This is a genomic window from Pseudomonas sp. PDM28 (genome assembly GCF_019219115.1).
GTDB lineage: Bacteria > Pseudomonadota > Gammaproteobacteria > Pseudomonadales > Pseudomonadaceae > Aquipseudomonas > Aquipseudomonas laurylsulfatiphila.
Window position 1 is genome coordinate 568391 of record NZ_JAHUWG010000003.1, and the last position, 81278, is coordinate 649668.

At 60.5% G+C, this 81278-nt stretch carries 83 protein-coding genes (1 of these 83 cut by a window edge); 22 read left to right on the plus strand and 61 right to left on the minus strand.

Translation table 11 applies throughout. The annotated features are described in order from the left end of the window. From KW841_RS09080 to KW841_RS09310, 47 genes are all read right to left on the minus strand, one after another. Window positions 1-245: the 5' end (the start) of a chemotaxis protein CheA gene (locus tag KW841_RS09080; RefSeq protein WP_218475344.1), read on the minus strand. It extends 2014 nt beyond the left edge of the window; only the first 245 of its 2259 coding nucleotides appear in the window; the start codon lies at window positions 243-245; its stop codon lies beyond the left edge, outside the window. A 47-nt stretch (window positions 246-292) separates the two neighbouring features. Beyond that, window positions 293-1081, minus strand: coding sequence for a protein phosphatase CheZ (locus KW841_RS09085; protein WP_104449902.1), 789 nt, complete (start codon window positions 1079-1081; stop codon window positions 293-295). Between the two features lie 21 nt (window positions 1082-1102). Next, on the minus strand, window positions 1103-1474 hold the full coding sequence (locus KW841_RS09090) for a chemotaxis response regulator CheY (protein WP_003183998.1): 372 nt from the start codon (window positions 1472-1474) through the stop codon (window positions 1103-1105). Between the two features lie 167 nt (window positions 1475-1641). Beyond that, the gene (gene fliA, locus KW841_RS09095; protein ID WP_007975362.1) at window positions 1642-2382 is read right to left on the minus strand and encodes an RNA polymerase sigma factor FliA; all 741 of its coding nucleotides are present in this window, start codon (window positions 2380-2382) and stop codon (window positions 1642-1644) included. Beyond that, window positions 2379-3209 carry a flagellar synthesis regulator FleN gene (gene fleN / locus KW841_RS09100; protein ID WP_007975361.1) on the minus strand — a complete coding sequence of 277 codons (831 nt, stop codon included), beginning with the start codon at window positions 3207-3209 and terminating at the stop codon, window positions 2379-2381. The genes fliA and fleN overlap by 4 nt, the downstream gene beginning before the upstream one ends. 116 nt (window positions 3210-3325) lie before the next feature. Then, entirely contained in the window at window positions 3326-4654 is a 1329-nt protein-coding gene (gene flhF, locus KW841_RS09105) for a flagellar biosynthesis protein FlhF (protein ID WP_218475345.1), read from the minus strand. An 11-nt stretch (window positions 4655-4665) separates the two neighbouring features. Then, window positions 4666-6795 carry a flagellar biosynthesis protein FlhA gene (gene flhA / locus KW841_RS09110; protein ID WP_218475346.1) on the minus strand — a complete coding sequence of 710 codons (2130 nt, stop codon included), beginning with the start codon at window positions 6793-6795 and terminating at the stop codon, window positions 4666-4668. Between the two features lie 196 nt (window positions 6796-6991). After that, complete coding sequence (flhB, locus tag KW841_RS09115) at window positions 6992-8131, minus strand: flagellar biosynthesis protein FlhB (protein ID WP_218475347.1); 1140 nt, start codon at window positions 8129-8131, stop codon at window positions 6992-6994. A gap of 3 nt (window positions 8132-8134) precedes the next feature. Beyond that, complete coding sequence (fliR, locus tag KW841_RS09120) at window positions 8135-8920, minus strand: flagellar biosynthetic protein FliR (RefSeq protein WP_218475350.1); 786 nt, start codon at window positions 8918-8920, stop codon at window positions 8135-8137. Window positions 8921-8923: 3 nt separating this feature from the next. Next, a complete protein-coding gene (gene fliQ, locus KW841_RS09125) occupies window positions 8924-9193 on the minus strand; it encodes a flagellar biosynthesis protein FliQ (RefSeq protein ID WP_007975354.1) in 270 nt (89 codons plus the stop codon). Then, a complete protein-coding gene (gene fliP / locus KW841_RS09130; RefSeq protein ID WP_090324267.1) occupies window positions 9190-9948 on the minus strand; it encodes a flagellar type III secretion system pore protein FliP in 759 nt (252 codons plus the stop codon). Before fliP ends, fliQ begins: the two co-directional genes overlap by 4 nt. Next, complete coding sequence (gene fliO / locus KW841_RS09135) at window positions 9948-10403, minus strand: flagellar biosynthetic protein FliO (RefSeq protein ID WP_218475353.1); 456 nt, start codon at window positions 10401-10403, stop codon at window positions 9948-9950. The genes fliP and fliO overlap by 1 nt, the downstream gene beginning before the upstream one ends. Beyond that, window positions 10404-10850 carry a flagellar motor switch protein FliN gene (gene fliN, locus KW841_RS09140; protein ID WP_015096241.1) on the minus strand — a complete coding sequence of 149 codons (447 nt, stop codon included), beginning with the start codon at window positions 10848-10850 and terminating at the stop codon, window positions 10404-10406. A gap of 66 nt (window positions 10851-10916) precedes the next feature. Next, on the minus strand, window positions 10917-11885 hold the full coding sequence (fliM, locus tag KW841_RS09145; protein WP_015096242.1) for a flagellar motor switch protein FliM: 969 nt from the start codon (window positions 11883-11885) through the stop codon (window positions 10917-10919). Window positions 11886-11894: 9 nt separating this feature from the next. Then, window positions 11895-12395 carry a flagellar basal body-associated protein FliL gene (fliL, locus tag KW841_RS09150; RefSeq protein WP_218475355.1) on the minus strand — a complete coding sequence of 167 codons (501 nt, stop codon included), beginning with the start codon at window positions 12393-12395 and terminating at the stop codon, window positions 11895-11897. A 235-nt stretch (window positions 12396-12630) separates the two neighbouring features. Next, window positions 12631-14004 (minus strand): flagellar hook-length control protein FliK, encoded by a 1374-nt coding sequence (locus KW841_RS09155; protein ID WP_218475357.1) that lies wholly within the window; start codon window positions 14002-14004, stop codon window positions 12631-12633. A 100-nt stretch (window positions 14005-14104) separates the two neighbouring features. Next, on the minus strand, window positions 14105-14404 hold the full coding sequence (locus tag KW841_RS09160) for an Hpt domain-containing protein (RefSeq protein ID WP_218475478.1): 300 nt from the start codon (window positions 14402-14404) through the stop codon (window positions 14105-14107). An 84-nt stretch (window positions 14405-14488) separates the two neighbouring features. Then, entirely contained in the window at window positions 14489-16195 is a 1707-nt protein-coding gene (locus KW841_RS09165) for a fused response regulator/phosphatase (RefSeq protein ID WP_218475359.1), read from the minus strand. A gap of 5 nt (window positions 16196-16200) precedes the next feature. Then, on the minus strand, window positions 16201-16500 hold the full coding sequence (locus tag KW841_RS09170; RefSeq protein WP_218475362.1) for an STAS domain-containing protein: 300 nt from the start codon (window positions 16498-16500) through the stop codon (window positions 16201-16203). Between the two features lie 138 nt (window positions 16501-16638). Next, window positions 16639-17088: a flagellar export protein FliJ gene (gene fliJ, locus KW841_RS09175; protein WP_102699429.1), complete on the minus strand. Its 450-nt coding sequence runs from the start codon at window positions 17086-17088 to the stop codon at window positions 16639-16641. Between the two features lie 6 nt (window positions 17089-17094). Beyond that, window positions 17095-18453 (minus strand): flagellar protein export ATPase FliI, encoded by a 1359-nt coding sequence (gene fliI, locus KW841_RS09180; RefSeq protein WP_007975340.1) that lies wholly within the window; start codon window positions 18451-18453, stop codon window positions 17095-17097. After that, entirely contained in the window at window positions 18443-19240 is a 798-nt protein-coding gene (gene fliH, locus KW841_RS09185; protein ID WP_218475365.1) for a flagellar assembly protein FliH, read from the minus strand. The genes fliI and fliH overlap by 11 nt, the downstream gene beginning before the upstream one ends. Before the next feature lie 4 nt (window positions 19241-19244). Continuing rightward, the gene (gene fliG, locus KW841_RS09190; protein WP_007983391.1) at window positions 19245-20264 is read right to left on the minus strand and encodes a flagellar motor switch protein FliG; all 1020 of its coding nucleotides are present in this window, start codon (window positions 20262-20264) and stop codon (window positions 19245-19247) included. Further along, the gene (gene fliF / locus KW841_RS09195; protein WP_218475367.1) at window positions 20257-22044 is read right to left on the minus strand and encodes a flagellar basal-body MS-ring/collar protein FliF; all 1788 of its coding nucleotides are present in this window, start codon (window positions 22042-22044) and stop codon (window positions 20257-20259) included. The genes fliG and fliF overlap by 8 nt, the downstream gene beginning before the upstream one ends. A 16-nt stretch (window positions 22045-22060) precedes the next feature. Beyond that, entirely contained in the window at window positions 22061-22387 is a 327-nt protein-coding gene (gene fliE, locus KW841_RS09200; protein ID WP_218475370.1) for a flagellar hook-basal body complex protein FliE, read from the minus strand. 246 nt (window positions 22388-22633) lie between these two features. Beyond that, window positions 22634-24019 (minus strand): sigma-54 dependent transcriptional regulator, encoded by a 1386-nt coding sequence (locus KW841_RS09205; RefSeq protein ID WP_218475372.1) that lies wholly within the window; start codon window positions 24017-24019, stop codon window positions 22634-22636. A 5-nt stretch (window positions 24020-24024) separates the two neighbouring features. Beyond that, window positions 24025-25248 carry a PAS domain-containing sensor histidine kinase gene (locus KW841_RS09210; protein ID WP_218475374.1) on the minus strand — a complete coding sequence of 408 codons (1224 nt, stop codon included), beginning with the start codon at window positions 25246-25248 and terminating at the stop codon, window positions 24025-24027. Window positions 25249-25358: 110 nt separating this feature from the next. Further along, window positions 25359-26834 carry a sigma-54 dependent transcriptional regulator gene (locus KW841_RS09215; protein WP_218475376.1) on the minus strand — a complete coding sequence of 492 codons (1476 nt, stop codon included), beginning with the start codon at window positions 26832-26834 and terminating at the stop codon, window positions 25359-25361. Between the two features lie 172 nt (window positions 26835-27006). Next, a complete protein-coding gene (gene fliT / locus KW841_RS09220) occupies window positions 27007-27303 on the minus strand; it encodes a flagellar protein FliT (protein ID WP_077045766.1) in 297 nt (98 codons plus the stop codon). Window positions 27304-27327: 24 nt separating this feature from the next. Continuing rightward, window positions 27328-27717 (minus strand): flagellar export chaperone FliS, encoded by a 390-nt coding sequence (gene fliS / locus KW841_RS09225; RefSeq protein WP_218475378.1) that lies wholly within the window; start codon window positions 27715-27717, stop codon window positions 27328-27330. A gap of 156 nt (window positions 27718-27873) precedes the next feature. Beyond that, on the minus strand, window positions 27874-29259 hold the full coding sequence (fliD, locus tag KW841_RS09230) for a flagellar filament capping protein FliD (RefSeq protein ID WP_218475380.1): 1386 nt from the start codon (window positions 29257-29259) through the stop codon (window positions 27874-27876). 81 nt (window positions 29260-29340) lie between these two features. After that, a complete protein-coding gene (locus KW841_RS09235) occupies window positions 29341-29691 on the minus strand; it encodes a flagellar protein FlaG (protein ID WP_116580342.1) in 351 nt (116 codons plus the stop codon). A gap of 75 nt (window positions 29692-29766) precedes the next feature. Further along, entirely contained in the window at window positions 29767-31200 is a 1434-nt protein-coding gene (locus KW841_RS09240; protein ID WP_116580341.1) for a flagellin, read from the minus strand. Window positions 31201-31451: 251 nt separating this feature from the next. Continuing rightward, window positions 31452-32381, minus strand: a complete 930-nt coding sequence (locus KW841_RS09245) for a ketoacyl-ACP synthase III (protein ID WP_116580340.1) — start codon at window positions 32379-32381, stop codon at window positions 31452-31454. 314 nt (window positions 32382-32695) lie between these two features. Beyond that, window positions 32696-34285 (minus strand): flagellar hook-associated protein 3, encoded by a 1590-nt coding sequence (locus KW841_RS09250; RefSeq protein ID WP_218475382.1) that lies wholly within the window; start codon window positions 34283-34285, stop codon window positions 32696-32698. 13 nt (window positions 34286-34298) lie between these two features. Further along, the gene (gene flgK, locus KW841_RS09255) at window positions 34299-36311 is read right to left on the minus strand and encodes a flagellar hook-associated protein FlgK (protein WP_218475384.1); all 2013 of its coding nucleotides are present in this window, start codon (window positions 36309-36311) and stop codon (window positions 34299-34301) included. A gap of 23 nt (window positions 36312-36334) precedes the next feature. Next, window positions 36335-37621, minus strand: coding sequence for a flagellar assembly peptidoglycan hydrolase FlgJ (flgJ, locus tag KW841_RS09260; RefSeq protein WP_218475387.1), 1287 nt, complete (start codon window positions 37619-37621; stop codon window positions 36335-36337). 11 nt (window positions 37622-37632) lie between these two features. Beyond that, on the minus strand, window positions 37633-38742 hold the full coding sequence (locus tag KW841_RS09265) for a flagellar basal body P-ring protein FlgI (protein WP_218475480.1): 1110 nt from the start codon (window positions 38740-38742) through the stop codon (window positions 37633-37635). Window positions 38743-38760: 18 nt separating this feature from the next. After that, window positions 38761-39456, minus strand: coding sequence for a flagellar basal body L-ring protein FlgH (gene flgH / locus KW841_RS09270; protein ID WP_102699460.1), 696 nt, complete (start codon window positions 39454-39456; stop codon window positions 38761-38763). Window positions 39457-39508: 52 nt separating this feature from the next. After that, window positions 39509-40294, minus strand: coding sequence for a flagellar basal-body rod protein FlgG (gene flgG, locus KW841_RS09275; RefSeq protein WP_007975316.1), 786 nt, complete (start codon window positions 40292-40294; stop codon window positions 39509-39511). Between the two features lie 45 nt (window positions 40295-40339). Next, window positions 40340-41080, minus strand: coding sequence for a flagellar basal body rod protein FlgF (locus KW841_RS09280; protein WP_218475389.1), 741 nt, complete (start codon window positions 41078-41080; stop codon window positions 40340-40342). Between the two features lie 202 nt (window positions 41081-41282). Beyond that, on the minus strand, window positions 41283-41879 hold the full coding sequence (locus KW841_RS09285) for a cytochrome c3 family protein (RefSeq protein WP_218475391.1): 597 nt from the start codon (window positions 41877-41879) through the stop codon (window positions 41283-41285). Window positions 41880-41888: 9 nt separating this feature from the next. Continuing rightward, window positions 41889-42380 (minus strand): nitrate reductase cytochrome c-type subunit, encoded by a 492-nt coding sequence (locus tag KW841_RS09290; RefSeq protein ID WP_218475394.1) that lies wholly within the window; start codon window positions 42378-42380, stop codon window positions 41889-41891. Between the two features lie 11 nt (window positions 42381-42391). Next, window positions 42392-44896, minus strand: coding sequence for a nitrate reductase catalytic subunit NapA (gene napA, locus KW841_RS09295; protein WP_218475396.1), 2505 nt, complete (start codon window positions 44894-44896; stop codon window positions 42392-42394). Next, the gene (locus tag KW841_RS09300) at window positions 44887-45153 is read right to left on the minus strand and encodes a chaperone NapD (RefSeq protein ID WP_095058996.1); all 267 of its coding nucleotides are present in this window, start codon (window positions 45151-45153) and stop codon (window positions 44887-44889) included. Before KW841_RS09300 ends, napA begins: the two co-directional genes overlap by 10 nt. Before the next feature lie 37 nt (window positions 45154-45190). Beyond that, window positions 45191-45358, minus strand: coding sequence for a periplasmic nitrate reductase, NapE protein (locus KW841_RS09305; protein WP_218475398.1), 168 nt, complete (start codon window positions 45356-45358; stop codon window positions 45191-45193). A 147-nt stretch (window positions 45359-45505) separates the two neighbouring features. Next, window positions 45506-47065, minus strand: a complete 1560-nt coding sequence (locus KW841_RS09310) for a sigma-54-dependent transcriptional regulator (RefSeq protein WP_095945466.1) — start codon at window positions 47063-47065, stop codon at window positions 45506-45508. Between the two features lie 409 nt (window positions 47066-47474). Between KW841_RS09310 and phhA the strand changes: the two genes are divergently transcribed. The 6 genes from phhA (at window position 47475) to KW841_RS09335 (ending at window position 51889) form a co-directional block, all read left to right on the plus strand. After that, window positions 47475-48266 carry a phenylalanine 4-monooxygenase gene (gene phhA, locus KW841_RS09315; RefSeq protein ID WP_007975312.1) on the plus strand — a complete coding sequence of 264 codons (792 nt, stop codon included), beginning with the start codon at window positions 47475-47477 and terminating at the stop codon, window positions 48264-48266. 105 nt (window positions 48267-48371) lie between these two features. Further along, complete coding sequence (locus KW841_RS09320; RefSeq protein WP_007975310.1) at window positions 48372-48728, plus strand: 4a-hydroxytetrahydrobiopterin dehydratase; 357 nt, start codon at window positions 48372-48374, stop codon at window positions 48726-48728. After that, window positions 48728-49921 carry an amino acid aminotransferase gene (locus KW841_RS09325; protein ID WP_218475401.1) on the plus strand — a complete coding sequence of 398 codons (1194 nt, stop codon included), beginning with the start codon at window positions 48728-48730 and terminating at the stop codon, window positions 49919-49921. Before KW841_RS09320 ends, KW841_RS09325 begins: the two co-directional genes overlap by 1 nt. 264 nt (window positions 49922-50185) lie before the next feature. Next, window positions 50186-50317 carry a hypothetical protein gene (locus KW841_RS29640; RefSeq protein ID WP_007975308.1) on the plus strand — a complete coding sequence of 44 codons (132 nt, stop codon included), beginning with the start codon at window positions 50186-50188 and terminating at the stop codon, window positions 50315-50317. A 74-nt stretch (window positions 50318-50391) separates the two neighbouring features. Next, window positions 50392-50589, plus strand: a complete 198-nt coding sequence (locus KW841_RS09330) for a hypothetical protein (RefSeq protein ID WP_007975307.1) — start codon at window positions 50392-50394, stop codon at window positions 50587-50589. Window positions 50590-50689: 100 nt separating this feature from the next. Next, entirely contained in the window at window positions 50690-51889 is a 1200-nt protein-coding gene (locus tag KW841_RS09335) for an MFS transporter (RefSeq protein WP_007975306.1), read from the plus strand. Here the strand turns inward: KW841_RS09335 and arfB are convergent. From arfB to KW841_RS09370, 7 genes are all read right to left on the minus strand, one after another. Further along, window positions 51886-52299 (minus strand): alternative ribosome rescue aminoacyl-tRNA hydrolase ArfB, encoded by a 414-nt coding sequence (gene arfB, locus KW841_RS09340; protein ID WP_003222786.1) that lies wholly within the window; start codon window positions 52297-52299, stop codon window positions 51886-51888. The genes KW841_RS09335 and arfB overlap by 4 nt on opposite strands. A gap of 229 nt (window positions 52300-52528) precedes the next feature. Beyond that, a complete protein-coding gene (locus tag KW841_RS09345) occupies window positions 52529-53941 on the minus strand; it encodes an amino acid permease (RefSeq protein WP_218475404.1) in 1413 nt (470 codons plus the stop codon). Window positions 53942-54793: 852 nt separating this feature from the next. Beyond that, window positions 54794-56014, minus strand: coding sequence for a 23S rRNA pseudouridine(2605) synthase RluB (gene rluB, locus KW841_RS09350; protein ID WP_218475406.1), 1221 nt, complete (start codon window positions 56012-56014; stop codon window positions 54794-54796). A gap of 294 nt (window positions 56015-56308) precedes the next feature. Continuing rightward, window positions 56309-57292: an SMC-Scp complex subunit ScpB gene (scpB, locus tag KW841_RS09355; protein WP_218475408.1), complete on the minus strand. Its 984-nt coding sequence runs from the start codon at window positions 57290-57292 to the stop codon at window positions 56309-56311. 11 nt (window positions 57293-57303) lie between these two features. After that, on the minus strand, window positions 57304-58062 hold the full coding sequence (locus KW841_RS09360; protein WP_173862173.1) for a ScpA family protein: 759 nt from the start codon (window positions 58060-58062) through the stop codon (window positions 57304-57306). Between the two features lie 60 nt (window positions 58063-58122). Continuing rightward, a complete protein-coding gene (locus KW841_RS09365; RefSeq protein WP_033047950.1) occupies window positions 58123-58752 on the minus strand; it encodes an L-threonylcarbamoyladenylate synthase in 630 nt (209 codons plus the stop codon). A gap of 13 nt (window positions 58753-58765) precedes the next feature. Continuing rightward, window positions 58766-59629, minus strand: a complete 864-nt coding sequence (locus KW841_RS09370; RefSeq protein ID WP_102699471.1) for a PHP domain-containing protein — start codon at window positions 59627-59629, stop codon at window positions 58766-58768. Between the two features lie 87 nt (window positions 59630-59716). Between KW841_RS09370 and KW841_RS09375 the strand changes: the two genes are divergently transcribed. From KW841_RS09375 to KW841_RS09400, 6 genes are all read left to right on the plus strand, one after another. After that, window positions 59717-60313, plus strand: a complete 597-nt coding sequence (locus KW841_RS09375) for a septation protein A (protein ID WP_102699472.1) — start codon at window positions 59717-59719, stop codon at window positions 60311-60313. Between the two features lies 1 nt (window position 60314). After that, window positions 60315-60614: a YciI family protein gene (locus tag KW841_RS09380; RefSeq protein WP_102699473.1), complete on the plus strand. Its 300-nt coding sequence runs from the start codon at window positions 60315-60317 to the stop codon at window positions 60612-60614. 111 nt (window positions 60615-60725) lie between these two features. Next, on the plus strand, window positions 60726-61139 hold the full coding sequence (locus KW841_RS09385; RefSeq protein WP_102699474.1) for a translation initiation factor 2: 414 nt from the start codon (window positions 60726-60728) through the stop codon (window positions 61137-61139). 7 nt (window positions 61140-61146) lie between these two features. Further along, the gene (locus tag KW841_RS09390; protein ID WP_218475411.1) at window positions 61147-61824 is read left to right on the plus strand and encodes a response regulator transcription factor; all 678 of its coding nucleotides are present in this window, start codon (window positions 61147-61149) and stop codon (window positions 61822-61824) included. 158 nt (window positions 61825-61982) lie between these two features. Continuing rightward, entirely contained in the window at window positions 61983-62432 is a 450-nt protein-coding gene (locus KW841_RS09395; RefSeq protein ID WP_218475416.1) for a Spy/CpxP family protein refolding chaperone, read from the plus strand. A 174-nt stretch (window positions 62433-62606) separates the two neighbouring features. Then, complete coding sequence (locus tag KW841_RS09400) at window positions 62607-63950, plus strand: HAMP domain-containing sensor histidine kinase (protein WP_218475419.1); 1344 nt, start codon at window positions 62607-62609, stop codon at window positions 63948-63950. A gap of 135 nt (window positions 63951-64085) precedes the next feature. Here KW841_RS09400 and KW841_RS09405 read toward each other — a convergent pair whose 3' ends face one another. After that, window positions 64086-64652, minus strand: coding sequence for an NAD(P)H nitroreductase (locus KW841_RS09405; protein WP_102699477.1), 567 nt, complete (start codon window positions 64650-64652; stop codon window positions 64086-64088). A 121-nt stretch (window positions 64653-64773) separates the two neighbouring features. On the opposite strand from KW841_RS09405, the gene KW841_RS09410 reads away from it, so the two are divergent. Next, complete coding sequence (locus KW841_RS09410) at window positions 64774-66228, plus strand: TrkH family potassium uptake protein (protein WP_218475421.1); 1455 nt, start codon at window positions 64774-64776, stop codon at window positions 66226-66228. Here KW841_RS09410 and KW841_RS09415 read toward each other — a convergent pair. After that, complete coding sequence (locus tag KW841_RS09415) at window positions 66185-67246, minus strand: AraC family transcriptional regulator (protein ID WP_218475423.1); 1062 nt, start codon at window positions 67244-67246, stop codon at window positions 66185-66187. The two genes, KW841_RS09410 and KW841_RS09415, sit on opposite strands and share 44 nt — an antisense overlap. Window positions 67247-67406: 160 nt before the next feature. Here KW841_RS09415 and KW841_RS09420 point away from each other — a divergent pair, with 160 nt between their 5' ends. Further along, window positions 67407-67718, plus strand: coding sequence for a DUF962 domain-containing protein (locus tag KW841_RS09420; RefSeq protein WP_007975287.1), 312 nt, complete (start codon window positions 67407-67409; stop codon window positions 67716-67718). 27 nt (window positions 67719-67745) lie between these two features. Further along, a complete protein-coding gene (locus KW841_RS09425; RefSeq protein ID WP_218475425.1) occupies window positions 67746-68336 on the plus strand; it encodes an HD domain-containing protein in 591 nt (196 codons plus the stop codon). Window positions 68337-68489: 153 nt separating this feature from the next. On the opposite strand, the gene KW841_RS09430 is transcribed toward KW841_RS09425, so the two are convergent. Next, window positions 68490-69305 carry a UDP-2,3-diacylglucosamine diphosphatase gene (locus tag KW841_RS09430; RefSeq protein WP_218475427.1) on the minus strand — a complete coding sequence of 272 codons (816 nt, stop codon included), beginning with the start codon at window positions 69303-69305 and terminating at the stop codon, window positions 68490-68492. Window positions 69306-69439: 134 nt separating this feature from the next. Between KW841_RS09430 and KW841_RS09435 the strand changes: the two genes are divergently transcribed. After that, window positions 69440-70204 carry an AraC family transcriptional regulator gene (locus KW841_RS09435; RefSeq protein ID WP_218475430.1) on the plus strand — a complete coding sequence of 255 codons (765 nt, stop codon included), beginning with the start codon at window positions 69440-69442 and terminating at the stop codon, window positions 70202-70204. A 71-nt stretch (window positions 70205-70275) separates the two neighbouring features. Beyond that, entirely contained in the window at window positions 70276-71169 is an 894-nt protein-coding gene (locus KW841_RS09440; protein WP_218475432.1) for a DMT family transporter, read from the plus strand. Here the strand turns inward: KW841_RS09440 and KW841_RS09445 are convergent. The 4 genes from KW841_RS09445 to recQ all read right to left on the minus strand — a co-directional run bounded on the left by KW841_RS09445 (window position 71163) and on the right by recQ (window position 75545). Further along, window positions 71163-71450, minus strand: coding sequence for a SelT/SelW/SelH family protein (locus KW841_RS09445; protein WP_007975281.1), 288 nt, complete (start codon window positions 71448-71450; stop codon window positions 71163-71165). The two genes, KW841_RS09440 and KW841_RS09445, sit on opposite strands and share 7 nt — an antisense overlap. Before the next feature lie 33 nt (window positions 71451-71483). Further along, window positions 71484-72737 carry a hypothetical protein gene (locus KW841_RS09450; protein ID WP_218475435.1) on the minus strand — a complete coding sequence of 418 codons (1254 nt, stop codon included), beginning with the start codon at window positions 72735-72737 and terminating at the stop codon, window positions 71484-71486. A gap of 127 nt (window positions 72738-72864) precedes the next feature. Continuing rightward, complete coding sequence (locus KW841_RS09455; protein WP_102699486.1) at window positions 72865-73299, minus strand: MarR family transcriptional regulator; 435 nt, start codon at window positions 73297-73299, stop codon at window positions 72865-72867. A 119-nt stretch (window positions 73300-73418) separates the two neighbouring features. Further along, window positions 73419-75545, minus strand: coding sequence for a DNA helicase RecQ (gene recQ / locus KW841_RS09460; protein WP_218475437.1), 2127 nt, complete (start codon window positions 75543-75545; stop codon window positions 73419-73421). A gap of 361 nt (window positions 75546-75906) precedes the next feature. Here recQ and KW841_RS09465 point away from each other — a divergent pair, with 361 nt between their 5' ends. From KW841_RS09465 to KW841_RS09485, 5 genes are all read left to right on the plus strand, one after another. Further along, window positions 75907-76494, plus strand: a complete 588-nt coding sequence (locus KW841_RS09465; RefSeq protein ID WP_007975277.1) for a YecA family protein — start codon at window positions 75907-75909, stop codon at window positions 76492-76494. A 10-nt stretch (window positions 76495-76504) separates the two neighbouring features. Further along, the gene (locus KW841_RS09470; protein ID WP_218475439.1) at window positions 76505-76900 is read left to right on the plus strand and encodes a YbaN family protein; all 396 of its coding nucleotides are present in this window, start codon (window positions 76505-76507) and stop codon (window positions 76898-76900) included. Window positions 76901-77145: 245 nt separating this feature from the next. Beyond that, on the plus strand, window positions 77146-77853 hold the full coding sequence (lapG, locus tag KW841_RS09475; RefSeq protein WP_218475441.1) for a cysteine protease LapG: 708 nt from the start codon (window positions 77146-77148) through the stop codon (window positions 77851-77853). Between the two features lie 22 nt (window positions 77854-77875). Continuing rightward, window positions 77876-79837 (plus strand): cyclic di-GMP receptor LapD, encoded by a 1962-nt coding sequence (gene lapD / locus KW841_RS09480; RefSeq protein WP_218475443.1) that lies wholly within the window; start codon window positions 77876-77878, stop codon window positions 79835-79837. A 103-nt stretch (window positions 79838-79940) separates the two neighbouring features. Further along, window positions 79941-81278: hypothetical protein (locus tag KW841_RS09485; protein WP_218475446.1), on the plus strand; the 1338-nt coding region annotated here is incomplete at its 3' end.

The window sequence follows — 81278 nt, forward strand, 5'->3', positions numbered from 1 at the left end:
CGCTCCCCCTTGCGCAGGATGTCGAACACGTTCTCGGCGATGTGGCAGCACTCCACCAGCTCGTTGAGCTGGAGGAAGCCGGCGCCCCCTTTTACAGTGTGAAAACCGCGAAAAATTGCATTGAGCAAATCCGCATCATCCGGACGGCTTTCCAGCTCGACCAGTTGCTCGGACAGTTGCTCTAGAATCTCGCCGGCCTCAACCAGGAAATCCTGAAGGATCTCTTCATCGGCGCCGAAGCTCATCAGGGGGGGTGCTCCTAAAGGTCTAAAAACCCAAAAAACCTAAAACTCTAAAATCCCAGGCTGGATAGCAAATCGTCCACATCGTCCTGACCGGACACAACGTCTTCTCTTTTATCGGCATGAATCTGCGGACCTTCACCCTGAGAGAGATGTTTTTGTGGATCTTTTTCAGCAAGCATCGCTTCACGGTCATGTTCGATGCCCGCAAAGCGGTCCACCTGACTGGCCATCAGCACGAGCTTGAGCAGGTTGCTTTCAACTTCGGTGACCAACTGGGTCACACGCTTGATCACTTGCCCCGTGAGGTCCTGGTAATCCTGGGCGAGCAGGATGTCGTTGAGGTTGCCCGACACTGCGCGATTGTCCGTGCCGCTGCGCACCAGGAAACCGTCGACCCGCCGGGCCAGTTCACGAAACTCTTCTGCGCCGACTTCACGACGCATGAAGCGTCCCCAGTCCGTGCTCAAGGCCTGGGCTTCATCCGCCAGGCTGTTGACCAGCGGCGTGGCATTCTCCACCAGGTCCATGGTGCGGTTGGCCGCGGCCTCGGTCAGCTTGACCACATAGCCCAGACGTTCAGTGGCGTCGGTGATCTGCGACACTTCTTCGGCTTGCGGCATGTGCGGGTCAATCTGGAAATTGACGATCGCGCTATGCAGTTCGCGAGTGAGCTTTCCCACTTCCTGATACAGGCCGCGGTCACGGGTCTGGTTGAGCTCATGGATCAATTGCACCGCGTCGCCGAACTTGCCTTTTTCAAGGCTCTCGACCAATTCGACGGCGTGTTTTTTCAGGGTCGACTCAAAATCGCCCAATGAAGTTTCGTTATTGCCCATAGCTCCCCCGTGGCGCAGTCATCAACCGATGCGTTCGAAAATCTTCTCGATTTTTTCTTTCAACGCCTGGGCCGTGAAGGGTTTGACCACATAGCCGTTAACGCCGGCCTGGGCCGCTTCGATGATCTGCTCACGCTTGGCTTCAGCGGTCACCATCAGCACCGGCAGGTGCTTGAGCTTTTCATCGGCACGCACGTGGCGCAGCAGATCGATACCGGTCATGCCCGGCATGTTCCAGTCCGTTACCAGAAAGTCGATGCTTCCGCTGTTGAGCACCGGAATGGCGGTAGTGCCATCGTCGGCCTCGACGGTGTTGGTGAACCCAAGGTCACGCAGCAGGTTCTTGATGATCCGCCGCATCGTTGAGAAGTCATCAACGATGAGGATTTTCATGTTCTTGTCCAATTCGACCTCCAAGCAGTCTTAAACGCGCCCAGCACCTGGACGCGCCATTTCAATCAATCCGGCAAAGCACTCAATGACTGTCTGGAGCACAACAGATCGGGACCGGCGCAGTTCAACACCACACCAGCCTCTTTCGCAGTGTCCCCACACTGCCTTCAGCGCGCTCGCCACTCCCCCAAACGCCCCCGCAAGCGGGCCGCGCACTGGCTGTGTAACTGGCTGACCCGAGATTCGCTGACCCCCAGGACCTCACCGATTTCCTTGAGGTTCAACTCTTCGTCGTAGTACAGCGCCAACACCAGTCGCTCACGCTCCGGCAAATTGGCAATCGCATCCGCCAGCGCAGCCTGGAAGCGTTCATCTTCCAGATCGCGTGACGGCTCGGTATGAGCACTCGCGCCATCCTCGTGCAGCCCTTCGTGTTCGCCGTCCTGCAACAGATCGTCGAAACTGAATAACCGGCTGCCCAGGGTGTCGTTCAAAATTCCGTAGTAATCGTCGAGACTCAATTGGAGTTCGGCCGCAACTTCGTGATCTTTAGCGTCACGGCCGGTTTTCGCTTCAATCGAGCGAATGGCATCGCTGACCATGCGCGTATTGCGGTGAACCGAACGTGGCGCCCAGTCCCCCTTGCGCACTTCATCGAGCATGGCGCCGCGGATTCGAATGCCCGCGTACGTCTCGAAACTGGCGCCTTTGCTGGCGTCATATTTGGTCGATACCTCAAGCAGGCCGATCATCCCGGCCTGGATCAGGTCTTCGACCTGGACACTGGCCGGCAAACGCGCCAGCAAGTGGTAAGCAATGCGTTTAACCAGCGGCGCGTAACGCTCGATCAGCTCGTACTGCGCATCACGAGCCGATTTTTTGTAGAGGTTGTAACCGCTGGCTGTCATAGCACAGGTCCTGCTGTCTGCTGCACGAGACGCTCGACGAAAAACTCCAGGTGCCCGCGCGGGTTGGCAGGCAGCGGCCAGGTATCGACCTTCTGCGCGATGGCCTTGAACGCCAGCGAGCACTTGGAACGCGGGAAGGCCTCGTAGACGGCGCGCTGCTTCTGCACAGCCTTGCGCACGCTTTCGTCGTAGGGCACCGCGCCGACGTATTGTAGGGCGACGTCGAGGAAGCGATCCGTGACCTTGGTCAACTTGGCGAACAGGTTGCGCCCTTCCTGCGGGCTCTGGGCCATGTTGGCCAGGACGCGGAAGCGGTTCATGCCGTAGTCGCGATTGAGCAACTTGATCAAGGCGTAGGCATCGGTAATCGAGGTCGGCTCATCGCACACCACCAGCAGCACTTCCTGGGCTGCACGAACGAAGCTGACGACCGACTCACCAATGCCCGCAGCGGTGTCGATCACCAATACGTCGAGGTTGTCGCCGATATCACTGAAGGCCTGGATCAGGCCGGCGTGTTGCGCAGGGCTCAGATGCACCATGCTCTGAGTGCCGGATGCGGCCGGAACGATACGGATGCCGCCGGGTCCCTGCAGCAATACATCGCGCAGTTCGCAGCGGCCTTCGATCACGTCGGCCAGGGTACGTTTGGGTGTCAGCCCCAGCAGAACGTCGACGTTCGCCAGTCCCAGGTCGGCGTCCAGCAGCATGACGCGCCGGCCAAGCTCAGCCAAAGCCAGGGACAAGTTCACTGACACGTTAGTTTTCCCGACGCCACCTTTGCCGCCGGTCACCGCGATCACCTGTACGGGATGCATGCTGCCCATGTTATTTCTTTACCTTGTCTTGCATAGACGGAGGCCACATTACTGGCTGCGCGTTCACAAACGGAACAATGCATGGCAGACCATCGATGTAGGTACAAAAACGATTCATTATTACCTCAGCCAACCTGCTTGGTCGGACTGTGGTAGATGTCAGCGAACATGTCAGCCATGGCTTCTTCGCTGGGTTCTTCCTGCATTTGCACGCTGACGGCGCGACTGACCAACTGATGACGGCGCGGCAGATGGAGATCATCCGGAATCCGCGGGCCATCGGTCAGGTACGCCACTGGCAGCTCATGACTGATGGCCAGGCTCAACACCTCGCCCAGGCTTGCCGTTTCATCCAGTTTAGTCAGGATGCAGCCGGCGAGCCCGCAACGCTTGTAACTGTGATAAGCGGCGGTTAGAACCTGTTTCTGGCTGGTGGTTGCCAGGACCAGATAATTTTTTGAGCGGATGCCACGACCGGCCAGGCTTTCGAGCTGCATGCGCAGGGCCGGGTCGCTGGCCTGCAGGCCGGCGGTATCGATCAGCACCACGCGCTTGCGCAGCAATGGATCCAGCGCCTGCACCAGGGACTGGCCCGGATCGACGTGGGTCACCGGCACATTGAGAATGCGTCCCAGGGTCTTGAGTTGTTCCTGGGCACCGATGCGGAAGCTGTCCATGCTCACCAGCGCAATGTTCTGCGCGCCGTACTTGAGCACGTAACGGGCAGCCAGCTTGGCCAGGGTGGTGGTCTTGCCCATGCCGGCAGGACCGACCATGGCGATGACGCCGCCCTCTTCCAGCGGCTCGATGTCCGGGGTAACGATCATGCGCGCCAGGTGCGCCAGCAACATGCGCCAGGCCTGACGAGGCTCCTGGATTTCGGTGATCAGTGCCAGCAGGTCGCGCGACAGCGGGCCGGACAGGCCAATGCGTTGCAGGCGACGCCAGAGGTTGGCCTGGTCCGGACGGCTGCCTTGCAGCTGATTCCAGGCCAGGGACCCGAGTTGTACTTCCATGAGTTCGCGCAGGCTGTTGAGCTCGAAGCGCATCGAGTCGAACGCGCGCGGGTCCACGCCACCGGCCGCAGGTACAGCAGCCGGTGCGGGGCGACGGGGTTCGTCGTACGTCGGCTCGATCAGCGGCTCGGCGGCGGTCAACGGCAAGCCGGCGAACAACTGGCGGTTGGTCGCATTGTCGCTCTCGCCATCGCTGCGCAGGCTCAATTCGGCCTGGGCGGTGACAATCCGCGACTGAGTCTTGCGCAGCTCGTCCTCGAGCTCCATGTTCGGAACACGCGGTGCCAGCGCCGACAGTTTGTAATCCAGCGCTGCCGTCAGCTCGACGCCCCCGGCAATCCGGCGGTTGCCGATAATGGCTGCATCAGCGCCCAGCTCATCGCGAACCAGCTTCATGGCCTGACGCATATCGGCGGCGAAAAAACGCTTAACTTGCATAAACCACTACCTCAGCCGTTGGGCCCTACTGTCGCAACGATGGTCACTTGCTTGTTGTCAGGGATTTCCTGGTAAGCCAACACGTGCAAACCCGGGACTGCGAGCCGACCGAATCGCGAGAGCATCGCGCGAACCGGACCGGCCACCAGCAGAATCACCGGCTGACCTTGCATCTCCTGGCGCTGCGCCGCGTCAATCAGCGAGCGTTGCAGTTTCTCAGCCATGCTTGGCTCCAGCAGAACGCCCTCTTCCGAGCCTTGTCCTGCCTTTTGCAGACTATTGAGCAATATCTGTTCCAACCTTGGCTCCAGCGTGATAACTGGCAGCTCCGACTCAGTACCTACAATGCTTTGGACGATTGCACGGGATACGCCAACCCGCACGGCAGCCACCAGCGCGGCGGTATCTTGACTCTTGGCGGCATTGTTGGCGATGGCCTCGGCAATGCTGCGGATATCGCGAACAGGCACTTGCTCGGCCAACAGCGCTTGCAACACCTTGAGCAACTGCGACAGCGAAACCACACCCGGCACCAGCTCTTCCGCCAGTTTCGGGGAGCTTTTGGCCAGCGATTGCATGAGTTGCTGCACTTCTTCGTGACCGATCAGTTCACTGGAATGCTTGTAGAGTATCTGGTTCAAGTGGGTGGCCACCACTGTACTGGCATCGACCACCGTGTAACCGAGGGACTGCGCCTGGGCACGCTGGCTGATTTCGATCCAGACCGCCTCCAGGCCGAAAGCCGGATCTTTGGCGGTAATGCCGTTGAGCGTGCCGTAGACCTGCCCCGGGTTGATCGCCAGCTCGCGATCCGGGTAAATCTCCGCCTCCGCCAGGATCACCCCCATCAGGGTCAGGCGATAGGCACTCGGCGCCAGGTCGAGGTTGTCGCGGATATGCACGGTCGGCATCAGGAAGCCCAGATCCTGGGACAGCTTCTTGCGCACCCCCTTGATCCGCGCCAGCAACTGACCACCCTGGTTGCGGTCCACCAGCGGAATCAGGCGATAGCCTACTTCCAGGCCGATCATGTCGATGGGCGTCACGTCATCCCAGCCAAGCTCCTTGGTTTCCTGGGCGCGGGCCGGCGACGGCAGCAGTTCCTGCTGGCGCTTCACCTCTTGCAGGGCCTTAACCTTGGCGACGTTCTGCTTTTTCCAGAACAGGTAAGCGCCACCGGCTGCCAGGGCCGCCATGGTCAGGAACGAAAAGTGCGGCATGCCGGGCACCAGGCCCATGACCGCCATCAGGCCGGCCGAAACGGCCAAGGCTTTAGGCGAGGCGAACATCTGGCGATTGATTTGCTTGCCCATGTCTTCCGAACCGGAAGCACGGGTCACCATGATCGCGGCCGCTGTCGATAACAACAGTGATGGCAATTGCGCCACCAAACCGTCACCGATGGTCAGCAGCGCGTAAACCTTGCCGGCATCGCCAAACGTCATATTGTGCTGGAAGATACCGACCGCCATGCCGCCGATCAGGTTGATGAACAGGATCAACAGGCCGGCGATGGCGTCACCCCGGACGAATTTGCTGGCACCGTCCATGGAACCGTAGAACTCGGCTTCCTGGGCGACTTCCGAGCGGCGGGCCTTGGCCTGGGCCTGATCGATCAGGCCGGCGTTGAGGTCGGCGTCGATCGCCATTTGCTTGCCGGGCATCGCATCGAGGGTGAAACGCGCGCTCACCTCGGAAATCCGCCCCGCACCCTTGGTCACCACGACGAAGTTGATGATCATCAGGATCGCGAAGACCACGATACCCACCACGTAGTTACCGCCGATCACCACCTCGCCGAACGCCTGGATCACCTTGCCGGCGGCCGCGTGACCGTCCTGGCCGTGAAGCATCACCACCCGCGTGGAGGCCACGTTCAATGCCAGGCGCAACAGCGTCGCCACCAGCAGAATGGTCGGGAACACCGCAAAATCCAGCGGGCGCAAGGCGTAGACGCACACCAGCAGCACGACGATGGACAGGGCAATGTTGAAGGTGAAGAACACGTCGAGCAGGAACGGCGGCACCGGCAACATCATCATCGCCAGCATGACCAGCAGCAACAGTGGCACGCCCAGATTGCCTCGACTGAGGTCGGCAATGTTGCTGCGGGCACTGTTGATTAACTGAGAGCGATCCACCGGTTTTCCCCGTTCCTTTAAAGCAAACTTTTGACGCCTGAAGCAGGCGCAGGGCGGCTACTGCAAGAAGCTTTCCAACTTTTGCAAAGGGAGAAATGGAGCGATTTTTCAGTGGGATATGTGCTGCCTGGGCTGACGTCATCGCGGGCAAGCCACGCTCCCACAAGTTATCGCCGAACCTGTGGGAGCGCCAGACTCAGGAATCGCGGCGCAAATCCGGCGGAATCGGCAGGTCATCCTTGAGCGGATCAGGCCGCTTGCCCTTGCCCGCCCGGTACTGTCGAATCTGATAGACGTAGGCCAGTACCTGCGCAACCGCCAGATAGAGCCCGCCAGGGATTTCCTGCTCCAGCTCGGTGGAGTAATAAATCGAGCGCGCCAGCGCCGGCGACTCCAGCAACAGGATCTCGTTGGCCGCGGCGATCTCGCGGATCTTCAGGGCCAGGAAATCACTGCCCTTGGCCAGCAACACCGGCGCATTGCCCTTGTCCGGATCGTATTTGAGCGCCACGGCGTAGTGTGTCGGGTTGGTGATGACCACGTCGGCCTCGGGGATCGCGGCCATCATCCGCCGCTGGGACATCTCACGCTGCAGCTGTCGAATCCGCTGCTTGACCTCCGGCCGCCCTTCCTGATCCTTGTGCTCGTCGCGCACTTCCTGCTTGGTCATCTTCAGTTTCTTGATGCTTTCCCACAGCTGTATCGGCACATCCACGGCGGCGATAATGACCAGCCCGCAGGCCATCCACAGTGTGCTCCAGCCAACCACTTGCAGGCTGTGGGTGATTGCCCGGTCGAGTGGCTCATGAGCGATACGCAACAGATCGTCGATATCCGCCGACAACACCACAAGGGCCACGAACAGGACGATGAAGAACTTCGCCAGCGCCTTGAGCAGTTCGGCCACAGCCTTGCCCGAGAACATACGCTTGAGGCCGGCACCCGGGTTCATGCGACTGAACTTCGGCGCCATGGTGCCGGCGGAGAACAGCCAGCCTCCAAGGGAGATCGGCCCGATCAACGCCGCCAGGAGCAAGGTGATCATCACCGGCTGAATCGCCAGCAAGGCAATCTGTCCCGAGTGCAGCAGATAGGTGCCCATCGCACGCTGATCCAGCACCACGTCACGCGACAGGGAAAAGTTCAGGCGCATCAGGTCCATCATCTCCTGGGCAAGCGCCCCACCGAAGACCAGCAGCGCACCGGCACCGGCGAGCATGATCGCCAGGGTGTTGAGCTCCTTTGAGCGGGCGATCTCACCCTTTTCACGGGCGTCCTTTTTCTTTTTCTCCGTGGGGTCTTCTGTTTTGTCCTGACCGCTTTCGCTCTCAGCCATGACTCAGCGCGCCTTTGCCAGTTCGCGTAAAAACTGCAGGGCCTCCGTGGCCAGCGGTTGATACTGATTAACGATGTCCGCCAGCCCGACCCAGATGATAAACAGCCCGAGCACCAGGGTCAGCGGGAAGCCGATGGAGAAGATGTTCAACTGCGGCGCGGCGCGGGTCATCACGCCAAACGCGATGTTGACCACCAGCAGCGCGGTGATCGCCGGCAGCACCAGCAACAGCGCCGCGCCGAGCACCCAGCCGAGTTTTCCGGCCAGCTCCCAGAAATGATTGACCATCAAGCCGCTGCCGACGGGCAGCGTAGTGAAGCTTTCGGTGAGCACCTCGAACACCACCAGATGGCCGTTCATGGCCAGGAACATCAGCGTCACCAGCATGGTGAAGAACTGCCCGATCACCGCCACCGACACACCGTTGGTAGGGTCAACCATCGAGGCAAAGCCCATGCCCATCTGGATCGCGACAATCTGCCCCGCCACCACGAAAGCCTGGAAAAACAACTGCAGCGAGAAGCCCAGTATCGCGCCGACCAGGATCTGCTCGGCAATCAGCAGCAGCCCGCTCAAATCCAGCGCGTTCACTGGTGGCATCGGTGGCAACCCCGGCGCGATGACCACGGTGATGGCAAGGGCGAAATACAGTCGGATGCGCTTGGGTACCAGGGCGGTGCCGAAAACCGGCATGACCATCAGCAAGCTGCCGATGCGAAACAGCGGCAACATGAACGTCGCGACCCAAGTGCTGATCTGGGTATCCGTCAACTGCAGCAGCGATGACATGGCTTAGCCGATGACCTGCGGAATACTGCCGTACAACTGCTGGATGTATTCCATGAAGGTCTGCACCAGCCACGGGCCGGCGACGATCAGCGTCACCAGCATCACCAACAGACGCGGCAGGAAACTGAGAGTCTGTTCGTTGATCTGGGTGGCCGCCTGGAACATGGCCACCAACAGCCCCACCAGCAGACTTGGAATCACCAGCACGGCCACCATCAACGTGGTCAGCCACAGCGCTTCACGAAAGATGTCGACCGCAACTTCCGGCGTCATGGCGAGACACCGCCGAAGCTGCTGGCCAAGGTGCCGATGATCAATGCCCAGCCATCCACCAGCACGAACAACATGATCTTGAACGGCAGGGAAATGATCAGCGGCGAGAGCATCATCATCCCCATGGCCATGAGCACACTGGCCACGACCAGGTCGATGATCAGGAACGGAATGAAAATCATGAAGCCGATCTGGAACGCCGTTTTCAGCTCGGAAGTTACGAAGGCCGGCACCAGGATGGTCAGCGGCGCCTGATCCGGTGTCGCGATGTCAGTGCGCTTGGACAGGCGCATGAACAGCTCCAGGTCGCTTGTACGGGTCTGGGCGAGCATGAAATCCTTGATCGGCACCTGCGCCTTGGCGACCGCATCCTGGGCCGTCAGTTTTTCTGCCAGATACGGCTGCAAGGCGTCCTGGTTCACCCGGTCGAACACCGGCGCCATGATGAACAGGGTCAGGAACAGCGCCATGCCGGTGAGGATCTGGTTCGACGGCGTCTGCTGCAGGCCCAGGGCCTGGCGCAGGATCGAGAAGACAATGATGATCCGAGTGAAGCTGGTCATCAGCATGACAAACGCCGGGATAAAACTCAGCGCGGTCATGATCAGCAGGATTTGCAGGCTGACCGAGTATTCCTGCGCACCCTGCGCATTGGTGCCCAGGGTGATGGCCGGGATCGACAGCGGATCGGCGGCGAATGCCAGCGGCGCGGCCAGCATCAGGGCCAGCGTCAAGACGATGCGTAGCGCACCCATTACTTCTTATCCTTCTGATCTTTACCCAGCATTTCCAGCAGGCGCTGCGCAAACTCCGGCGTCGGCTTCTCGGTGCTCGGCACCTGCACCGGCTCCTTGAGGACGTGCAGCGCAGTGATGCTGCCAGGGCTCAGGCCAAGCAGAATCTGCTCGTTGCCGACCTGCACCAGCATCAGGCGGTCGCGAGGCCCCAGCGCGCGGGAGCCGACAATCTCGATCACCTGCCCCTTGCCGGCCGGACCGGCCTGCTGGACCCGACGCAGCAACCAGGCGAGGAGAAAGATCAGCCCGAGCACCAGCAGCAGGCCGAACACCAGTTGCGTCAGCTGGCCACCCACCCCGCTGCTCACCGCCGGCGCGGCAGCCGTGGTCGCCGTTGCAACCGGTTCGGCCGCCAGCACGCTGAACGACACGGCCAGCGCCGCCCCCAGCAAAGCCCCCAGAACCTTTTTCACTCAGCGCAGCTTCTTGATGCGTTCGCTTGGGCTGATCACGTCCGTCAGGCGGATGCCGAACTTCTCGTTGACCACCACCACTTCGCCGTGGGCGATGAGCGTGCCGTTGACCAGCACGTCCAGCGGCTCGCCGGCCAGACGATCCAGCTCGATCACCGAGCCCTGGTTCAGTTGCAGCAGGTTGCGGATGTTGATGTCGGTGCTGCCCACTTCCATGGAAATCGACACCGGAATATCGAGGATCACGTCCAGGTTCGGGCCTTCGAGGCTCACCGGATCGTTGTTTTTCGGCACGCTGCCGAACTCTTCCATTGGCAGGCGGTTGGACGCGGAATTGCCGGAATCGGCGGCAAGCAATGCGTCGATGTCGGCCTGACCGGCATCACCGGTTTCTTCCAGGGCCGCGGCCCACTCATCGGCCAGGGCCTGGTCGTCTTGCGTGTTCATATTGTCAGTGTCCTCGGCGAGCAAAAGTTCAGAATTCGGTTAATCGCGAATGGGTAGGAGCGCCGGTCAACGGCGCTCGATCGGCTCGATCACTTGCAACGCCAGGTTGCCCTTGTGCGAACCCATCTTGACCTTGAAGGCCGGCACGCCGTTGGCGCGCATGATCATTTCTTCCGGCATGTCGACCGGGATCACATCCCCCGGCTGCATGTGCAGGATGTCGCGCAGGCGCAGTTGACGACGGGCCACCGTCGCACCGATCGGCACGTCGACGTCCAGCACGTCCTGGCGCAGGGCGTTGACCCAGCGCTCGTCCTGGTCGTCGAGGTCCGACTGGAAGCCGGCGTCGAGCATCTCGCGCACCGGCTCGATCATCGAATACGGCATGGTCACGTGAAGGTCGCCGCCGCCGCCATCGAGTTCGATGTGGAAGGTCGACACCACAATGGCTTCGCTCGGGCCGACGATGTTGGCCATGGCCGGGTTCACTTCGGAGTTGATGTACTCGAAGTTGACTTCCATGATCGCCTGCCAGGCTTCCTTCAGGTCGACGAACGCCTGCTCCAGCACCATGCGCACCACACGCAGTTCGGTCGGGGTGAATTCACGCCCTTCGATCTTGGCGTGCCGGCCGTCGCCACCGAAGAAGTTGTCCACCAGCTTGAACACCAGCTTGGCATCGAGAATGAACAGCGCGGTGCCGCGCAGGGGTTTGATCTTGACCAGGTTGAGACTGGTCGGCACGTACAGCGAGTGCACGTATTCGCCGAACTTCATCACCTGCACGCCGCCGACCGCCACGTCTGCCGAACGACGCAGCATGTTGAACATGCTGATGCGGGTATAGCGGGCGAAACGCTCGTTGATCATTTCCAGGGTCGGCATGCGTCCACGGACGATGCGATCCTGGCTGGTCAGGTCGTAGCTTTTGACGCTGCCGGGTTCGGCAGCGTTTTCAGTCTGTACCAGACCATCGTCGACGCCATGCAGCAGCGCATCGATCTCATCCTGGGACAGCAGGTCCTGCACGGCCATGTCGTGTTCCTACTGCAGTACGAAATTAGTGAAAAGCAACTGTTCGACCACCACTTTGCCGAGCTCTTTCTGCGCCACTTCCTGGACGCTGGCGGTAGCCTTCTGTCGCAGCATTTCCTGGCCGACCGGCGACGCGAGGGTCGCAAAGTCCTGCCCGGAGAACAGCATCACCAGGTTATTGCGGATGACCGGCATGTGGACCTTGAGCGCCTCCAGATCCGCCGGGTTGCGCGCGAGCATGGTGATGCTCACCTGCATGTAGCGCTGGCGGCCGTTCTGGTTGAAGTTGGCCACGAATGCCGGCGCCATCGGCTCGAAAATCGCCGGCTGTTTGCCGGCGGGGGCTGTGTCCGCTACGGCGGCAGGCTTGCTCTGAGCGCTGTGCATGAAGTACCAGGTCGCGCCCACGGACACACCGATCGCCAGCAGCAGGGCCACCACGATCAGGATGATCAGCTTGAGTTTGCCTTTGGATGCGGGGTCTTTTACTGCTGCGTCGCTCTTCGCCATGCCAATAATCCGTCACTATTCGGGGTTTCACAGTCGCACGGCAAGGCAAGAGCAAGTGTTATGCCAGAAGTGTCGGGAGAGGCATGGGTGGGGAGGGGCGCGATTTGAAGAACACTGCAACCCCCTGTGGGAGCGGGCTTGCCCGCGAAGAGGACGGAACATTCAACATTGATGCTGACTGTGCCGACGCCTTCGCGGGCAAGCCCGCTCCCACAGGGTTATATGTCTGCCGGGATCAGGCGTAGTAATCGACCGCGCTGGAGCCGATCACGCTGGTGGTAGTGGCAGCCACTTCAGCGACGCCCGCGGTCAGGTCGTCATCCATGGAATCGATACGACCACCGCTGGCGCTGGTCCCTCCGGCCTGACTTTGCCGGGCTTGCTCCTGCCCTTGTTGCGAACCACGGGACTGGTCCGAAACGTTGACATCGACCTGCCCCATGCCCTGCTGCGCAAACATGTCGCGCAAGCGATGGACCTGGCTGTCCAGCGCCTCACGGACGCCCGGATGCGCACTCATGAACGTGACCTGGGTCTGCTGATCGGGAACCATGTTCACCCGAATGTCCAGACGCCCCAGTTCAGCGGGCTGCAACTGGATGTCCGCGGCCTTGAGGTTGGCACTGGACAGGTACATGACCCGGTTCACCACCTCTTCGGTCCAGCCGTTCTGGTGCATGGCGATCGGCTGGTTCACCGGCAAGGCATTGGCTGTCTTCGGTGTGGCCGCCTGTGTCAGCGCTGCCAGACGGTTGGCGAAATCATCGACACGGGTGTCGCTGCCGGCAGACTTGAGATCTTTCAGACCGCCGTCGATCAAGCCGCTGAAAGCCTTGTCGTCACCCTTGCCTGCACTGTCCTTGTCGGCCTGGACATCCAGCATGGTCGACATGCCGGCGGCAAAGTTTTGCGCCGACGTCAGCTCACCGTCAGCCTGGACTTGCGCCTGTGTCGGTGCGGACTTTGGCTGCGCCTGACTGGAAGCCGACACGTGACCGCTCTGCTCCATCGCCAGGCGTAACGCCGGCAGGGCGTCGAGTGGATCGGCCTCGGGATCGAAGTCGCCGTCAGCGCTGGTCGGCGCCGGTACGCTTGTAGCCGTGATCGCCGCAGCAACCGGCGCTTCAACCGCTGGCTGCACCGCATCGGCTACGGCAGGCGCTGCTGGCGCCGGTATTACTGGCGCTGGCACCACTGGCTGCATGGCTTGCTGCACAGCCGGATCAAGCGCCGGATCGACCGGCGCGGCATCGACGACCTGAGCCGGGTCGACCTCTGCCGCATCATCGCCGGCGGCCTTGTCGTCTACCTGCACCGATGGGTTGGCAGGCAAGGATTTGCCGCCATCGGCAACCACCGGCTCCCCGGCGGCAGACTTGTCGTCGCCAGCGTCTTTCTTGGCGCCGACACCGGAGGTTGTCTCACGATCAGGCTTGACCGGAGCATCTGCCGACGCAGTGGGCTTGTTTTGGGCCTGATTGGCGTAGACATGGGCGAAGCTTGCGGCCTTGTCCCCGGGCTCTGCAGCCACTGCCGGGGGATTGGCGGAGGCAGCCTGAGTCTTGGCCTGCCTGGAGGCCTGAAGCAGAATATTGGGGGTAACGGGCATGAAACGGTCTCCGCTGCACAGGGCTCGTAAGTACAGTTGGGTTAGATAACTGCAAAGGTCGAGCCAGTTTCCCTCGATAGAGACCAAAAGCAGCGCTTGCTCAGATTTTCGCTGGGCAACGCTGTCGCTCGGCTTCGTACAGAGGGCGGATACCGGCGAATTCGTGGTCGATTTTGCCGACCAGTTCCAGAACGGCCGCGCATGGCAAACTGGCCGCCTGCTGCTCAAGCTGATGGCAGAGTTCGGTCAGCCTTATGGCCCCCATATTACTGCTGCTGCCCTTGAAGCTATGGGCGGTTTCAACGAGCAATGCGGCACTGTCAGCCGCTCTCAGGACTTTCAGGCGCTCTTCGGAGTCCGCAAGAAAGATATCCAGAAGTTCCGGATAACCCTCTTCCATCACTTCCCGCAATGCACTCAGTACGCTGCGATCCACATGTGTGTCGTCGTCCACTTGCTCACTCCTTGATCAAGAATGCGCGGATTATGCCAGAGCCTCCCAGATAAACTCCACGCGTGCACTTCGACCATTGTCGGTCCAGCGGGCATTACGCCCCAACTGGCGGATCAGACTGATCCCGCGTCCCGACAGGCGGATGGCGTCCAAAGGCCTTTCCATCACCCGCTCGACATCGAACCCTTCGCCGCTGTCTTCGACCTGAATCGTCAGGCAACCGCCGTCGTCTGTCGGCGCCACCTGCAAATGAACCCGCACATAGCCTTCCTTCAGCTCGCCGAGCCGGGCATTGCGCTCTTGATAATATCGCGCAAAACCCGATGCATTACGCTTGAGGCTCGAATCCAGCCCCAGCACGCCGTGCTCCAGCGCATTGGAATAGAGCTCCGCCAGCACACTGTAGAGCGCACCGCTCTGGGCCCGCAGGCCATGCACCTCAAGCAGCAACTGCAACAGATAGGGCAAGGGATTGAATCGCTTGAGCGTGGCGGCGCGGAACTCGAAACTCACCGACCAGTCCAGCGGGCAGGACTGGCCGCTGTCGGAGTAGACCAACGCCGGCGGCGTGATCTGTTCCGGCTCCAGCAGGCTGATTTCGACCATGCTGACATCGTCGCGTGCCTCACCACCGAAATCGCGCAGCGCCTGCTCGATCTCTTCGAACAGCGCATCCGGCTGACGATTGGCGGCGAACACCTGCTGCAATCGCTGCACGCCAAACAACTGTTCATTGGCGCCGCAGGTGTCGATCACCCCATCGGACAAGAGGAACACCCGATCCCCGCGCGCCATGGGAAACACTTCGGTGCGCTCATCGAAGGATTCCGGGCTCAGCACCCCCAAAGGCAGGTGCCGCGCCGGCAGAGGCGTACGCTCGCCACTGGCAATGCGATGCAGGTAACCGTCGGGCATTCCACCGTTCCAGACCTCCACCGAACGACGCTGAAAACTCAGGCACAGCATCGTGGCACAGCAGAACATGTCCACCGGCAGGATACGCTTGAGCTTGGCATTCATTTCGCGCAGGGTTTCCGCCAGGCCATAGCCCTTGGCGGTCATCCCGTAGAAGACTTCGGCCAGTGGCATGGCACCCACGGCCGCCGGCAGACCGTGGCCGGTGAAGTCACCCAACATTACGTGCATGTCGCCGGCCGGGGTGAACGCGGCCAGCAACAGGTCGCCATTGAACAGCGCATAGGGCGATTGCAGATAACGGATATTCGGCGCGGCGTTCAGGCAGCCGGCGTGCGCCACCTTGTCGAAAACCGCCTTGGCCACGCGCTGCTCGTTGAGCAGGTAGTCGTGGTGCCTGGCGATCTGGTCACGCTGCTGCAGAACGGTGTCCTGCAAGCGCCGCAAGCGATCCATCGCCTTGATCTTGGCCGCGAGAATCACCTGGTTATAGGGTTTCGCCAGAAAGTCGTCACCGCCGACCTCCAGACAACGGGCCAGCGCCTCGCTTTCGGACAAGGACGTGAGGAAGATGATCGGCACCAGGGTTTCCCCGGCCAGGGCCTTGATCTGCCGGGCCGCCTCGAAGCCGTCCATGACCGGCATCATCGCATCCATCAACACCAGGTGCGGCTGTTGCTCGCGAAACGCGTCGACCGCTTCGGCGCCGTTGGCCGCCGTCAGCACTTGGTGGCCCTGGCGGCGCAGGATGCTCGCCAACAGCAGGCGATCGGCGGCGCTGTCCTCGGCAATCAGGATCGTCAGCGGCTCCAGTGGCTGCATGGCAATCAACTGATGTCGAACAGTTTGTCGAAGTTGGAAATGGCGAGGATTTTGCGCACGTCGGTATTACTGTTGACCACGCGCACATCGGAGTCGTCGCCACCGGCGTGATCGCGCAGCAAAAGCAGCATGCCCAAGGCCGAGCTGTCGAGGTAAGTGGCGTCTTTCAGGTCGACCACAACCGCCGATAGCTGTTTATCTTCGTAGGACTGACGAAATTCCTGATGCTTGGCGAAATCGAAACGACCCTTGACCGATATCGTCAGCTTTTGCCCATCGGGTGAGACTTCTGTAACAACTGGCATGTCATGGCTTCCTTGTCATTTGTAAACCTGCTTGTACAAGGTTTAGCAGTTGGTAGAGGTTGGGGCAAGGCTGGAAGCGGCGCGAATCCTGTGGGAGCGTGGCTTGCCCGCGATGAACGATAACGCGGTCCATCCGATTCAATACTGATCCTGCCGTGGCAAGCGCTGGGACAGTTCATCCAGCAATTTCTGTTCGCGCCGGTCTTCGAGCGCCCGCGCCTCATCGGCATAGCGCTGAACCAGCTTGCGCAGGCCTTCGACCCGGGCAAATGCCTGCTGCCAGGTTTCCCGGGCCTTGTTCAGGTTGTTTTGATGCCAGGCCAGGCTTTGCCGCTGCTGGTCGATGGCCGTGCCCAGTTGCGCCAGGAAGCCCTGATAACCCAGCAACCATTGGCCCGAGACGCCGCCGCTGCCGCGTACGATCCATTGTTCCTGATAGTCGAGACGGAAGGCTTCGAGGTCGGCGAGCTTGCTTTCCGCCAGGCGAACCTGCCCTTGAAAGTGCCCCAGGCGCTGGACTGCGGTTTTCTCGGCCTTTTCGGCCATTTCCACCACCGGCGCCAGCCTGCCTGCCCGACTCTGGGCCATGACCGCTTATCCGCCCGCCGCGGGCGCGAAGATCGAGGCGAGATACGCTTCGCTTTCACCCAGGCTGATGCTGTCGTTGAGGCCCTGACGCAGGTATTTGACCAATTGCGGTTGCAGGGAAATCGCCAGGTCGGTCTCGCGATCACCGCCGGCGACATAGGCGCCGACGCTGATCAGGTCACGACTCTGCTGATAACGCGACCACAATTGCTTGAAGTATTGTGCACGGGTCATGTGCTCCGGCGACACCACCGCCGGCATGACCCGGCTGATGGACGCTTCGATATCGATGGCCGGATAGTGCCCTTCCTCGGCCAGGCGCCGGGAGAGCACGATGTGTCCGTCGAGTACACCCCGTGCCGAGTCGGCAATCGGGTCCTGCTGGTCATCGCCCTCGGACAGCACGGTGTAGAACGCGGTGATCGAACCACCGCCCTTCTCCGCGTTACCGGCGCGCTCCACCAGCTTCGGCAGTTTGGCGAACACCGATGGCGGATAGCCCTTGGTCGCCGGTGGTTCGCCGATGGCCAGGGCGATTTCCCGCTGGGCCTGGGCAAAACGGGTCAGGGAATCCATGAGCAACAGGACATTCTTGCCCTTGTCGCGGAAATATTCGGCGATGCGCGTGCAGTACATGGCGGCGCGCAGACGCATCAGCGGCGCATCGTCCGCCGGGGACGCCACGACCACGGAACGCTTGAGCCCTTCTTCACCGAGGATGTGCTCGATGAATTCCTTGACTTCACGACCCCGCTCACCGATCAGACCGACGACGATAATGTCGGCCTCGGTAAAGCGCGTCATCATCCCCAGCAACACCGATTTACCGACACCGGTACCGGCAAACAGGCCGAGTCGCTGGCCGCGGCCGACCGTCAACATGCCGTTGATGCAACGGATGCCCACGTCCAGCGGCTCGCTGATCGGCTCGCGCTTGAGCGGGTTGATGGTCGGGCCGTCCATCGGTACCCAGTCTTCGGCCTTCATCCCGCCCTTGCCGTCCAGTGCGCGACCGGCACCGTCGAGCACCCGTCCGAGCATGCTCATGCCCATGGGCAGGCGACCGGTATCCGCCAGGGGCACCACTCGGGCACCGGGTGCGATGCCGGCAACACTGCCGACCGGCATCAGAAAGACTTTGCTGCCAGAGAAGCCCATGACCTCGGCTTCCACCTGCACCGGGTGATAGCTGTCGTCATTGATGACCATGCAACGGCTGCCCATGGCGGCGCGCAGGCCTTCGGCTTCGAGGGTCAGGCCGACCATGCGCAGCAGGCGGCCTTCGAGGATCGGTGCGCCCTCCAGTCCCGTGGCCTCGGCGTAGCTGCCCAGGCGTTTGGCGAAACTGGTGCGTTCAAGGCGCATCGGGGACATCCGGAGCCGCAGCGACCGCAGGCTTGCCTTCGATCGGCAGTTCCAGGCTCAGGTCCGGTGCAGCCGGGTGCAAGGCCTGCTCGTGCAACTGATCAAACAGCTTGTCCATCACCCGCGCGACCCGGGTTTCCACCGTGGCGTCGATGCGGCTGTGTTCTGTTTCGACCCGGCAACCGCCGGGCAACAACGACTCGTCTTCGACGATGCGCCAGGTTTCTTCATGGCGTTCGCGCAGGGCTTTGACCTGTTCGAAATCCTGCGGGTTGATGTACAGCCGCACATTGCCCACGCCCAACGGCAGGAGCTTGAGCGCTTCGCGCATGACGTGTTCGATCTGCGTCGAGTCGATGGCCAGTTCGCGCTGGATCACCTGTCGGGTGATGTGCTGCACGAGGTCGACCAGGGACTTTTCGATCTGGGTGTCCTGTTCGGCGATGGGCTCGAACAGATGGGTCATCAATTGCTCCAGCGCCGCGATCTTGGCGGTCAGGGCCACTTCGGCTTCCTGGCGGACCTTGAGCGTGGTGCTGTGGAAACCTTCTTTCTCACCCACCGCGAAACCTTCGTTGTAGGCTTCCTGGCGAATGCTTTCGAGTTCTTCGAGGGTCAGTGGCTGGACTTCCTCCAGCGGCACTTCCTCCATTTCCGGCGGCTCGGGTTCCGGTTCAGGCTCCGGCTCGGGTGCAGGCGGGTCGAAACTGGGCAGTGCCCAGGTATCGAAGCCACTGACATCCCTGGCCCGGATCAGGTCAGTGGGTGCATCATCATTCTTGACCATGGTGTTAGATCATTTCCTCGCCGCCCTTGCCGCCGAGAACGATTTCTCCGGCTTCGGCCATACGGCGGGCGATGGTGAGGATTTCCTTCTGCGCGGTTTCCACGTCGCTGACACGCACCGGGCCCTTGGCTTCCAGGTCGTCGCGCAACAGTTCGGCGGCACGTTTGGACATGTTCTTGAAGATCTTCTCCTTGACGCCTTCGTCCGACCCCTTGAGGGCCAGCACCAGCACATCGGAGGACACCTCGCGGAGCAGCGCCTGGATGCCGCGGTCATCGACATCGGCCAGGTTGTTGAACACGAACATGAGGTCTTCGATCTGACCGGACAGGTCTTCGTCGACTTCGCGGATCGAATCCATGAGCTGGCCTTCGATCGAGCTGTCGAGGAAGTTCATGATGTCCGCCGCCCGCTTGATGCCACCCAGGGTGGTGCGCGAGGCATTCGAGTTGCCGGAGAACTGCTTCTCGAGAATCTGGTTGAGTTCTTTCAGGGCCGCCGGTTGCACGGTATTCAGCGAGGACACGCGCAGGATGATGTCCAGTCGCACCTTGTGGTCGAAGTTGCCGAGCACTTCACCGGCCTGGTCCGGATCGAGGTAGGCCACCACGATCGCCTGGATCTGCGGGTGCTCATAACGGATTACGTCGGCGACGGCGCGCGGCTCCATCCACTTCAGGCTGTCGAGGCCGCTGGTGTTGCCACCGAGCAGGATGCGGTCGATCAGGCCGTTGGCCTTGTCTTCGCCCAGGGCCTGGGTGAGCATTTTGCGCACATAGTCGTCGGAGCCGACGCCCAGGCTGGTCTGGTCGCCGACGATATCGACGAACTCGCTCATCACCTGCTCGACCTGCTCGCGGTGCACATTACCCATCTGGGCCATGGCCACGCCCACCCGCTGAACCTCTTTGGGGCCCATGTGGCGCAACACCTGGGCCGCATCGGTGGAGCCCAGGGACAGCAACAGGATTGCGGCTTTGTCGACCTTGGACAGTTTGGCGGCAACGGCTCGGTTATCACTCATCTGCGTTAATCCACTCTTTCACGACCTGGGCCACACGACCCGGGTCTTCGGCCACCAGACTCTTGATTGCGTTCAACTGAGCGTCATAACCTTCGCTCGGGCTCGGCAGCAGAATGCTGGTCGGACCGCCAAGGCTGACACGGTCGTTGGCCAGTTCGCCATCCAGACCGCCCATGCCACCCAACTCGACGTCGCTGCCGATACCGGCCAGCTGCTTGCCTTTGCCGCCACCGGTGATGTTGTTGAGCACCGGACGCAGGACACCGAACACCAGCACCAGAATGAACAGCACACCCAGCACTTGCTTGACGATGTCCCAGAACCATGGCTGGGAGTAGAACGGAATATCGGCAATCACCTCACCGCGCTCGGCGGAGAACGGCATGTTGATCACACTGACGCTGTCGCCACGGCTGGCGTCGAAACCGACGGCGTCCTGCACCAGACGGGTGAAGCGCGCCAATTCATCGGCGGTCCACGGCGCACGGCTGGTTTCGCCGTTGGCCGGGTTGATCTTGACCTGATCATCGACCACCACCGACACCGACAGGCGATTCAACCGGCCCTGCTGCTGTTTGGTGTGGCTGATGGAACGGTCGAGTTCGAAGTTCCTGGTCGATTGCTGACGCTTGTCTGCGGGGTACGGCGCCAGCATCGGCTGGCCGGTGGCCGGGTCCATGATTTGCTGACCGTTGGCGTCGATCAGAGGCTGCCCTGGCTGCACCATGCCGGCCGACGCAGTCGCGCCACCGGTGGTTTGCGGTGCGGAGGCCGGCGATGGCGGCTGGTTGCTCAAGGCACCCGGCACGCCTTGCGGACCGTTGCTGGCGGTACGTTGTTCGTTGACCGACTGCTCGCTGCGCAACGCCGGTTGATCCGGGTTGAACTGCTCGGAAGTCGACTCGACCGCACTGAAGTCCACATCGGCGGACACTTCGGCTTTGTAACGATCATTGCCCAGCACCGGTTGCAGGATGTTGTGCACGCGCTGGGTGAGCATGCTTTCCATGCGACGGCTGTAGTCGAACTGCTTGCCGGCCATGGTCAGTTCGGAGTTTTCCGCCTGATCCGAGAGCAGGTTGCCCTTCTGGTCGACGACGGTGATCTGCGACTTGCTGAGTTCGGGAACGCTGGTCGCCACCAGGTTGATGATCGCCACGACCTGGCCTGGCTCGAGGGAGCGACCGGAATAGAGTTCGACCAGTACCGAAGCGCTCGGCTTGCGCTCGTCGCGCACGAACACCGAACTCTTCGGGATCGCCAGGTGCACGCGGGCACCCTTGACGTTGTTCAGGCTGGAAATGGTGCGGGCCAGTTCACCTTCGAGGCCGCGACGATAGCGGGTCGCCTCCATGAACTGGCTGGTGCCCAGCCCCTGTTCCTTGTCGAGGATTTCAAAACCGATGTTGCCGTCGCTGGGAGTGACACCAGCGCCCGCGAGCTTGAGCCGAGCACGGGACAGGTCATCGGCCTTGACCAGCAAGGCACCGGAATTGGGTTCGACGGTGTACGGAATATCGGCGGAGGCCAGGGTATCCATGACCTGCTTGGCGTCCATGCCGGCAAGGCTGCCGTACAGAGGCCGGTAGTCCGGCTGTTGAGACCACAACACCACGGCAAAACCAATCGCCACGCTCGCCGCCAGACCGACCAACAGGCCCACCTGACGCAACATGGTCATCTCGGAGAGGTTTTCCAGGAAGGACAACCCGAACAGCGGCGGCTTGCCGTCTATTGGGGTGGCCTTGGCCGGAACATTATCGGCGACTGCTTCTGCCATGACTCAATCTCGTCCTTTAAACCGGCATCTGCATGATGTCTTGGTAGGCCTGAACCAGCTTGTTGCGCACCTGGGTCAACGCCTGGAATGACACACTGGCCTTCTGCGAGGAAATCATCACGTCTGTCAGGTCGACGCCGCTTTTGCCGATTTCGAAGGCGCTGGCCAACTGAGTGGAAGCCTGTTGGGTGTCGTTCACTTTATTGACGGCCTGGCCGAGCATGTCGGAAAAGCTGCTGCTCGCCACTTCAGGGACGGCAGTCGATTTCGGCGCAGACATGGCATCCATTTGCATGGCGCGCATATCCAGCATCAACCGATTGAATTCAATACCTTGGCTCATGGTCTCTCTCTTTGACGACCCGCAATTTTTTGACACTCACTCGGCGGGTCATGAGGTGTTAGCAACAAGGGTGCCAGCTCCGTGGCCACGCTGAACAAAACGCCTTCATCAGCTCGCAATCTTCTGTAGGTGCGAGCTCGCTCGCGATGGACCCAAGAACGACGTGTTTATCCTGAAACCCCGCGTTATCGTTAACGACCATCGCGAGCAGGCTCGCTCCTACAGGGCTCAGGCGCAGGCTAGCGGTCAAGTGGCGAACAGATAGGCTTCCACATCCATGCCGGCATCGCGCATCTGCGCCAGCTTGTAGCGCAGGGTTCGCGGGCTGATCCCCAGGCGCTCGGCCGCCTCTTTGCGCCGACCGCGCTCGGCGCGCAGGGTATCGATGATCATCTGGAACTCACGGCGACGCAGGTCATCCCCCAGCGCACCGGCCGACTCGGACTCGGCCTCCATAGACCGCAGCGGCGCCGCAACCGACACAGGCAACGGAGCGCAGGCCACCGGCCCGGCCAGACAGAAGTCCTGCGGCTGGATCAGACCGCCCTGTTGCAGAATCAGCGCGCGCTGAATCGCGTTATCCAGTTCACGCACGTTACCTGGCCACGGATAACCGATCAGGCACGCCTGAGCCTCGGGCGACAATCTGGCAGCCGAATGCTTCATTTTATTGACGTGCTTGGCCAACAGACGCTCGGCCAACGGCAGAATGTCAGCGGTGCGCTCGCGCAGCGGACGCCAGGCCAGCGGAAACACCGACAGGCGATAGTAGAGATCTTCGCGAAAGCGGCCCGCCGCCACTTCACCCGCCAGGTCGCGGTTGGTGGTTGCGACCACGCGAATATCCAGCGCGATCGGTTTACGCGCCCCCACCCTCTCGACCTCGCGCTCCTGCAGCACGCGCAGCAATTTGGCCTGGAGTCCCAGGGGCATCTCGGAAATTTCGTCGAGCAGCAGGGTGCCGCCGTCGGCCTGCTCGAACTTGCCGGCTTGCGCGGCAATGGCGCCGGTAAAGGAACCCTTCTCGTGACCGAACAACGTCGCTTCGAGCATGTTGTCCGGGATCGCTGCGCAGTTGATCGCAATGAACGGCTGACTGGCGCGATGAGAATGCTGATGGATGTAACGCGCCAGCACCTCCTTGCCCGTGCCCGATTCACCCGAGATCAACACCGTGGAATCACTGCGCGCAACCCGCGCCGCCAGCTCGAGCAACTGCGCGCTGGCCGGCTCGAACGCTACCGGCCCCTCACCTTCGGCCAGGCCAAGACTGCCCAGTGCATGGCGCGCCACCAGATCAAGCAACGCCTTGGGCTCGAATGGCTTGACCAGGTAGTCCGCCGCCCCCTGGCGCATCGCATCGACCGCACGCTCGACCGCGCCGTGAGCCGTCATCAGCAACACCGGCAACTGCGGCTGTCGCGCTCGCAGCAGGCCCAGCAACTGGTGGCCGTCCATGCCTGGCATGTTGACGTCGCTGATCACCAGGCTGAAAGCCTCGCCGCCGACAGCTACCAGCGCCTCTTGCGCCGAACCCACCGCCTTGTAATCGTGCCCCGCGAGCAACAGCGTATCCGCCAGTGCCTCGCGCAACGCGCGGTCGTCCTCGACCAACAGAACCTTGATGCCCATCTATGTCACTCCGCTCCCTGAGCGTTGCTGAACAGCGGCAGGATCACCTGCGCGCAAGTGCCGCGACCGAGCCGCGAACGCAGCTGCAATTCTCCCTGATGCGCACGCGCCACCGCCTTGACCACGGTCAGACCAAGACCTGTACCGGTGGTCTTGGTGGTAAAAAAGGGTTCGCCCAATCGCGCCAGAACCGCGGCATCGATACCCGAGCCACTATCACTGACACACAGGCGCAGGGTGTTGCCGCGGGTGTAGAGGTGAACCTTCAGGCGCAATTGACCGGCACCGGCCTGAATGGCGTTCTCGATCAGGTTGAGGATCGCGCCGACCAGGGTGTCGCGATTGCACAGCAATTCCCCCGAATGACTGTCGCACTGCCAGCGGATCGGCAGATCCTGCACGTGGGTCAGTGCGGCCGCCTGCAGCGATTGCATCAGTTGGCCAGGGGTTATGCGGTCGGTCAGCGGCAACTCGCCACGAGCAAACACCAGCATGTCGCGCACCTGGTGCTCGAGCTCGTGCAGGCGTTCCTTCAGACGTCCGGCAAAGCGCTGCTGGGTAGTGACCGGCAGCGCTTGCTCGGTCAAATGACTGGCGTACAGCAACGCAGCGGACAACGGCGTGCGTATCTGATGAGCCAGGGACGCGACCATGCGCCCCAACGACGACAGACGCTCATGACGAGCCAATTGATCCTGCAGATGGCGGGTTTCGGTCAGGTCATTGAGCAACACCAACTGGCCAGGCTCGGCGTCCAGCGAGCGCGTGGCGATCGACAGACGCCGGCCATCCTTGAGGGAGACCTCATGGCCATCGTCTTCGCGCGGCGCAAAGCAGCGGGCAATGACGTGGCGCCACAATTCGCCTTCCAGCGGAAGGCCCAGCAACTCGCACGCCGCCGGATTGGCTTCGCGCACGATGCCCTGAGCGTCGATGACGATGACACCGCCGGGTAACAGATCAAGGAGATTTTGCAGGCGGTTGGCCAGGCGTTCTTTTTCCGCCAGTTCCTGCATGCGCTGGGCGCTGACCACCGCCAGTTCACCCTTGAGCTCGGTGACCCGGGCTTCAAGCATGCTGTAGGAATCGGTCAACTGACTGGACATCTGATTGAACAGCGCGAATGTCTGCTCAAGGCCCAGACGGCTCGCCTGCTCTACGGACGACGGCTGCCGCGAAGCATCCCCAAAAGTATCTGAGGCAGGAGATATCTGGGCGGATGGGGGCATGGTGCTCTCTCGCTTGGCTGACCGTCAGTGAAACGGAACGTTGCGAGGGACAAAGCAATACCCATGCCTAAAAAAAACTTCTTATAAATGAATGAGTTGAAAAACAGGCGTCAATCATCCGCCTGTTCGTCTCCATCACGACGGCTCATGCCGTACTTGCGCATCTTTTCCACCAGCGTGGTGCGACGAATACGCAGGCGCTCGGCCGCGCGGGCCACGATTCCGTTGGCATCATCCAGCGCCTGCTGAATCAACCCTTGCTCCAGGCCACCGAGGTAGTCCTTCAGGTCCAGGCCCTCCGGCGGCAACATGGCGTTGGCCGTGAAGTCCTGCGTATGACCGTTGATGGCCACGCGCTCTTCCAGATCGGTGCGCAGGCTGTCGACCATTTGCTCGTCTTCATCGTCGACGTAGCGGAATTTCTTCGGCAGTTCGACCACGCCGATCACGCCGTAGGGATGCATGATCGCCATGCGCTCTACCAGGTTGGCCAGTTCACGGACGTTACCCGGCCAGCCATGGCGGCACAGCGACATGATCGCCGCCGAGTTGAAACGGATCGAACCGCGCTTCTCGTGCTCCATGCGCGAGATCAGCTCGTTCATCAGCAGCGGAATGTCCTCGACGCGCTCTCGCAGCGGCGCCATCTCGATCGGGAACACATTCAGGCGGTAGTACAGGTCTTCGCGGAAGGTGCCGATCTCGATCATGCTTTCGAGATTCTTGTGGGTCGCGGCAATGATGCGCACGTCGACGCTCTGGGTCTTGTTGCTACCCACGCGCTCGAAGGTGCGCTCCTGCAATACGCGCAGCAGCTTGACCTGCATCGGCAGCGGCATGTCGCCGATTTCATCGAGGAACAGGGTGCCGCCATTGGCCAGTTCGAATCGACCGGCACGGCTGGTGATCGCCCCCGTGAAAGCGCCCTTCTCATGACCGAACAATTCGCTTTCCAGCAGCTCGGCCGGGATCGCCCCGCAGTTGACCGGCACGAACGGCGCTTCGCGGCGCTTGGAATGGTAATGCAGGTTGCGCGCAACCACTTCCTTGCCGGTGCCGGACTCACCGAGGATCAGCACGCTGGCATCGGTATCGGCGACTTGCTGCATCATCTGGCGGACGTGCTGGATCGCCCGGCTGGTGCCGACAAGACTGCGGAAAAGGTTGGGTTCGCGATGACGACCGCGCTCGCGGGCCTGGTCGTACATCTCGCGATAGACCTGGGCACGGTGCAGCGAATCGAGCAGCTTGCTGTAGCTGGGCGGCATTTCGAGGGTCGAAAGCACCCGGCGACGCTGGTCCTCCGGCAGGTCAATGGAAGAATTATCGCCCATTAACAAAACCGGAAGGAACTCATCCCAGGTCGAGAGTGTCTTTAGCAAGCCCAGAAGTGCACCAGGAGCGCTGACCGTCCCGATCAGGACACAGATTACTTCACGACTTGACGACAAAGAGCCGACAGCCTGCTGCCAGTCATGGCTACCGCAGGGTAAATTTTCTTCGCCGAGAAAATTTAAAATCACCGCCAGGTCGCGGCGGCGGACGCTATCGTCATCAATCAGCAGAATTTTGGTTTCACGCCACATGCAATAGCAACTTCCCTAGTCAACTCAATGCCCAAAATGCTGGGGCAAGCTAAACGCTTGCAGGCCTGATATGCCTGAAGACGACTGAATTCTGGAACCAGCCACTAGTTAAGTCAAAAAACCGTGCACAGTCAAATTTATGGCGCACTATGTTTGGATTAACCGGCGTCAATTAACCAAACAGATGGTAAACCTTTGATGCCTTTTGTGCTTGGTTGATCTGCGACATCTCATCGACTATCGCCTGACGCTCGCCCATCGTCGCCGTCAGCAACTCTTTGTACACTGCCAGCAACCCTTCCAGATTGCTCCGCACCGCATCTTCGTCGATCGGCGCTTCACTGAGCACCTCGTCGACGCATTCACGACAGGTCGAATCCAGTTCGCCGATCGCGTCCCAGTTACGCGCCGCCAGGGCGTCGATCAGGGCTTCGCGGGTTTCTTCTATGCGCCGCAGTGCTTGACTCATGACGTCATCCTCAGACCCTCGGGCCTATTGATTGGCAATTGCATCCCAACCGCTTTTCAGGGTTTCAAGCAAACCCGATACCTCGTCGATGATCGCCGCGTTGTTATCACGATTGGCTTCCATCAGGCGGGTCATCATGTAGGCGTACAAATTGTCGAGCTGCTGCAGCGACGCCGGATCGTCGGTCTTTTCCGGGTTCAAGCCATCACGCAGGCCGATGATGATGTCCACGGCCCTGCCCAACATCAACCCCTTGAGTGCGGTGTCGCCCCGCTCCATGGCGCCCTTGGCCTGGGCCATGCGGTCCAGCCCGCCCTCCATCAGCATCTGCACCAGGCGATGAGGGCTGGCTTCCGAGATCTGGGCATGGGAATTGACCTTCTGGTATTGGCGAAGGGCTCTCATGGGGTTCATGTTTCTACCTCGTGACAGACAACAGCTTGAAATTGGGAAGGCTCTGATCTTTATGTCGACTGGTCGACACATAACTTTAATGCAGACCCGCCGCCCCGTGAAAAAACCCTGGCGTTGACTTTACAGGCAACCCGGGTTTTTCATGCCTGATCCAAATCAGCTGTCTTTGGGATTGTTCAGCGCATTGAGCGTGGTCATGATGCTGTCGCTCTGGGCGCGCAGCCTGGCCACCAGGGAGTCCATCGCAGTGTACTTGGCGGTCAGACTTGTTTGCAGACTGACCATCCGTGCATCAAGGGAGTCCTGCTGCTTCTTCAGGTCGTTCAGGCTATCGCTCAAGCTCGCCGAACGCGCGGCAAAGACCCCGGTAGTTTTCTGCGCGAAGGTGTCGGTAGCAGCCTTCATGCGCGCAAGCAAACCGGTATCGCCCGTAAAAATCCCGTTGATATCGGCGGCATTGGTCTTTGCCGCAGCACTGAACACTTTATCGTCGATCGACAGCAATCCGGTCTTCTGGTCGGTCTCGACACCAAACTGAGCGAGGGATTTCATCTGACCTGTGCCACCCATGGCGTTCAATTCGGTACGCACCGACGATAGCAACGAACGCAGCGACGCGTCGCCCGTGAGCGCACCTGTCGTCAACGAACCATCGGCATTGGTCGTGACCTGGGTCTCGGTGTTGGCAGCCTTGATCAGCGCGTTGTAGGTGTCGACAAACCCCTTGACCGAAGACTTCAGCGTCGTAGTGTCGGCCGACACGGTGATAGTGGTTGGTGTTGCCGCACCGCCGCCGGACGGGACCGGAGAAACCCCTGTCAATTTCAGCGTAATACCGCTCACGGCATCGGCAATGGTGTTGCTCTTCGATTCCATCGCCACACCGTCAAGCGTGTACTTGGCGTTCTGTGGCGTGGTGAGGATCGAGGTGCCGGTTTCCAGACCGGAGTTACCCGCCAGGGTCAGGTCCGAACCGACCCCTGTTTTACTGCTCGTCAGCACCATTCGAGAACCGTTGGCATCAGTCAGGATGTTGGCACTCAAGCCCTGGTTCGCGTACTGGGAGTTGATCGAGTCGCGCACCTGCTGCAACGTCGCGCCAGCGGGAATGCTGACGTCGAAAGTATCGCTGCCCTGCTTGATGCTCAGCGTGGACGGCACCGCCCCGGCATTGACCACCGAGGAAGCGCCATCGGCGTAAACCTTGGTGGAAATTTTCGATGCGGTTGCCAACTGGGTGACCAGCAGCGAGAAATTGCCCGCCGCCGCACCGTTACCGGTGGTCACCGTGGCCACTTTTTCATCGGAGGACGTGCCGCTCAACCCGCTGAAGCTGGCGGTGGTTTTCATGTTATCCAACGCCCCACGGAAGGCATCCAGCGCCGCCTGGATTTTGCCGATCGACGACAGCGAGGTGGTTGCTTTCAGCGTCTGATTGTTGATTTGCGTCTGTTTTGGCGCTCTTTCGGAGTCCACCAAAGACTTAACAATCGCCTGGGTATCGATGTTCGAACCAATACCGCTGACCGTTGTACCCGCCATCATCTCTCTCCTTATCCAGTGGCTGCCGTTTTCTTGACCAGGAACGTCTTAAACAGCGACAGCAACAAAATTCATGCCAGTTCAGACTTTGCCGTCAAACAACAAACTACTGGCGTCCGACAGGCTCTGGGCCAGTTTTAGTGCAGCTTCCGACGGGATCTGACGAATCACCAGACCCGTATCGGTGGCGATGACCTTGACCACGACCCGGCCAGTGGAGTCATCAATGGAAAAATCCAGATTGCGCTGGGCAGCCTGGACAAACTCCTGAATATCGGTAACCGCTTTTTCCAGCTCGTCACGCTTTGGCTCGGGGCTCGAGGCCTTGAGCGCTTCAGTCTTGGGCTGTTCCGGTTTTCCAGTGACATTCGGCGTTACGCCCTGAAGGGCAACCGCGGGATAGGACTGGTTCAATTTGACGCTCATGTCCATGCCTTATCTCCTCATCATGAAAAAAAACAAAAGGGCGCGTAAACGCGCCCTTCCGTCAGTTACCAAGCGCTGGAATCAACCCAGCAGCTTCAGTACAGCCGATGGCAGCTGGTTAGCCTGCGACAGGATCGCAGTAGAAGCTTGTTGCAGGGTTTGTTGCTTGGTCAGCTGAGCAGTTTCTGCTGCGAAGTCAACGTCCTGGATCACGCCACGAGCAGAAGTGGAGTTGTCCGAGATGCTGCGCAGGTTGGCTACGGTGCTGTCGAAACGGTTTTGTACCGCACCGAGGTCAGCACGCTGGGAGTCGATAGCCGAGATCGCCTGGCTGATCACGTCGATAGCGTTCTGAGCGTTGGCTGCAGTGGTAACGTCAGTGGCCGCAACAGTGGTTTTAACCGAGCTGGCAGCAGTACCGGCGTTGAACAGGTTGGTCACGCCCGCGCCGCTCATCGAGTAGCTGTTGGCGGAGTTCAGGGAAACAGCGCCAGTGATCTGCAGAGGACCGGCAAGGGCGGCAACTGGAGCACCATAGACACCGGAACCGTCTTTGGCTGCAACCGAGATACCGGCGATTGCGTCTGCGTCACCGTTGTCCAGAGTGATGTTCTCACCGGTATCGGATTTAACCGACAGGGTACCAGCCTTGGCATCGTAGTTAACGCTGATGCCCAGTTTGGCGGCGTTGGATTTCAGTTGGTCAGCCAGTTCACCGGTGTTGGTCACACCCACCATGCTCACCGCGGCACCAGTGCCGACTTTAATGGTGAAGTTGGCGCTGGTAGTGATGGCAGCACTGTTGACAGTGAATTGAGCTTCAGTGCTGGCAGTCGCGGTCACGCCACCCACAGCGGCTTTGTTGATCTGCGAAGCGGTAGTCTTGGCCGAATCACCCGCTGTAATGGTGAAGTTTGCGGTCTGGCCACCACCAACGAGAGTTACAGCACCACCAGCTACACCGGTTGCGCTCGGCGCGATCGCCAGGCTTTTCAGCTGCTGGGAGCCGATGTTGTTGGCCGATACGTCGCCCAGAGTCATGTTGATGGTCTGGTTGGCGTTGGCGCCTACCTGGAATTGGGTAGTACCGAAGGAGCCGTCCAGCAGGTTACGACCACCGAAGGTAGTGGTGGTAGCAATACGAGTCAGTTCAGCAGTCAGTGCGGAGTATTCGGCGTTGTTCGACTTACGGTCGTCATCGCTTGGCGAGCCGTTCGCGGAAGCCAGAGCCAGGGTACGCATTTTCTGCAGGATGTTGGTGGATTCCTGCATCGCGCCTTCAGCGGTTTGCGCGATGGAGATACCGTCACCGGCGTTCTTGATAGCCGCGCCCAGGCCGTTGATCTGGCTGGTCAGACGGTTGGAAATCTGCAGGCCGGCAGCGTCGTCTTTAGCGCTGTTGATACGCAGGCCGGAGGACAGGCGCTGCATGGAGGTTTGCAGATTACCGGAAGCTTTGTTCAGGTTGTTCTGAACGGTCAAGGAAGCAAGGTTGGTGTTTACGGTTAAAGCCATGACGAAATCCTCGTTGGATGGATACTGCGGCTTCCGGCCCTGGCAACCGCCTGGTGTGGCCTAGAGAACCTACGTAATAGTTATCGTCGTGAAGAGGCTTTGCTTGAGCGGTTTTTTCGAATTTTTTAGTGGCAGCTTGCCAGCCCTTTATTTTCAAGGCTTTAGAGCCAGAAAGTCGGCGTCAGAAAAACGCAAAACGCCCGGAAGTTTAAATTTCCGGGCGTTGTTTTTTGTAGCGTCGAGTCAGTCGATCAGCCGCGATAGAGAATGGCCGAACCCCACGAGAGGCCCACGCCAAAGCCGCTGATGGCAACTCGAGTCCACTTGGAGTCGAAGACGTGGTTCTGCAACAGCAGCGGAATGCTCGACGACACCGTGTTACCGGTTTCAAGCATGTCCTTGACGAACTTCTCCGGCTCACCTTCTTCGAAGCGGCGCGCCACGGCATCGACGATGGCCGCACTGCCCTGGTGAATGCAGAAGGCATCGATGTCGCTCGCCTGCAAATTGGACTCATCCAACAACTCATGCAAATGCGCAGGAACTTTCAACAAGGCAAAGTTGAACACCTGGCGACCATTCATGAAGAATACACCGTCGCTGACCTTGAGGTGCGGTGCGCCGGAACCGTCGGTACCGAACTTCGACTTGCCCAGTTGCCAGACAGCGTTTTCGCCCATCCAGGTGGCGGTAGCGGCATCACCGAACAGCATCGTGGTGTTGCGGTCTTCCGGGTCGACGATCTTCGAATAAGGATCGGCAGTGATCAGCAGGCCATTTTTCAGCCCTGCCGCTTCCATGAAGCCTTTGATCGCATAGATGCCGTAGACGTAGCCAGAACAGCCCAGGGAAATATCGAAAGCAGCGACATGGGTCGGCAAGCCCAGTTTGTCCTGAACGATCGCAGCAGTGTGCGGCAACCCTTCCTCATCGCCATTCTGGGTAACGACGATCAAGCAGTCGATGGATTCACGCTTGAGTTCTGGACTGGCGGCGAACAGCGCATTGGCTGCTTCGACACACAGATCGGACGTTTCCTGATCGGCCCCCATGCGCGGCAAAAACGCAGAACCGATTTTGCCAAGGATAAAGGTTTCGTCCTTGTCGAACTTTGCACCCTGGGCGTAATTATCAATCCCGGCTGCCGGCACGTAACTCGCTATATTTTTTATGCCAATCATTATGGCTTCCCAATAATAAACAGCTGAACATCGCCGCTCGCTGAATCGAGGGCGTCTACAGTCAGGGCCTGTGCCCCAGAGGAGGCAACATCGGGGTTCAAGAACAACACCTTGAGCAGCCCGCCACCTTCACCGCCCGCAGACAGGATACAGTGAAGATGCGCGTTTTGACTGACAGGTCACTCAGGCACCGCTGCTTTATTTGATTTTGTGGTCCGGATCCCGCCCCGCCCGGCCTCGCCCTACCCCCCAAAAAAAGCAAAAAAAAGCCAGCCCCCTGTGACAGGGGCTGGCCGCGAGCGGTCAAGACCGACTCAAAGCTTGTTGAACAGGCTCAACTGGGAAACCCTGGCGAAGGCCAGTTGCGCGGCCTGCAGCATGGTTTGCTGCAAGGTCAGACGCGTCAGTACTTCCGCCGGGTCGGCGTTCTTGATCGAGTTGCCCGTCGATTCGTTGATCAGGCCGGCGCTGGAGTTCTGTTCCTTTTGCATGTCCATCACGTTACCCCGGGCACCGATCGCGCCACGCGCCAGGTCGACCTGGTTCTTGCCGTTGTTCAGGTTGGCAATGGAGGAGGCTACCGTATTCTCCAGAAAACGCTGGGCGGTCGGATTGCCCTGGGTCGGTGCGTCGAGTGCCGAACGCAGCTGACTGATGGTGTCGAGTACGTTCTGGGTCTGGTGCGTATTGACCGCGATATCGAACTGATCGCCCGGATTGAGCACGCCAGGAGGAGTGCCGCCACTCAGGGTAAAGTCGACACCGGCCGCTGTCGCCACGCCGGCCACCACGGTTCCTGAGGTTACCGGCGTGCTGCCGCTGGTCAACGGACGAGCGTACAGGTCGAAGGTCCCGGGACCGGTGAACTTCAGGACCGCCCCACCTTCAGGGAAAAAGCTGTTGTAATCAGCGGCGTTGCTCACCGCTGCATTGCTCACGACAACCGTCGATACGTTGCTCGGGGCACGGTTGCTGACGAAGCTGTCCGGCTTGGCCGACAACTCGAAGCTGTGCGTGGCGATGAAGCCATCGATGTTGGTGGCGTTATCGCCAGCCTGGGGGGTGATGTCCAGCTTGAACGTCACGCCGCGGAAGTTGATGTCGGAGCCGCCCTTGGCATTCGGGTCGAACACCCCGCCGCCAGTCGCCTCGGCGGTCCTGTCGGCGCCGGTGGCATCGGTGATCACGAATTGGGTGCTGCTGGTGAACTGCAACTTGTAAGGCTCGCCGCCACGGAAGTTCGCATCGAAGGCCGGACCGGAGTTCACCAGGCCTGGCGACAGCCTGACGCGTCCGTCATCGACGGGCGGCGTGAGCATGGTGGTCGAGCTGCGAGCGGCGTTGATCGCCTGCTGGAAAACGTCCCAGCCGGTATCGTTAAGGCCCAGCGACATCGAGTCACCGATCTTCAGCTCCAGCTGAGTCTGGTCACCCTGATAGCTGTAGGTACCGTCACTGTTGCGCACAAACGGCTGGGTATTGTTGCTGGCGCCAGAGAAAATGTACTTGCCGTTGGCGTCCTTGCTGTTCATCAAGCTCAGCAATTGCTCTTCGGACTGCTTGAGTTCTGCAGCAATGGATTTGCGGTCATCGTCGTTCAACGAACCGCCACCGGCACGTACCGCCAACTCGCTGACTTTCTGCAGCACGTTGTTGATGCTGTCCAGCACGCTCTCTTCTTGCGCTTGAGCCGTGTTCAACGAATTGATGTTGGTGGTGTACTGACCCAACATGGCTTTTTGCTGCTCAAGTTGCAGGAGGCGGGCCGCGCCGACCGGATCATCCGCTGCGGTCTCAAGCTTGACGCCGCTGCTGGCCTGCTCGGCGGTCTTCATCACGTTATTGAGGTTGCGAGAGTAGTTGGCAGCCGTCGTGGCGTAATACTGTGCTGTAGAAATACGCATGTTCTACGGCTCCTTAAAGGGCATTGATCAGAGTGCTGAAAATTTCCTGCGCAGTCTTGATGATCTGCGAAGACGCCGTGTAGTACTGCTGATACTTGGTCAGGTTACCGGCCTCTTCATCGAGATCGACCCCCGACAGCGAGTCACGGGCGTTTCGCGCCCCGGTCAGGATGGTGTCAGTGGCTGTGCCGTCCAGTTGAGCCTGCTTGGTCTGGGAGCCGACGCTCGAGACCAGGCCACCATAAGCCTCGGTAAAACTCACACCCGGACTAGTAGCAGTGGCCCCCACCGTTGCCTTGGTTTGCAGACCGAGCAAGGCCGCAGCATTGCGGTTGTCGGTGCTTCCGGCCGCAGTCATGGAAATATTGAAACTGTCACCCGAGGCCGGGCTGCCGCTGACAGTCATCCCCACGCTGAAGGTTTTTGCATTGCCACCGGCATCGGTGTAAGGCACGGCAATGTTCAGGTCGTTGTTCTGGCCTGGCACGATGTTGCCGGTACCGACACTGTTGCCCTTGGCGTCGAACACCTCGTAGGCCGTGGCGCTGGTCATGAGCATGCGAACCGGCATCGATGCCTTGACCGCCGTCTGCACTTCCAGACGCTGGACCGGATCGTAGATATCCAGGGCAGTGTTCAGTGTCGGCTGACTGACTGCACCGGTGCCGTCATTGCCCGAGGCCTTGGAAGAGGTTAGCGGAGCGGCCGTGGCCAGGGTTTTGGCGTCGGTCATGACCGTGGTCATGTCCGCGGCGGAGCTGCGCGTCGGGGTAATCTTGAAGCTGTCGCCGGCGGTGACCGAGCCTGCGTTCAGGCTCAGGCTGAAGCCATCGATGACCGGCTCGGCAGCAGGAGGAGTAGCGAACGCGAAGTTGCCCATGTCGGTGTTATCCGACAAGCGACGCACGTTGTAGCCCGTGGCCGTGATGGTCACCTGATAGTCACTGGCCTGCAGCTTGCTGGTGTCCTTGATGGTGACGTTCAGGTTGCCGGAGGCCGGGTCGTTGTTCGCATTGGCGATGCTGCGCTGACTGATGGCCGCCGCGCTGTTGATGTTGTTGAACAGCGCGGCGCCGAAGTTGCCGTTCTGGTCCAGGCCCTGCCCCAATTGCTTGTTGACCTGATCCGCCACAACCATGGCGATGCGGCCCAGGCTATTGACCGCCGGCGTCAGCACTTCAGAGCGATAGCGCAACAGTCCACCCATCTGGCCGCCGCTCATCACACCCGTGATGTCGATCGACGAACTGCCACGATCCATGATGATCGAGGAACGGGTCGGGTCGGTCGGGTCTGCCGCCATACGCAATTTATTGACCGTGTCGCCTACAACCAACGGCTGGCCGCTACCCAGGTAGACATCCAGTCGGCCTTCGGTTTCGGTGACCTGAGTGCCGACCAGCTCGTTGAGCTGGCGAATGGTTTCGTTGCGCTGGTCCAGCAGTTCGTTGGGCGTGCCACTCGAACTGCTGACTTCACTGATTCTCTTGTTGTACGCCGCGACAGTCGACGCCAGCTTGTTGACCTGTTCGGCCATCGAACCCAACTGATCGTTGATGTAGGTGTTCTGCTGCGTCAACTGCTGGGACATGGCATTGAAGCGGCTGCTCAAACCCTGGGCATTGGTCAACAGCGCCTGGCGTGCAGCGTTGTCGTTGGAGTTCGCGGACAGCGTCTGCAACGACGAGAAGAAGGACTGCAGTGTCTTGGTGATGCCGGTGCCACTGTCGGACAGCAGTTTGTCCACCTGAGTGGCCTGCCCCAGATACGCCTGCGCATCACCGTTGAGCGAGGTAGTGGTCTGCAACTGCGCATCGAGGTAGCTGTTGTACACCCGACGCACATCGGCCAGCGTCGTGCCGGTGCCGATGAACACATTGCCGTACTGAATAGAGCCTTTGGTGCCCTGTACCGTTTGTTGGCGCGAGTACCCGACGGTATCGACGTTGGAAATGTTGTTACCGGTAGTCACCAACGAAGCGTGGCTAGCAGAGAGCCCCGACATCCCGATATTGAGCAAACTCATGGTTCAGACCTTATTCCTTGTGCCTATAAAGGCGTAGTGGAAACGCCCGCCGCAGCGTAGTTCTGGTAACTCGTCATCTGCTTGGCTATCTGCGAAATCTTGCTCGCGTAGTCCGGGTCGGTTGCGTAACCGGCCTTCTGCAACTCGCGTACAAACTGTTCCGGGTTATCGGCCGACTTCACGACATCTTGATAGCGATTATTGGTCTGCAGCAAAGTCACAAGGTCATGGAAACTGTCCTTGTAGGAGTCGTAGGAACGGAACTGGGCCGTCTCCTTGACCATCTGCCCGTTCCGGAATTCGCTGGTGATCGCCCGCGCCGAATTCCCCTGCCAACTGTTGCCGGCCTTGATGCCGAACAGGTTGTGGCTGCTGCTGCCATCCTGCTGGCGCATGACCGATTTACCCCAACCGGTTTCCAGGGCCGCCTGGGCCACCAGGTAACGCGGATCGACACCAATCCGCGCCGCCGCCTCCTTGGCCATCGGCAACATGGTGTTGACGAACTGGTCGGCGGAACTGAAGGCTTTCTTCGGGGGCGCCAACGGAATCTGCGCCATGGCGCGACCGTAGATCTGCATGCCGCCCGAGGAGGATTGCTGCGCAGTCGCCAGCCAGTCGCCGTTGTACAGCGGTCCCGTGCCGGTGCTTGTCGCGCGCTCAGGCAACGGTGTCTTGTTGATCGTCGTGGCAGCGGGCGTCGCCGAAGGCACCAACCCGGCCAACAGACGATCAGCCAGCTTCGGCGGCAATGCCAGGCGTCGCTGATTGATCAGCGCCATGTCATTGCGATGACCACCCTCACCCGCCTCTTGCGGGGCGTGGACCGAGCGCGAAGCCCACAATGGACGCTGGCCATTGATCCGCGACAGCGGCCCATTGATTGCCACCGTGCCGGCCGCCACCGGCGTTTGCACGGCTGCTTTCGCGGCCTCTTGCTTGGCCAGAGACGCTGCGGCGGCCTCACCCGGCGCCAGCGGTTTGTCCTTCGACATCTGGCGCATCAGCACATCAGCCAGGCCGATACCACCGCCCTCGCGGGACATGGAAACGGCCAGTTGCTGGTCGTACATTTCCTGATATTGCTTGGCCGCCGGGGTGTTCATCGGATTGTCCTGACCCAGCGCTTCGGTGGCCGAACGCATGGACTTGAGCATTTCCCCGAGGAACAGCGACTCGAATTCCTGCGCCACCTTGCGCAGGTTGCCGTCGCTGTTCTTGTCGCCGACCTTGAGCTGATTCAGACGATTGAGGTCCGAGTAGGAACCCGAATCGCTACTGCTGACCAGACCGCTCTTGCGCATATCCACGATGGCCGTCCTCAGATCACGATCAGGTCGGCTTGCAGGGCGCCGGCCTGCTTCAACGCTTCGAGGATGGCCATCAGGTCACCCGGTGCCGCGCCGACCTGATTCACCGCCCGCACGATCTCGTCGAGGGTGGTGCCAGGGCCGAACTTGAACATCGGCTTGGCTTCCTGCTGGGCATTGACCTGCGAACGCGGCACCACCGCCGTCGTGCCATTGGACAGAGGGCCGGGCTGGCTGACGATTGGGTCTTCGGTGATGGTCACGGTCAGGCTGCCATGGGTCACGGCGGCCGGGGAAACCTTGACGTTCTGGCCGATCACGATGGTGCCGGTACGGGAGTTGATGATGACTTTTGCCACCGCCTGGCCCGGATCGATCTCGAGGTTTTCCAGGATCGACAGGTAGTCGACACGCTGGCTTGGATCGAGCGGCGCGGTGACGCGAACCGAACCGCCGTCGATGGCCTGGGCCACGCCAGGGCCGAGCATGTTGTTGATCTTGTCGACGATGCGCTTGGCCGTGGTGAAGTCGGAACGGTTGAGGTTCAGCGTCAGGCTGTTGCCCTGGTTGAAACCGCTCGGCACCGCGCGCTCCACCGAGGCACCGCCTGGGATGCGGCCGGCCGACGGAACGTTGACAGTGATCTTCGAGCCGTCGCGCCCCTCCGCATCGAAACCGCCGACCACCAGGTTGCCTTGGGCCACCGCATAAACGTTGCCGTCGATCCCCTTGAGTGGCGTCAGCAGCAAGGTGCCGCCGCGCAAGCTCTTGGAGTTGCCGATGGAGGAAACAGTAATGTCGACCTGCTGACCCGGCTTGGCGAACGCCGGCAGATCGGCGCTGATCGACACGGCCGCCACGTTCTTCAACTGTACGTTGCCCGAACCCGGCGGTACCTTGATGCCGAACTGCGACAGCATGTTGTTGAAGGTCTGCAGGGTGAACGGGGTCTGCGTCGTCTGGTCGCCGGTGCCGTTAAGCCCGACCACCAGGCCGTAGCCGATCAACTGGTTGGAACGCACGCCGGAAATGCTGGCGATGTCCTTCAGGCGCTCGGCTTGAGCGTTGAAGGCTGCCGACATCATCAGGGCGGCCACCATAAGGTGTTTGAAGTTCAACATGCTCAACTGGAAAGCCACCTAGAAAGGGAACAGCGGGCTGAGGAAGAAACGGTCGAACCAGCCTGGCTGACTCGCATCGGCAAACGAGCCGGTGCCCGAATAGGTGATGCGCGCATCGGCGACACGGGTCGACGACACGGTGTTGTCGGTCGAGATGTCATCGGCGCGAACCAGGCCGGCGATCCGCACCAGCTCATCGCCGGTGTTGAGCGTCATCCACTTCTCGCCGCGCACCGCGATGATGCCGTTGGGCAACACATCGGCAACGGTCACGGTGATCGAACCGGTCAGGGTGTTGCCCTGCGCCGCCTTGCTGTCACCCTTGGTCGCGCGGTCACCTTCGTAGCTGGCACTCAGGCTCAGGTCGCCATCGCCGAACGGGTTGTTGGTGGTGGCGCTGCTGCCGAACAGCGAACTCAGGCCGATGTTGGCCTTGCTGTTCTTGCCGATTTGCGAGTTGGCGTTTTTGCTGGCCTGGGTCCTTTCGTTCAGGGTGATGGTGATGATGTCACCGACCCGGAACGCCTTGCGGTCGCTGTAGAGGTTCTGTTCGAAACCGGCCTGATAGATCGAGCCGTTGTTCGCGGCAGCCGGCAACGGCGTACGCGGCAACACCGGAGCGTAGTAAGGGTCATTGGGCTTGGGCGTCGAAGGCACGCAACCTGCGAGCGCGGCGATCCCACTCAGTGCCAGAACAGATACATAGCGATTCATGACCCTACCTCACGGTGTTGCAGACAGCCTCATGGCCGCCCCATAGACTTGATTACAGATTCTGCGTTACGAACGAGAGCATCTGGTCGGCGGTGGAGATCACCTTGGAGTTCATCTCGTAGGCGCGCTGGGTGGTGATCATGTTGACCATCTCCTCAACGGTGCTGACGTTGGACGTTTCCAGGGTGTTCTGCAGCGTGGTGCCGAAACCGTTCAGGCCCGGAGTGCCGACTTGCGGCGCGCCACTGGCGGCGGTTTCCAGGAACAGGTTGTTGCCCACTGCCTGCAGGCCGGCCGGGTTGATGAAGTCGGCGGTCTGCAGGTTGCCGATCACCTGGGCAGCCGGATTGCCGGCAACGGTGATGGATACGGTGCCGTCGCGGCCGACGGTGAAGGTCTGCGCGTCGTTCGGAATGACAATCGCCGGCTCCAGGGCAAAGCCGCTGGCGTTGACGATCTGGCCGTTGGAGTCCAGGTGGAAGGTACCGTCACGGGTGTAGGACGTGGTGCCGTCCGGTTGCAGGATCTGGAAGAAACCGCGACCGTCGATGGCCATGTCCAGTGGCTGCTCGGTGGTTTGCAGGCTGCCGGCGGTGAAGTTCTTCTGGGTGCCGACGATGCGCACACCGGTACCCAGTTGCAGACCCGACGGCAGTTCGCTGTCCTGGGTCGACTGGGCACCTGGCTGACGCTTGATCTGGTAGAGCAGGTCCTGGAACTCGGCGCGGTCACGTTTGAAACCCGTGGTCGACACGTTCGCCAGGTTGTTGGAAATGGTGGTCAGGTTGGTGTCCTGGGCGGACAGACCTGTTTTGGCAACCCATAGAGCCGGAAGCATTCGATTCTCCTCGTGCGCCTGTTTTACGGCGCGACGTTCTGGTAATTAGCTGATCTGCAAGACCCGAGCCATGGCCTGGTCATCGTCTTTGGCGGTGTTCATCATCTTGATGTGCAACTCGAACTGCTTGGACAAGGCCAGTACCGAGGTCATCTCTTCCACGGCATTGACGTTGCTCGACTCGAGGAACCCGGACACCAGCTTGACGTTGGCATCGGCCTGCGCCGGCTTGCCGTCCTTGGTGTGGATCGAACCATCCAGGCCCTTGGTCATGTTCTTCAGGTCCGGGTTGACCAGCTTGATGCGGTCCACTTCAGCCATCACCCGCGGACCTTCGCCCATCGCGCGGATGCTGATGGTGCCGTCCTCGCCGACTTCGATCTGCTGCTCCGGCGGCACGGCAATCGGCCCGCCATTGCCCATGACCGGCATGCCATTGCCGGCACGCAGCACACCCAGGGCGTCAACGTTCAAGCTGCCGGTGCGCACGTAGCTTTCACCGCCATCGGGATTCTGTACGGCAATCCAGCCGCCGCCTTGCACGGCAACGTCGAGGTCGCGGCCGGTTTCCACCAGTGAGCCCGGGGAGAAATCCGTGGCCGGGCGTTCGGACATGGCAAACGCACGCGCCGGAAAGCTGTCACCGAACACAGGCATCGAACGGGCCTGCTCCAGGTCTTTCTGGAAGCCATTGGTGGAGATGTTCGCGAGGTTGTTGGCATGCGCCTTTTGCGCCAGAGCATTCTGGCTGGCGCCGGTCATTGCCACATAAAGGTACTTGTCCACACTCTTTCCTCTGCCTGCCGGACGTTTGCCGCCCACTGCTGTGTTGCGCAGGCTGTAGCAATTTGCAGACCAACTTGTGCGCAGCAGCTCCAACCCCCATGAAACCGGGGGCCGGAGGCCAATCAGAAGGGAAACGGACACTGTATCGGAGACGAAAAACCGGCGCGGTTATGCCGCTTGGAGGCAACGCCGTGAAAGCCGGCTACCAGCCTTTCACGCCGCTCATGTCGGGCAATTTGTGGGCAATGCCTTTATGGCAGTCGATGCAGGTTGCCTGTCCGCTGGCCAATGAGGTGGAGTGCATGTTGGCGGCGCGCTTGCCCTGCCGCGTGAAGTCCATGAACTCGAAGTTGTGGCAGTTGCGACACTCCCGGGAGTCGTTGGCCTTGAGCCGTGCCCACTCGTGTTCGGCCAGCTCCCGACGCATGCCCAGAAACTTGTCCCGGGTACTGATAGTGCCGAACAGCTTGCCCCAGACCTCCTTGGAGGCCTGCATCTTGCGGGCGATCTTGTGCGTCCACTCGTGGGGGACGTGGCAGTCCGGGCACGTGGCGCGCACGCCCGAGCGATTGGTGTAGTGAATGGTTTCCTGCAACTCGACAAAAACGTTGTCGCGCATTTCATGGCAGGACGTGCAGAACTTCTCGGTGTTGGTCGCTTCCAGCGCGGTGTTGAACCCACCCCAGAAAATCACCCCGGCGATAAATCCGCCGAGGGTCAGGAAGCCCAGGCTGTAATGCACGCTGGGCCGACGCAGTACACTCCAATAATCCTTGAGCAAGGCAAGCAAAGATTTCATAGCCTCTCCTCAAGGTTTCGGCTGGCGGTTGATTTCGTCTTGCAGCACCTGGTCGATGTTCTTGAAGCTGTTGTTCACCAGAGGCTTCACATCTTTTTGCGGTACGTGACACTGATTGCAGAAGTACCGGCGCGGCGACACGGCCGCCAATGCCTGGCCGTCACGGTCCATGTAGTGCGTGATGCTGATCATCGGCGCCTGGGTGCGCGCACTGTTGGCACGACTGTGGCAGGTCAGGCACTTGTTGCTGTTCATGTCGATGCCATACCCGCGAATGCTGTGGGGAATGGTGGGCGGTTGCTCGGGATAATTACGTTCACGCTTGAGGTCCTTGTTTTCGTCTTCCGCGATGGGCGGTGCCGGCAGCTCCTGAGTCAAGGTCCCGCCGACTCGTCGCCCATCCGGTGCCGGCGCATCCAGTGGGTACCCGGGTTCGGCCGCAAATGCCATGGGCAGCCACACCAGCAGAACGGCAAGCAGGGACAGCACACGATAATTCATGAAAGCGCTCCTTATGCCGTCTTGATCAACTCAATCCTGATCGCGCATTTTTTGTAATCGGTCTGCTTGGAGATGGGGTCCGTCGCATCAAGCGTGACTTTATTGATCAGCCTGTTGGCATCGAAAAACGGCACGAACACCAGGCCTTGAGGCGGTTTGTTGCGCCCTCGGGTTTCAATCCGTGCACGCATCTCGCCGCGTCGACTGATCAGCTTCACTTCACTGCCACGTCGGGCATTGAGGGCCTTGGCGTCGGCGGGGTGCATGTAGACCAACGCATCGGGGACTGCTTTATAGAGTTCTTCGACGCGCTGGGTCATGGTCCCTGTGTGCCAATGTTCAAGCACCCGTCCGGTGCTCAACCAGAACGGAAAGTCCGCGTCCGGGGCTTCCGCAGGCGGCTCGTAAGGCAACGCGAAGATAATCGCTTTCTTGTCGGGGTAGCCGTAGAACTGCACACCACTGCCCTTCTCGACATAGGGGTCGTAACCTTCGCGGAAGCGCCACAGCGTTTCCTTGCCTTCGACGACGGGCCAGCGCAACCCGCGCTCGGAGTGATAACGATCAAAGGGCGCCAGGTCATGACCATGTCCACGGCCGAACTGGGCATATTCTTCGAACAGGCCTTTTTGCAGGTAGAAACCGAAATCCCGGGCCTCGTCGTTCTGATAGCCCTCAGCCAGTTGCTCAGCGGGGAATTGATCGACCTGGCCATTCTTGAACAGCACCTCATACAGGGTCTTGCCCTTGTACTGCGGTGAACTCTCCAATAGTTCTGCCGGCCAGACTTCGTCGGTTGTAAAGCGCTTGGAAAATTCGACCAATTGCCAGAGGTCCGACTTGGCGTCACCCGGTGCCGAGACCAATTGATGCCAGAACTGCGTACGCCGCTCCGCGTTGCCGTAAGCCCCCTCTTTTTCGACCCACATGGCCGTGGGCAAAATCAGATCCGCTGCCTGCGCCGAAACGGTGGGATACACATCCGACACCACCACGAAGTTCTCGGGGTTGCGCCACCCGGGCAGCACTTCCTGCATGATGTTGGGTCCGGCCTGCATGTTATTGCTGGCCATCGTCCAATACACATTGAGCACGCCGTCCTTGAGCATGCGGCTCTGCTGCACGGCGTGGAACCCGACTTTTTCCTTGATGGTGCCCGCCGGCAGTTTCCAGATTTTTTCCGCCGTGGCGCGGTGCGCCGGATTGGTCACCACCAGGTCGGCCGGCAAGCGATGGGAGAACGTACCCACTTCTCGCGCCGTGCCGCAGGCCGAAGGCTGGCCCGTCAGGGAGAAAGGACTGTTGCCCGGCTCGCTGATTTTCCCGGTCAGCAGGTGGATGTTGTAGATCAGGTTGTTCGCCCACACACCCCGGGTGTGCTGGTTGAAGCCCATGGTCCAGAACGAAACCACCTTGCGCTTGGGGTCGGCGTACAGTTCAGCCAATGCCTTGAGGCGCTCGGCCGGCACCCCGGTTTCCTTTGCGGTGCGTTCCAGGGTGTAGGGTTTGACGAAAGCGGCGAATTGCTCGAAGTCGATGTCAGTCCAGGTGTTTGCCTTGTCGGCATTCTTGGCCTTCATCTCCAGCGGATTATCGGGACGCAAACCGTAGCCGATGTCATCGGTGCCTTTGGCGAATCGGGTGTGTTTGCTGACGAAGTCTTTGTTGACCGAACCGCTTTCAATGATGTGGTTGGCGATGTAGTTGAGAATGAGCAAGTCAGTCTGCGGCTTGAACACCATCGGAATGTCGGCCAGTTCAAAACTGCGATGTTCAAAAGTGGAAAGTACGGCCACCTTCACATTCGGCTGACTTAAACGGCGATCAGTGACCCGACTCCAAAGAATCGGGTGCATTTCCGCCATGTTTGAACCCCACAGGACGAATGCATCGGTGACTTCGATATCGTCGTAACAGCCCATCGGCTCATCAATACCAAAAGTGCGCATGAACCCCATGACCGCCGAAGCCATGCAATGGCGCGCATTGGGGTCGATGTTGTTCGAACGGAACCCTGCCTTCATCAATTTGTTGGCCGCGTACCCTTCCCAGATCGTCCACTGCCCGGAGCCGAACATGGCGACAGATTCCCCGCCCTTGTTCTTCAGCGCTTCCTTGTACTTCAACTCCATCACATCGAACGCCTGTTTCCAGGACACCGGCTGAAACTCGCCTTGTTTGTCATATTGCCCGTTGGTCATGCGCAACAGCGGCTGCGTCAGGCGATCAACGCCGTACATGATCTTGGATAAAAAGTAGCCTTTGACACAGTTCAACCCGCGATTGACCTCGGCTTTCACATCGCCGTGAGTGGCAACAACCCTGTTGTCCTTGGTCGCCACCATGACGCTGCAACCGGTACCGCAAAAACGACAGGGCGCCTTGTTCCAGTTCAGGGAAACCATGTCTTGTTCGGTAATCAGGTTGCTGGCCGAGGTAAACACCGGGAGCCCCGCAGCCGCAGCCGCGATACCGGCTGCCTGGGCTTTGACAAACTCTCGCCGAGTCATAGGCATGTGCTTTCTCCCGTTACATCGAGAATCTCGTGATAAACCAAAGCGGCATTGAGCACGCCCGGCAAGCGATTGATCTGATCGATTCGCTGAAGAATCTGGCTTTCGTGATCGGTTTCCAGCACAACCACTAACTTGCCGGCGGGGCTTTCCTGATGAAGCTCAACGCCCGTAAGCAAACGCAGGTTGGCTTTGACCGCCTCGAACAAGGCAGGACGGGCATGAACCACCAGACTGGCAATGTGCAGCGTCTTTTCCACGACCCGTACTCCCTGCTGAGTTAGAGATGGATGTCGATCAGTTGGGGGGGCCTGGCGGACCGAGGAGCATTTGCAGAAACCAGACAAAAAAACCGTAACCACCGACTATCGCCACCGATAACAGTGGAAACAGAACAATGATCAGGAAATAGAACAGGCGAGTTTCTTTGCGAACTCGCCGGGTAGAATCATCCACTGATGGCATGGTCATCGCTCCTGCCAAACGTTGAGAAGAGCCTAGATGGCTTGTTCGGCAACTTCCATGATTTAGATCAATGGCAGGGGAATTTAGCGCTTTAAACAGGAACAATAAGCACTGGATAATCATTAACACTTAGAAAATAAAAAGCCCTCAACGTTCAAGTTTGCCTATTTCATATTCACGCAACTTGTTGGCAATCGTTGTGTGAGAGACACCCAGCCGCTTGCCGAGCAATCGGCTGCTGGCATGTTCCGAATAAAGCCGTTCCAGCACCGCTTTTTCAAAGCGCCCGACAATTTCATCCAGCCCGCCTTCGAGCGAAAAGTCGCCCAATGGCTGGCGCACGCCGTAATCCGGCAGACGAATATGCTCTGCCTTGACCGTGCCTCCGTCGCACAGGGAAACCGCCTGGAACAGCACGTTCTCCAGTTGCCGCACGTTGCCCGGCCAGTGGTAGTGGCTGAGTCGCTCCATGGCCGCCGGGGCGAGCTTGGGCAATGGGCAACCGATCTGCCGACTGGCCTGATCTAGGAAGTGCTCCACCAGCGGCGTCAAACCGTCGAGGCATTCGCGCAGTGGAGGGATGTGCAGCGACAACACATTCAAGCGGTGATAGAGGTCCTGGCGGAACTCGCCGCGCGCGCACAATTCGGACAGGTCGACCTGGGTCGCGCAGATCACTCGTACGTCGAGGTAGACCTCCTCGTCGCTGCCCACACGACGGAAGCAGCCATCCTGCAGAAAGCGCAGCAATTTCACCTGCAAGCGCGGGCTCATTTCCCCGACGCCATCAAGAAACAGCGTACCGCCCGCCGTCAGTTCCAACAGCCCGAGCTTGCCTTCGGCCCGCGCCCCTTCAAAGGCACCGGGGCCATAACCGAACAATTCCGTCTCGGCCATGGACTCCGGCAGCCCCGCGCAATTGAGCGCCATCAACGGCGACTGCCCTCGAGGGCTGGCCAAGTGGCAGGCCCGCGCCAGCAACTCTTTGCCGGTGCCGGTTTCGCCCTCTATCAATAGCGGCGCATCCAGCGGCGCCATGCGTCGCGCTTCGCGCACCACCGCGGCCATCACCTTCGAGCTCTGGAAGATGCTGTCAAAGCCACGCAATTCCTGCTTGCGCACGTTGTAGATGCGTTCACCCACCCGGTCGGCGCGGTGCAGCGTCAGCACAGCACCGGCCATGGCCTCGCTGTCGTCGTGCTCAGACTGCAAGGGCGCGATGTCGGCCAGGAACACGTCACCCTTGACCTTGACCCGCAGCCCGTTGATTCGCGATTTGTTGGCGCGCACCAGTTCCGGCAAATCGAAATCTTCGGCGTACCGCGACAGGGGAATACCCGGCACCTCGTCGACCCGCACCCCCAGCAACTGCGCCGCTGCCCGGTTGGCCGCGACGATGGAACCACCCATATCGATCGACAGCACCGGAAACTCCAGCGCACCGAGCAGGGCATTGAGTTCCATGTGCCGACGCTCGCTGGGCATCAGCCCTACACGCTTGACGCCGAAGACCCCGGCAATCGCTTCGAATTTCGGACGCAAGGCCTGGAACTGGATGTTGATCAGGTTCGGGCAATGCAGGTAGATGGCGTTGCCATGCTCCCCCCCCACTTCACCGCGGGCCACGTTGATCCCGTACTCCACCAGCAGGTTGAGAATGTCGCGCAGGATGCCGATGCGGTTCTGGCAGTGGACTTTGATACGCATGAAAAAGGCCTGAAATGCAATGCGGTGAATAAAGTTGGTATCAACGCAATCCCTGTGGGAGCGAGCTTGCTCGCGATAGCAGATTCACATTCAACATCTATGTTGGCTGGTCTACCGCTATCGCGAGCAAGCCCGCTCCCACAGGGGTACAGCGGTGCGCGCTCGATCGCATTTTTCTTTCGAGGCGCTCAGATAGTCGTCAAGATTATGTGACAGACAAAGGGTTTTTCAAACCGGTAAATCTCAATAGCTGCGCGACCACGCACCATTCGTAACGAAAACTTTACGAATATCGGGGGATTTTCCTACGCTTGACGCCGATCACCTGCTGCAACAGTGCAATCCTTGGGGTATTTCTAGGTCCATAGCAGTACATAACAAGAACGAAATCCCCTAGCAGGAGAGCAGTATGAAGCAGACGCAATACGTGGCTCGCGAGCCCGATGCGCAAGGTTTTATCGACTACCCCGCCGAAGAACACGCGGTGTGGAACACGCTGATCACTCGCCAACTCAAAGTGATCGAAGGGCGTGCGTGCCAGGAGTACCTGGACGGTATCGAAAAACTCGGTCTGCCCCACGACCGCATTCCTCAACTCGGCGAAATCAACAAGGTCCTCGGTGAAACCACCGGCTGGCAGGTTGCCCGGGTTCCCGCATTGATTCCCTTCCAGACCTTTTTCGAATTGCTGGCCAGCAAGCAGTTTCCGGTGGCGACCTTTATTCGTACCCGCGAAGAACTGGACTACCTGCAAGAGCCGGACATTTTCCACGAGATCTTTGGTCACTGCCCGCTGCTGACCAACCCCTGGTTCGCCGAATTCACCCACACCTACGGCAAACTTGGCCTCAAGGCTTCCAAGGAAGAACGCGTGTACCTGGCGCGCCTGTACTGGATGACCATCGAGTTCGGCCTGGTCGACACCCCGCAAGGCCAGCGCATCTACGGCGGCGGCATTCTGTCTTCACCGAAGGAAACCGTTTACTGCCTGTCGAACGAGCCTGAACATCAAGCCTTCGACCCGCTGGAATGCATGCGCACGCCGTACCGCATCGATATCCTGCAACCCCTGTATTTCGCGCTGCCGAACCTAAAGCGCCTGTTCGACCTGGCCCACGAAGACATCATGGGCATGGTCAAGCAAGCGATGCAGATGGGTCTGCACACTCCGAAATTTCCGCCAAAACCAAAAGCTGCGTGAACCGCGATTTTTGCTGACAAGTGAGTCTGTCAGTCACCGTCGCTTTGGTTTAGCGTGACGGCACTGTCGACCGATATAAAAACACTCGATTACAGGAAACACACCATGTCCACTTTGAACCAAGCCCATTGCGAAGCCTGCCGCGCCGACGCCCCACAAGTCAGCGACGAAGAACTGCCGATCCTGATCAAGCAGATCCCGGACTGGAACATCGAAGTACGCGACAGCATCATGCAGCTGGAAAAGGTCTTCCTGTTCAAGAACTTCAAACATGCACTGGCCTTCACCAACGCCGTCGGCGAGATCTCCGAGGCTGAAGGCCATCACCCGGGCCTGCTGACCGAGTGGGGCAAAGTGACCGTGACCTGGTGGAGCCACTCGATCAAGGGCCTGCACCGCAACGACTTCATCATGGCTGCGCGCACCGACGAAGTAGCGAAGGACGCCGAGGGGCGCAAGTAATGCACTTCGACGCCATCGGCCGAGTGCCCGGCGACCCGATTCTGGGCTTGATGGAGGCCTACGCGCAGGACCCGAACCCGCGCAAGTTCGATCTGGGCGTGGGTGTCTACAAGGACGCCCAGGGCCTGACGCCGATTCTCGAGTCGGTGAAACTTGCCGAGCAGCGCCTGGTGGACGGCCAGTCCACCAAGACCTACATCGGTGGTCACGGCGAACCGGCGTTCGGCAAGGCGATCAATGAGCTGGTGCTGGGCGCCGACTCGAAGCTGATCAGCGCACAACGCGCCGGCGCCACCCAGACTCCGGGCGGCACCGGGGCGTTGCGCCTGAGCGCTGACTTCATCGCCCAGTGCCTGCCGGAGCGCGGCGTCTGGTTGAGCAATCCGACCTGGCCGATCCACGAAAGCATTTTCGCGGCCGCCAAGGTCAAGGTCAGCCATTACCCCTACGTCGGCAGTGACAACCGTCTGGATGTCGAGGGCATGCTGGCAGTGCTCAACGAAGCGCCCAAGGGTGACGTGGTGTTGCTGCACGCCTGCTGCCACAACCCGACCGGGTTCGATCTGTCCCACGACGACTGGCACCGGGTGCTGGAGGTAGTACGCAAGCGCGAATTGCTGCCACTGATCGACTTTGCGTATCAAGGATTCGGCGATGGCCTGGAGCAGGATGCCTGGTCGACCCGGCTGTTCGCCGCCGAGTTGCCGGAACTGCTGATCACCAGCTCTTGCTCGAAGAATTTCGGCCTGTACCGCGACCGCACCGGCGCGCTGATTGTCTGCGCGAAAAGCGCCGACAAGCTCACCGATATCCGCAGCCAGCTGGCCAACATCGCCCGCAACCTGTGGTCGACGCCACCGGATCACGGTGCGGCCGTGGTCGCAACCATCCTCGGTGACCCAGAGTTGAAAAACCTCTGGGCTGACGAAGTGGAAGGCATGCGCCTGCGTATCGCCCAACTGCGCAGCGGTCTGGTGGAAGCACTGGAGCCTCACGGTTTGCGCGAGCGCTTTGCGCACATTGGCGTGCAACGCGGGATGTTTTCCTACACCGGTTTGACGCCGGATCAGGTCAAGCAACTGCGCGAGCATCACAGTGTGTACATGGTCAACTCCGGCCGGGCCAACGTGGCAGGGATTGATGCTACGCGCCTGGATCTGCTGGCCGAGGCGATTGCCGCAGTCTGCAAATAACACCACCAAACCCTGTGGGAGCGAGCTTGCTCGCGATGAGGCCATAACATTCAACATCTCTGTTGACTGTCAGGCCGCCATCGCGAGCAAGCTCGCTCCCACATTTGTTTTGTGTCGCTCTTCCAGTCATGTCTAGACAATCCCATCCGTCGAAACAAATGGATATAAAAGTCCGTTTGTCATTTTCAGTGCTGTATCCTGCCCAGGCTTTTTTAAAGCGCGGATCTACCAGATCTATCAACAGACTTAGCGAGGAGCGCGACCATGCACGAGATTCCTAATCTCCCCTTCCCAAGCCTGCACGAACCTGAGCAGACGACCACGCAACAAGCCGGTGCCCAACAGCCCGAGCCGAAAGAAGCCACTGACCGCCGCCAGGCTGACAGCGAAGACTGAAACACCCGCCGTACAGACCGTGTGGAAAGCGCTACCATGCGCTTTCCACACTGCCTGAAACGTGAGCCCGCACCATGACCGATGAACTCAGCGAAACCTTTGATGAAAAGCAGGCCAGCGTCCTGATCGGCACCGCCGAGAAAATGATCGAGATCTGGAATCGCCTCACTCCCGAGAAACAAGCCGCCCTGCTCGCCCGCTTCGGCACCCAGGAAAATGCGCTGGCCGCCCTGGTCACTACGCAACTGGTTGCTCCCGTCAAAGCTGAATGACGCCGCCCGGCAAATAGTTTTACTTTTTCACAACCAACGACCGTCCACACCGCTATCATAAGCAGCCTATCTATCCTGCTTTACCGTGGACCCTTTACCCATGCCTGAAAACCAGCGCCCCTTGGCGGTCACGCTGCAAGTCGTTTCCATTGTCCTTTTCACCTTCATCGGCTACCTGAACATCGGCATCCCCCTGGCCGTATTGCCTGGTTACGTCCACAGTGACCTGGGCTTCGGCGCGGTGGTCGCGGGCCTGGTGATCAGCGTGCAATACCTGGCCACCCTGCTCAGCCGCCCCTATGCCGGGAAGATCATCGACAACAAGGGCAGCAAACTGGCGGTGATGTATGGCCTGGCCGGTTGCGGCCTGAGCGGCGTGTTCATGTTGATCTCGGCCTGGACCCAGAGCCTGCCGACCTTGAGCCTGATCAGCCTGTTGATCGGCCGTCTGGTTCTCGGCAGCGCGGAAAGCCTGGTGGGCTCGGGTTCGATTGGCTGGGGCATCGGCCGGGTCGGCGCGGCGAACACGGCCAAGGTCATTTCCTGGAACGGGATCGCCAGCTACGGCGCACTGGCCGTCGGCGCGCCCTTGGGTGTGTTGATCGTCCATCAACTGGGTTTGTGGAGCATGGGCGTGAGCATTGTGCTGCTGGCCGTGCTCGGCCTGCTGCTGGCCTGGCCGAAAACCGCCGCGCCGATCGTTGCCGGCGAGCGCCTGCCGTTCATGCATGTGCTCGGGCGTGTCTTTCCCCACGGCTGCGGCCTGGCTCTGGGCTCCATCGGCTTTGGCACCATCGCCACCTTCATCACCCTGTATTACGCCACGCAACACTGGGACAACGCGGTGCTGTGCCTGAGCCTGTTCGGCGCCAGTTTCATCGGCGCGCGCCTGCTGTTCGGCAACCTGATCAACCGTCTCGGCGGCTTTCGGGTCGCCATTGCCTGCCTGTCGGTGGAAACCCTGGGCTTGCTGTTGCTGTGGCTGGCACCGGATGCACATTGGGCATTGGCGGGTGCGGCGCTGAGCGGCTTCGGCTTTTCGCTGGTGTTTCCGGCGCTCGGCGTGGAAGCGGTCAACCTGGTGCCCGCCTCCAGCCGTGGCGCAGCCGTCGGCGCCTATTCGCTGTTCATCGATTTGTCGCTGGGGATCACCGGGCCGCTGGCTGGGGCGATTGCGGCGGGCTTTGGTTTCGCTTCGATCTTCCTGTTCGCCGCCCTCGCCGCATTGAGCGGATTGATACTCAGCCTTTACCTGTACCGGCAGGCACCGAAGCAACGCGAGGCGCGGGACGCCCGCTAGAAGTCGACCTTGCCGCGTCCGGCCTTGATGCTGCCGCGCTTGGTCTTGGATTCGAGGCGGCGCTTCTTTGAGCCGAGGGTCGGTTTGGTCGGGCGGCGCTTCTTTTCGACTTTGGTGGCGCTGAGGATCAGCTCGGTCAGTCGCTCCAGCGCGTCGGCACGGTTGGCTTCCTGCGTCCGATATTGCTGGGCCTTGATGATCAACACACCGTCGCTGGTGATGCGGCTGTCGCGCAGTGCCAGCAGCCGCTCCTTGTAGAACTCGGGCAAGGACGACGCCGGAATGTCGAAGCGCAGGTGCACCGCGCTCGACACCTTGTTGACGTTCTGCCCGCCCGCGCCCTGGGCGCGAATGGCCGTCAACTCGATCTCGGCATCCGGCAGATGCACGTTGTTGGAAATCACCAGCATGGAAAAGCGTCCGTATTCAGAGCGTGCAGGATACCGCGAAAGGGTCGGACAAACGCGATCCCTGTGGGAGCGAGCTTGCTCGCGATAGCAGTGTGTCAGGCAACGATGATGTCGACTGACACGGCCTCATCGCGAGCAAGCTCGCTCCCACAGGGTTTAGTGTCATGCCAAGAATTCGATAGCCACAAAAAACCCGGCACATGGCCGGGTTTGTCGTTTCTGCGGGGAGTTACTTCACTGCTGCCTGCAACGCATGTTGAGCACTGCGCTTGTTCTTGATGCCGTAGCAGACCCACATGAACACGAGCCATACCGGAATCGCGTACACCGATGTCTGGATCCCCGGAATCAACAGCATCACGCCGAGAATGAACAACACGAACGCCAGGCAGATGTAGTTGCCGTACGGGTACCACAGGGCCTTGAACAGCGGCGTCTGCTTGGTCTTGTTCATGTGCTGGCGGAACTTGAAGTGCGAGTAGCTGATCATTGCCCAGTTGATCACCAGGGTGGCAACGACCAGCGACATCAGCAATTCCAGCGCGTTTTGCGGGATCAGGTAGTTCAGCAGCACCGCGATCAGGGTCACGGCGGCCGAGGCCAGGATCGAACGCACGGGCACGCCGCGCTTGTCGATCTTCGCCAGGCCTTTCGGCGCATCGCCCTGCTCGGCCATGCCCAGCAGCATGCGGCTGTTGCAGTAGGTGCCGCTGTTGTACACCGACAACGCCGCAGTCAGGACCACGAAGTTGAGGATGTGCGCCGCGGTGTTGCTGCCCAGCATCGAGAACACTTGCACGAACGGGCTGCCGCTGTAGGAATCACCGGAGGCGTTCAGGGTGGTCAGCAAGCTGTCCCATGGGGTCAACGACAGCAGGATTACCAGGGCACCGATGTAGAAAATCAGGATCCGGTAGATCACCTGGTTGATCGCTTTCGGGATCACGGTTTTCGGCTTGTCGGCTTCCGCAGCAGTGAAGCCGAGCATTTCCAGGCCACCGAAGGAAAACATGATGAAAGCCATGGCCATCACCAGACCACTGATACCGTTCGGGAAGAAGCCACCGTGGGACCACAGGTTGCTCACCGCCGCTTGCGGGCCGCCATTGCCGCTGACCAGCAGGTAGCTGCCCAGGGCAATCATGCCGACGATCGCCACGACCTTGATGATCGCGAACCAGAACTCGGCCTCGCCAAACACTTTGACGTTGGCCAGGTTGATGACGTTGATCAGCACGAAGAAGCCCGCTGCGGAGACCCAGGTCGGGATGTCCGGCGCCCAGTAGTGGATGTACTTGCCGACCGCGGTCAGCTCCGACATGCCCACCAGGATGTAGAGAATCCAGCAGTTCCAGCCCGACAGGAAACCGGCAAAGCCGCCCCAGTACTTGTGGGCGAAGTGGCTGAAGGAGCCGGCTACCGGATCTTCGACGATCATTTCGCCCAGTTGGCGCATGATCATGAAAGCAATGAAGCCGCAGATGGCGTAGCCGAGGATCATCGACGGGCCGGCGGACTTGAGTACCCCGGCCGAGCCGAGGAACAGACCGGTACCGATCGCGCCACCTAAGGCAATCAATTGAATGTGGCGATTTTTCAGGCCGCGTTTCAGCTCGCCTGATTGCGGGTTTTGTCCACTCATGAAAAGGGTCTCACGCAAGGTTTGATGATGTTCAGTCGACGTTGCTGCTCAAGAAAGGCGTTAAGCGGCACCGATCAAACCCCAGCGCAGGCACCAGGAGTTCAGCGTATTTACAACGGTCATGCGTCACCTGTTTGTTTTTATCTGTGACGAAATCGAACCCGACACGCTCGTGACGCGGCGGAGTGAACAAGGCGGATAGCCTTGAGGGTTGCGCAGATGCGCAGGAGGTCACAGGTAAAACGCGGCGCATTGTACACCTGTAACCCCCTGCTGCCAGACCCGCTGGACAAGCGTGTCTATGGCCGGGATTGCCTGTGTCCACCCCGAGAGGCTCGGGCGGCTGCAAAAAATGGGTCAGATCCTTGCGGATCATCGACGGGAAAGGCAGGAAAACCGCCTCTCACAGAGAGATGGAGATGGAATACGGCGTTCATTGCGCCTCCTTTTTGTTATGCACCTGCACGACAGGCATGGCGCGCATAACACCCTGCATGGAGCGGTGAAACAAGCGGGCCAGAGGGCAGGAAGAGCGTAGGAAGGTATTGATGCGTAAGAATTTTCTTACGGCATTCGACGAAGGACGATTTCACGGGATTAATCTGTGAATTTCGTCAGGTTTTCTTTACAGGGCGTAATTCTGACTTTCCACTTCGGACGGCTCGGTGCGGCGACTGGCGCTTTCGCGGGCAAGCCCGCTCCCACAGTGGAACGCATTTCTCCAGAACAACCCGGTCTCCTGTGGGAGCGGGCTTGCCCGCGAAGAGGCCCTTGAAAACACCCCATCGCTAAAGCCAGCCAAAAAAAAACGCCAACCCGAAGGTTGGCGTTTTTTATCAAGCGCTCAGCCGATTATTCCGGCTTGCGACGACCAAAGCCCGGACGCTGGCCGGAACCGGCCGGTGCGCCACGGCGCTTGCCCGATGGCGTGTCACCGTCGACCAGCTTGATCCCCGGACGCTTCGGCGCCGGCTTGGCCGGGCGCTTGGTGTCGGCCGGGCGGTCGGCTACCGGCGTACCACGACCTTCGCCACGCTCGGTACGGCCATTGGCCGGACGGGGCGTGCGTGGACCGCGTTCGCCGTCCTGGCGCGCAGCAGGCTTGCGCCCTGGACGCTCGCCTTCGATCTGCGGCTCGCGGCTGGCACGTGGAGCAACAGGAGCGGCAGGACCTCCAGCGGCTGGACGCAGGGTACGCACACGCTCGGTCTTGGCCATCGGCCGCGACGACTTGCGCTGCATACGGTCAAGCTTGTCTTTGCTCTTGGCGTTCATCTGCGGCATCGCGACCGGCGTCAGGCCGACCTCGGCACTCAGAATGTCGACTTCGTACTGGCTCATTTCGCGCCAGCGGCCCATCGGCAGGTCGGAGTTGAGGAACACCGGACCGAAACGCACGCGCTTCAGACGGCTGACCACCAGGCCCTGGGATTCCCACAGGCGACGAACTTCGCGGTTACGACCTTCCATGACCACGCAGTGGTACCAGTGGTTGAAACCTTCACCGCCTGGCGCCTGCTTGATGTCGGTGAACTTGGCCGGGCCATCTTCAAGGACAACACCCGCCTTCAGGCGCTCGATCATCTCGTCATCGACTTCGCCACGCACACGTACCGCGTATTCACGGTCCATTTCGTAGGAAGGGTGCATCAGGCGGTTGGCCAGCTCTCCGTCGGTGGTGAACATCAGCAGACCGGTGGTGTTGATGTCCAGGCGACCGATGTTGATCCAGCGACCTTCTTTCGGACGCGGCATCTTGTCGAACACGGTCGGGCGGCCTTCCGGATCGACACGGGTGCAGATTTCGCCGTCGGGTTTGTTGTACATGATCACGCGGCGCACCGATTCGGCGGCCTCTTCACGCTTGATCACCTTGCCATCGATGGTGATGGCGTCGTGCATGTCGACGCGCTGGCCAAGGGTGGCGTCTTTGCCGTTGACCTTGATGCGGCCGTGGCTGATCCAGGCTTCCACGTCACGGCGCGAGCCGACGCCGATACGGGCGAGGACTTTCTGCAGTTTTTCGCCTGCTGGGCCGATTGGCTGGTCGTCTTGCTGGTCTTTGATACTCATCTGGGCACCTCCCGGTGTGGTCTGAAATCTGGGTACTTTGGCGAAGGGATCGCCGAAGGGTCGCGAATCATACGCGCATGCGGACGATTGCGCATCACAGACTAGCTCATCACGGCAAGGTTATTGGTTTTTGCGCCGAACGGTGACCCGCAGCCTTATGGTGAACACATCCCCCTGTGGGAGCGGGCTTGCCCGCGAAGAGGGCGTGTCAGTCGGCATATTTATTGGCTGACCCACCGCATTCGCGGGCAAGCCCGCTCCCACAGGGATCTTTGGTGGTCGCAGACATTGCGATCAGTCTTCGAACTGACGGCGTTCGGCTTCGATGGCTTCGGCCAGAGCGAGGGCTTCGGCCTCTTCGTCCGACAGTTCCGGCTCGGGTTTCGGCTGTTCGAGGGCAGCCACGGCAGCCAGCAGTTTTTCCCGGGCCTCGGCCACGCCGAGGATATCGTCTTCCTGCTCCGGTTCCATTTCCGGCTCAGGCTCAGGCAAAGTCTCGATCCGGGCACCTTCAGGCTCAGACTCGATGTCGGGCTGCCCCGAATCAAACTCAGTCACCGCGCCATCACGCAACAGATCATCGAAGTCGGTCTTGATCCCCTCCTCCATGCTGTCCAGCTCCAGCAACAGCGTGTGGAAACTGGTTTCTTCCTTCGGCTCTTCCGGTTCCGCGCTGGCGTCGGCCAGCTCTTGCAACCCGGCGGGTACGGGGGCGTCGTCGAAATCGAGCACCGGGTCCGGTTCCAGCTCGCGCAGTTCCGCCAGCGGTGGCAAGTCGTCGAGGTTTTTCAGGTTGAAGTGATCGAGGAACGCCTTGGTGGTGGCGAACATCGCCGGTTTGCCGGGTACGTCGCGGTAGCCGACGATGCGGATCCACTCACGCTCCATCAAGGTCTTGACGATGTTGCTGTTGACCGCCACGCCCCGCACGTCTTCGATTTCGCCGCGGGTGATCGGCTGGCGATAGGCGATCAGGGCCATGGTTTCGAGCATGGCGCGGGAATAACGCTGCGGGCGCTCCTCCCACAGACGCCCGACCCACGGCGCAAATTTCTCGCGAATTTGCAGGCGATACCCCGAGGCCACCTCCTTGAGTTCAAACGCGCGGCCATCGCAAGACTTGGCGAGAATCGTCAAGGCCTTCTTGAAGACCGGCGGTTCCGGGCGCTCGCCCTCCTCGAAAAGCTCGAACAGGCTTTCCAGGGATTGCGGCTTTCCCGAGGCCAACAGAAAGGCTTCAAGCAAGGGTGCCAGGTCACGGGGTTCAGTCAGGTTCATGTTTCGACTCGTTATTCGGCTCGGGCTCGCACGTGGATCGCGGCAAATGGCTCATTCTGCACCAGCTCGACCAGGGATTCCTTGACCAGTTCAAGGATCGCCATAAAGGTCACCACCACGCCAAGGCGCCCCTCTTCAGCGGTGAACAGCTCGACAAACGGCACGAAACCGCCGCCCTTGAGGCGCTCCAGCACATCGCTCATGCGCTCCCGGGTAGACAGCGCCTCGCGGCTGACCTGATGGCTTTCGAACATGTCGCCACGGCGCAATACCTCGGCCATGGACAACAGCAACTCGGACAGGCGCACGTCCGGCAACAACTTGCGAGCCCGGGCCTCCGGGGCGTCGAGTTTGGGCACCACCACGTCGCGACCGACGCGGCTCAGGCCATCAATGCCTTCGGCGGCGGCCTTGAAACGCTCGTACTCCTGCAAGCGGCGGATCAGTTCGGCGCGCGGGTCGTCCTCTTCGTCTTCGACGGTTTCGGCCCGCGGCAGCAGCATCCGCGACTTGATCTCGGCCAGCATCGCGGCCATCACCAGGTACTCGGCGGCCAGTTCCAGGCGCACCGACTGCATCAACTCGACGTAGCCCATGTACTGGCGGGTGATCTCCGCCACCGGGATGTCGAGGATGTTGATGTTCTGTTTACGGATCAGGTACAGCAGCAGGTCGAGGGGGCCTTCGAAGGCTTCGAGGAAGACCTCGAGGGCATCCGGCGGGATGTACAGGTCCAGCGGCATTTCCATGACCGCCTGGCCATAGACCATGGCAAAGGGCAGTTCCTGCTGGGCTCCGGCCTGACTGTCGACGGGTTCTACTGCGGACATCTAGGCCTCGACCATGAACGGCGCAGGGTCGCCGCAACCGACGCGGATGACTTCCGGTTCGCCGTCGGCGAGGTTTATCACGGTGGACGCCTTGATCCCGCCAAAGCCGCCATCGATGATCAGGTCGACCTGGTGTTCAAGCAACTGGCGCATTTCGTGGGGGTCATACATCGGGTCGGTTTCACCGGGCATGATCAGACTCACGCTCATCAACGGCTCGCCGAGCTGCTCCAGCAATGCCAGGGCAATCGGATGGCTGGGCACCCGCAGGCCAATGGTGCGTTTTTTCGGATGCAGCAACAGTCGCGGTACTTCGCGGGTGGCGTTGAGAATGAAGGTGTACGGGCCCGGCAAGTGGGCCTTGAGCAGGCGGAAAGTGCCGGTGTCGATCTTGGCGAACAGGCCCAGTTGCGACAGATCACAGCAAATCAGCGCGAAGTTGTGCTTCTCATCCAGCCCGCGCAAACGTCGCACGCGCTCCACAGCCACCTTGTCGCCGATCTGGCAACCAATGGCGTAGGAAGAGTCTGTGGGATAAATCACCACCCCGCCCTTGCGGATGATCTCGACGGCCTGTTTGATCAGGCGCGCTTGCGGGTTTTCCGGATGAATCTGGAAAAATTGACTCACATTCTCTACCTGTTCAGACGGCGGCAATAACTGGGTCATGTTTGAATCGACACCATAGCGGTGGCAGATCCTCCGGGAGTGGCCGGTATTCACCGATCTCCGACCAGCCTCCGGGGCCATGAAAATCACTGCCGGCGCTGACCAGCAGACCGAACTCGCGGGCCAGAATGGCCAGGCTGCCCACTTGTTCGGCAGGCTGGTAACCATTGACCACTTCGATGGCGTGGCCCCCTGCTTGAATATAGTCGGCAATCAGGCGACGTCGCTTGCTTCGAGTGAATTCGTAGTGCCAGGGGTGTGCCAGGCTGACCCAGGCCTTGGCCGCACGCAGGGTTTCGACGGTTTCTTCCAGGGTCGGCCAGTGTTGCTTGACGTCGCCCAGCTTGCCGGCACCCAGCCATTTGCGGAACGCCTCGGCGCGATCCTTGACGAAACCTTCTCGCACCATCCAGTCGGCGAAATGCGGGCGGGCCGGCGCGTTTCCGCTGTCGCCCAGCGCCTGCTGGATCTCCCGGGCGCCATCCAACGCCCCCGGCATGCCTTTGAGCGCCAGTTTGCGGCTGATTTCCTCGGAGCGTAGCCAGCGGCCATCATGCAATCTGGCGATGGCCTCGACCAACGGCGCGGCGTTCACGTCAAAACCGTAGCCCAGCACATGAATGGTCGCGCCGCCCCAGGTACAGGACAATTCGACGCCATTGACCAGTTGCATCCCTAACGCGGTAGCCGCGTGCCGGGCCTCGTCGAGGCCCTCAAGGGTGTCGTGATCGGTCAAGGCCAGGACTCGCACGCCTTTCTCGAACGCCCGCGCCACCAGAACCGCAGGCGCCAGGGCGCCATCGGAGGCCGTGCTATGGCAGTGCAAATCAACATTCACAGGGCTTTGTAACCTCAATTCAGCTGGCGCTATCGCGCGCCCATATGTTTGTTATTATGCCGCCACATCCTGCTTCTGGCTGCCACTGTGAAACAATTCATCGATTTCATCCCGCTCCTGCTGTTTTTCATCGTCTTCAAAATCGATCCACGGGTCGTCGACATCGCCGGCCATGAGCTCACTGTAGGCGGTATCTACAGCGCCACCGCGATGCTGATCGTCAGTTCCCTGGTGGTCTACGGCACACTGTTCATCAAGCAGCGCAAGCTGGAGAAGAGCCAATGGCTGACCCTGATCGCCTGCCTGGTCTTCGGCAGCCTGACCCTGGCCTTCCACAGCGAGACGTTCCTCAAGTGGAAAGCCCCGGTGGTCAACTGGCTGTTCGCCCTGGCGTTCATCGGCAGCCACTTCGTCGGTGACAGCCTGCTGATCAAACGCATCATGGGCCACGCGCTGACCTTGCCGGAACCGGTCTGGACACGCCTGAACATCGCCTGGATCGCCTTCTTCCTGTTTTGCGGTGCCGCCAACCTGTTTGTCGCGTTCACCTTCCAGAGCTACTGGGTCGACTTCAAGGTCTTCGGCAGCCTGGGCATGACTTTGCTGTTCCTGGTCGGCCAGGGCATTTACCTGTCCCGCCACCTGCACGATGCCGACACCACTACGCCAAAAACCGAGGACTGACATGCTTTACGCAATCATTGCCACAGACGTCGCCAACTCCCTGGAAGCCCGCCTGGCCGCACGGCCTGCGCACCTCGAGCGCCTGCAAGCGCTCAAGGGCGAAGGTCGCATCGTATTGGCCGGCCCGCACCCGGCCGTCGACAGCAATGATCCGGGCGCGGCGGGTTTCACCGGCAGCCTGATCGTCGCCGAGTTCGATTCCCTGGGCGCCGCCCAGGCCTGGGCCGACGCCGATCCGTACATCGCCGCAGGCGTCTACGCCAACGTTCTGGTCAAGCCGTTCAAGCAAGTCCTGCCGTAACAATTCCCCCACGCGGTGAACCTTGTCGGTTCATCGCGTTCTCAATCGCTCATTATTCCTGTTTATCGGCCGACAACTTGCCCAATACTCGTATTGGAATCAGGAGTCGCGATGCGCAAGGGTCCGTTGTGTCTGATGTTGGTCACGTTGTCGATCGTGGCGCCCGCCCACGGTGAAGAATACGCCGAGGGTGGAAACTCGACGCCGCTTTCCTTGAGCGCCGGCAGCCAGATCACCGAGCTGCAGCAACGCTTGAAAGAAAGCGAACGGCAACGGGAAGAACTGAACAAGCAATTGCAAACTGTCGATGGCGAACGCGAAAGCCCGCTGCTGGCCCGGTTGCGCCAGGAGAATCAGCGCTTGAAGCTGCAACTCAAGGAAGCCCAGGCCAGCAGTCCGCTGCCACGTTTGCTGACCGACCAGCAACAATGGTTTGTCATTGGCGCCGGGGTAGCGCTATTGGCGCTGCTCTGCGGTATCTTCGCCAGTGGAGCAAGTCGAAAACGTCGACAATGGCTAAATTGAGTGAGTCATGAGCGAGCTGTTACTGATTGATGATGACCAGGAGCTGTGTGAGCTCCTGAGCAGTTGGCTGAGCCAGGAAGGGTTTCAGGTACGAGCCTGCCACGACGGCCAGAGCGCACGCCGTGCGCTGGCCGAAACCGCTCCGGCGGCCGTGGTACTGGATGTGATGTTGCCCGATGGCAGCGGCCTGGAGCTGCTCAAGCAGTTGCGCAGCGATCACCCGGATCTGCCGGTGCTGATGCTCTCGGCCCGGGGCGAGCCCCTGGACCGTATCCTCGGCCTGGAACTGGGCGCCGACGATTACCTGGCCAAACCCTGCGATCCACGGGAACTGACCGCCCGCCTGCGCGCCGTCCTGCGCCGCAGCCACCCGGCAGCGGTGTCCAGCCAGCTGGAACTGGGCGACCTGTGTTTCAGCCCGGGGCGCGGCGTGGTCAGCATCGACGAGCAGGAGTTCACCCTCACCGTTTCCGAAAGCCGCCTGCTGGAAGCCCTGCTCAAGCAGCCCGGCGAACCCCTCGACAAACAGGAACTGGCGCAGATTGCCCTCGGCCGCAAGCTGACCCTGTACGACCGCAGCCTGGACATGCACGTCAGCAACCTGCGCAAGAAGATCGGCCCACACCCCGATGGCCGTCCGCGCATCGTGGCCCTGCGCAGCCGCGGCTACTACTACAGCCTCTGAACCCTGACGACATACGGTCCCTACAGGTCGGGAGTTTTGTCAGGTCGGCGGGAAATCGTCTTTACCCAAGCTTTACCCTTCGCTGACCGCCGCTGACCTTGATCTGCGTAATCTGCACTCATCCGGAACGTACCGGGAACGAGACAAGGAGATTCACCATGCGCAAGACTCTTATCGCTCTGATGTTCGCCGCTGCCCTGCCGACCGTGGCCATGGCCATGCCTGAAGGCGCAGGCCCCATGGGTGGGCCGATGGACGGTTCGCGCCACGGCGGTCAGATGCACGGCATGCACGGCAAAGGCCCCTACAGCCAACTGGACCTGAGCCGCGAACAGCGCGAGCAGATCCGCAAGATCATGGGCGAGCAGATGCACGAGCGTAAGCAACTGGTCGATAAATACCTGGAGAAACTCTCGCCAGCCGACCAGAAAGCCATGAAAGACGAAATGGCCGCCAAGCACCAGAAAGCCGAAGCCGATGTGCGTGCGGTGCTGAAACCGGATCAACAGAAGAAATTCGACGAGATCCAGAAAAAACAGGCTGAACGTCGCGCAGAGTGGGCCGAGTTCAAGGCCTGGAAAGCGCAACAGCCGCAAAAAGCGCAATAATGCGCTGAACTTGGACCCGACGGCTCAATACCGTTGGGTCTGACACCACACCAATCACTGTGGGAGCGAGCTTGCTCGCGATGGCGTTCTTTCAGTCACATTGATGTTGAATGTGCCGACGCAATCGCGAGCAAGCTCGCTCCCACATTAGTTGCGTTTGTTTGAGGATTTCCCGTGCGTTCATTGTTCTGGCGTATCCTGGCCAGCTTCTGGCTGGCCATCGCTCTGGTTGCAGGGCTTTCCATCCTGCTCGGGCACATGCTCAACCAGGACGCATGGATTCTCAGCCGCCACCCGGGCCTCAACACGCTGCCCGAACAGTGGACGCAGACTTACGAAAGTCAGGGCGAAGACGCCGCCCAGGACATTCTCCAGCAGCGCAAACGCCAATATCACATCGACGTTCAGGTGCTCAACGAGAGCGGCGATCCGGTGGTACGCGGCACCTTCCCCAGACGTGCGGCGGCCTTTGAGGCGCGCCAGAACAATGATGACCGGCGCCTGCCATGGCGGCGTCTGACCGATGAGTTCACCAGCGAAAAGACCGGTGACACCTTCCTGTTCATCTACCGCATTCCACACCCGGAACTGGACGCCTGGCACCGCGAGAGCCTGCTCTGGCCGCTCAGTGCCCTGGGAATCGCCCTGGTGGTGCTGACCCTGTTCAGCCTGCTGGTGACCTTTTCCATCACTCGCCCGCTTAGCCGTCTGCGCGGAGCGGTGCATGACCTGGGACAAACCACGTATCAACAGAACAGCCTGGTCAAGCTGGCCAACCGTCGTGATGAGTTTGGCGTCCTGGCCAATGACTTCAACCGCATGGGTGCGCGCCTGCAGAGTCTGATTGGCAGCCAGCGGCAACTGCTGCGCGATGTCTCCCACGAACTGCGCTCGCCCCTGGCCCGTCTGCGTATCGCGCTGGCGCTCGCCGAACGGGCCGGCCCACAGGAACGGGAACAGTTATGGCCGCGCCTGACCCGGGAATGCGACAGACTGGAAGCGCTGATCAGCGAAATCCTGGTGCTGGCGCGGGTCGACTCCGATAACGCCAGTGCCGAAGAGGTGGACCTGAATGCCTTGCTCAATACCTTGCAGAAGGATGCTCAACTCGGTTCACCCGAGCAGCTCGTCCACCTCGAAGCCGAGTCGCAACTGAATCTGAAGGGCTGGCCGACCATGATCGAGCGGGCCGTCGACAACTTGCTGCGCAATGCCCAGCGTTTCAATCCGGTGGGTGGCCTGCCGATCGAAATGCAGGCACTGCGCCAAGGTGAGCGGATCGTCGTGACCGTGCGCGATCATGGACCGGGGGTCAGTGCCGAATATTTGAGCCAGCTCGGTGAGCCGTTCTATCGGGCACCGGGGCAGACCGCGGCCGGACACGGCCTGGGCCTGGCGATCGCCCGGCGAGCGGCGGAGCGCCATGGCGGCAGCCTGGTGCTGGCCAATCACCCTGAAGGCGGGTTCATTGCCAGCCTGGAATTGCCGTTGGTGCCGGGGGCTGTCGTACAGCCCTGAGGCTGTCCCCCCAACTCTGAATGACACAGATCTACTGTGGGAGCGAGCTTGCTCGCGATGGCGGTTTTTCAGTCACTTCAATGTTAAATGTACTGCCGCTATCGCGAGCAAGCTCGCTCCCACAGGTCTGCGGTGTCAGACCTTCCCGGACCATTCGCTGACAAACTCGGCCAGGTCGACCTTCTCGGCCACCCGCGGTTCTTTCTGCGGGGTGCCCAGGTACAGGAAAGCAATCACCTCTTCCCCCTCCGCCAGGCCCAAACCCTTGGCCACATGAGGCGAGTACGCCAGGTCACCGGTACGCCACACCGCGCCAATGCCCTGCGCATAGGCCGCCAGCAAGATCCCGTGGGCCGCACAGCCCGCCGCCAGCAACTGCTCGGACTTCGGATACTTGACGTGATCCTGCAACCGCGCAATCACCACCACCACCAACGGCGCCCGCAGCGGATTATTGCGCGCCTTGTCGATGGCCGCTTCGCTGACTTCGCCGTCCTGCAATTTCGCCGCTTCGACCAGCAGCTCGCCCATTTGCTCACGTGCCGCGCCTTCCACCGTCAGGAAGCGCCAAGGCTGCAAGTGACCGTGATCCGGGGCGCGCATGGCGGCGCCGAACAGCACCTCGCGCTGCTCGGCAGTCGGTGCAGGGTCAATCAGTCGCGGAACGGAAACACGGTTGAGCAAAGCGTCGAGAGCCTGCATCGGCCACCTCCTGAAAAATTTGTGCGGCTATTCTAGCTGTAACTGCCGCAGCAGTGCCGGTTTACATGCCCTGCCTCACAGGTAGAATGGCGCCCTTTCCTCTATCAGCCGAGCGGACCTCATGGCGTTGCCGACCTTACGGATCATTGGTTTCATCATCGGCATCTTCCTGATCACGCTGGCGATCTCCATGGTCATCCCCATGGCCACGCTGGTCATTTTCGAGCGCACCAGCGATCTGCCGTCGTTCCTCTGGGCCAGCATGATCACCTTTGTCGCCGGTTTGGCGCTGGTGATTCCGGGGCGCCCCGAGCACGTGCACCTGCGCCCCCGGGACATGTACCTGCTGACCGTCAGCAGTTGGCTGGTGGTGTGCATCTTCGCCGCGCTGCCGTTCCTGCTGACCCAAAACATCAGCTACACCGACTCGTTCTTCGAAAGCATGTCCGGCATTACCGCCACTGGCGCAACCGTACTCAGTGGCCTGGACACCATGTCCCCCGGCATCCTGATGTGGCGCTCGTTGCTGCACTGGCTCGGCGGCATCGGCTTCATCGGCATGGCGGTGGCGATTCTGCCGCTGCTGCGCATCGGCGGCATGCGGCTGTTCCAGACCGAATCGTCGGACCGCTCGGAAAAAGTCATGCCCCGCTCGCACATGGTGGCGCGCCTGATCGTGGCGACCTACGTCGGCATTACCATTGTCGGCAGCCTGGCGTTCTGGTGGGCCGGGATGAGCCTGTTCGACGCGATCAACCATGCGATGTCGGCGATTTCCACCGGTGGCTTCTCGACCTCCGACCAGTCTTTGGCCAAGTGGCCGGAGCCTGCGGTGCATTGGGTCGCGATCGTCGTCATGATTCTCGGCGCCCTGCCGTTTACCCTGTATGTCGCCACGTTGCGGGGTAACCGTCGGGCGCTGATCAAGGATGAACAGGTTCAAGGCCTGCTCGGCATGTTGCTGGTGACCTGGCTGGTACTCGGCACCTGGTACTGGTGGACGACCCAGCTGCATTGGCTGGAGGCGTTGCGGCATGTGGCGCTGAACGTGACCTCGGTAGTGACCACCACCGGTTTTGCACTGGGGGACTACAGCCTCTGGGGTAATTTCTCGCTGATGCTGTTTTTCTATCTGGGGTTTGTCGGCGGTTGCTCCGGCTCGACCGCGGGCGGTATCAAGATTTTCCGCTTCCAGGTGGCCTATATCCTGCTCAAGGCCAACCTTAACCAGCTGATTCATCCGCGCGCGGTGATCAAGCAGAAGTACAACGGTCACCGCCTCGACGAAGAAATCGTGCGTTCGATCCTGACCTTTTCGTTCTTCTTTGCGATCACCATCTGTGTGATTGCGCTGCTGCTGTCGCTGCTCGGCGTGGACTGGATGACCGCCCTCACCGGCGCGGCCAGTACCGTGTCCGGTGTCGGCCCGGGGCTCGGTGAGACCATCGGCCCGGCCGGTAACTTCGCGACCCTGCCGGATGCCGCCAAGTGGATTCTGTCGTTCGGCATGCTGCTCGGCCGACTGGAGATCATCACTGTGTTTGTGCTGTGTATTCCGGCATTTTGGCGTCATTGACCGCTTCAGGTGCCTGCATCAGCCGCATCCGGTACTCGCCGGGTGTGGCATCGAACCAGCGGCGGAAAGCGCGGAAGAAGTTGCTCGGATCGGCGAACCCCAGCAAGTAGGCGATTTCCAGCAAGGTCATGTTCGGTTGCGCCAGGTACTGCTCGGCCAGTTCGCGCCGGGTATCGTCCAGCAGCGCCTGAAAACTCGTGCCCTCTTCCTGCAAGCGCCGTTGCAAGGTGCGCTGGGAAAGATGCAGCGTCTGCGCCACGGTGTCGCGCTTGGGCTCGCCCTGGGGCAACAGGCGGCACAACACCTGCCGCGCCTTGTGCGTCACGCGGCTTTCGGAAAAGCGCGCCAGGTACTCGCCGGCAAAGCGGTCATGCAGCAACGCCATGGCTTCGTTGGCCGTCGGCAAGGGCGCTTCCATGTCCGAACGCTCGAAAATCAGCGCATCGTAAGGCGCATTGAACACCAGCGGTGCATGGAAAGCTTGTTTATAGGGTTCCGGATTGGCCGGTTCGGCGCCTTGCAGCAGCACTTTGCGTGGATGCAGCGTACGCCCGGTCAACCAGCTGCACAGCGCCAGGGCGCAGGCCAGTGATGCCTCGGCGCTCTGCCGGGTCGGCGGCAAGTGGTCGCCATGCACCGTCAGAATCAGCGCGTAGCCTTCGTCCAGCAGTTGGAAACTCAGGTCGGCACTTTCGGCGATGATCCGCTGATAGCGCACCAGACGCTGAAAACCTTCGGCCAGTGTCTGGCTGGACATCAAGGCGTAACCGGTCACATGGAACTGCGCCGGTCGCACCACCTTGCCCATGTTCAGGCCGATGGCCGGGTTGCCGGACAGTTCGACCGCGCGTTGCCACAGCCGTGTCATGGAGTCCTGCGGAAAGCGAGCATCCGGATCATCCAGTGCTGCGTAGTCGAGTCCCAGCTGTTTGAACAGAACCCGGCAATCCAGGCCGTCCATTTCCAGCGCTTTGACAATCCCCATCGCCCAGCTTGCAGAAGTCGTTCGTTCGCTCATGGCGTTTTCTTACATGGTGAGCCGCATGCGACGGCTATTGACCGAAGGATATTAAAGTGGCGCCTATTGTCACTGCCTGATGCCAATGATCACTCTAGACTCAAATAAGCTACCCGCAGAACAACTTGCAGTCAGAACAATAACCACAGAGATCGCAGTCGTGGAAAACATCAAGCGCTTCAACAGCTTTGCTGAGTTTTACCCTTACTACCTCAGCGAGCACAGCAACAGTACCTGCCGCCGATTGCATTTTATCGGCACGACGCTGGTTATCTTGATACTGGCGCTGACCGTTGGTCGCGGAGCCTGGATGCTGTTGTGGGCCCTGCCTGTGGCGGGCTACAGCTTTGCCTGGGTCGGGCATTTTTTCTTCGAGAAGAACCGCCCGGCAACGTTCCAACACCCCTTCTACAGCCTGCTCGGCGATTTTGTCATGTACCGGGACATGGTGCTGGGGCGCGTTCCGTTCTAGAGAACATCCGTCACAAGAGAGTTGCCTATGAATGCCAATGCCCGCTTCACCCACATGAAGGACGGCACACAGGAAGACTGGGCGATCATCGCCGCAGACTTCACTGCCTACGCGCGACAATTGCCGACAAGGATCGTGGCGCACCTGAAGTTGCTGGAGGGTGATTTTGGCGGATTCCCGGTGGATCGCCTGACCCATTCCCTGCAAACCGCCACCCGCGCCTTTCGTGATGGTCGCGACGAAGAATACGTGGTCTGCGCCCTGCTCCATGACATCGGCGACACCCTGGGTTCCTACAACCACCCGGACATCGCCGCAGCGATCCTCAAGCCGTTCGTCAGCGCCGAGAACCTGTGGATGGTGGAAAAGCACGGGATTTTCCAGGGCTACTACTTTTTTCATTACCTGGGCATGGATCGGCATCTGCGTGAGCAGTTCCAGGACCATCCGCAATACCAGGCGACCATCGAATTCTGTGCCAAATACGATGCGGCGGCGTTTGATCCGGCGTACGACACGCTGCCATTGAGCTTTTTCGAGCCGATGATGGAGCGGTTGTTTGCGCACCCCAGAAACTCGATCTACAAGGCGGCGATGGAAGAACACTCGCCAGCCTGACAGGACCGCTGCGCGGTCCATTCGCGGGCAAGCCCGCTCCCACAGGGTTATCTGGCGACCACAAGTTTTGTGCTCACCTTCGCCCACTGTGGGAGCGGCGGTGCGGCGATCCGACTTGCCCGCGAAGAGGCCAGTACAAACACCAAATGACTGTCAGGCCAACTCGGCAACTTTCGTCGCCTTCATCTGCGCCTCCCGCGCCTGGGCATCCGCCAACCGGTACAACTCGATCGAACCATCCCAATGCTCGATCAGCGCCGTGCACGACTCTACCCAGTCGCCGCAATTGAGATAATCCACCTCGCCCACCTTGCGAATCTCGGCATGGTGAATGTGCCCGCACACCACGCCGTGCAGCTCGCGCTTGACGCATTCATGAGCGATGGCTTCTTCGAAGTCGCTGATGAAGCTGACCGCGGTTTTCACCTTGTGCTTGAGGTAGGCCGACAGCGACCAGTAGCCGTAACCATATCGCGCGCGCCAATGATTGAGCCAGCGGTTGAGGGTCAGGGTGAATTCGTAGGCCGAGTCACCGAGAAAGGCCAGCCAGCGATGATAACGGGTGATCACATCGAACTGGTCGCCATGGATCACCAGCAGATGCCGGCCGTCGGCGGTGACGTGCACGGCTTCGTCCACTAACTGGATATTGCCCAGGATCAGCTTCGAATAGCGGCGCAGGAACTCGTCGTGGTTGCCGGTGACGTAGATCACCTCGGTGCCACGCTTGCTCATGGTCAGCAGGCGACGGATCACGTTGGTGTGCGCCTGCGGCCAATACATGCCGCCGCGCAGTTTCCAGCCGTCGATGATGTCGCCGACCAGGTAGATTTTGTCTGCGTGGTAGCCCTTGAGAAACTGCGACAGGTGTTCAGCCTGGCAATCCCGGGTGCCCAAATGCACGTCGGAAATCCATAGCGTCCGTACGCGTTGCTTACGGGTGGGTTTGGCGAGCTCGGCGCTGGTCATGGGCAACCCTCTGGCAAGTTTTGCCAAGTCTGCCGCGGCCCGGTTAATGGTCCATGACAGCGTCAAGTCAGTCCTGTGACAACGCTTGTTGGCCGGCTCGGTGTAGACTGACGCCCTGAACCGGGAGACCCGCGATGAGACCGATCCTCACGCTGCGCCAATACAGCCACGACCTGGTCGTCCACAGCCACGACCACGCGCAACTGGTGTTCGGGCTTTCGGGCGCCCTGGATTTCGAGGTCGACGGCCGTGGCAGCCAGGTGGTCCAGCAGAGTTTCGTGGTGGTGCCCTCCGGCGCGCATCACGCGTGCGGCAGCGCCAATGGCAGCCGCTGCCTGGTGCTGGATGTGCCCAGCGAACAATGGGTTTCGCAGTCGTTGGGCGATCACGCCGAATCCAGCCGACGCTTGCTCGACAATGCCGGCCGCCTACCCCTGGACGCCGGGCAAAGCCAATTGGTCAGCTGGCTGGCGAACAGTCCGGTCGAGGATCCGCTGATCGCACAACAAGGTGCGGTGCTGTTGCTGGCCAGCCTCAACAACGCCAGGCCCGACACCGTCGGCGGTCGGCGCCTGCCCTATGCCGCGCTGAATGCACACATCGACCAGTACGCGGCGTACCCACTGCAGGTGGCCGACCTGGCCCGGGTGGCCGGCCTCTCCAGTGCCCGTCTGCATGCGCGGTTCGTGGCTGAATGCGGGCAGACGCCGATGGACTACATCCGCAGCCGACGGCTGCACATCGCGGTGGGCATGCTGCGCAACTCGGCGTTGCCCATCGGCGAGGTTGCCAGCCGCGTCGGCTACAGCTCCCAGAGTGCCTTCGCGGCGGCGGTGCTGCGCGAGTTCGGGGCGTCGCCCGGGAAACTGCGGCGCGAGGCTGGCGACAAAAAACGCTAGTCTGCCGACAGACTTGACGGGGCATTACGCGCTTCAATGAGGCCTCTGTTCGTTTGTCATCAAGGATTGCAATGACTCCCCGTACCGCGCTTGGCGCCTTGCATATCGGCGCATTGATGTTCGGCCTGACCGGCGTGTTCGGCAAACTGGCTGCCGCATCCCCGGCGATCATCGTGTTCGGCCGTGCCGCTTTTGCCGTGCTCGCGCTGGCGTTTTTTGCACGGTTCGCCAGCCAGACGCGCTGGCAGAAACTCGAGGCCGTGGACTGGCGTCGGCTGCTGCTCAGCGGCTTGTTGCTCGCCGGACACTGGGTGAGTTTCTTCATTGCGGTGAAAGTCGCAGGCGTGGCGATTGCAACGCTCGGCTTCGCCAGTTTCCCGGCCTTTACCGTGATCCTCGAAGGGTTGATCTTCCGCGAGCGCATTCGCGCCAATGAGGTTGTGCTGGTGCTGCTGGTGAGTGTCGGCCTGGTACTGGTCACGCCTGATTTTGACCTGGCCAGCGGCGCCACCACCGGTTTGCTGTGGGCCGTGGGTTCCGGCTTGTTGTTCGCCCTGCTGTCGCTGACCAACCGTGCCAGCTCCGGGCGCGTCCCGCCCGTGCAGGCCGCGCTGTGCCAGAACGTGGTGGTTACCCTGTGCCTGCTGCCGGTGGCGGCGCCTCAACTGAGTGAAGTACGCGCCATCGACTGGCTGTGGATCGGCCTGCTCGGTGTGTTCTGTACCGGTGTCGCCCACAGTCTGTTCGTCGCCAGCCTGGCGGTGATCAAGGCACGCACCGCCGCCGTGGTGTTCGCCCTGGAGCCGGTCTATGGCATCACCGTCGCCTGGCTGCTGTTCAACGAAAACCCGACCCTGCGCATGTTGCTGGGAGGTGCGTTGATCATTGTGGCAATAGTGGTATCCAGCAGGCTCTCAGGCAGTTCGAGCAAGAAGGCCGTTACCGCCGAGGCGGCGTCTCACTGAGTGCGGTCGTTGTGTCCCAGGTCGCGGTCCGGGTCGATCCGGTCGCGGACCCGCTGCTTGAGCACTTTGGCTTCCGGGAAGCCACCGTCCGCCTTGCGCTCCCAGATCTGCACGGCGTCACAGAACACATGAAAGACCCCGCCGGTGCCCGGCACCAGGGAGACTTTGCCCAGGTCGTCACCAAAGGTGCTGAGTAGTTCCTGGGCCAGCCAGGCCGCACGCAACAGCCACTGGCATTGCGTGCAATAGGTGATGACGATTTCCGGTTTGTGGGCGGTCATGATGGGGCTTGACTCCAGGGTTTGACGACGCCGCTATGATAGCCCGGCCGGTGACTGTCGAGTCGGCTGATCAGGTTGTGCCTCCAACCCGAACGCAGGCTCGATCATGGCCAGAGCAACCGGCTGCCTGGTCTCGCCTGGGCTGATCACGTCCCAACTCGACGCCATGGACAGCTCCTCCAGGTTGAGCCGGTACTCATCGTCAGTGGCGGATTCGCCGGACATCGCCAAACCCGGAGCCGCCGCCACGGCAGCAGCGACCGGGATGGAATGACGGTTGTCGGCCCACTCAAGTTCATCATTGGCTGGCACCCCGTCGCGCTGGGCAGTGGGCGATTGCGTGACGGGCGGCCAGATCACTGGCTCGGTAAAAAACCCAGCCGACGGCTCAAGTGGCAACGGCAGAGCCTCTGAATCCGTGACCTGATGCTGCTGGCGCCGACGGCGTACAAACCAGCCCAGCGCCAGCAACCCCATCAACGCCGACACTCCGGCAATCTGCAACCAGCCAACCCCGGGCGTTTCAGCAATGGCGGGGGCCGGTGCCACTGCATCAGAAACCATGGGTTGCGCCTTAACCTTCTTGAGCTCAGCCAGCTGGGTTTGCAGCTCGGCCAACTGCTGTTTCTGGCCGTCGATCAGCTCATCCTGGCTTTGCAGCTTCGCATTGAGGTCATCGACTGCGGATTGAAGCTGGTGGTTTTGCAGGGTGCTGGCAGCCAGTTGTTCGACAGCGGGATCAACCATGGAGACGTCAGTTGCTGGCGTCGTCCTTGCCACGGGGGGCGGCGTTTCGACCGGTTGAACCCTGGGGAATGCAGACGCCGGGGAATGGGAAACCGGTTCATCGGTGGCGGCAACAATGCCAGGCGAACCCGGCGGATCGATCAGCACCGTGTACTCGCGCAATAACCGGGCACCGGGCTGATTGAGCTGCACGAGGAAATTCAGGAAGGGTTCATTGACCGGTTTGCTGGATGTCACCTGGATCACGCTGCGCTTGCCGCGCAGGACCGGAGTGAATGTCAGATTGTCGAGGAAAAAGACCCGGTCGACCCCGGCACGGCTGAACTCGTCTGCCGATGCCAGGCTCACCGACAGCTCGCCCTCCTCCAGGCCAGCCGCATCCAACAGGGCGATATCGGCACGCAGCGGTTGATTCAGCGCCGAATGCAGGGTGATTTCACCCAGGCCCAGCGCCGGAGCCCATGCCGAGTAAGTGATCGCCACCCCAGCCAGCAACCCCTGTGAACAACCGCGCAAAACCAACCGCCAACACTTGAGCATGAGCATCCTTGAGATCTACAAAAACTACCCGTACGCGTTCGTACATCCGTTACGAACACGATATCGCCGAGTAGTTCTTATAGTCTGCGCAATGCGGTCTATCAAAAACCTGGCAGTCGGTTATGCCTCAGGGTTTTTCAAGGTTGCCCAGGATGTGCCCGTGAACCCGCATGCACACCTTCAAATCCGCCTCATCGACGCCTTCGAACAGTTCGTGACGCAGTTGCGTGGCAATGGTTTCAATTTGTTCGATCAGGGGAAGCGCCGGGGCGCAGAGCACGATTTTCTTCGCCCGACGGTCTTCCAGCACCGCCTGGCGTTGCACCAGACCCTGGCTTTCCAGACTGTCGAGCAAACGGGCCAGGGTCGGGCCTTCGACGCCAACGCTTTGTGCCAGCTCCCGTTGGGTCGGAGCTTCTTCGAAACGGGCCAGGTGCAGCAGCACCAGCCAGCGCGCCTGGGACAAGCCCATGCCCGCCAGACGGCGGTCCAGTTCGGCACGCCAGCCACGGGACATCTGGGCCAATTGCATGCCAAAGCGGTGTTGATCGGTTAACGGCATAAAACACTCATGATCAGACTGAAATAAATAAAAACTAATTATTAGTCAGCTAAGCATGAGCCTCGATCCGAGGCAAGGCTTGATCTGTACTGAATCGTTACATCAGCACTACAGATGTCTCAAATCTCGAATTCCGACTGCAAGGCAGCGCGAACACAGTACAAAACCCCTTCCGGTACCCGGCCCGCGAACAGCGCGGCGATCTCGGAAACCGGCGGCAATTCGCCTTCGCCGTCGAGGAAGGCGTCCTGGACTTCACCCATCAGGTCCTCAGGCAGATCCAGCGCCTGCTCCAGCGACAACTGCTGCTTGCCGATCGCTTCGGCCAGCATGGTGTAGACGTTCTTTTCCGAGCACTGCAACTGACCGGCGATCTGCACCGGTGTCATACCGGCCCGCGCCAGCGTGATCAATTCGTGACGCACGTCGGCCACCGCTTTCGGTGCCTCGACCTGGCCGCCGAGTACTTCGAGGAAGGCCTCGCCGTAACGCTCCAGCTTGCGCGCGCCGACTCCGCTGACCGTGGCCATTTGCGCCAGCGAGGTCGGCTGGCTGCGCAGCATTTCCAGCAAGGTCGAGTCGGGGAAGATGACATACGGCGGCACGCCGTGTTCTTCGGCGAGCTTGCGACGCAGGGCGCGCAGGGCTTCCCACTGTTCGCGCTCCTCGCCCCGGACCAGCTGGCTCGCTTGGCTCTTGCTGCTTTTCGCTACGGTCTGCGCCTTGAGATCGCGGCGCAACTCCAGGGTCACCTCACCCTTTAGCAGAGGCCGGCAACTGTCGCTCAGGCGCAAGCCACCGTAGCCTTCGAGGTCGATGTCGGCCAGACCACGGGCCACCAGTTGGCGGAACAACGAGCGCCACTCGCCCTCTGCCATCGCCTTGCCGACACCAAACACCGAAAGATGCTGATGGCCGAAGTTACGGACCTTTTCGTTGTCCTTGCCCAGCAATACATCCACCAGGTGTCCGACGCCGTAGCGCTGACCGGTGCGGTAGATCGCCGAAAGCGCCTGCCGCGCGGGCTCGGTGGCATCCCAGGTCTGCACGCCGTCGACGCAGTTGTCGCAATGACCGCAAGGCTGGGGCATGTCCTCGTCGAAGTAGGCCAGCAGCGTTTGCCGACGGCAGCGGGTTTCTTCGCACAGGGAAAGCATGGCGTCGAGCTTGTGCTGCTCCAGGCGTTTGTGGCGCTCGTCGCCTTCGGAGTTCTGCAGCATCTGCTTGAGCATCACCACGTCTTGCAGGCCGTAGGCCATCCAGGCGTCTGCCGGCAGGCCATCACGGCCGCCACGGCCGGTTTCCTGGTAGTAGGCTTCCAGGGATTTCGGCAAATCGAGATGCGCGACAAAACGCACGTTGGGCTTGTCGATGCCCATGCCGAACGCCACGGTGGCAACCATGATCAGGCCTTCTTCGTTGAGGAAGCGCTTCTGATGGTAAGCCCGCAGATCGTTGGGCAGACCGGCGTGGTACGGCAGCGCCGGGAAGCCTTGCTCGCTGAGGAACGCGGCGACTTCCTCGACTTTCTTACGCGACAGGCAATACACGATGCCGGCATCGCTGCGGCGCTCGGCGAGGAACGCCAGCAACTGCTTGCGCGGCTGCTCCTTGGGCACGATGCGATAAAAGATGTTCGGTCGGTCGAAGCTCGACAGGAAGCGCTCGGCGTCTTGCAGGTGCAGCCGGGTGACGATTTCTTCCCGGGTGCGCTTGTCGGCCGTGGCGGTCAGGGCGATGCGCGGCACGTCGGGGAACATTTCCGCCAACTGGCCCAGTTGCAGGTATTCCGGACGGAAGTCATGCCCCCATTGCGACACGCAGTGGGCTTCGTCGATGGCGAACAGGGAAATGTTAAGTCCCTGCAGAAATGACAGCATGCGCGGCTGGACCAGACGCTCCGGCGCCAGATAGAGCATTTTCACTTCACCGCGGCGGATGCGGGCGGCGAGGTCGCGCTGCTGCTCGGCGCTGAGGGTGGAGTTCAACGCGGCGGCGGCCACGCCCAACTCTTCGAGGGTGGCGACCTGGTCGTCCATCAGTGCGATCAGCGGCGAGACCACCACGGCCAGGCCTTCGCGTAGCAACGCCGGGACCTGGAAACACAATGACTTGCCGCCACCGGTAGGCATCAGGACCAGGGCATCGCCACCGCTGGCCACGCGCTCAATGATTGCACCCTGGCGGCCACGGAAACTGTCGTAGCCGAAGATGTCCTTGAGGACGCGTTGAGCCTGTTCGAGCATAGAAACTCCAAAAATCACCGAAACATCCCTGCAAGGCTGGTTCAGAACCCGCGACGCTGCACCGACAAATCGTAAGTGCGCATTGCATGACGCTTCACATTTCAGCCATGAAGCCAGCAGGGCATCACAAAACGCGCGAGTATACCCGAGCCCCGGCAGGCAAAGGGCACCGCTGATAAGACACGCAATACAATCTGTGGGAGCGGGCTTGCTCGCGAAAGCGGCTTCAAATTCAACATTTACGTTGACTGACCCACCGCTTTCGCGAGCAAGCCCGCTCCCACATTTGCCGTGCGGCTGGCCCAAGCGCTCAAGAAGGCCTAGAATTCCCGCATCGAACATTCCCCAAGGTAGTCCTTTAATGTCCTTCGCTGAGCAACTAACCCGCCTGCAAGTCTTCCTCGACGCTGATGAACTGCATGACGAGGCGCTGGACTACGTGGCCGCCCACGGCTACCTCACTGCGCTGTCGATCTGTTCCGAAGTGGTCCCGGACCGTGAATGGATCGACGCACTGTTCGCCGAAGAGCCGCATTACAGTGGCGAAGCCCAGCGCGAAGAGATCGAAGCCACGCTGATCGGCCTCAAGGCCCACATCGCCCGTCAACTGGCCTCCGACGAGGAGTTCGAGTTGCCGTGCGACCTGGACCTGGGCGACGACCCGGACGATTCCGAACTGCGCGGCTGGTGCATCGGTTTCATGGAGGGCGTGTTCCTGCGCGAAGAAGCCTGGTTTGAAACCGCCGAAGACGAAGTCAGCGAAATGCTGCTGCCGATCATGGTCGGTTCGGGCCTGTTCGACGAGCAACCGGAGTTCTCCGACATTGCCGCCGACGCCAACCTGATGGACGACATGATCGTGCAGATCCCGGAAGCCCTGACCGCGCTGTACCTGCTGTGCAACGCGCCAGACGAAAAACCGGCGATTCTCAAACCCCGTCACCACTAAGGTTCTGCCTATGGACAACCCCATAGGCAACCGCCCCCTGATGTTGCGCTACGTGCTGCTGGCCATCGGCTGGCTGAGCGTAGCGTTGGGGGTCATCGGGATTTTCCTGCCGGTATTGCCCACCACCCCCTTCCTGCTGCTGGCGGCCGCCTGTTTTGCCCGCAGTTCGCCGCGCTTCTATCAATGGCTGGTAGAGCATCCACGGCTGGGTCCGTGGATTCGCGATTACCTCGACGGCAACGGCATTCCGCTCAAGGGCAAGGTCTACGCCATCGGCCTGATGTGGGCGAGCATCCTGTTCTCCTGCTATCTGGTGCCGCTGCCTTGGGCACGGGGGTTCATGCTGACCAGTGCGGTGCTGGTGACGATCTATATCCTCAGGCAAAAAACCCTGCGCAAAACCTGAAGTCTCACGGGACCCTTGTGGTGAGGGGGCTTGCCCCCGTTGGGTTGCGAAGCAACCCCAAACCATTCAATCCAGATATACCTGGTACACCGCGCTCACCTGTTTTGCGACTGCTGCGCAGCCGGACGGGGGCAAGCCCCCTCGCCACAAAAAGCCGTCCGCCGAACTCTCTTCCTCCGACGACCTGCCCTCCCCCTGCAAAATCTCCACCTAAACTCCACGAACCTACACTCGAGCAGCCAGACATGGCCCGCAGTCTGCGTAGTCCAGGATGGCCAGCGCTCCGACTTCGGCTCGGCGGCTGGTTGCTGCTGGCCGCTTTGCTACTGACCGTTTTCAGTGGTGTCCGGGCCGACTGGGATTTTGCGCAGATCCTGCAAACCGTGGAAAAACGCTACGGCCCGCTGGGACCGGCACGCAACCGGATCGAGGCGTGGAGTCAGATGCTGCAAAGTGCACGCGGCGCACCCGAACGTGAGCAGCTCAACGCGGTGAACCGCTTCTTCAATCAGCAGTTGAATTTCCAGGACGACACGCGCATCTGGCAACAGACCGATTACTGGGCCACGCCCGTCGAAGCCCTGATCAAGGGTGCCGCCGATTGCGAAGACTACGCGCTGGCGAAGTATTTCAGCCTGCGCCGACTCGGTTTTCCCAGCGAAAAACTGCGCATCACCTACGTCAAGGCTCTGAGCCAGAACCAGGCACACATGGTGCTGACGTTCTACAGCGCCCCCACGGCCGATCCACTGGTGCTGGACAACCTGATTGGCGATATCCGCCCCGCCTCCCAACGCAAAGACTTGCTGCCGGTGTACGCCTTCAACGCCGAAGGCCTGTACCTGCCGGGCAAGAACGGCGGCCAACGCAGCAGCGACTCGAAGAAGCTGTCGCGCTGGCAGGACGTGTTGAAAAAGATGCAGAGCGAAGGGTTCGACATCGGCGACGGCTAACCGCCATGGCAAGGAGCGAGACATGACACTGCGTAAACAGTTGTTCCTGGCCATCTGCCTGTTCCTGCTGGTGGCGTTCAGCGGCAGTTTTTTTGCCAGCCTCGAAAGCTCCCGCGAGCAAACGCTCAGTCAGCTGCGCGCCCACGCTCAGGACGCGGCCACCGCGCTGGGGCTGTCGCTGACGGCACAGGTCGATGACCCGGCAATGATGGAGCTGATGGTCAGTTCGATTTTCGACAGCGGCTATTTCAGCAGCATCCGCGTGATCAGGCTCAAGGATCAGCAAACCCTGGTGGAGCGCAGCACTCCGACAAAAATCGACGGCGTGCCTGACTGGTTCGTCAACCTGGTCAACCTGCGCCCGGAGGGTGGCGACGCCTTGGTCATGCGCGGCTGGGAACAGCTGGCGCGGGTCGAAGTGCTGAGCAATCCGCAATTCGCCCTGGCCAAGCTCTGGGACAGCACCCTCGGCAGCCTGATCTGGTTGCTGTTATGCGGGTTGCTCAGTGCGGTGATTGGAGGATGGATGCTGCGCAGGCAATTCCGCCCGCTCGACAGCATGGTCCGACAAGCCGAAGCCATCAGTAAACGCGAGTTTCTCAGCCTGCCCAACCTGCCACGCACACCGGAGCTGAAACGGGTGGTGCTGGCCATGAACCAGATGGTCGAAAAGCTCAAGGCGCTGTTCGTCGAAGAAGCTGCGCGCAGCGAAAAGCTGCGGGCCGAATCCTATCTGGACAGCCTTACCGGCCTGGCCAACCGGCGCCTGCTCGACGAACAACTGGCCGACCACTTGAGAGTGTGCGAACAGAGCCGCGATGGCCATCTGCTGATGTTGCGGATCAACGACCTGAACGGACTCAACCAGCGACTGGGGGGCCAACGAACGGACGCACTGATCAGCGCCGCCGGCGAACTGCTCAGGCGCCTGACTCAATTGCCGGAACGTCGCACCTGGCTGGCGGCGCGCAATCGCGGTGGCGAATTCAGCCTACTGACCCCGGGCCTGGACGCCGAAAGCGCCATGCGCCTGGCCGCCGATGTCAGCATCAGCCTGGAGAACCTGCGCCTGACCGGCGCCAGTGATTGCATGCCGGTCGCCCACCTGGGCGTTGTCGCCTATCGCCCCGGAGAGCCGATCGGCAACGTACTGCTGCGCCTCGATCAGGCATTGACCGAGTCCCGGCAGCGTCCCGAGCGACCCTGGGTATATCTGGGCCACCATGACACCGCGCCGAATCACTCCCAGCACGACTGGCGCACCTGGATCGACGACGCCTTGACCGAAGGCAAGATGCAGTTGTACTTCCAGCCCGTCGTGCAATGCGCCGACACCCGCCAGGTGCTGCATCACAAAGTGCTGGCACGCCTGCTCGACCCACAGGGCGAAGCGATTGCCGCCGGGCATTTCCTGCCGTGGATCGAGCGTCTCGGCTGGTCCATACGCTTCGACCTGGCCATGCTCGAAGCCACGCTGGACGAGCTGGTGGTCAACCGCAGGCCCTTGGCACTGAGCCTGTACGGGAGCACCCTGCGCGATCCGGTGCAATGGCGAACAATCCTCGACCTGCTCGACTCCCTTCCGGAGCTGGCACCGCTGCTGACCCTGGAAATCGACGAGCGCCAGTTGCCCTCCCCCGAAGAACTGCAGCGTTTGAGCCACAGCCTGCTGAACACCGGTTATCGCATCGGCCTGCAACACTTCGGCGGGCGCTTCAGCCAGATCGGCAACCTCACCCAATTGGGCTTGGCGTACCTGAAAATCGATGGGGCCTACATTCGCAATATCGACGAGCAGCCTGACAAACGGCTGTTCATCGACGCGATCTTTCGCGCGACCCACAGCATTGATTTGCCGCTGATTGCCGAGAGGGTCGAGACACCCGGGGAACTGGAAATCATCCGGGAGCTGGGTGTATTCGGCGCGATGGGGCGATTGATCGGGCCGCCGGAACCAGGCAGCCGAAGCACTTCCGACCATTGATCGGAAAACACCTCGCACCTGTTATTTATGACAGTAGGCAAGCTATCAGTGCAGGGTTTAAATCACTCGGGCGTATTCACTTCTCATGCCCGGAGTCATCATCATGACTGCTAAACCACCGAATACTTCAACACTTACGTCAGACACACAGAATGAAACTACAGGTACAGTAACCTTCGATTCAATCACGGACAGCAAGGGTAATCCCGTTCCCCATAAAGAAACCACTTATGACCCAATACTGGTATTGAAGGGTCGGGCTGACCCAGGCAGGAAACTCAATATTCGCGATCATTTTCGCACTCTCAGTGATGTGGAGACTCCTGGGTCAGGAAACTGGACCAAACAACTCGACTTTAGCAACCAGGATTTCAAGCTTTTTTACCTTACTGCCATCGAACAAGAACTACCTCAAAATAGCTCGAATGCGTACGAATTCAAATTGGCGACCGAGACGCCGATCATCAAGGTAGTCACTGGCAAAGATGGCCCGATTAACGATGGCGATGACTACACCGGTGACTCACTGGAGTTCACCGGCAACGCACCTCCCGATATGGAAGTTGAAGCGTTCAACGGCGACACATCCACGGGCAGGAAAATCCCGGTTGATTCTTTCGGTTTGTTCAAACTCATCCTCGATGGACTCACCGTTGGCACCTACAAGATCAAGATCAAGGCTGCCAATGGCAAAGAGTCCGATGTGTTCACCTTCCATGTCGCATTGGATATAGAACTGATCCTCGCTAGGGTCTACGATTCCCGCGGGGAGATTATCATTGAAAAAGATACCACCTACAGCGACACGGCTAAGGTCCAAGGCTATGCCTGGATCGGCAAAGAGGTGCAACTGCTCAATTACGACACCCTTATCGACGGAGCAACAGGGATCGCCCGGGAGGAGGACGGACTCTGGACAATCGATTTTGAGTTGTCCGCCCCCAGTTCGTACAGCCTTAGAGTCAAAGCGCTTTATGGCGAGAATGAAATTTCCGAACCGCCCTATCTCTTTGAAGCGCTGAAGGACGTCAAGCTGAGCCTGGATCACGTCTTCGACTCCAAGGGGGAGATCCTTGAGGGCAAATCCACCTACGATAAAACGGTAACGGTCAGAGGCTATGCCAGGCCCGGCAAACGCGTGCAGTTGCGCAATCATGGCCAGCCCATCGCCGGGGCAACCACGCCCACCCACAAGGAGACCGGATGCTGGGAAATCGAACTTGATGTGATCCCGCTCACCTACAGTCTTACCGTCGAGGGGCTTTACGACGATAACGAAATCACCGACCCGCCCCGCACCTTTACCGTGAAACAGGACGTCGAGCTGAGCCTGGATGACGTCCTCGAATCCGAAGACGGCCCCCCTGTCGATGAAGGTCAGCCCACCTACAAGAATCAGTTGCTCATCAAGGGACATGCCCGGCCCGGTGAGAGCATTCAG

Coding starts and splice junctions, on each gene's coding strand:
- KW841_RS09085 (WP_104449902.1), bottom strand. CDS start 1,081: ATGGGCAATAACGAAACTTCATTGGGCGATTTTGAGTCGACCCTGAAA.
- KW841_RS09090 (WP_003183998.1), bottom strand. CDS start 1,474: ATGAAAATCCTCATCGTTGATGACTTCTCAACGATGCGGCGGATCATC.
- fliA (WP_007975362.1), bottom strand. CDS start 2,382: ATGACAGCCAGCGGTTACAACCTCTACAAAAAATCGGCTCGTGATGCG.
- fleN (WP_007975361.1), bottom strand. CDS start 3,209: ATGGGCAGCATGCATCCCGTACAGGTGATCGCGGTGACCGGCGGCAAA.
- flhF (WP_218475345.1), bottom strand. CDS start 4,654: ATGCAAGTTAAGCGTTTTTTCGCCGCCGATATGCGTCAGGCCATGAAG.
- flhB (WP_218475347.1), bottom strand. CDS start 8,131: ATGGCTGAGAGCGAAAGCGGTCAGGACAAAACAGAAGACCCCACGGAG.
- fliR (WP_218475350.1), bottom strand. CDS start 8,920: ATGTCATCGCTGCTGCAGTTGACGGATACCCAGATCAGCACTTGGGTC.
- fliQ (WP_007975354.1), bottom strand. CDS start 9,193: ATGACGCCGGAAGTTGCGGTCGACATCTTTCGTGAAGCGCTGTGGCTG.
- fliP (WP_090324267.1), bottom strand. CDS start 9,948: ATGGGTGCGCTACGCATCGTCTTGACGCTGGCCCTGATGCTGGCCGCG.
- fliN (WP_015096241.1), bottom strand. CDS start 10,850: ATGAACACGCAAGACGACCAGGCCCTGGCCGATGAGTGGGCCGCGGCC.
- fliM (WP_015096242.1), bottom strand. CDS start 11,885: ATGGCCGTGCAGGACCTGCTGTCCCAGGATGAGATCGATGCGCTGCTG.
- fliL (WP_218475355.1), bottom strand. CDS start 12,395: ATGGCGAAGAGCGACGCAGCAGTAAAAGACCCCGCATCCAAAGGCAAA.
- KW841_RS09155 (WP_218475357.1), bottom strand. CDS start 14,004: ATGCCCGTTACCCCCAATATTCTGCTTCAGGCCTCCAGGCAGGCCAAG.
- KW841_RS09160 (WP_218475478.1), bottom strand. CDS start 14,404: ATGGAAGAGGGTTATCCGGAACTTCTGGATATCTTTCTTGCGGACTCC.
- KW841_RS09165 (WP_218475359.1), bottom strand. CDS start 16,195: ATGCAGCCACTGGAGCCGCTGACGATCCTGATTGCCGAGGACAGCGCC.
- KW841_RS09170 (WP_218475362.1), bottom strand. CDS start 16,500: ATGCCAGTTGTTACAGAAGTCTCACCCGATGGGCAAAAGCTGACGATA.
- fliJ (WP_102699429.1), bottom strand. CDS start 17,088: ATGGCCCAGAGTCGGGCAGGCAGGCTGGCGCCGGTGGTGGAAATGGCC.
- fliI (WP_007975340.1), bottom strand. CDS start 18,453: ATGCGCCTTGAACGCACCAGTTTCGCCAAACGCCTGGGCAGCTACGCC.
- fliH (WP_218475365.1), bottom strand. CDS start 19,240: ATGGTCAAGAATGATGATGCACCCACTGACCTGATCCGGGCCAGGGAT.
- fliG (WP_007983391.1), bottom strand. CDS start 20,264: ATGAGTGATAACCGAGCCGTTGCCGCCAAACTGTCCAAGGTCGACAAA.
- fliF (WP_218475367.1), bottom strand. CDS start 22,044: ATGGCAGAAGCAGTCGCCGATAATGTTCCGGCCAAGGCCACCCCAATA.
- fliE (WP_218475370.1), bottom strand. CDS start 22,387: ATGAGCCAAGGTATTGAATTCAATCGGTTGATGCTGGATATGCGCGCC.
- KW841_RS09205 (WP_218475372.1), bottom strand. CDS start 24,019: ATGGGCATCAAGGTTCTGTTGGTCGAGGACGACCGCGCGTTGCGCGAG.
- KW841_RS09210 (WP_218475374.1), bottom strand. CDS start 25,248: ATGCCCCCATCCGCCCAGATATCTCCTGCCTCAGATACTTTTGGGGAT.
- KW841_RS09215 (WP_218475376.1), bottom strand. CDS start 26,834: ATGTGGCGTGAAACCAAAATTCTGCTGATTGATGACGATAGCGTCCGC.
- fliT (WP_077045766.1), bottom strand. CDS start 27,303: ATGAGTCAAGCACTGCGGCGCATAGAAGAAACCCGCGAAGCCCTGATC.
- fliS (WP_218475378.1), bottom strand. CDS start 27,717: ATGAACCCCATGAGAGCCCTTCGCCAATACCAGAAGGTCAATTCCCAT.
- fliD (WP_218475380.1), bottom strand. CDS start 29,259: ATGGCGGGTACAACGGTCAGCGGTATTGGTTCGAACATCGATACCCAG.
- KW841_RS09235 (WP_116580342.1), bottom strand. CDS start 29,691: ATGGACATGAGCGTCAAATTGAACCAGTCCTATCCCGCGGTTGCCCTT.
- KW841_RS09240 (WP_116580341.1), bottom strand. CDS start 31,200: ATGGCTTTAACCGTAAACACCAACCTTGCTTCCTTGACCGTTCAGAAC.
- KW841_RS09245 (WP_116580340.1), bottom strand. CDS start 32,381: ATGATTGGCATAAAAAATATAGCGAGTTACGTGCCGGCAGCCGGGATT.
- KW841_RS09250 (WP_218475382.1), bottom strand. CDS start 34,285: ATGCGTATTTCTACAGCACAGTATTACGCCACGACGGCTGCCAACTAC.
- flgK (WP_218475384.1), bottom strand. CDS start 36,311: ATGAGTTTGCTCAATATCGGGATGTCGGGGCTCTCTGCTAGCCACGCT.
- KW841_RS09265 (WP_218475480.1), bottom strand. CDS start 38,742: ATGTTGAACTTCAAACACCTTATGGTGGCCGCCCTGATGATGTCGGCA.
- flgH (WP_102699460.1), bottom strand. CDS start 39,456: ATGAATCGCTATGTATCTGTTCTGGCACTGAGTGGGATCGCCGCGCTC.
- flgG (WP_007975316.1), bottom strand. CDS start 40,294: ATGCTTCCGGCTCTATGGGTTGCCAAAACAGGTCTGTCCGCCCAGGAC.
- KW841_RS09285 (WP_218475391.1), bottom strand. CDS start 41,879: ATGAAATCTTTGCTTGCCTTGCTCAAGGATTATTGGAGTGTACTGCGT.
- KW841_RS09290 (WP_218475394.1), bottom strand. CDS start 42,380: ATGAATTATCGTGTGCTGTCCCTGCTTGCCGTTCTGCTGGTGTGGCTG.
- napA (WP_218475396.1), bottom strand. CDS start 44,896: ATGCCTATGACTCGGCGAGAGTTTGTCAAAGCCCAGGCAGCCGGTATC.
- KW841_RS09305 (WP_218475398.1), bottom strand. CDS start 45,358: ATGCCATCAGTGGATGATTCTACCCGGCGAGTTCGCAAAGAAACTCGC.
- KW841_RS09310 (WP_095945466.1), bottom strand. CDS start 47,065: ATGCGTATCAAAGTCCACTGCCAGAACCGCATCGGCATCCTGCGCGAC.
- phhA (WP_007975312.1), top strand. CDS start 47,475: ATGAAGCAGACGCAATACGTGGCTCGCGAGCCCGATGCGCAAGGTTTT.
- KW841_RS09320 (WP_007975310.1), top strand. CDS start 48,372: ATGTCCACTTTGAACCAAGCCCATTGCGAAGCCTGCCGCGCCGACGCC.
- KW841_RS09325 (WP_218475401.1), top strand. CDS start 48,728: ATGCACTTCGACGCCATCGGCCGAGTGCCCGGCGACCCGATTCTGGGC.
- KW841_RS29640 (WP_007975308.1), top strand. CDS start 50,186: ATGCACGAGATTCCTAATCTCCCCTTCCCAAGCCTGCACGAACCTGAG.
- KW841_RS09330 (WP_007975307.1), top strand. CDS start 50,392: ATGACCGATGAACTCAGCGAAACCTTTGATGAAAAGCAGGCCAGCGTC.
- KW841_RS09335 (WP_007975306.1), top strand. CDS start 50,690: ATGCCTGAAAACCAGCGCCCCTTGGCGGTCACGCTGCAAGTCGTTTCC.
- arfB (WP_003222786.1), bottom strand. CDS start 52,299: ATGCTGGTGATTTCCAACAACGTGCATCTGCCGGATGCCGAGATCGAG.
- KW841_RS09345 (WP_218475404.1), bottom strand. CDS start 53,941: ATGAGTGGACAAAACCCGCAATCAGGCGAGCTGAAACGCGGCCTGAAA.
- rluB (WP_218475406.1), bottom strand. CDS start 56,014: ATGAGTATCAAAGACCAGCAAGACGACCAGCCAATCGGCCCAGCAGGC.
- scpB (WP_218475408.1), bottom strand. CDS start 57,292: ATGAACCTGACTGAACCCCGTGACCTGGCACCCTTGCTTGAAGCCTTT.
- KW841_RS09360 (WP_173862173.1), bottom strand. CDS start 58,062: ATGGTCTATGGCCAGGCGGTCATGGAAATGCCGCTGGACCTGTACATC.
- KW841_RS09380 (WP_102699473.1), top strand. CDS start 60,315: ATGCTTTACGCAATCATTGCCACAGACGTCGCCAACTCCCTGGAAGCC.
- KW841_RS09385 (WP_102699474.1), top strand. CDS start 60,726: ATGCGCAAGGGTCCGTTGTGTCTGATGTTGGTCACGTTGTCGATCGTG.
- KW841_RS09390 (WP_218475411.1), top strand. CDS start 61,147: ATGAGCGAGCTGTTACTGATTGATGATGACCAGGAGCTGTGTGAGCTC.
- KW841_RS09395 (WP_218475416.1), top strand. CDS start 61,983: ATGCGCAAGACTCTTATCGCTCTGATGTTCGCCGCTGCCCTGCCGACC.
- KW841_RS09405 (WP_102699477.1), bottom strand. CDS start 64,652: ATGCAGGCTCTCGACGCTTTGCTCAACCGTGTTTCCGTTCCGCGACTG.
- KW841_RS09410 (WP_218475421.1), top strand. CDS start 64,774: ATGGCGTTGCCGACCTTACGGATCATTGGTTTCATCATCGGCATCTTC.
- KW841_RS09415 (WP_218475423.1), bottom strand. CDS start 67,246: ATGAGCGAACGAACGACTTCTGCAAGCTGGGCGATGGGGATTGTCAAA.
- KW841_RS09425 (WP_218475425.1), top strand. CDS start 67,746: ATGAATGCCAATGCCCGCTTCACCCACATGAAGGACGGCACACAGGAA.
- KW841_RS09430 (WP_218475427.1), bottom strand. CDS start 69,305: ATGACCAGCGCCGAGCTCGCCAAACCCACCCGTAAGCAACGCGTACGG.
- KW841_RS09435 (WP_218475430.1), top strand. CDS start 69,440: ATGAGACCGATCCTCACGCTGCGCCAATACAGCCACGACCTGGTCGTC.
- KW841_RS09440 (WP_218475432.1), top strand. CDS start 70,276: ATGACTCCCCGTACCGCGCTTGGCGCCTTGCATATCGGCGCATTGATG.
- KW841_RS09445 (WP_007975281.1), bottom strand. CDS start 71,450: ATGACCGCCCACAAACCGGAAATCGTCATCACCTATTGCACGCAATGC.
- KW841_RS09450 (WP_218475435.1), bottom strand. CDS start 72,737: ATGCTCAAGTGTTGGCGGTTGGTTTTGCGCGGTTGTTCACAGGGGTTG.
- KW841_RS09455 (WP_102699486.1), bottom strand. CDS start 73,299: ATGCCGTTAACCGATCAACACCGCTTTGGCATGCAATTGGCCCAGATG.
- recQ (WP_218475437.1), bottom strand. CDS start 75,545: ATGCTCGAACAGGCTCAACGCGTCCTCAAGGACATCTTCGGCTACGAC.
- KW841_RS09465 (WP_007975277.1), top strand. CDS start 75,907: ATGTCCTTCGCTGAGCAACTAACCCGCCTGCAAGTCTTCCTCGACGCT.
- KW841_RS09470 (WP_218475439.1), top strand. CDS start 76,505: ATGGACAACCCCATAGGCAACCGCCCCCTGATGTTGCGCTACGTGCTG.
- lapG (WP_218475441.1), top strand. CDS start 77,146: ATGGCCCGCAGTCTGCGTAGTCCAGGATGGCCAGCGCTCCGACTTCGG.
- lapD (WP_218475443.1), top strand. CDS start 77,876: ATGACACTGCGTAAACAGTTGTTCCTGGCCATCTGCCTGTTCCTGCTG.